The following is a 115,343-nucleotide window of genomic DNA, read 5'->3' on the forward strand; positions in this document are numbered from 1 at the left end:
TAAGCAAAGCAGCCCCAAATTTGCCATTGTAGAGCCATTTAATTGAGTAAAGTAAGGGGGAGACTTTATTGTATTTTCCGTCCAAGAAAGACACTTGGTTAGCTTTAATAATTTGGGGAGTAACAATTTTAATGGGCTGGCAGATGATAACCTATAAAAGCGTAGTAATATATATTATAGGTTTACTAACAATCGCCCTGCTTTTATGGTTGTGGTTTGGAACGGGTTATAAGATTGAAGAAGGGCTTATTAAAATCAAATCTGGCCCATTTAGAAGCAAAGTGAAGATTGAAGAGATAAAAAGATTGAATGCTACAAAAACCCCTTTGGCAGGACCTGCACTATCCATTGATAGAATAGAAATTCTTCATAGGAAATATGATGTAGCTATTGTCTCTCCAAAAAATGCAGCCGATTTTATTCGAATTTTATTAAATGAAAATAAATATATTCAAGTCGACAATAATCTTTCCAACGACAAGAAAAATTAAGTTAAGATTATTCCAGAAAAGGGCACTATAACGGCACAGTTATGCTACACATATGATTGATAATGGGGCGCCCAAATTGTTGTATAGTTATAAAAAATTAGGGGGAATGTTTGAATGCGGAAGTTGTTTGTTTTGCTGTGTTCCGTTGCTCTTCTATTCTTGGTTAGTGCTTGCGAAAACAAAGAAGACAATGCTTCAGGAGTTGGAGAGGAGTTTATTAAGGAATTATATAATGTTGACGACCCAAGTGTCGATGTAAAGAAGATGAGCATTGAAGAGATCATTGATTTACAAGACAATTTTTCGTCTTATTTTACGAAGAAGGAATTTGAGGATTTAAAAAAGATTAGGTTTTTTACAATACCACAAGAAGTAGCAAACAAACTAAACAATAAAATTTCCGTGCAAAATATTTCCATCAAAAAGAGTGATGGCGATCAAAATTTTGAACATACCTTCACTTTGATATTTACGGACCAAGAAGGAAACAAGGTGGATGAGGAAGAAATGAAGGGACAAATGACCATTGTAGATACGAAAAATGGGTTGAAAATCGACCGTTATTATGATGGTGCACAAAAGACGTTGGTGAATAAGTAAGCATCTTGTACCGAAATCGGGCGCAATAACTGAAAAAATATGTACCGTAATTAGGCTATTTTTCGGAACAAAAGTATGGGAGTGAATATTTCGTGAGGCTTATTGATGTTTATAGTTGCGATTGTGGCGGCTTTAATAGCGATATACGTTGACAATAACCTGCTTCGCGCCATACTCGTTGGATTGTTAGTTTTTGTTGCAGGTCTTTTTCAAAATATGTAAACGAACGGAATTGAGAGGTTTCCACAATCGGACCGTTTTGTGGCATAAGGGGGAATAACAAATTGGGACACATTTTTGAAGTTATTATTATTGGGGCAGGTCAAGCTGGTATTGCCATGAGTCACCAATTAAAACAAAAAGGAATTGAGAACCATATCATGATTGATGATCAAAAACGTATTGGAGACTCTTGGCGTTCACGTTATAAATCGCTTGTACTATTCACGCCAAAGTCATATTCTACCCTTCCAGGACTAAAAATGAAAGGTGTTCCCGATTCTTATCCAACAAAGGATGAAATAGCTGATTACTTAGAAGATTATGTAGCATATTTTAATTTGCCTCACAAAATGAATACCGTGGTTACAAGTATTGAAAAAAAGAATAATTATTTTAACGTAATTACAACAGGCGAAAATTTTCTATCAAGGAAAGTGATTGTAGCCTCAGGAGCCTTTCAAAAAAGCTATATACCATCCGTAATCCATAATAATGATTCAGTATTACATATTCATTCTTCTTCCTATATTGAACCTGAAAATCTTAATGATGGAACTGTATTGATTGTTGGAGGGGGGAATTCAGGAGCGCAAATTGCAGTAGAACTGTCAAAGGACAGAGAAGTAATCCTTGCGATATCACATAGATTAAAATTCCTTCCTTTACGGGTATTTGGGAAAAGTATTTTTTATTGGCTACAGAAACTTCAACTTCTGTATGCTGGTACGGATACACTTAGAGGCAGACTCTTTCAAAAAAGAGATGATCCTATATTTGGAGAAGAGTTAAAACAAGCCATTAAAAGTCAGAGGGTAAAAATCAAACCAAGGGTAACAGAGGTTGACGGTAAAAAAATAATCTTTTCTGATGACAGTACACTTGAAGTAAGTCAAATTATCTGGGCAACTGGCTTTGTTCCATCTTATGAAATGATTCATATTGATGGAGCAATTGATGAAAAAGGCAGACCCATACATAATCGTGGTGTAAGTCCTATTGATGGGCTATATTATATTGGATTACCTTGGCAACACAGTCGTGGCTCCGCACTTGTTTGTGGTGTTGGAAGGGACGCTGAATATTTAATGAGTAAATTGAGTAACTAGGTCTTAAACTTAACGGGCGTTTATCCGGAACAAATTTAACTCAGAATCGGGCCGGGTGATTCAATAAGGGGGATGAAAAAAATGATTACTTTACTTGCATTGTTAGCTATAGCTCTGTTTTTAATTATTACTAAAACGCAATTTTTCAAAAGGAAACCAAATAACAAGTTAACAACACAGTTAGCAATGGCTATATTGGTTGGAATCATAACAATGGGTACCTATTTTACGAACGATGGTGAAACAGCTTCAAAATATATAGTATTAGGAATGGGAATAATGTCATTTATCGCTATCTTGGTAGAAATGATAATCTCAAAGAAGCAGCAAACTACATCATAAATGTAACTAACTCCTTTATTCATTAATCGGGAGCAAACTGGAATAAGAACCATTCCTGAATCGTACCTGATTGTGAAGTAATGTTAAGTTTCTTTGATTGAAGTAAAGAAGGGTTCTCGAAATGAGAAAAAGTAATAGTCTGCGGAAATGCCCCCTATGTAAAGGGGTTTTTTTATTAAAGGAAGTCATCAAAAATAAAAAACAGTAGTGGATATGAAACGCACTTTTTCTGTGGCTAAATTTGCTTATTGCAGGATCATGGGCTCAGCCCCCGTTGCTTTCAAGAAGCGGTTAAAGTGATCAATTTTTAGTAAAACTTCTATCAAGAAAAAGACTAAATTCTGTATTATCAAATTTGACGTAAATACCTATGAAGCCCGTAATAACAGGTATTTTGATGAAATGTAGTATTCTTGACTAATTATGCTACTAAGTGATACTATATACCAGTAGTAATTAATACTGAATACCAGTAATACTAAATACCTGTGATACAGCGTACGGAAGGTAATGAAATACAAATGAGGGGGTGGGTATTTGGAAAATATTACGGAAATGCTGAAAGGGGTGCTTGAGGGTTGTGTGCTTGAGGTGATTAGCCGTGGCGAAACGTATGGCTATGAAATCACGCAACAGCTGCGAGAACTTGGCTTCACTGATGTGGTTGAAGGCACAGTTTATACGATTACTATAAGGCTTGAGAAAAACAATCTGGTGGACATTGAAAAAAAGCGATCTACTGTGGGACCACCGAGAAAATTTTACACACTCAACGCAGCAGGTCATGAGAAACTCGAAACTTTTTGGAAAAAATGGGGTTTCGTTTCAAGCAAAATTAACGAACTCAAAACGAAAGAAATAAAAAGGAGAGGATAAAATGAGTTTTATTGAAAAAATTATCGGAAGTCTGGCTGACAAGCGGGAATGGAAGGCGATGGAGGCGCGTGCGAAGGCACTTCCAAGTGAGTACCGCAATGCTTACAACGCTATCCAAAAATATATGTGGACTGCTGGTGGCCCCACCGATTGGAAGGACATCAGCCGTATCTTTAATGGCATTCTCGACCTGTTCGAGGAAGGTGCAGCGGAAGGCAAGAAAGTCACTGACCTAATGGGGGAGGACGTGGCTGCTTTCTGCGATGAACTAGTGAAGGACTCGAAAACTTGGAGGGACAAGTATCGCCAGAAGTTGAACGATACGATTGGTCGTGACTAATGGCGAAATCCCAGTGAATTGTTACCTGGCACCAGATCCAAGAACAACACAAACTCGGTAATGTCGTTCGAGTTATTATGTTGTTCTTGGGTCTGGTGGCTTTTTACTTTTGACGCTTACTGAATATCTGCCAGAGCACGGCCTTTCCTACCTTTTATATATAAGATACTCCATATTGAAATGTTGCTCTTGTAACTTTATTTATACTAGGCATGGCAGTGACTTTTAACTGTAACAATACACTAGGAGGGTGTTTAAATTGAATATTGCCATGAAATTGATCCGCCTCTGACCTGGAAGATCCACTATAAATGCTCGAGTCTGTATAAAAACATGCTGCATATTGTTACTTAATACCTAGACGTGAGAAGATAATTTGGTTAGCTACAGGTTGATTACGGCCACAAAATGTACCAACGTTGACATACTCTCACCACTGAATGACAAGAAATGTACCAGTAAATGATAGATGATTACCACCATATCTTCTAGTTGATTTAAGATTAAAAGCCATACGTATTTTGAATTTTAAATGTTATACTTGCTGTACTAATTTGATTAACTTTTAATAATAAATGTCTTTAACAGGTCCAGATTGTTTAATTAGACTATAAAAACATTTGAGGGGATCGCTATGGAAGAATGTAATTTTTGCAGGCCAGAAATAGAACCTAACCAAAAAGTTATTTTAAGCAATGATTATTGTCTATTCTTGCAGTTAGGGCAATCTGAAATAAAAGGTAGACAACTTGAAGGTGCAGGATTAATCGTCCCTAAAGAACATAGGGAAACTGTATTTGATTTGACTAAAAATGAATGGGAAGCAACATACAGCCTTCTTCAAGAGGTCAAACTATACATAGATAATAAACACGAGCCTCGAGGATACAATCTTGGTTGGAATTGCGGTGAAGTCGGCGGTCAGCATACTTTTCATGCTCACTTTCACGTTATGCCAAGATATGAAGACGAGCCACTTGCTGGAAAAGGAATTAGATATATAATGACGGCTTATAGGGGGACACTTAAAATGATAGCCATTTTTACCATTCTAATTGCTATTCTAATTTTAGATCAATTTATCAATCGAAAGCTAATAACAAAATTGAATATAGAAAAATCTGAATTGGGCAGAAAGTACGTAAACAAACTACATAAATATGGTGAACGAATACTCTATTGGACTAGTTTTATTGTGATGATTGTAGCAATAAATGAATTCCCACATCTCAGAATATTGATTTTTGTGGGTATGGCTGCTTTATTCGCCTTTCGTACCATAATGAAATGGACGTTTACAAGAAAAAGAAAAACATATCTCCTAAGTGCTATAACTTGTGTCTTATTCATTTTGGGATCGGTTACATATGGGGTGACAGATTATTTTAATGTTATTTAAGCAATAAGGGTGGATTGTTTAGAGAAGTATAATGAACAACATGCCTACTTAGTATGAAAAACTATACTCGTAAGCCTGTTCGATTAAAGAATGTACTCGATTTGATACCTACAAGTTCAAAAACGTAAAGCAAAAGATGATAATCCAATAAATCATTATTTAGATAGTCATGATGGTGTTCCGCTATGGGTTTTAGTGAATTACTTATCTATGGGCGAATCAATTTTTTAGGGGGGGCACTGGTGAAAATACTTAGGATAATTTTGACGATTATTGTAATAGCGTTATCAAGTTATGGTCTACTAACTGGTACAACTGGAATAATATTGCCCTATGTTTTGCTGTTAATGGGGCTAATGCTTATTGTTATGGGGATTACTGAATTCCAAAAACAAAAAACAACCTCTTTTACACTATTCCTTGCATCCGGATTTAGTATTTTTGTCGCAATCTATACTTTATAAAGCAATCTGGGCACTTTTCCGTAGTAAGAAGTTTAACGTTTTTTATTGAAAGGATGTTTTTTTGTTTTTCTTATATGCAATTTTATTTATATTTTTTGGGTATTGTTTTGTCTTATCCTTAATTAATGCAATTAAGGGGGAGGTATCTCACCACGTTGCTGCTTTACTTTTTGTTATATGGTCTTCATTAGCGGCAATAGTTACTGCTATGCTTGCGAGTTTGTAAAAATTATTGGACAATCGGCGCCATTCATGGCAAAAAAAGTGTCAGACCTCCACGAAAAAAAAGTATCAGATCCACACTGTTTTAAAGCGTTACGTGAAATGGTGCTATTTTTGGCAGTTAGATAGATGGGATATTGTTCCATTGATTCTAGCTGTCTTTTTAATTATTTTTTCTAATAAGCATGTAATAAGTATGAGATACACAAAATGAAAATACGTTATAATAGTAAAAAACTACCGTACATAAAGGGGATTATTATGTGTAAGCCTAATATCTTTAAATTTGCGACAGGTGAGTTATCACAGGATGCTTTCATTTGCTGGAGTTTGGCCTGGGGGCAGCAAAGTGAGGATACCCAGATGCGGCAATTCGGTTTGTCTTTATTAAAAATGATGTTGGAAAAACACGGGTGTGATGTAGGAGATCTGAAACGTATAACAATTGACGATGTGAAAAATCAAGTTGATTCAATTGATGTTCTTGTGAAATTTAGGATTGATGAGAAGGAATTTGAACTTATTATTGAAGATAAGATGAACACGATGATGCACTCCAATCAAATAAAGCGCTATTTTGATGATCGGATAAAACAAAGTCCTAACAAGGTTATTTTAGGAATATATTATAAAACGGGTTTTATATTTGCTGATGAAGAGGATAAATTAGGTGCATTACGAGATAATCACTATCCTGTGAAAAGTCTTGATAAAGAATCAATCCTTAATTGGATGCGTCAATATGTAGAGCTAACGGATAGTGACATCTTTCATAACTACTACCGCTACATTCAGGAAAAGTTTGATAGCGAACAAGCGACACTAAAAAATATTCACAGCTCTAATTTCAAGGACGTAGAGGAAAGTTTGAAGACCCAAGTTGGGCAGTTTACAGCTATCAAGTCTATTTTTGGTAATATACCTGTAAGTAGAGGAAATAGTTCTGGAAAGCCGTGGGTACACTATGCATTTAAAAATGGCAGTCGTTACGGAAACTTTCCAGATCGTTTATTTTATCGAATTGATAAGAGGAAAAGCGGTTTCTACATTTCGCTCCGTCAATACAGGAATTTAAAAAAAGCTGTCAATCAAAAGGATACAGCATATACGAGTGAGCAATTGCGGCATGCTAAATTGGAACGTCTACGTAAATTGCGACAGATTTTTGATGAGGTTCTAGTGGGAATAGAGAAAGACTTTCCAGATAGATACATAGATCCAGGTAAACCAACGACTGATCGCAAGGGGAATAATGAGTCTGAGGTTGGCGTGTTTTATTTTACGGAAGAAAACACAGTGCAGCGATTCAGCCATTTTTTTGAAGTTTTCCATAACCGTTTTTGCGATCAAGTTGATGAAGCATTTGGTACGCAGGGATTAAAGAGGATAGAAGATTTTAGAAATTAATCATAGTCTGTGGTCGCGTAACTTAGTGACCATCCATAAGACTGCTAGTACAATAGATGCGGAGAACCGTGCTAATGGGACATGGGGACAGGTTTCTTGTCCCGCGCGCAAAGCCATATTTCGCGCCAAAATTGCCTGGGACACCTAACCTGTCCCCGCGTCCCGTTTAGTGCCTTCATTTTTGCTGGTATTATTACATAGGCTGGAGCATTACAAGTTATTATTAACGCTTTACTAAAAATAGTTAAAAGAACAGGAGACCTTATTCTATCAACTGTCCTTTCTTGTATTACAATGGCATTGGTAATAGGGAACTCTTATTTATCCATTATTGTTCCGGATGAAATATTTAAAGAAACCTATCAAAAGAATAAGTTACATGCCAAAAACCTATCAAGAACGTTAGAGGATTCCGGAACAGTTGTTGTACCACTTATACTAATATTTTAAGCAATTCCAGATATCTATCTTCTTCCTTATTAAATACGTTTAAGTCACACTCGAAATATTCCTTTGGTTTAAATGCTTTATAAAATTGGTAGTTTTCATAATAAGTAATTAGCCTATAGGTATTTTCGCCAATCTGTTCTACAATAGGAATGCCTTCTAAACGTCCAAACGATTTATGGTAATCCGGTAGTCTGTTTTTACCCTCCACAAGCTACTATGTTTAATTTTTTAAGTACTAAATAAATGCTAAAAGGAAATATCTAATTAAAAATGCTCAGCGTATGTCAGAGTGTAAGGCATTGCGGACAGCTCTTATACTTCTATAATTAGCAAAAAGTAGAAGGTCCATCTTCATGTTTTTGCCTTGAAAAAAAGTGCTTAAGCATGGTATAAGTGTAAAGGACGCAGGGAGATATCTTTGCTTTTTTTGTTAGATTTTGTACGGACGTTCCGTAATGAGAGGAAATGAAATTGAAAATGAAAGATAATTTTTGGCATGATTTACCGAGGCCGTTTTTTATATTAGCACCAATGGAAGATGTAACAGATGTTGTTTTCCGTCATGTAATAAGTGAAGCAGCTAGGCCGGATGTGTTCTTTACAGAGTTTACAAATACAGAAAGTTATTGTCATCCAAAAGGAAAGTATAGTGTGCGCGGTCGTTTGACTTATACAGATGATGAGCAGCCGATTGTGGCACATATATGGGGGGATAAGCCTGAATACTTTCGGGAAATGAGTATTGGTATGGCAGAGCTAGGTTATCGTGGTGTGGACATTAATATGGGCTGTCCTGCACATAATGTGGCAACAAAGGGAAAAGGTTGCGGTCTTATCCGTCGCCCAGATGTTGCAGCGGAAATTATCCAAGCGGCAAAAGCAGGTGGATTGCCTGTAAGTGTGAAAACAAGGTTGGGGTATATCGATGTAGAGGAGTGGCGTGATTGGCTCACACATTTATTGAAACAGGATATCGTTAATCTGACCATTCACCTGCGTACAAAAAAGGAAATGAGTAAAGTGGACGCACACTGGGAACTTATTCCGGAAATTAAAAAGCTTCGTGATGAAGTGGCACCTGATACACTTTTGACAATTAATGGTGATATTCCTGACCGTGAGACTGGTCTGAAATTGGTGAATGAGTATGGTGTTGATGGGGTTATGATAGGCCGTGGGGTGTTTAAAAATCCATTTGCCTTTGAAAAGCAGCCTAAAGACCATAGCAGTGCAGAATTGCTTGATCTATTAAGATTGCAACTTGATCTTCATGATCGATACTCGAGCGAATTAGAACCACGTCTGTTCAGACCGCTCCGCCGCTTTTTCAAGATATATGTTCGCGGATTTCGCGGGGCAAGTGAATTAAGGAATCAATTAATGAGTACGGAATCAACAGATGAAGTACGAGCTTTGCTGGATCGATTTTTAGGAGATATGGGGACGGGGAATTAGGTCCAATTCCCGACTACGTTAATACCCTTTTCAATATAGAGTAATGTACAGATTTATTGGGTTCATGTGAATTTTTTATGCGTCTAGAATCGGGGCGCGGTTTACGGTCACGATGTGAAATTTGTTGAAAGATTTATTGAATAATAGAAAAAGGAGAGCAATCATTCAGACGAAGATCAGCTCTCTTTTTGTGTTATGTTAAATCCTTATACTAATATATTTGAAATAATAGAGGAGATTGATAGTCTGTAGTTACGGGGTTGGGAATATGGATGCGGGTACGGATGTCGGAATAATGATGCCAGACCCTATCCTTTTAAAGTACTTTGATAAATCTGGTCATTTTTATAGCTACCAGGCCAAGGATTATGTTTTTCTTGGTCTAGTGGCTTTTTTATTTTTTATTGGTGGGCCTATGGAGGGTTGCATGGATGCTTCGCTGAAACTAGAAGTAGCACAAGGACAGTTCTCGTGCTTTTATTAAGCTTGAGTATTAGCAGAACCGCCCCGTTTCTTCTATAAACTTCACTACCTTGGATCCTATCTATTTTAACCAGCGAAACAATAGGATTTAAAACTACAATAGAAGGTGTTACAATATCTTCGAGGCCTTCGAAAGTTTTTGAAACCCTTTTCATGGGATGATAGACAACGTAGACCATAATAACATAGATGACAAAGCGGAGGGTATTATAAAATGGAATATAGCGGAACAAGAGTGGAAAAAGATTTTTTGGGTGAGAAGGAAGTATTAAATCATTCCTATTACGGCATTCAAACATTACGTGCTGTTGAAAACTTTCCAATCACGGGATACCGTATTCATACGGAATTAATTAAATCGTTGGGCATTGTAAAAAAGGCTGCTGCTATCGCAAACTATGAAATTGGAAAACTGTCAGAATCATTTAAGGATGCGATCGTTCGTGCAGCAGATGAAGTTATTGACGGTAAACTTGATAATGAATTTATTGTTGACCCGATTCAGGGTGGTGCTGGAACCTCCATCAATATGAATGCGAATGAGGTTATTGCCAATCGTGCCCTTGAGATTTTGGGAAGAGAGAAAGGGGACTATCATTATTTAAGTCCAAATTCCCATGTTAATATGGCACAATCAACAAACGATGTCTTTCCAACATCCATCCACATCGCTATATTAATGTTATCGGAAAAATTACTAGCTACCATGGAAAAAATGCATGAAGCGTTTAAAACAAAAGCTAAGGAATTTGATCATATAATCAAAATGGGCAGAACACATTTACAAGATGCCGTTCCAATTCGCTTAGGTCAGGAATTTGAAGCATATAGCCGTGTGATTAAACGGGATATCAAACGGATTTCAGACTCCCGACAGCATTTATACGACGTAAATATGGGCGCAACAGCTGTTGGAACTGGGTTAAATGCCGACCCACAATATATTTTGTATGTGGTTGATCATTTAAAAGAAATTAGCGGATTTCCCTTAACAGCTGCAGAACATTTGGTGGATGCAACGCAAAATACGGACGTTTATACCGAAGTATCGGCTTCATTAAAGGTATGTATGATGAACATGTCCAAGATTGCGAATGATCTACGTCTAATGGCATCCGGACCGCGAACTGGCTTAAATGAAATTAAATTACCATTACGTCAACCAGGTTCATCCATTATGCCGGGTAAGGTGAATCCTGTGATGGCAGAGGTTATGAATCAAATTGCATTCCAGGTTATTGGAAATGATAACACGATTTGCCTTGCTTCTGAAGCTGGTCAGATGGAATTGAATGTGATGGAGCCGGTCCTAGTGTTTAACCTACTTCAATCTATTAGTGTGATGAATAACGGATTCCATACGTTTACGGAAAACTGTGTCAAGGGAATCACTGCAAATGAAGAACTAATGCGTGATTATGTAGAATCAAGTGTGGGAACGATTACTGCAATCAGTCCACATGTTGGTTATGAAAAAGCTGCACAAATCGCGCGTGAAGCAATTGATACAGGAAAATCAGTTCGTGAGCTATGCCTACAATATAATATCCTATCAGAAGAAGAATTGGATTGTATCTTAAATCCATTTGAAATGACAAAACCAGGAATTGCCCGTATGCCGGTGTTTTAGGGTGCCTGTCACTTCCCGAATTTTGTCAAATAATCTTTGTGGGAGCATGGGGACGGTTTCTTGCGCTTCTTGTTATGTTGAGCAGCAGTAGAATCGCCCCTGTGTTTGAAAATGCTACTATTAATGAGGTTTAACATTATATAAGCTCATTGTCAGTAGAGGAGAAAATTGGACAGATCCCTGCTGTGTTGATAGGAATAAAGATGGTGGAAATGGTACGGTTTCGGAAGTTGATTTAGTCAGGCGGAGGGATAGGGAGTTAAGTCCATCTCCCTCTGTCAAAATTAGTCCAACAACCCAACAAACTTCCGCTGAAACTCCTCAACATCCGCATCCACACAAACCGATACATTCCCCTCATCCGTAAAATCCGCGATTGTATTTCCGGCTTCGTCTCCCTCTGTCACCACATTGATGTTTGCCCGTTTCGCTTGAAAGAGCTCAGGGTTCGTCAAATAAAAGATGGTGCATAAATCGTGAATGGCAATGGCTTGTTCTGAATATGCCCGTTTATAGTAATCAAGGGTATGATATATCATTTCACCAACGCTTCCTTGTTCGCGTAATTTCGCCACATCAGCAAAGGAAACGCTTGTCAAACGGGTCACGTCCAGTCCACACATGACAATTTCTATGCCTGAATCAAATACAATTTTTGCCGCATGCGGATCAGCATAAATATTGAATTCTGCTGTAGGTGTTGCGTTTCCACCTTCGACAGCTCCGCCCATTAATACGATTTGTTCAATATTCTGCTTCGCTTCCGGGAACATTTTCAATAAAAGTGCAATGTTCGTCAATGGCCCGATTGGCACAAGTGTGACAGGATCCGCGGACTTCATTATGTAATTTTTCATTTCTATCACGGCGTTATCCGCTGATAGTAAATCTGGATTGGCATCCTCTTTAAACTGATAATCACCTATCCCGCTTTTACCGTGTACCTGGGATGCTGTTTTTACCGGAAGTACAAGCGGTTCCCCTGCTCCTTTGGCAACCGGTGTATTTTTTCCCAAAAAAGTAACTAAATTAACTGCATTTCTAGTCGTATTCTCTATCCCAACATTCCCGCCGACTGTCGTTATCAGTTTTACGTCTAATTCATCCGAATGTAATGCTGCTGTTATCGCAACAATATCATCAATTCCCGGGTCTGTATCAATGATGATCGGTTTTGGCATTTTGTTCATTCCTTTCGTGTTGTTGTGGGTGGGTGTTTTTGCATGTGGTGCAGTGTTTCTATTTATTTTGTGTTCCTTGGTCATGATCATCGTTCTTTTAACTGGATTCAGGCTTGAAGGACAACTGAATGACTCTCATCCCCAATCCGGCATGGCCAGTCATAAAAATGATCATGATGTTATCATACAATGACTGGGTATGTCGGGCAAGTTCACGACTGGTTATATTGTTTATTTCAATAGCTAAAAACAGTAAATCAAAGGAATATACAGCTAGTAAAGATATTTTAACGGATGAAAATGCATTGGTGGAGGTTGTGGAGGAAGTCGTGATTGATTTTGGTCCGGTTTTGGAAAGGGTTCATGAATTTGTAGGTGAAAATTAGGGGAATAGGAAATCTATGGACAGAGTACAATGGATTGGCATTTGAAAAATATGGAATTCATCTGAAATTGACATGTTAGAGTAAGATGGTCAGAGAGAAGGAAACAATTAAATATAATTGGTGCCCGTGCTAATGTACTTAAGGACGAAATTTAAAGAATCCATTTCTGTAATAATCAAAATATCAACAGAAATGGATTCTTTGTTTATATTTAAATAGTTAGCTTAATCAGAGGTATGATAGAAAAGATTTGTTCAATACTCCGTTTTATCATTAGGGCGTAGTTTTTCCATTACCTTTAAAATTAACCTTCTGATCCTCTTAATTTTAACCCATTTTACGAATGTTTGATGCACTAAATCTAATTATCTTGCAACTTCTGTAATATCACTTCTATATTAGTTCCTCTCTTACCAAAGAAAAATACTTTATACAATCTGTAAAATTAATGGTACTATTTTTTAACAATGTGATAAGTGAGATTAACTTTCAATTTATTTATAATTGAATTGTTAAAATATTCATTAATTGATGTTTTGTTGTTGTAAGCCTAGCAACAAAACCTAAACATCAAGTAGTAGAACGGTTCGATCAAGCTTTAAAAGCATTTAAACATAACGAAGATGAGAATGAGAACGGTGAACAGCTTATGACTTTAAATCCCTCAGAAAAGGTTAATTGATCAGGAATAGTAAAAAGATTTTTTTCATAAACTATTATAGTGGATTGGTTAGCGATTATTAGTAGTAAGTTAGTTTTATAATACATTAGTATTCCACAAAGGTTTCATTGACACTGTCATATAAGGAGGATAAAGCTATCGAAATCAATCTAAAACGAATGCTAAATGACTTCGCAACGATTGTCAGCCATACGAAAACACCAAACAATGGTTGCACTCGGTTTTCTTATAGTAATGAAGATAGACAAGTAAGGGACTATCTATTATCCCGGATGCAGGAGTTAGGCCTTTCCATAACAGTAGACGCGATTGGAAATATTAGAGCAATCTATGGCGAGGAAATCAATAAACCCTCCATCATGATTGGCTCCCACATCGATACTGTAGAAAATGGTGGAAAATTTGATGGGCTAACTGGTGTTTTGGTAGCTTTAGAGGTTATTAGGGTATTGCAAGAAGAGCAGGTACCCCTAAGCCACCCGCTTGAACTGATTATTTTTGCTGAAGAGGAGGGCTCCAATTTTGGTATTACGATGCTCGGAAGCAAGGTTCTGACTGGAAAGTATGGGGTAGCGGATCTTCAATCGATCAAAAATGGTGAGGGGGATTCCGTTTACGATATTGCGAAAAGTTTCGGACTTGAAGTGGAGCGTGCCAAAAATGATGTTCTTGGTAAAGATGAAGTCGATTCGATGATTGAGCTACATATTGAGCAAGGGGCAGTGCTAGAGACGCAGAATAAATCAGTTGGGATTGTACAAGCAATCGCAGGAATGAAAACGTTTAAAGTTACCTTAGAGGGTGACTCCAATCATGCAGGGACAACACCAATGGATTTAAGACAGGATCCATTGGTGGGAGCAGCAGCCATTATTTCCCATATCCGGCTAGTGGCAAAAACGGTGGCCTTACCGACAACGGTTGCCACTGTCGGTAAAATCATTTGTGAGCCGAATATGCCGAATGTGATTCCGCAACGTGTGGAGTTTTTTGTGGATGTGAGGGATGTTGAGCCGAAGGGAATTGACCTCATTGCAAACAAGTTGACGGAAAAGGTGAACGCCGTAGCTGCTGAAGATAAACTGCAAAGCAAGATTGAAGTGATTGGTGTATCTGCCCCTGTCAAACTATCGTCAAGAATCGTTCAGGCGATTGAAGAAACAGCATGCGATCATGGCTATAACTATATGAAAATGAATAGTGGTGCTGTTCATGACGCAGCGATGTTGACGGAATTCACAGATGTGGGGATGATTTTTATTCCGAGTGTGGGAGGAAAAAGCCACTGCTCTAGTGAATATACAAGTGAAGAGGATATTAAATCGGGAGGTGATTTATTACTTCATGTAGTAAAACATTTAGCTGCAAAAACAAAGGAAACCAATCAGACATCACGTTAAGCACTCACAAATTTTCAGAGGAGGATATAGATGCGTACATTAATTAAAAATGGAACGATTGTAACCGCTATTGATGAATTTGTTGGAGATGTATTAGTTGAGGGAGAAAAAATAGTCGCTGTCGGGGCAAAGTTAGACGCGACTGCTGATGAGGTCGTCGATGCGAAAGGTAAATACGTCCTTCCAGGCGGGGTCGACCAACATGTCCATTATTCCTTTGAATTTAAAGGGGAACGGGTCAGAGGCTTTGAAACATCGAATGCTGCTGTTGCTGGAGGGACCACAACGGTTGTTGAATTTGTCAATCAGGAACAGGGCAAGGGCATGGCTGATACAATATTTGAAATGGACAAAAATGATGTTGCACCCCAAGCGATGGCGGATTATTCGTATCATGCTGTTGTATGTGATCCAGTAGATGCGACATTTGAAGAAATTAAGGATTTGCCTAGCAGGGGTATTTCCACTGTTAAATTGTTTATGGCTTATAAAGGAATGCCATTTCATAGCGATGACGAGGCCCTTTACAAAGCATTAAAAGCAGCAAAGGAAGCCGGCGTAACTGTTATGGTTCATTGTGAGAATGCTGATGTGATCGATCTTTTGCAAAAGAAAATGATTTCTGAAGGCAAGACGGATCCATATTACCATGCAGTATCAAGACCAGCACGGGTAGAACTGGAAGCAACCCAACGCGTGATTAATCTAGCGGCTATGGTAAATGCTCCTGTTTATATTGTTCACGTCACAGCTAAAAATGTGATGGAATCGATCCGGTCTGCCAAAAACGAAGGATTACCGGTTTATGGCGAAACTTGTGTTCAATATCTGATGCTTGATGAAGATGATTTAGCTAAACCAAATTTTGAAGGGGCTAAATATGTGATGTCGCCGGCATTACGGACGAAAGCGGATCAGGAAGCGTTATGGGAAGCGGTTGATAATGGCTGGTTAAATGCTATCAGTACTGATCATTGCGGATTTGACTGGGAATCCCAAAAACACATGGGTGTAGATGATTTCACCAATATCCCGAATGGTGCACCGGGTGTAGAAACTCGCTTGGGTGTTCTTTGGACATATGGTGTAAACACCGGAAAAATCTCCAGGCAGCGGTTTGTTGATTTATTTGCTACTACACCAGCTAAGAATATGGGATTAGACCATTGCAAGGGACATATTGGTGTCGGCATGGATGCGGATATTGTCTTGTATGACCCAAATGAATCGTCCATCATTTCTAATGAAAACAGTTTGCATGGTGTTGATTACAGTACATTTGAAGGGTATAAACAGGAGGGAAAAGTAGATAAAGTATTCCTTCGCGGCAAACTAGTTGTGGACAAGGGTGAATTTATTGGTCAAAAAGGCGATGGAAAGTTTATTGCTGGAAAACCATTTGCACTTTGTTTCAATGATACAAAAGCGGATAAAGAATTAAAGCGTGTATGAGACTAATAGCACCTTACGCCTTGGGAAATTAGTAAAAACGTTTAACAAATGCGAAGGTCTCTATATAAAAAAATACCGCCAGTGCCTGTATCACTAGCAGTATTATGCAATAGTCCTTCAAGTGGGCAGCTTGCAATCAGATAATCACCCTAATCGCTCGCTAGGCTTAAGGGGTGGTTATTTTTATTTTTTTTTTTACAGAATAGCCACAACAAGTCTTCGCCGTTTTAAGAAAGAATAACTTACCTTCTATGTGTCCTGTTTTTTATAAAGTTGCGTGAAGCCCTTATTAGAAAAGGAGTGGTTAAAACTTTAAATCTAGAAATTACTTTCAACCATATATATAAGCGCTATCAAAGATTGTTACATTAGTATAAAAGGGTACATATATCACATTAGACAATGTGTAAAAGAAATAATCCTTAACTTTTAACCTGTCATGTTCAACCGGATCACCAAGCATGTCGGAATAGGCTAATTCTAATCCGTATGTAATACTGCCTATTTAACCACATAAAATGTAACCAAGCCAATCTAATCTTGTGAGGAGGGGAAGTAATGTTAAATTTTCCTGTAGATAGTTTCTGGTATATTGTGCCGTGGCCATTCATTTGGTTAACGCTTGGTATCGTTATGTATTTCATAAAAAATAGGGGTGACAAATTGGAAGATAAGGAGATGAATAAAAAGTGAATTCGGATGTCATCATATTCGTTATCTATTTGTTAGTACTCTTGTGTATAGGTTTATATTTTTCTAGAAAAGCTTCCAAATCACCTGATAGTTATTTGTTAGGTGATCGAAAAGTTGGCCCCGCTGTAACAGCATTAACGATGCAGAGTACGTCAATGAGTGGATTTATGTTTTTGGGCGGCCCGGCTTTAGCCTTTCAACAAGGCTGGTATGCGATCATGTATGCAATTGGTGATGCGGGTGGCGGCATTATTAATCTGTCAGTCTTAGGGAAAAGAATGAGAAGAATGTCGGAAATTCTAGGTGCATTGTCGCCAATTGAGTACTTGGAAAAACGTTTTGAAAGTGCTGCAGTTCGAGTTGTGGGATCCATTATTGCCACTGTTTTTCTATTTGCTTATGTGTTTGCACAATTTCTTGCTGCGGGCAAGGCATTAGAATCTTTAACGGGATGGAAATATGAGTGGGCCGTTATAATCGGTGTTGGTATCATCATCATATATACGGTTGCTGGTGGATATCTAGCCGTGGTGTGGACAGACTTTTTTCAGGCAATCGTTATGCTGTTGGGTGTTTCTTGTCTGCTAGTTGTAGGTCTTGTACATGTAGGTGGGATCTCCGGGTTAAATCAATCCTTAGGTGAAATTGATCCATCATACTTAAGTATTTGGGGGAAGGATTATGCTTTTTATGGACAATGGGGTGTTATATTAGGTTCCAGTTTAATCTATATGATTGGCTATATGGGACTGCCACATGTTGTAGTCAGACACATGTCCATGAAAAGTACCAAGACAGTTAAGACGGCAACATTGTGGACAGCCGTATACAACCAATTATTTGCTTATGCTCCATATTTATTAGGTTTTATGGGTATCGTTCTTTTACCAAACTTAAGCGATCCGGAAATGGTTATTCCGACGCTCGCATATACGTTCTTTCCTGGAATTTTTGCGGCTATATTACTTTCCGCTGTGATGGCAGCAATCATGTCTACCTCTGATTCTATTTTAATGCAGGCAGGGACGATTTTGTCTCGTGATATTTATCAACGGTTTATTAATAGAAAAGCTAGTCATAATAAAATGATCCTTGTTTCCAGACTTAGTGTACTTCTAGCAGGGATCATAGGTGTTGTTGTTGCAGTTGTTCAACCGCCAAAGGTTTTTGATCTTGTTGTGTTTGCATTTGGTACGATGGGTAACAGTTTTATGGTTCCATACATTGTTGCTGTATATTGGAAAAAGGCAAACAGTGCAGGGGTTTTATGCTCGATGATTGGTGGAGGCGTAACAAACATTTTATGGACGTCATTTGATTGGCAGAGTGTAACTGGTATTCATCCATTCCTTGCTGGTTTAATTATTTCCATTATCGCAATGATGATTGGTAACTTGTTTGGCACACCTCCTTCAGAACCGATTCAAAAAGTATTTGAAGAGTCAAAAGGACCACGATCATTACCGAAAAATATTGAAAAAAATATAAATCGCGATATTAGTCCGGAAGCGAAGATTATTTCCACTTTTATCCAAAACAACAAACCAATAAAAGGGTGAAAAATTGATGATCGTTCAGGCAGAACAGTTGGGCTTTAAGCAAGAGGAAATTGAAACGCGACTTGAAAAGCTAGATTCAGGTAGAACTTATAAGGCACAAAGGCTGGTATATTATCCGTATATTATGTTTGAATACGTCATTGATAGGAGGAACTTTTTCCATCCGCTTAAAGGAAATGTCGGTTGTACTATCGATGGTGTTAATAAGGTTGGGGCTCTGGCAGATACATTTCCACAACTAGCCTCGCAGAACGTATCTGATAACCATATCATTCCACTACATCTAACGTTGGCTGAAGCGAAAGAAGTCGCAGAGAATTTTATCTATCATTCAATCGCATCAAAAAAGAAAGTTCTTACCGTCCCAACATTAACCTCATCGAAACAAGCAATATTTTACCGACCTTACTGGATTGTGGAAGGTGATTCAGACCTTCCAGATCATTTTTTAATAACGGTTGATGCCGTAACCGGAAAATTTCACCCACTATAATCCGGCTGATCTGTTATTGATTACAAAACGACTAATAATAGTTGCGATTTTGTTACACAATGTAAATATATAATTTATTCAAAAAATTTATAATAGTGATTGTATAGTGTAAACGCTTACTTTTTATATTTTACTTCATAGAAGGTTAGAAAAATTTAATTAGGAGGTGACTTTGGATTTTATCGGAAGAGATGGTGCGTGGTTCTATCGGAAAAAAACGTGTCATGGAATGTAAAAATAGTTTGTTCAATATCTAATCCATAAACCTTGTAAGGAGGCTTATCATTGGAAAATTTACTACAAAATTTACTGTCAGCGGATGATCTGGCAAAGAATTTTGATGAGTCCAAGCCAAGTTTTAATGCACAAGATGCGTTAGACGAAGCCAATCGTTGTCTTTATTGTTATGATGCACCCTGTATCACGGCCTGCCCAACTGGAATTAATATCCCTGGTTTTATTAAAAAAATTGCATCAGGGAATTTAAAAGGATCAGCTAAAACAATCATGGAGGAAAATCCCGTCGGAGCTAGCTGTGCCCGGGTTTGTCCGACCGAAGAATTGTGTGAAGGCGCCTGTGTTCTTAATCATTCAACAAAGCCTATTATGATTGGCGACCTGCAGCGCTATGCCACGGATTGGTCGATCAAAAATGAACAAGTATTATTTAAAGCCGGGAAGAAAAACGGAAAAAAGATTGCCATTGTTGGTAGTGGCCCAGCAGGTTTATCTGCAGCTCGTGAATTCGGGCGACTGGGTTATGATGTGACGATCTTTGAAAGTAAAGGTGAAGCTGGTGGATTAGACACGCATGGGATCGTTCCGTTTCGACTGCCAAAAGATATAGCTCTATGGGAAGTGGAACAGGTAGAGAGTTTGGGTGTTAAAATTCGTACAAATACCGAAGTCGGCAAAGACATTTTTGCGGAGGATCTTGTACATGATTATGATGCAGTTATCCTTGCTGCAGGTATGTCAAAGGTGCCAAATTTAGGCATTGAAGGCGAAGATTTAGCAGGTATTTATGATGCCATTGATTTAGTGGAAGAAACAAAGAATGGAAACTATTCAGCGGAATTTAATGGGAAGCGTGTGGCTGTTATTGGAGCAGGAAATACGGCGATAGATGGTGCTACTACATCGGTCAGACTTGGAGCGGATAATGTCAAAATTCTCTACCGTCGGACAGAAGCAGAAATGTCTGCCTATGATTTTGAATATGAATTTGCCAAACAAGACGGTGTTGAATTTAGATGGTTAGTTGCACCGAAGCGTTTGATTGGTGACGATAGTGGTCATTTGAGACAAATGGAGTGCGTTCGTATGGAATTACAAGAAGCAGGATCGGATGGACGCCGCCGCCCAGTGGAAATAAAAGGTTCTGAGTTTTTAATAGATGTTGATATTGTGGTCAAGGCAATTGGTCAGACACGGCATCAGCAGCTAATCGATGAATTTGGCTTGGAACATCGTGGTGGTGTTGTCAAGGTGGACAATGAAACGTTCCTTACCTCTCAGCCGAAAGTTTATGCTGCTGGCGATGTGATTTTTGGCAAAGGGATCGGTGAGGCAATGGTAGTATCCGCTGCACAACAGGGAAAGGAGACAGCATACGCCATCCATCAGCAATTAAAAGGATCTGAAACGGAGAAGGTTTAATAGAAAAATAGCGTAACGATATGGGAGGATGAATATGGCTGATTTAAGTATCAATTTTGCAGGAATTAAATCCCCTAACCCTTTTTGGCTCGCATCAGCGCCGCCGACTAATACAGGGTATCAAGTACAACGCGCATTCGAAGCCGGATGGGGCGGTGCGGTATGGAAAACACTTGGTGAGCCAGTACTGAATGTTACCTCACGTTTTGGTGCACATCATTTTAATGGTCAGCGGGTGGCGGGCTTCAACAATATCGAATTAATATCGGATCGGCCGATTGAGGACAACTTAAAAGAAATCTATGAAACAAAAAAGCGTTTTCCGGACCGGACAATTATAGCTTCATTAATGGTGGAACCAGAGCGCGATAAGTGGCATGAAATTGTAAAACGGGTTCAGGATGTAGGGGTTGATGGCTTTGAATTAAATCTTGGTTGCCCACACGGCATGTCTGAACGGGGAATGGGAGCTGCAGTTGGTCAACACCCAGATTTAGTAGAAAAGTCAACGTTGTATTGCAAAGAGGCTGCTGAAGTACCAGTCATAACAAAACTAACACCGAATATTACAGACATAACTGCAACTGCAAGAGCTGCTGAGCGAGGTGGCGCCGACGCGATAAGTATGATCAATACGATCAATAGTTTAATAGGTGTGGATCTGGATACATGGAACCCAACGCCTAATGTCAATGGAATGGGAGCGCATGGAGGCTACTGTGGTCCAGCAGTTAAGCCGATTGCCCTAAATATGATCGGAGAATGTGCACGGCAACCGGATATTAATATTCCAATTTCCGGAATAGGTGGCGTTTCAACCTGGCAGGATACCGTTGAATTTATGCTGATGGGCGCAGGTGGCGTGCAGATATGTACAGCTGCGATGCATCATGGATTCAGTATTATTGATGATTTAACAGAGGGGTTAAGCAATTATCTGGATGAAAAAGGGATTGACTCGGTAAGTGAAATCATCGGAAAATCAGTGGAAAAATATACAGATTGGAGCAACCTGGATTTAAACCATAGACTTGTTGCACGTATTAATAATGATGTATGTATCAATTGCAATAAGTGTCACATTGCTTGCGAAGATACTTCCCATCAGTGTATCGATATGCTAGTAGATGAAAACGGTGAAAATTATTTGAAAGTCAGGGAAGATGATTGTGTTGGGTGTAACCTTTGTTCGATTGTTTGCCCAGTTGAAGGGGCAATCGACATGGTGGATCTTGTACCTACTGAACCACCAATGTCATGGAATGATCGACAAGGTGCTTTACAAACGCTTAATCGGAAATAACTGATTTCTTAAAGTTTCGGTATATACCTCTTAGGTTGTTTTTTATTTCTTAGGCAGGGAGGATTCATTTGTGAAAAAACTTATCAAAAACGGCACCATCGTAACTGCTACAGATATTTATAACGCAGATGTTTTGATTGAAGATGAAAAGGTGCAAGCAATTGGTCAAAACATCAGTGATATCTATGCAGAGGTGATTGATGCATCCGGTTATTATATCATGCCTGGAGGGATTGATCCGCATACACATATGGATATGCCATTCGGTGGAACGGTTACAACGGATGACTTTGAGACCGGTTCCATAGCTGCTGCATACGGCGGAACCACAACGTTTATTGATTTTTGCTTAACTGAAAAAGGAAAATCACTAAAAAGTGCACTTAAAAAATGGCATGCGAAATCAGGCAATAAAGCTGTTGTTGATTACGGATTTCACCTGCAGATCGTAGAAGCAAATGAGGATGTACTACAGGAAATTCCACAGGTGATTGAGGAGGAAGGGGTAACTTCTTTCAAGGTATTTATGGCCTATAAAGATGTATTACAGGCTGATGATGAAACACTATTTCAGACATTGATTACTGCCAAGGAACATGGTGGGTTGGTGATGGTTCATGCGGAAAATGGGGACGTTATTAACTATTTGACAGAGGAAGCATTAAAGAATGGAAATACAGACCCAATCTATCATGCCTTAACCCGACCACCAGAGTTGGAGGGAGAAGCAACAGGCAGGGCTGCAAAACTTGCTGCCTTGGCTGATTCGCAGTTGTATGTCGTTCACGTAACGTGTAAGGAGGCGGTTGAACAAATTGCGAAAGCACGCAGCAAAGGGTTTCGTGTATATGGGGAAACGTGCCCACAGTATTTAGTTCTTGATCAGACCTATTTGGAAAGGCCAGATTTTGAAGGGGCAAAATATGTCTGGTCCCCACCATTACGCGATCAATCCAACCAGGAAGTTTTATGGAATGCACTGAAGAGTGGAGAGTTACAGACGATTGGTTCCGATCATTGTTCCTTTAATTTTAAAGGTCAAAAGGATTTAGGAAAAGGTGATTTTTCCAAGATACCAAATGGAGGACCGTTTGTTGAAGACCGGTTTAGCCTGTTATTTTCAGAGGGTGTAAAAAAAGGCAGAATTTCAATGAATGAATTTGTCGATCTAGTTTCAACACAGGCTGCTAAACTTTTCGGATTGTTTCCGCAAAAAGGGACGATCGCTCCGGGTAGTGATGCTGATATTGTGTTATTTGATCCGACTGTTGAACGAACCATTTCTGCTAATACCCACCATATGAATGTGGATTATAGTGCTTTGGAAGGAGTACAGGTAACAGGTGAACCCGTGACAGTACTTTCCCGCGGAGAATATGTAATCAAAGATAAGGAATTCGTGGGGGCGCCTGGAAAGGGGAAATACGTAAAATGTAGTAAGTTTGACTACAATTCCCCAGTAAGAACACAAAAGGCAGAGGATTTGGTGAAGTGAATTATTCATGGGGTATAAGCTGCTTGATTGATGGATCGAGCAGCTTCGTAAACCCTCAATAAGTGAAAAGGGGTCGGACGATGGGAAAGACCAATAAAGACAACTCGTACTTAAAGTCACCGGATTTACTTCCAGTTAGTCATCATCAGCGGAAGATAGGAATCATGGGATTTTTTGCAATGTGGATTGGGATGGCCATACTATTAGCAACCTTTGATATCGGAGCTTCTGGTATACAGGGTATATCCTTACCCTGGGTCGTACTGGCAACTTTAATAGGCTGTGTTGCGGTTGGTGGGTTTATTTCGATCGTTGGAGATATCGGGGTTGAACATGGCTTGTCTTTTCCTGTATATATGCGTGCACCCTTTGGTATAGTTGGTACCCATATACCCTCGATAGCACGGGCGGTTACAGCATCATTTTGGTTTGGACTAAATACGTATTTCGGTTCAACCGCCATCAATTCCATCATTCATACCATCAACCCAGGATTTGATAACTGGTTGTTGTGCTATTTTGTATTTGCCCTCCTGCAGCTGATTAATACTGCTTCAGGTATTAAATGGGTGGAGCGTTTTGCTGATCTTGCGGCCCCGATTATTATTATTCTCTCTTTAATCATCTATCAAACTCTAACAGCAGATATCATCGAGCATGGGGGCAATGTTTGGGCTTGGGCAGAAAGTCCCGTTACGGGAGGCGCTGCAGTTACAGCGTTTATTATCGTTATTTTTGCCAATATGGGATTTTGGGCAACGTTAGGATGCGATATCCCGACAATATCACGCTTTTTTAAAGCACCTAAATATGAAAGAAATTGGTTTAAACGAAACAAAACGAATTTGATCGGCAGTTTGATTGCCATGCCATTGACGGAAACATTCATGATTATGATTGGTGCAGCAGCCTTTATGGTAGCAGGTAGCTCTAACCCAGTTATTGCCCTACAGGAGACAGCTTCCGGCTGGATGTTGGCAATGTTACTACTAATGATTGTATTGACACAGTGGTCAACAAATACAGCAGCGAATATTATCCCTGCTGCAGCTATTTTTTCCAATGTATTGGGACCTAAAGCATCTAATGTGATTGCCGTATTTGTTGTTGGTATTGTGGGAACAATTATTCAGCCTTGGAGTGTCTATGAAATATTGACACAGGCATTGTTATTCTTTGGAGCCGTTTTATCAGCGATAAGCGGGATACTCGTTGTTGACTATTATGTATTGCGAAGGCGAAGGGTGAATGTACAGGAACTATACCAGCATAGTGGACAGTTCAAGTATCACGGTGGTGTAAACATTGTCGGTTTTATTGCTTGGATAATTGGCGGTATTATAGCCATTCTGCTCATTGACTATTCGTTTATCGTAGGATTTGTTATTGCAGGAGTTGTTTACTATGTGCTGGCTAAGCATTGGTATTTCAAAAGATTTCCACAGGCAGAAATAGAAGACCCAGATGACGATAAATATCTGGGGATTACGGTTGGACGTGATTGGGTTATTGATGAAAATGATGAAGATGGTAAGAAAGATGTAGTAGGATAACCTTTTAAAGGAGGGATAGCATTGTCGAACTATGATGCTTTTTTAGAAGAAAAAGTGATAATCGATGATTTAATGAACAGAGGTTATACCATTACTAGCGCGCAAGGTACGCTTGATGGAGATGTTGTTGAATTTGAAAATAAAACGCTATCAGATAAAGAAACGATTCTTTTAACAAATCCAGACAGTCGAAAATATTTTATGGCTCTATACATGAAGCAACAAAAATTAGTGACAAAATAAGGCTTAAAGTGTGTGTTCAAAAAGGCGCCAAACTAGAAGCAAGGAGATGGAGGCGGCGTAGTTTTGACAGGTGGTACGTATGCATTTAGATGTGAGCACACGGTAAGCCCCGCTGAATCATTTTATCACGAAGGAAAAATGGTTTTCTTTTTCAAAGAGGGGCTTGTATAGGAGGTACGGCTTGCTGTGTCACTCAAAGGACGTGGGCGGTTTTGGCAGAAGATCCTTTGTAGCCAACGAAGAGATTCACAACTTATCATTTGGTGACTTTTTGAACAACCTCTTAAAGGTCAATATAGAGATAATTAACTGGAGGGTGAATATACGATGGAAAAACAAAAAGTACTTATTAATGGAGAACGGCTAAAAGATACAATAGAGGAATTCGCTGATTTTGGCAGGACCGAAAATAATGGTGTTACCCGTTTAGCATTATCTGAAATAGATCTTAACGTAAGGAAACACTTCCAATCCGAGTGTAAAAAGCTTGGGATGACGGTCGTATGGGATGATATGGCCAATATGTATGCAACATTACCAGGGATTAATAATGATCAGCCCCCAGTTGTCGTGGGATCTCATTTAGATTCTGTAAAAAAGGGTGGACGTTTTGACGGTGTGCTTGGTGTATTAACAGGACTGGAAGTAGTCCGAACGATCGTGGAAAACGGTATTAAACCACAAGTGCCTGTCGTTGTTGCTAATATTACAAATGAGGAAGGTGCAAGATTTGAACCCGCAATGATGTCTTCCGGTGTGCTTTCCGGCCGGTTTGATAAAGCGACGATGCTGCGGTCGGCAGATTCAGAGGGAATGACATTTGGGGAAGCATTAAAGAACAGTGGCTTTGAAGGGAAGGAAGAAAACCGGTTAAAGCATGCAGCGGCCTTTTTAGAGTTACACATTGAACAGGGGCCTGTTTTAGAAAGTGAATCATTGCAGATTGGTGTTGTTGAAGGCGTTGTTGGCATGGTCAATTATGAAATCGAGGTTAGCGGTGACTCTGACCATGCCGGTACAACACCAATGCCAATGCGCAAAGATGCTTTGTTCGCTACCAACAATCTAATTACGGAAATACGGCAAAAAATGGATAAATTAGATGATAAACTTGTTTATACGATTGGCAGAATGAATGTAAGCCCTAATATCCACACCGTTATTCCAAATAAAGTTGTTTTCACCCTTGAGGCAAGACATCAGGATGCAAAGACAATTAGGCAAGTGGAAGAAATAATTCAGGGGCTTCCGGAATCCTCTGGCAAAGAGAAATGTGAAGTAAAAACAACGAAACAATGGGATCGAAATACGGTATGGTTTGATGAGGAAATCGTGAATTCACTGGAACATTCAGCGAAAAATATCGGATATTCTTACAAACGTATGGTAAGTGGTGCCGGTCATGATGCGCAATTTATTGCGACTTATATCCCAACCGCTATGATCTTTGTACCGAGTGTTAACGGCAAGAGCCATGCCGAAGATGAACTGACATCTTGGGAGGATTGTGAAAATGGGGTCAATGTCATGTTGCAAACCGTGTTAGATTTAGCAACAAAATAAGGTCGGTGGTAAAAGATTGAAAGAAATCTAGAAGATAGATTTCTTTCAATCTTTGCTATCTATTTTTGTTAGATAATATGCCTTAATCGCTGTTTCCAATGCCAACCGGTTGCTTGGTTCCATAAAGTCCTTTCCAAGTAATTCGCCTATTTTCCGGAGACGATGATACAGCGTTTGCCGGACAATAAATAACTGCTCTGCAGCCTCTTTTTTGGAACCGCTGCAATTAAAATACACTTCTAGGGTTCGCAATAGTTCACTTTTTGTTTCACGATCATATTTGATTAAGGGTGCTAAACAATCGTTACTGTATGATTTTAAATGCTCTCCTTGATGATTAAGAAGCAAACGATATAAACCAATATTTTCATAGAAAATAGACGATGAGATATTTGCACTCTGTAAAAAAAGAACTTTTTTTGCTTGTTGGTAACTAGATACCAATGCGGATATATCGTTATTAACTTTACTAATCCCAAAAATACATTTACTGCCATCAAAAATATTTTTAGCACGTATTTCCCTAATTGCTTGCACAACCTGTAAAAACTTGGCTTTGTCTTGTTCAACACTATCGTTTACGTTGAAGGATGAAATAATAGCGATATCATTTTTTCCAACAGATACCGCGGGATGGAATCCGTGCTGCTTAAACAAAGAACGGAACATGACCGATCGTTGCAGTTTTATTTCGTTCCAATCCTCCTCATTTGTACCGATTTCGGGTTGGTTGGTTTGTACCAAAATTAGCCTATAACAGGAACTATTTCCGGTTAAAGGTATGATTGCTTGTAGCTCGTCGGCATCATATTCTTTTCCATGTAGCAGATTTCGAACCATCTTATCTTCTATATTCTGTTTTCGTTCTTCAATCGTTCTGTTTCTTAACATAATTTGTGCAATTGCGAGTGCAGCCCGATCCATGATAGAGAAAAGAAAATCCTTCAAGATGTTTTGCTCTACTTGCAAACATAGATAACCCCAAATTTGTCCCAATCCTTTTACAGGTGCGATAGCGAATTTCCCATCATTTAGTGAAATGAAGTCCTCTTTTGCAAGGTGGGAGTCAAAACCTGCTATGTATGCACGGATTTTTTCTTCGATGTACTTTGTTTCAGGTGGATAGTAATAGGATCGTGCTTCGTCTGTAATATATAAGATATCTTCTTTTAAATGAGTATGTAATTCCTGGAGGATTTTCAAAATGCCATTGGGCAACAAAGAGAGTTCATTAAATGTCGTTGATAATTCGTTTAGCTGGTTAAGCATTTGGTGGTGCTGGTTAATAATCAGGGAATGAAGATCCTGCGTTATATCAACAAATTTTACAAAGCGTTCAAATACAATGATGGGGAATTGATAGTGATTGGCTAACTGTATTACCTCATTCGAAATACGATGAACATGTGTACCAATCTCTACGCAAATCCCTGCTGCATTTCTAGTAATTAAATTCTTCATATAAGTCAACTTTGTGGATGAATCAAGCCCCAAACCTGCCCCAGTGGTTAGAATTAATTCACCACCATTGATTAGAGAATCAAATTTATTCGTTTCTAAAATATGTGTCCATCTTACTTTTTTATTTAACCCCCCATTTCCAGCAATCACGTTGGCATCTTTAAAGATATCCCTCTGCAGAATATCGCTGATGGTTAATTCAAAATTACTGACCAATATACATCCCTCCACAATGTTAAAGCGATCTATGTATCATGTTACAAAGTGTGAAGTTACAATGTTTAAAATTATTTGTAAAATAGATTATGAAGGATCGTTGAAGGGTTGTCAACATAGGAATGACTTTATGGTAGGCAATAACAGGTTTTAATGGAAAACGCTTACAAAATAGGTTGTGGACAGAAGCTGAAATTAAGTATGGGAAAGGGGAAAGTGGAGATGAAAATTGCTAAAGATGTAAAGCAGTCCCAATCCATTGTCGAGAAAGATCGTCAGAATGTGTGGCATCATATCTCACAATATAATGACAAGAAACGGCCGATGGTGGTAACAGAAGGAAAGGGAGCATGGATTACGGATCATGCTGGCAATAAATATTTGGACGGCATGTCAGGATTATGGTGTGTCAATGTTGGTTATGGCCGTGAGGAATTGGCGCAGGCGGCATACGAACAAATACAACAAATGGCCTACACATCGATGACACAAAGCCATGTACCGGGTATTGAGCTTGCCGAAAAGCTAAATGAACTACTCGGCGATGATTATATGATCTTTTATTCCAATAGTGGTTCCGATGCAAATGAGGTTGCTTTTAAAATGGCCCGGCAATACCATCAGCAGAATGGCGAACCGGCAAGACACAAAGTTATTTCACGTTACCGGGCCTATCATGGTGGGTCAATGGGGGCATTGTCGGCAACTGGGCAGGCATTAAGAAAATATAAATATGAACCACTTACTTCTGGATTTTTACATGTTTCTCCACCCGATAATTATCGTAGACCTGAGGGGATATCGGTGGAAGAATATAATTTACAACGGGCACAGGAACTTGAAGATAAAATTATTTGGGAGCAAGAAGAAACCATTGCCGGCGTTATTATGGAACCGTTAATCACCGGTGGAGGTGTTCTAATCCCAGATCGTGTATATGTGGAGAAAGTACAAGAGATTTGTAACAAGCACGGGGTTTTATTGATTATCGATGAGGTTATTTGCGGCTTTGGCAGAACGGGTAAAATGTTTGGACACCAGCATTTTGATGTCAAACCGGATATGGTGACGATGGCAAAGGGGCTAACCAGTGCTTACCTTCCATTGTCGGTTACTGCAGTTCGTAAGGATATCTATAAAACGTTTGAAGATAATGGAGAAAACAGCCATTTCCGTCATGTAAACACGTTTGGCGGCAACCCTGCGGCATGTGCGTTGGCACTCAAGAATATTGAAATTATGGAGAATGAGAATCTAGTTGGAAGATCTGTTGTTTTGGGTGAACGATTGCAAAATGAGCTTGCCGAATTGGCCGACCATCCATTTGTTGGTGATGTACGCGGTTTAGGATTTCTCATGGGAATTGAAATGGTGGAGGATAAAAATACGAAGGAACCAGCATCGCCTGATCGCGTGAATAAAATTATCAGTGATTGTAAAGCGAATGGCCTGATTATTGGCAAAAACGGTGATACGGTGGCCGGATATAATAATATTTTGGCACTATGTCCACCACTTTCATGTACGGATGAAGATTTTCAATTTATTGTTTCGGTAGTTAAAAAAGTCTTTAAGGAAAATGCATCTTAATTTTACAAAATGTATAGTTTACAAATCAAGTAGGAGGTTATTATTTTGACACAAACACAATTAAAATCGCTTAAAAATTATGTAGGAGGAGAGTGGATTGAATCTGCTTCCGATAAAACAGAAGAAGTATTCAATCCAGCAACAGGTGAAATTATCGCAAATGTACCTCTTTCAACAAAAGAAGATTTAGACAAGGCAGTTGCGGTGGCTTCCGAAGCATTTGAATCATGGAAGGAGGTTCCGGTACCGAAACGTGCACGAATTCTATTTAAATATCAACAATTACTAGTAGAGCATTGGGAAGAACTTGCTAAGCTAGTTACGGTCGAAAACGGGAAAAGTTATAAAGAGGCTTATGGAGAAGTACTTCGTGGTATTGAATGTGTCGAATTTGCAGCTGGAGCACCAGCGTTATCGATGGGATCACAGTTACCATCGATTGCAGCGGGGCTCGAATCAGGGGTTTATCGCTACCCGATCGGCGTAGTTGGAGGGATTACGCCATTCAACTTTCCGATGATGGTGCCATGTTGGATGTTCCCAATGGCAATCGTTACAGGGAATTCATTTGTTTTAAAACCATCCGAACGCACACCACTATTGGCTAATCGTCTAGCAGAATTATTGGAGGAAGCAGGTTTGCCAAAAGGTGTATTTAATATCGTTCACGGGGCACATGACGTTGTAAATGGTCTCTTGGAACATGAAAAAATTGGTGCTATTTCATTCGTTGGTTCACAGCCGGTAGCGGAGTATGTGTATAAAAAAGGAACGGAAAACCTGAAACGCGTGCAAGCATTGTCTGGTGCTAAGAACCATTCCATTGTCCTAGAGGATGCTAACTTAGAGAATGCAGCAACACAAATTATTAGTGCAGCATTCGGTTCAGCCGGAGAACGTTGCATGGCTTGTTCTGTTGTAGCTGTCGAGGAATCGATCGCCGATGATTTGATTGAAACGCTTGTGCAAAAGGCAAATGAAATCAAAATCGGCAATGGTTTGGATGAGGGTGTTTTCCTAGGACCGGTAATTCGTGACCAGCATAAGGAACGGACACTTCAATATATCGAAACAGGTGAAAAAGAAGGTGCAACTCTTATTCGCGATGGACGTAACGATGAGAGTATTAAACGGGAAGGCTATTTTGTCGGTCCAACCATTTTTGACAATGTCACAAGTGAAATGAAAATTTGGCAAGATGAGATATTTGCCCCAATCCTATCCATTTCTCGTGTCAAAAATCTTGATGAAGCGGTCACGTTAACGAATAAGTCTCGTTTTGCTAATGGATCATGTATTTTTACAAATGATGGTGGAAGTGTTCGACAATTCCGGGAAACGATTGATGCGGGAATGCTTGGAGTAAATATTGGAGTGCCTGCTCCAATGGCTTTCTTTCCATTCTCAGGTTGGAAAGATTCCTTCTATGGTGACCTTCATGTAAATGGAAAAGATGGGATTGATTTCTATACACGGAAGAAAGTTATAACGACTCGTTGGGTATAAAGTCAGATAGATAACAGGGGGGTGAAAATATGCGCATAGGTATACCAAAGGAAATTAAAAATAATGAAAACAGAGTGGCAATGTCCCCATCAGGCGTCGTTACACTGAAAAATGCGGGGCACGAAGTATTTATTGAAACCGGTGCGGGTCTGGGATCTGGATTTACAGATGAAGCATTTAAACAAGCGGGTGCAACGATCACCTCTACTGCTAAAGAAGCATGGGCACAGGAAATGGTAATGAAGGTCAAAGAGCCACTTCCTGAGGAATACGATTATTTTTATGAAGGACTTATTCTATTCACCTTTTTGCATTTAGCTGCTGAACCGGAGCTAACAAAGGCATTGATCGATAAAAAGGTAGTCGGGCTCGCGTATGAAACAGTCCAATTGGAAGATAAGTCATTGCCATTGTTAACACCAATGAGCGAGGTTGCTGGTTATATGGCTACACAGATTGGTGCACAACATTTGGAAAAGACCCAAGGCGGTAAAGGGGTTCTGTTAGCCGGGATCCCAGGTGTGAAAAGAGGCAAGGTTACGGTTATTGGCGGTGGGGTAGTTGGAACAAACGCTGCCAAAATTGCCCTAGGATTAGGTGCAGAGGTATCCATTTTGGAATTGAACCCGGTACGTTTAAGACAACTACACGAATTATTTGGCTCATCGGTTAATACGATCATGTCGAATCCTTTGAACATCCATGAAGAGGTTGTAAGTTCCGACTTAGTCATTGGTTCAGTTCTGATTCCTGGTACCAAAGCGCCGGTACTGGTAACAGAAGACATGGTAAAGGATATGGCGAATGGATCCGTCATTGTTGATGTTGCCATTGATCAAGGTGGAAATGTCGAAACAAGTGAGCGTATTATGAGTCACGATAATCCAACATTCACAAAGCATGGGGTTGTTCATTATACAGTAGCCAACATCCCTGGAGCAGTTCCACGTACCGGGACGATCGGACTAACGAATGTTACGGTACCTTATGCCTTGCAAATAGCGAATAAGGGGTATAAACAAGCATGTCTGGATAATCCGGCTCTATTTAAAGGAGTTAATACACTAGATGGAAATGTCACTTTTCAGGGTGTCGCAGAATCCCATAACCTTCCTTATCAGGATGCATCATCTTTATTTGAAAAGGCTGGGTTAACTGTCTAAGAGTATGAAGATAAACATACGAAAGTGGTACACATAATAGGTGTACCACTTTTTTAATGCAGTCCTAAGCGGAACTTACATACCCTGGGGACAACCGCGGAAACAATTTCGCGCATAAGGGACAGGAATTTTTATATGTACTTGAAGGAACACTCACGGTTTTAATAAAAGATGAAGAGTATATTTTGAACCCATATGATTGTGTGCTATTGGATTCTTCCATGCCGCATTATTGGCTTAATAGAAGTAATAAGCCTATAAAGTTTTTGTGTATTTCTGCAAGTGGTTCATAGTACTTGGTATAGAACGAAAATCGATGTCTGGACCCCACCGCTTTAATGCATTAGCTCGAAGTATTCTAATAAATCTAGTCATTTTTTAAAGCTATTAGATCAAGGATTAAGTTCTTTTTGAATCTAGTGGCTTTTTTGCCTTTCAATTGATTTGTGGTTTTCCATTTTTAATTCCTTTTGGTAAAAATCTCCCATTTTGTAGCTTTTGATCAAAGGAAATTTAAATCACTTCACCATTCCCTCCCAACAAGAATATGTTTAAAGAAAACATTCATAATGGAGGGGAAAGGATGATAAACGGACTGAAACACGTACTATTTTTATGTTTTGCAGGAATCCTCATCGTTGCTTTAAGTCATCCACTTGTCACTTCAGCCGCTGATCAAAAAACTCAAGCCTCTGAACCGGCTTTGATCGGTGAACAGAAAGGCGATTTTACGCTAACAGGAAAGGCAAGTAACGGAAACAATGAAACTCCTGGAGAATGGTATGCCGGCGAAACCCCGCCAAACTTGATTCCGGATGCACCTGTTTTGCTTTTCGTTCCGGGGTTGAATAGTGTCGCCCAAGTTTTTTGGGAAGATAATGATATGTATCAAACGGCATATGATGCAGGTTACCAAACTGCCTTTATTCAATTGCATGATGCCGGGGGAGCGTCCGCTGATATGTGGGATAATGGCGAGTTGCTTACGGAGAAAATAAAGGAGATTTCCGCACATTTTGATGGAAAACCAATTACAGTTATTGCCCACAGCAAGGGTGGTGTGGATACGCAGACAGCTCTAACGTATTATGATGCAAAGGATTACGTCGAGAATGTCATCACATTGTCGAGTCCACATCATGGATCACAGCTGGCTGATTTGGCGTACAGTTCTTGGGCTGGTTGGCTGGCAGATTTGATCGGTTCACAAGGAGAAGGCACTTATGCGATGCAAATGGGTTACATGGAGGAGTTTCGTGATGAAATAGATGCTGAGCCACAGGCATATTACAACGATTATTTTACAATGGGTGGAACGAATTGGGGATCGGCCTTTTCATCCACTTGGTTTGGCGGGATGTACCTATCCCAATTTGGTGAAAATGATGGTGTTGTAACGACAGCTAGCAGCAGCCTTTCTCGTGGACATGAGATTGCGATAGGGGACTGGAACCACACGACAATCCGGACAGGGGCAAACTTCCGCACATTTGAGGATTTTATTACGGATAACGGGGTTCCGCGTAATTTTACGGCAACATCGGATTCGTTGAGTAAAAACTCGAATTCGCCAGCCTACAATCAGTGGGTACATGGTGGTCAGTTGCCTGGGGAGAAGGAAAAAACGATAATCATCTCTGTTGAGGAAAACGTGAAACAACTCCACTTACAATTGCTAACTGCAGACCAGCTTTCAACAATCAAACTAACGGACCCATCTGGAAAAGAAATCATTCCGAAGTTCAAAGTCGATAAAGTGACGGAAGGATATTTTGCCGGTGCCATTAGTAACAGACTTGTTATTGAGAAACCGGAACCTGGCCAGTGGCAATTACATGTGGAAGCTGAACATGATGATGCCTATTTGTTTATGGCGGATTTTAAAACAGCGGAGCCAAAACTTTACCGTTCCCAAAAGAAAATGGAAAAAGATCAACTAACCTATCTTTTGAATATCGATTCTTCACAAGTAGTAGACGGATCGTTACGCGTGACATTCCATGTGACAGATACGAAAAATCCATCGAATACTAAGACATTCTCGGTTAACGGAAGTGCAGATCTGTCCCGAGTAATACAGCTAGATCAGGTGGATACCGTTTATAATGTGACGATTGATATTGCGGGGAAAACAAAAGAAGGGAATATTTTTAAACGGACGGTGGTGGATTCGGTTTATTATTAGGTGTTGGGGTCATCGCTCCGGTACGTTGATGGAGTTGATGATGGTGGAGATGTTGTGAATCTGGGAGATTGTTCATGCATCCCTTTTTGAATAGTAGAGTCGAGGGGAGTCTAGTTCTGTTTGCGATCCAAACCGAATGAATAATGATAATTGAACTGTGAAGCTGTTTGACCTATTTTGTTTTCCGGAAAAGGTTGGATAGCTTTTTTGTGTTGTATGAATAGGATAGTTGCGTTCCTGACATTGATGAACTAGGCATTCTGTAGCATTGACAAAAAGTTGGAAATTATTGATAGTAAAAATAAATAATTAAATGTTTGCTGTTGGTTTTTTTCGGCGTAACGTCCTATAAAAAAGGGGAAAACGAGAGAAAAACAGCGATATTTTAAGTAAAGCTAATTTTATAGAGGGAGGCGAATAACATGTCTACGGAAATAAAAATTGAGCAAAATCCAATTAAGCAAGCTATTTCTGTACTGGAAGGATCGGCACAAAACTTTGAATCTGCTTTTCCAGAAAAAATTGAAGGGGAAAATCAACTAGATCTTTTGGATCAGCTAAATCAATTAAATCATTCTTATTCATCCTTGATTGAGTCCTATAAATTATTGCTGCTTCACCATATAAACATAACGGAAGGATCTGTTGAGTCGCTTATCGAAACAGACCAATTGCTAGCGGATTATATGACGTATTTGAAATAGCCAAAAAAGTCGGTACCAACTGGGAACTGTGGGCTCTAAACATATGATACGAGGAGGGATGGAATGAAGACTTTGGATTCCTTGACTTTGCATGAAGGGATCGATGCAACACTTAAGGAAATCAACCATGTTCAGAATAAAGTAACTGAAGTACAAAAAGGCGTTCGTGGCATAATCGATTTAGAGAGTTATTTAAAGGGGAAAATGGGTGAATCGATCCGCTCCTTTTACGAAGGCATTCACGGACCATTTTTAATCTATTTGTACAAGTCGTTAAACCATTACAGGCAAGCGTTAGAAAAGCTGCAACAGGCTGTCAGATCTTATGAGTCAAATGAAAATGGGTTCGTTAGGGAAGAATTTCTGGATTACGATGTTCAAAATGGATTTAATAAAGCAGAACAGGTAACGGGAGGGTTAGTTGACGAGGCAAATGCAATTATAGCCAGTGTTTCTGATCTTGTTTCCATACCTTCAATTGACATGGAGGAATTTAGCTCCATGGTGCAGAAGGGAAAAAAGAAAACGAAAAATGATATAGAGCAGTTGCATGACCTGGATCACCAACAGACAAAAGCATTAAGTAAGGCAGGGGAAGATTTGGAGTTGCTTCATCAATACATAAATGAGATGACACGCACGTTTGCTTCTGATTACTCTATCACCACTTTTGACGCATTAACAGCCTTACAGCTGCCCTCGCTTCCTTCGATTTTACAAGAAGTGTACCCGGCCCCAGAGGAAACAGAAGAAACTAGTATATGGACCAAAATAAAAAATGGTGCTGTAAAGGTTGGAAAAGGGGTGTACAATACGGGTAAAGGAGCGGTGCTTGGTGGTGCCGATGTTGTCAAAGATACAGCGGTTGGTATCGGAAACACCATCATACACCCGTTTGAAACTATGGATTCCATGGCGAATATGGTGTTACATCCCGTCGATACCGGCCAATACATTGGTAACGCAATAGCGAAGTCATATGAGCGTGATATGGTCAATGGCGATGCCGAAAGCCGTGCGCACTGGGTAACCTATGCACTGGGTACAGCTGCCACAACCGTGTTTGGTACAAAAGGTGCGGGAACGGTAACGAAGACTGGTGTGGCAACAACGAAAGCGGCAGCAACAAAAACTACGGCAGCGGCCGGTAATGCCGTGAAAAATATGGACTTGTCGAGGTTTTTACCTTATGGACCCCAGTATCAATTGGCTGGTGGGGGTAAGGTTCCTTATAATGTAGTGGATGGGGAGTTTTTGAAGGATCAGTTGATTTTGAAGGCTGATAGTTTGGACAAAGGTAGTGACGGTATTAAGTTTACAAAGGAGCTACTGAAAACTAAACCTAAAAATTCCCCTGTACCAGGGCGCTGGGAGCAAAAAGGTGGAAAAGTAGAATTAGATGAAAATGGAACTTGGGTATATACAAATAAGAAAGGGCAATCTGTAACTTATCCGGACGGTTACCCTGATTTTACTCCTTATATGCATCCTTCAGTAAAGCCGGTGGAAATTGAAATTGCTAAGCCAGCAATTCGCCCGCTTGATTATAAGAAGGCAAACCAGAAGGCGGGGTTAAACAGAGACTCCGACCCGCCGATTCCGGCTTTTAATAAGCCACCTTTAGGTTACGTGTGGCATCATCATCAGGATGGAAAAACGATGATTCTTGTTGAAGAAAAAATCCATAAGCAATTCACTCACACTGGTGGGGTATCGGCCGTAAATAAAAAGTAGAGAAGGAGAGAAATTATTATGGTGAAAATTATAGACTCACATAAAAAACTTACATTAGAGGAAATCGATCTATTTGAAGTGGAGAATAATGTGAAATTAACAAAGATGTATAAAGAATTTCTACTTCAGTGGAATGGTGGCTTTCCCGAACCTAGCTTATTTTGGATTTCGAATGAACAGGGTGTAAGTGTTTTGAATAAATTTTACGGTATTGGTGACTTTTATAGTAATCTTGAAGACTATATAGATATATATGAATTTAGACTTCCATATGGATTCATACCAATAGCAGATGACCCAGGCGGAAACGCAGTATGCCTGGGCACAATAGATCCTTATTATGAAAAAATTTATTTCTGGGATCATGAACAAGAATCAGAAGACCTTGATTATATGAAAAATATGCATTTCCTAGCGGATAACATTAATGAATTCCTTGATAAGTTATATGAAGATGAAGAAGACTGAAATGACCAGAAGTAACATAAATTATGGTAATCAAAAGGGCTGGAACGTATAGAAAGCGTTCTGGTCTATTTTTTATTAATTTATCAGATACCTGTGACAAAACAAATTTTTTATGGAGCCATTAAAAAGATACTGCATGGTTTAATTAAAGATGGTGATAGTTTCAGAAATAATAAGATATTAGATAAGCAATTCAATAATTTTAGAAAAAAGTACTGGAAATGGCGTTTAAATAGTCTAGAGTGGGGTGATTAAATAATGAATGATATACTTTTAAAAATGATAAATAAACATTTCGAAAAAGGGGATTTTGTAGGGCGAGTTACTGAAGAAAATATAGATAGGGCTGAGCAAACTCTGGAAGTTGATTTTCCTGAAGAATAAAAAGCGTTCGTAAAAAGGTTTGGTGCTGGTGGTATTTGCGGCGTTGAGGTTTTAGGAGTAGAAGGGGCGGACTATGCCTCTGTCGTTGAGTGTACAAAGCATTATAGAGGATTAGGATTGCCAAAAAATTATTTAGTTATAGAGGATGTAGATGAATTTGTGTATTGTATAAACACAATGGATGACCATGTAGTAAGGCGGGATGATATAAGTAAACAGGAATCAAGAAGATATTCAACCTTTAATGAATATTTGCAAGATTCCTTTCAAGAGGCTATTGATAATATGGATTAAAATGATGTTATAGTGAATTAGGTATAATAACCTTTCATAAAATACAGAATATAAGTGTTCAAAAAAATTATAAGTGGGCCAAAAAATGGATGCTGTCGAAACAAAGGGCGACCTAACAAGAAGGTATAGTATGGTTGATAATAATAATCGCAGCGGAAAAAACCGAATGTCCGCGTGTGTGAAGCAGTTGAACGGGAAAGTTTAAAAATGTTCTGGTCGACTGTACTAAGATCTGCAAAGGGGGTCCGTTTATTAGGTATGGATCAACACACTGCTATATTGACGGTGGAAATGTTGTGAATCCGAGGGATGATTTAGTAGATATGCATGAAGAAATAGAATAAGGCTGGGAGTAGTAGAGTCGAGAGGAATCTAGTTCTGCCTGCGAGAAAACGTAAAAAATGAGAATTGAACTGTGTATAAAGCTGTTTGGCCTATTTTGGTTACCGAAAAAGGTTGGATAGCTTTTTTGTGTTGTGTGAGGAATGGTTAATCGTGGCTAGAGGATTTCAAACTACCGGATAGTTATCAGTTGGTATTTTTAGTGGTTTGATTATCTGGGCATACTGGTTTCTAAGCATGTGTTTTTGAGGCTACAGCTAGACTGCAGTGTTTCAGGTTCTTTTAGTGAAGTAGTCGAATATCAATGAGCCAGCTTATTCATGCGGGTTTATGTCCAAATCAATATATCAGTTGACGAAAAAGGGGAACTTACTATGTTTGAGGTACTATTAATCATTTCCGTTACAGCATTAATGTTTTTGTTCAGGGACCGGGAAAATGAGGAATATATAACCGTTTATAGTGGTGATGAATCAACCTTAAGTGAAGCCAACGTCTATTATTGGCTACTAAAGAATAATAAAATCCCTTTCAAATACCAAATCCCTTACAATTGGAAGAATCTTTACCAATTTGGATACCAAAAAAGCCCAGTCTATATCAAGGTAGCTAGAAATGATGTTGTAAGAGCAAGAAGAATAATATGGTTGTACAGGAAAGAACGAATGAAAATGGAAAGGAATATGGAAAGAGGGTAGTTGGTGTTGGGGTGGCGGGACATGGGGACAGGTTAGGTGTCCCGGCGTGAAATGTGCATGTTCGTTGACGTTGCGAGTGGGACAAGGGACCTGTCCCCATGTCCCACTTAGGGAATTAAAAAGCGGGGTAGACTTGTAATCTACCCCGCTTTTTACATATATATAGATATTATTTAGAAATATTGTTAAAATTATAATTATAGCAACTACATAAGCGGATGGGCGGTTGACCATCTCCCAAAGGAAGAAGGGAGGTGGTAAAAAATGACGACATATGAAGCAATCATTATTGCACTGACATCAAGTTTAGTTCTTGTAAATGGGCTAGCACTTGTTGTTGAGATCGTCAAAGAAACAAGAAAAAAGTAACCGTCCTTCACCCGACCAAAAGTTTAGGATAGGTTACTTTTTACTTAACTAAATATTCCTGGTCAGCCGCTTTTCTTGCGGCATGTATGTTGCTTAGACAGGGTGTTGTAAGCACTCTGTCTATTTTTCATTCTATGTTTTACTTATATATATTATACATGGTATTGTTAAGCTTTTTCAACTTTTTATAAATTTGCCAAGAACACTTCTGATTTAAATCACGAGATGAATTGGCTTCGGATAGGGCTTGGCTTAGAATGGGACATAGGGACAGGTTAGCTGTCCCGGCGTGGAATGCGCATGTGCGTTGACGTTGCGGGTGGGACAAGGGACCTGTCCCCATGTCCCACTTTTTCTATGTGTGGTAATGTGGTAGAATTGGCCTATAGTGTGTGGGGTTTATTAGTCCATTTAAATACGAGGAGTCTTATGATGGGAAAGAGTACGAAACATAAAAAGTCCAGAAAATTATGGTTAATAATACCGTTAGCCATAATTGTTGTGCTGATATTGGGTGTTGGTATATATGCGTTTTCTATCTACAACAATGCGAAACAGACAGTCAACGAAAAAATGCATGAGCCAGTGGAATCGATCGACCATAACCAAGCTAAGAAGAATATGAAAGCAACGAAGCCGTTAAATATTTTGCTGTTGGGTGTAGATGAACGTGCAAATGACAGAGGACGTTCCGATGCGTTAATGGTACTTTCTTTAGATCCTGAGAATGACAAAATGCAGTTGGTCAGTATCCCGCGTGATACACGCACAACTATTATTGGCAAAGGATCCGAAGACAAGATAAATCATGCCTATGCATTTGGCGGCGCTGATATGTCTGTTGCAACAGTGGAGAATTTCTTAGATATTTCGCTTGATTATTATGTCCGTATGAATATGGAAGGCTTGCAGGAGCTTGTTGACCAACTTGGAACGATTACGGTGGATAATGAAATCGAATGGAATGATGGGAAATACGATTTTAATGTGGGACCGGTTGAAATGGATGGGGATAAAACCATGCACTTCGTCCGCATGCGTAAGAAGGATCCAAATGGTGATTTTGGCAGAACAAAACGCCAACGCCAAGTGATACAAGGCATTGTCGATAAGGGTGCAAGCGCTGGATCTGTTAGTAAGATTAATGGTGTAATCGACATTCTTGGAAACAATATGGCAACAAACTTAGATTTTGATGATATGAAAAATTTGATGAGTGGATATAAGGATACAAGGAAAAACGTTACAAGTTATATGATGAAAGGGAACGGAACCAAAATCGACGGTGTGTATTACCTAATGATTCCTGATGAAGAAGTTGAGAAAGTGCATGGGATGATTGCGGGTGTGGAGATATAGGGATTGAGGGCCTGCGCAGGTGCGTGGGTCTTTTTTTCTATCTGACATGCTTGAACAGATCGTTGAAAGTGGTCATTCATCTGGATGGTAGTTTTTAAACTTAATAATTGAGTGGGAAAGCTAACTGAAAGTAAACATGTTCCACACACCTACCTGGATATATATTTGTTTCCTTTGATCCAAAATCTCCATGGGTAATTTTTCGCTTCGCCAGAGTTGCCAATGCCGATTCGTGGTCCGGCCATAATCTGGCTTGTGTCAATTGTCCGTCGGCGGGTAATCCAAAATGGCGATTTATCTAACGGGTGTCCATAGTCAGACATGGTGATCCCGAGTGCCTTGGTTAATTTGCCGGGGCCATTTGTCCATTGTTGTTCGTTTTTTGCCTTTGGTCTTCTTGCTGCCATAAGTTCTAGCCCGGAATATGGTTCAACTCCCCTAATAAGGATTGATTCAGGTCGATCTACTTCACCACTAACAATATTGAATAGGCAATGTGTATGCATGGTATGGGTATAGGCATGACCAGGTTCACCATACATGACCTCTGTTCGTTTCGTGCGCCGATTATTAAACGTGTGAGCTGCCCGGTCAACAGGCCCCATATATGCTTCCGTTTCAACAATGAACCCTGATGCGATACCTTCAGGAGTTTCTTTTATAAGTAGACATCCAAGTAAGGCCTTTGCTAGTTCGAGTGTTGGTTGATGGTAAAAATCTTTGTTTACGGGATTGTTTTCGAAAATAGACATGTCATTTCATCCTTTATTAAATAAATATTATGTGCCCTGTGGCTAATGCTAGCATTATTTTTATACTAATTTTTAATTATATTTTTTGGATGTTTTGTGCTTTATTGGATTGGTGGTGGGACAAAGGTTTATTGTCATTGCAAGTATTTTCTGTGAGAGAGCAGTGTAAAACCGGAAGAAGCATGGCAACAAAATGTGGATAACATTCCGCTTGAGCGCTCGCAAACGCAAGAAGATGTAGCAAATCTTGTTCTTATCTGGCATCGGAAGACTCCGATTATATGACTGGCCAAACAATTAATATTGATTGTGGAATCAAAGTACATGAATTATTACCTATTGATTCTTGATGAAAAATTATGAATATGTTGAAGGATGCACATCAGTTATTGATGTGTATTCTTTGCGTTTGGACACTATTATATTCGCCCTTCATCCTTATACCGACCAGTAATACTACTATTTGGGTGCCTTCAATTTTCGTGCAATCCAATGGGAATTCTAATCAGCTGGACAAGGATCCTGTCCCCATGTCCCACAATTAATGCGCATGACTATTACCTTTCTGTTATTATTGGTATAATGGATTTGAAGGTTTTTTACATTCATGATACAAATTATCTTAGGCTGAAAAAAGGTAATTTACCACATAAAGGAGTGGAACTTATGCAACAGAGTCAATTTGAAAAAATGAAAAACGGTGAAGGGTTTATCGCAGCGCTGGATCAGAGTGGTGGTAGTACGCCAAAAGCACTAGCCTTGTACGGTATTGAAGAAGATGCGTATAACGGCAAGGATGAAATGTTTGATCTTGTACACGAGATGCGAACGCGAATTATTACATCACCTGCTTTTGATTCCGAATATATCATCGGTGCTATTTTGTTTGAACAAACGATGGATCGCGAAATCGAAGGAATGTACACAGCTGATTATTTGGCAGAGAAAAAAGGCATCGTTCCTTTCTTAAAAGTGGACAAAGGTCTTGCTGAAGAAACAAATGGTGTGCAAATGATGAAGCCGATCACTGACCTGGACGAAACATTGAAACGGGCGAATGAACGTCATATCTTTGGAACAAAAATGCGCTCCGTTATCAAAGAAGCAAATCCAGAAGGCATCAAGGCTGTCGTTGAGCAGCAATTCGAAATTGGTAAACAGATCGTAGCTGCTGGTCTTGTTCCAATTATTGAACCGGAAGTAGACATTAACAGCAAAGAAAAAGAAAAATGCGAGGAACTATTAAAAGCTGAGATTTTGGATCAGCTTAACAAATTGGATGACAACGAGCATGTGATGTTGAAAGTTACGATTCCAACTGTCGCAAACTTATATAAAGAATTGATTGAGCATCCGAATGTTGTCCGTGTTGTCGCACTTTCTGGCGGTTACGCTGTGGATGAAGCAAATGAAAAATTGAAGGAAAATAATGGTCTTATTGCCAGCTTCTCCCGTGCACTATCCCAGGATTTGAATGCCAACCAAACAGATGAAGAATTCAATAACGCGCTTGGCAAAGCAGTGAAATCTATATACGAAGCTTCAATTTCATAAGCATGATTTATCTGTAATCCCGGGGAACACCCCCGGGGTTTTTTTGCGGTTCTCGGGTGGGACGTGGGGACAGGTTTGTTGTCCCAGTCTAGTTTGCCGGAGTGATGCGGGACAGAGGGTGGGACACTTAACCTGTCCCCATGTCCCAATATCGCTAAGTCTAAAAAATATATTTCTGACTAGACTGATGGATAAAAAAAGGATGTTGTGAGTAATTTGAGTTTGTATATAATAGCCTGGATGATTATCATTTTCCTTTTAACATGCACAACCCCAGCGTTTGGCGTGTTCCATGGAAACATAAAATTTAAACTTAACCCGAATCCGGAATGGTCGGGTCTTTTTGTGATTTATCCGGAGGGTTCCATAAAATGGGTTGAATTTGTAGGGCATTTTTTGATGTTCTTTATTTTGATAGCACTGTTAATGGCTGTTTTAAAAAAGCTAGCGACAGCTGTTTGGATTGTCTTTTTGTATGGAGTGGTAATTGAAATCCTGCAACCTTTTTTTGGCAGGGGAGCGGAATTTATAGATGTCATAGCCAATACAGGAGGGATCCTCATCTTTGCCACGTTGTACGGAATTGTCAGAAGTGTTAAACGCGTAGGCCTTTTGTGAAGTGGGTGGTATGTGAGAGGGCTGGGACATGGGGACAGGTCCCTCACACCCCCCATGTTCCTCTTGACAAATTTGTGAAAGCGTTTTAAAATTCAGTGTGTAACGGGTTACATATATTTTTTAGCGTGATATGTAACCCGTTACACAACCAAAATGAAAATCTAATAAACTGTGAAAGGTATTTGAAGTATGGCTACAATTAGGGAAGTTGCAAGCCTTGCGGGGGTGTCCGTTGCTACTGTATCGCGGGTGATTAATAACAATGGGTATGTGAACGCTGATACAAAGATACGTGTGGTTCAAGCTATTAATCAATTGAATTACAAGCCAAATGATGTCGCAAGAAGCCTATTTAAAGGGAAATCGAAAATGATAGCTTTATTTGTGCCAGATATTATGAATCCATTTTTCCCAGAATTGGCTAGAGCAGTGGAAGATGTATGTAATGTTCATGATTATACATTTGTGCTTTGTAACACAGATAACTCGATTGATAAGGAACTTACTTATTTAAATGCGCTGCAACAGAAATCGGTTGATGGCGTCATTATCGTTTCCAGCACCTTAACAAAGGAGCATATAAAGGATGTTAATGTTCCTATTATTGCTTTGGATAGAACGTTTGATGTGGAATTATCGACTGTAAAGGTAAATAATCGTCAAGGGGCAAGAGAAGCAACGGAATATTTAAAGTCAATCGGTTGCCAATGTATCGCACATATTTCTGGCCCTGAAAATGCAAGCAATACAGACGAACGCAGGCAGGGATTCCTGGATGTAATGGAAAGCGAGGAATGGTTTTCTCCTAATTATATCGTTTCAGGGAATTACAATCTGCAAGTAGCCGAAAAAGTAATTACACAGCTGCTAAGAGATTATCCAGAAATCGATGGTCTGTTCATCGCTAACGATGTGATGGGTGTAGGTGCCATCAAGGCTGCGGAAAAATTAGGCCTAGAAGTACCAAATGACTTATCGATTATCGGATTCGATGGCATTTTTTTAGGCGAAACAACAAGCCCAACGTTGACGACGATAGCACAACCAATCTATAAAATGGGATTTCGAGCTGCGGAATTGTTAATTGAACAAATAAATAATAAAGAATTTCCGCAAAGGATAGAAGAATTTTCGGTACAACTGGTTGAACGACAATCGACAAGAGTGAGGGGGTAGAAAATGACGAATAAACCAACGATATGTGTAATTGGAAGTATTAATATGGATTTAACGACGAAAACAAATAAAATGCCCGCACAAGGCGAAACGACCCTTGGCAAGAGTTTTGCGCAATATCCCGGTGGAAAAGGTGCAAATCAAGCTGTATCAGCCGCAAGACTTGGTGCAAATGTTCAGATGATTGGTGCTGTTGGTGCAGATGCATTTGGAGAAAATCTACTTTCTCATCTTAAATCAGAACATATAAATGTTGACGGTATTAAAGTTTGTTATGATTCAACAGGGATTGCGACGATTATTCTATCCGAAAATGATAACCGAATTATTGTTACTCCTGGTGCTAACTATTTCGTTTCACCGGAATTAGTAGAAGCCAATAAGCAGATGATTAAAAACAGTGATGGCGTGTTAATTCAACTTGAGATACCGATTGAAACAGTAAAATATGCCTTGGAAGTGGCGAATGAATACGATGTGCCGGCTATTCTAAATCCAGCGCCATACCAAACGCTACCAAAGGATTTACTGATGAGTGCGACTTACGTGACCCCGAATGACATAGAGGTTACCGAAATGGAAAATGATATCGACATTGATTCCATTAAAGAGAAACTCGTGATTACGAGAGGGGATGAAGGGGTTAACTATTATAGCGATCATACCCTACGTAATATAGCAGGGTTTCAAGTTGACGTGGAGGATACAACCGGTGCGGGTGATACATTTAATGGTGCATTAGCCACAAAGCTTGCGAACGGTGCATCCATCGATGAATCTATTTTATTTGCAAACGCGTCGGCAGCACTTTCCGTAACAAAAGTAGGAGCCCAAAAAGGGATGCCGACTAAAGAAGAAGTAGAAACGTTTATGAAGGAGAAGGAGATTTTAAATTGAAAAAGGCTGGTATGTTAAATCGGGAAATTTCCTCTCTCCTTTCGAGGATGGGGCATACGGATAAAATTCTTATCGCTGATTGTGGACTTCCAATTCCCGATGAAACGCTTTGTATTGATCTATCGCTCAAGCTTGGTAAACCAAGTTTTGAATCTGTCCTTGCTGCGACTGTTGAAGATATGGAAATTGAAAAAATGACCTTGGCAAATGAAATAAAAGCAGAAAACGTTACTTTGCATACAAAACTATTAAAACAGTATTCTCCTGCCCCTATCGATTATATTTCGCATGAAGAATTAAAAGAACAAATCAAAGAAATGAAAGCGGTTATTCGAACGGGCGAGGCAAGTCCCTATGCGAATGTAATTTTACAAGCGGGTGTTATTTTTTAAAGAAAGGCGGTGGACTTAGATGACGGAAGAAGCTTCTATTGAGATGGCCAAAATCAGCAAATCATTTTCAGGTAACCAAGTGCTAAAAGATGTGAATTTTGACGTAAGAAAAGGTGAAATCCATGCATTGATGGGAGAAAATGGTGCTGGAAAATCTACCTTAGTGAAGGTGTTAACGGGGATTCATTCTCGAGATAAGGGAGTCGTTAAAGTTCAGGGAGAGGAAGTTCACTTTACAAATCCGAAACAAGCTGAAAAGAGAGGAATCATTGTTATTCATCAGGAATTGAATATTATTCCTTACTTAACGGTAGCCCAAAATATGTTTCTTGGAAAAGAGATTACGTACGGCAAGTCTGGTATTTTAAATATAAAAAAAATGAATACTTTGGCAAAGAAAAACTTACGTGAATTAGGCGTAGAAAATATTAAGCCTGACGATCTTGCTGGAGAGTTATCAGTTGGGAAACAACAAATGGTAGAAATTGCTCGAGCATTAGCAACAAATGCAGAAGTAATTATCATGGATGAACCAACGGCTGCGCTTACAGATCGGGAAATTGAAAGTCTATTTAAAGTAATCGACTCCTTGAAGCAACAAGGCGTTAGTTTTGTCTATATATCACATAGAATGGAAGAGATCTTTGAAATATGTGATAGAATTACGGTTTTAAGAGACGGACAATATATTGGAACGGAGATTATAGCCGATACGTCATTTGAAAAAATTGTGAAAATGATGGTCGGTCGTGAGCTTGGTGATCGCTTTCCTACAAAAAATAATCCAATTGGAAATGTTGTTTTTCAGGTGGAGAATTTAACATCAAAAGGAGTTTTTCATAACGTGAATTTTGATGTGAAAGAGGGCGAAATATTAGGTGTCGCAGGATTAATGGGTGCTGGACGAACAGAAGTGATGGAGGCCATTTTTGGTTACCGTAAAAAGCAGAGTGGCACGGTGAAATTGCAAGAACAAGTCTTAAATACAAATCATCCAAGTAATCTGATTAAGGCTGGAATAGGCTTTATCACAGAAGATCGAAAAGGGGAAGGCTTAGTTCTGAATTCCACTATTCGTGAGAACATCGCGCTAGCAAATCTCAAAACGATTTCCAATGGTGGGGTAATCGTAAATTCAAAAGAAAGAAGATTAGTGGATGATTTGATTGAGCAACTTCATGTGAAAACGACTGGAAGAGAGCAGGCTGTTCAATCACTTAGCGGTGGTAATCAACAAAAAGTTGTTATTTCAAAATGGTTGGGGATCAAGCCAAGAATTCTTATTTTAGACGAGCCAACAAGGGGAGTCGATATTGGTGCCAAAAAAGAAATTTATACGATAATGAATGAACTGACTGAAAATGGGGTTGCCATTATTATGATTTCCTCCGAATTACCAGAAGTCTTAGGAGTAAGCGATCGTATTATGGTTATGCATGAAGGGGAAATTTCAGCCTTTCTTAGCCGTGATGAAGCTACCCAAGAAAAAATTATGATAGCAGCAACAGGAGGGAATTAGTATGAAAAATTACTTGAAAAATAACATTTCTATAATTGGTCCCTTAGTGGGTTTAATTATATTTTCTATAATACTAGGTTTTTTGAGTGATAGTTTCTTTACATTGAATAATATATTCAACTTATTTAGGCAAGTATCTGTAAACGCTTTAATTGCATTCGGGATGACATTTGTTATTTTAACAGCTGGAATCGACTTATCAGTTGGATCTACTTTGGCATTAGGTAGCGCGCTTACAGCAGGTTTACTGACAAGTGGAATAGATCCGTTATTGGCAGTATTGATTGGACTCATTATTGGATTAGTATTAGGTGCAATTAATGGATTAATTATTGCAAAAGGTAAGGTGGCTCCTTTTATTGCTACACTTGCGACAATGACGATTTATCGTGGGGCAACCTTAGTATTTACAGATGGTAAACCAATAACTGGCCTATCAGATAGTTTTACATTTGAAATGATTGGAAGCGGTTATGTTTTTGGTATACCTTTTCCAGTAATCTTAATGTTTATTGCCTTTTTCGTCTTATATTTTGTGCTCCGAAAAACTGTTTTTGGCAGACAAGTTTATGCGATTGGTGGGAACGAAGAAGCTGCGAAATTATCCGGAATTAAATCCGATCGAGTAAAGATTTGGGTTTACTCGCTTACTGGTATGTTAGCTGTTTTGGCTGGTATTATCATGACCAGTCGTTTGAATTCTGCACAGCCTACAGCAGGAGCAAGTTATGAATTAGATGCCATTGCCGCTGTTGTTATCGGTGGAACAAGTTTAGCAGGCGGAAAAGGTAAAATTGTTGGTACGTTGATCGGTGCACTTATTATAGGTGTTATTGATAATGGATTGAACTTATTAAATGTATCATCATTTTATCAACAAATCGTCAAAGGTGGCATTATTTTACTAGCAGTATTACTTGATCGCAGTCAAAATAAATAAATTTACAACAAGATGTTTTCATTAGCATCTTGAAAAAATATAAAAGGAAATTAGGGAGGAAAAAAGATGAATAAATGGTTGAAAATGATAGGTTGTGTCACGGTGCTTTTCGTTGTTTTAGCAGCATGTTCCACAAAGGCTCCGGGTTCTGATAAATCGGATGATGCTAAAGAAGGATCAGGAAATGATACAGTGAAAATTGGATTGTCTGTCTCAACACTTAATAATCCATTTTTCGTAACGTTACGTGATGGTGCTGAAGCTGCAGCAAAGGAAAAAGGGTATGAAGTAATTACATCAGATGCGCAAGATGATCCGTCTACACAGCTAAGTGATATAGAAGATTTATTACAGCAAGATATTGATGTTCTGTTAGTAAATCCAGTTGATTCAGATGCCATTGTGTCTGCAGTTGAATTAGCAAATGATGCAGATATTCCTGTCATTACAGTTGATAGAAGTTCTGAGGGTGGAGAAGTTGTAACTCATATTGCTTCTGATAATGTTGAAGGTGGTCAAATGGCTGGAGAATTTATTGCGGAACAGTTAGAAAATGAAGGATCTATAGTTGAATTAGAAGGTATACCCGGTGCTTCAGCAACCCGTGAACGTGGAGAAGGTTTCCATAATTCTATAGACGAGGTTGATAATATTGAAGTTGTAGCGAATCAGTCTGCAAACTTTGCTAGAACAGAGGGTTTATCCGTAATGGAAAATATTATTCAAAGTACAGATAATATTGATGCCGTATTTGCTCACAATGATGAAATGGCGCTTGGTGCATTAGAAGCATTAGAGGCAAAAGGTATGTCTGATGACGTGGTTGTAGTAGGATTCGATGCCACTGACGATGCAGTGGAGGCTGTAAAGGAAGGGAAAATGGATGCAACAATTGCCCAAAACCCAGAATTAATCGGTAAAACAGCAATAGAAACTGCCAGTAAAGTAGCAAATGGAGAAACAGTCGATGAATTCATTCCAGTGGAATTAGAACTAATCACTGAGTAGTTATGGTAGGACATGGGAACAGAGAGCTGTCCCCATGTCCTTATTAAGTATACAGTGGAGATAATGATTTAAGCAGATTTTGCGATAGGCCTTTGCGGGGAGGAAACACTCTGCAGGGCTTTTTTTTTTGAGACGAAGGGATAGGTACATAGTCTTAGAGGCGCATCGTATTTTACTGGACAAATTTTGGGGGGATAGGAAATTTTGACAAAGAAGAAGCTTAATAGAGATAAACTATTAAGTAATTGTTGAATTAAAGTGCAACTGAGTATTATTGTGAGGGTGATTGGTTGTCATGCTTCTTTCCTTATTGGGAAAGGAGGTGATAATTATGGAAACGTTTCTCGAATTCTTGCGGAGAAGTTCTGAAGGGAGTAGTGAGAAATAAGCGCATATTTCAGTTTAATGTAAGGAAAATATTACATCATGTTTAAACAAATCCTTTAATTTCGTTAGTACAGTAATGGCTTTGATGGAGCTATGACACAGGGGGCACACTTTACGAATACGGGCAAGGATGCATTTGAGAATTTTACAGTTAAGGATCTCTAGCATATTTCATTTATAGGGTGTCTTACGTAATCAAAATAAGTAAAAACTATTGGCAGGAAGGAAGTCTTACTGGAATTTCTATGGGGCTTCCTTTGTTCTAGCGTTTATCAGGCAAAAAGAAACGTGATTTCTCAACCACGTTTCTAAAGTTAGCCTAGTAAAAAACCGCCATACACAAGAGCAACTCCGATTACAAAAGCCGGATGAACCTTCATTCGTTCAATCAATAAATAGCTACTAACTATGATTAAAGCCGTTTGCCAAAGACCAATTCCTTCATAAGATTCGTTAAAAAATCGCCATGCCATAATACCAAGCAATATAGCAATAACTGGGCGGACATAAAGTGTTAATCTTTTCACCTTGCTAGAGTCTTTATATTTATAGAGGACTCCTAATAACAAAATCATAATGATTAACGAGGGGGCAACTGCAGCAAAGACACCGATTAGTGAGCCTAAAATCCCACCCTCGTCATACCCGATATAACCGGCCATTTTAGTGGCTATCGGTCCTGGCAATGAATTTGCTAATGCTAACATTTCACTAAATTCCTGGACATTCATCCATTCATAACGCTTTACGACCTCATTTTCAACTAACGGAATGGATGCCGGTCCACCACCATAGCCAAGAATTCCCGGGATAAAAAAGGCAAGAAATATATGCCAATATTTCATGATGATTCACCTTCCCTCTTCCTGACATCGTGATCAGACTGTTCAGATTTATCTGTTTTGTCTTTCTGTATTAATGCAGCAACAAGTAATATTCCGATCAATATACCTGGATGTACATTCAAAAAATAAAGCAGAACAAATATTACAAGAGACATTATTCCCGTCTGCAGCCAACCCATTCCTTCAATTGCTTTGTGTAAAAACTGCCATGTCAAAACTGCAAGCATGACACCCACAACTGGTATAACAGCAGCAGTCATACCGTTGACCCAATTTAAGTCCTTAATTGACGTTAGTGATGACAACAAAATAATCATTAAAACTATAGTTGGTAGAATAGAAGCTAAAACAGCATTCAACATACCCCAAAATCCAGTAACACGATGCCCAATATAACCAGCTAGCTTCGTTGCAATAGGGCCTGGTAATGTATTCGCTAACGCCAACAAATCACCAAAATCCTCATCACTCATCCATTTATATTTATCAACTACTTCTTTATGGATTAATGGGATAGATCCTGGACCACCACCATAACCAAGCATACCAATTCTAAAAAAGGCAATAAATAAATCCCAATGTGTTTTCATCTGCAACAAACCTCATGTTTATTTTTCATTGGTGCTACCATGCGGAAACCGTGCCATCTGTTCTTGATTCTGTGCCGCCAACTAGCACACCTGAGTCAGGATCTCGCCAGATAATTTGCCCTCTTCCAAAACTGTTTGGTTCAAGCGCCAAATGGATATCGTGTCCTTTTTCGGATAATGCTTGTGCAAGATGATGGGGGAATTTATGTTCTAATTCTACCGTTTTTTCTTTCATCCACTGCCAACGTGGTGCATCCAGTGCTGCCTGCGGGTTAAGTCCAAAATCAATTGTATTCATAACGACTTGAACATGCCCCTGAGGTTGCATAAACCCTCCCATTACGCCAAATGGGCCAACAGGTTGGTTGTCTTTTGTTAAAAAACCAGGAATGATGGTATGATAGGTTTTCTTGGCACCTTCTAATGCATTTACATGGTTAGGATCCATTAAAAAATTATGTCCACGATTCTGCAAAGCAATTCCTGTACCTGGGACAACTAACCCTGATCCAAATCCCATGTAGTTACTTTGAATAAATGAAACCATATTGCCTTCATTATCCGCTGTTGCTAAATAAACTGTTCCGCTTAAAGTTGGTTCTCCAGCATCTGGCAGTAACGCTTCGTCATTAATAAGATTCCTACGCGTTTCTCCATATTTGTCGCACAACAAATCGTTAGTAGAATATTTCATATAGTTTTCTTCTGTTATATGTTTTTGCCCGTCTGCAAATGCCAGCTTAATAGCTTCAATTTGTTTGTGATATGTTTCCACTGATTCCTTCTCGGTAAAGTTAAATCCTTTTAAAATATTTAATGCTTGAAGTGCTACAATTCCTTGGCCATTTGGTGGTATTTCCCAAACGTCGTAGCCACGATAATTGACGTTAATTGGCTTTACCCACTCCGGCTTATTTTCTGCAAGGTCCTCAGCTGATAGATAGCCACCAGTTTCTTTTGAGAATGTAGCAATTTTTTCAGCAAGTTCGCCACGATAAAATGATTCTGCATTTGTTTCGGCTATTTTTTGCAACGTTTCTGCATGATCTAAAGACGACCATACTTCTCCAGCTTTAGGTGCCCGACCCCTTGGTGCAAAGGTATCGAACCAATTAGTGAAAATATCATCCGTCAATTCGGTTTTAAAAACGTTATATGCTTTCTTCCAATACTTACTTAAAATAGGTGAAACGGGAAATCCCTCTGTAGCGTATGTAACAGCGGGTTCGAGTACATTTGTTAATGGTAGCTTTCCAAACTTGTTCGATAACTCTGCCCATGCACCTGGTGCTCCGGGAACAGTTACAGGGGTCCATCCATATTTAGGAACCTCTTCATAACCAGCGTTTTTCACCTTATCAATTGATATGTTTCTTGGTGATCTCCCACTACCGTTTAATCCATGCAATTCACCTTTTGTCCAAACCAAAGCAAAAGCATCACCACCAATTCCATTCGAAGTTGGTTCTACCACAGTCAAACAGGCAGCTGTAGCAATCGCAGCATCAATGGCATTTCCACCTTGTTTTAAAATTGATAGTCCTGCTTGAGCAGCAAGTGGTTGCGACGTTGCAACCATGCCATTTTTTGCATATATTGCGTTTCTTGTGTTTGGGTATGGATAAGATTGGTGATTAAAGGTAAACATTTGAAACACTCCTTTCAAAAAGAATGCCAATATAGGTTGGCATCTTTTTGAATTTATAATTTGGTAGTTGCTTAATAAATTAATTTAAAGTGACATCTTCAATCATGTAGATACCAGCAGGGTGCATCCAAAAGCCTTCTACATTATTACCTACTGCTACTAGGTCTTCGTCATTTCTTAAAAAGACCATTGGTGCATCCTCAACTTCAATTTTTTGTGCCTTTTCGTAGATCTCAAGACGTTTATCAGGATTTGTCTCTTGACGTCCTTTGTTAATTAACTCATCCACTTCTGGATTATCGTAAAAAGAGCGATTTCCCGGATTACCTTTAGCATCTGAGTGGAATAAGAAATACTGGTTATAGTCCGCATCACCTGTCATATTGGACCAACCTAGTATAAACATGTCATGATCGCCATTAGCAGTACCCTCAAGGTAAGCACCCCACTCTACCACTTTTATCTCAGTTTCTATCCCAATTCCTTTTAATTGGGACTGAACAACTTCTGCTACATCCATTCTCGCTTTATTGTCATTAGTCCATATAGTTGTTTTAAAGCCGTCCTCATAACCAGCCTCTTTTAGCAACTCTTTTGCCTTTTCGATGTTGTAACTGTATCCCGCAATATTTTCACTATACCCCCAGACACCAGGTCCCATAGGTCCTTTAGCAACTGTTCCAACATTATTATAAACTCCGCTAATTATAGCCTCTTTATCTACAGCATAGTTGATCGCTTGTCGAACTCTAGCGTCATCAAAGGGTTCCTTTTCCACATTAAATCCAATGTAATCGATCCCTAATCCGTCACTACGATTAAGTTTCATATTTTGGCTATTTTCAATACGATCTACTTCACTTACAGGTACAGGTTCCGCTAAATGTGCTTCCCCCGTTTCTACCATCGCAATACGTGTTGAGTCTTCGGGAACAACTTTAAATACCACACTATCTATATTTGGTTTTTCACCCCAGTATTCATCATAAGTTGATAGTTTTATTTCAGATCCGGGTGTCCAAGATTCAAATTTAAACATCCCTGTTCCCACTGGATGTTGGCCTAATTCTGCTCCATACTCATCAATAGCTTTAGGACTAATGATTCCTCCAGCATAGTGGGCTAGATTTGAGAGAAGTGGAGCAAAAGGGTATGAAGTCTTAAATTCTACGGTGTAGTCATCCACTATATTAATTTCCTCGATCATTTCGTACAAACTTGCTCTTGGAGAGGCTGTTTCCTCAGAAAGGACCCTGTCAAAAGTCTTCTTAACAGCCTCTGCATTAAAGTCTGTACCGTCATGGAATTTAACACCTTCTCTTAATTTAAATTTCCATGTTAAATCATCAATTTGTTCCCAATCCGTAGCTAGAACGGGTTGTATTTCCATATTTTTGTCCTGCTTTACCAGGCCTTCATAAATTTTCCCATGATACACATTCGCTGACGGTATGTCAGTTCCCTTATGGGGGTCAAGTTGAGTAGCATCTGATAATACAGCTATGACAAGCTCTCCACCTGATGCCCCTGACTCGTTTCCGTTTTCGTTTTCGTTGCTTGCGTTGCCAACACCTTGTGTTTCATTTGAACCTGTACATCCAGTGATAAGTATTATGGTGAATAGACTAAATAATACAATTAAAATGTTTCTCTTCATTTTTTCTCCCCCTTAGTCAAAGAATTTGTAAAGTTTTTGTAGAATTTGTCAAATTGTTAATCCCATTTTCTTCAACAACAATTAAATCTTCAATTCTAACTCCACCATAGTTTGGAATATATATGCCAGGTTCAACAGTCAACACCATTCCAGGCTTCAATACAGTTTTATCAGTACTTCTCATGGCCGGCTTTTCATGAATCTCAAGACCCAGTGCATGCCCGAGACTATGTCCGAAATTTTCTCCATAACCAGCTTCCCGAATTATAGAACGTCCTATGTCATCAATGTTTGAACATGTTTCACCAGCCTTTATTGCTGATAACGAGATTTCTTGAGCATATTTAACTGTTTCATATATTTTTCGTTGTTTTTCTGTCGGCTCCCCCATAATCACAGTTCTAGTGAAATCAGTGTAATATCCCTTCACTTTGGCACCAAAATCCATTTTTACGAAATCGCCATTTTTTATCACACGACTTGTTGCTTGACCATGTGGTAAACAGGAGCGCTCACCAGTAGCAATAACGTGGTTCTCCTTAATCCCATCTGCCCCAAGTTTTTTCATTACATACTCTAGTTCTAAAGCAAGTTCAGATTCAGTTATTCCGGTTTTAATATAAGAGAGAATATGGGTGAAAGTTTTATCTACAATGTCCATCCCTTGTTTTATATAGGAGATTTCGGTTTTATCTTTTATCATTCTTTCCTCTAAAATTAGGCCATCAATATTAACAAATTCAGTTTTAGGTAGGGAATTAGTTAATAGCATGTAATCATCGACATTTAACGATGAGAACTCTATTCCCACCTTTTGTACCTCAATGTTTGATAATTTATTTATTATCGCATTTAAAAGAGGAGGTTTGACCACCTGAATATCATGAATATCAACTTCAGCGTGTGCTTGATCTCCATATCGAAAATCCGTGTAAAAAGTACTGTAATTAGGTCCTACAATAATACTTCCACTTGAACCCGTAAATCCAGAGTAATAATAACAATTTACTCTCGAAGATAGAAAAATAGCATCAACTCCAAACTCATCCATCTTCTCTACAAGCTTTTTTCTACGAGCTTTGTACAAATCATTCACCACCTTTTTCTTCTTTTGTCTATTATAAGAAACTTTAGAATACAATGTTTTTAAAATTTTTACTATTGTTTATAATTACTTTACCTATTATTAAAAAATGAGGAAAACTATATTTAATTCTGATAACTTTAACATTAATCTTAAAAAATTATCAGGAGGGTGGGAATGACTAATGATCAATAATGAAGAAATTCAAATTAATAAAAAACAAATTGCCTTTAAGAAAAGCCCACGTCTATCGAGGTTTAATGAGTTTATAAAAAAAATAGTTAAAAACAAGGCTTCACTCATAGGGGGGATTATTGTTGTTACATACTTTATTATAGCGATATTTGCTCCTTGGATTGCACCATATGACCCGCTTGGAGTGGATCTTGTGAATAAACTTCAAACCCCTTCATGGGAACATTGGTTTGGAACGGATGACAAAGGAAGAGATATCCTAAGTAGAATTATTTATGGATCACGATTATCACTTTCGGTTGGTGTCTTGTCTGTTCTAATAGGTGCATTTTTTGGGATTACACTTGGATTAATATCAGGGTATTATGGCAAATTAATAGATACCGTGATAATGAGATTTATAGATGTTCTACTTGCCTTTCCTGGAATTTTGTTGGCATTAGCTATCATAAGTGCATTGGGTCCAGATTTAATAAATGTAATGATCGCAGTTGGGATTTTTTCAATCCCAACATTTGCAAGAATAGTACGAGGTTCCACGCTTTCAATGAAAAAAGTAGAACATATTGATGCTATAAAAACATTAGGAGCTAGTGACTTTAGAATTATCTTAGTTCATATTTTACCTAATATTTTATCACCAATTATTGTACAAGGAACACTGCGTGTAGCAACGGCTATATTGACAGCTGCTGGACTTTCATTCCTTGGAATGGGTGCACAACCTCCTTCACCAGAGTGGGGAGCGATGCTGTCAAATGGCCGAAATTTCTTATGGTCTGCACCGCATGTAGCAACATTCCCTGGCCTAGTAATAGCCTTTATTGTGATAGGCTTTAATTTGCTTGGCGATGGATTAAGAGATGCGCTGGATCCAAGAATGAAAAAATAAGGGGGAGAATATTATGCTAATCTTTATTGTAAGAAGATTCCTTCAGACAATACCAGTTTTAATAGGTGTTTCCATGGTGGTATTTTTAATCATGCAAATGGTTCCAGGTGATCCTGCCGTTATGCTTGCTGGTGAAAGTGCTACAAAGGAACAGGTGGAACAATTAAGAAATCAGTTAGGACTAGATCAACCCATGTATATACAATATTTTGAATATATTAAGAATGTAGTTCAAGGGGATTTGGGTGTATCTATCCGTTCAAATAGACCAGTATTAGATGAGATTATGGCTCGTTTACCAATTACGATTGAATTAGCATTTTGGAGTATTTTAGTTACAATATTTCTCGGGCTTCTAGCTGGAATTATTTCGGCAACAAAGCAATATTCATTTACCGATGTAAGTATTATGGTTGTCGCTTTACTTGGAGTATCATTACCTAACTTCTGGCTAGGATTAATGCTGATTTTATTTTTTTCAGTCAATATACAAATTTTCCCTGTAGCTGGTTGGGGGACATTCTTGCATGTTATTCTCCCGGCTATAACATTAGGAACAAGTGGTGCTGCAATTGTGGCTAGAATGACTCGATCTAGTATGTTAGAGGTTATCAGCCAAGACTACATCAGAACTGCAAAAGCTAAAGGCGTTAAAGATAGGTACATTACCTACAAACATGCATTAAAAAATGCATTAATACCCGTAATTACGGTAGTTGGACTACAATTTGGCGCTTTGTTAGGTGGAACGGTATTAACTGAATCCGTTTTTGCTATCAACGGAGTGGGCCGCATGATTGTAGATGCTATACGTATGAGGGATCTCCCACTAGTTCAAGGCTCTATTTTAGTAGTTTCATTTATATTTGTAATGGTAAATCTTATTGTTGACATTTCTTACAAGTTCTTTGATAAGAGGGTAGACTTAAATTAGTTCAGGTGGTGAAAAAATTATGAGTAAAAATGAGATCTTAAAGGTTAAAAATTTAAAAACATACTTTCATGCAGATGGTAAAATCACGAAAGCGGTAGATGGTGTTGATTTTGAGGTTAATGAAGGAGAAACATTAGGTATTGTTGGTGAATCCGGGTGTGGGAAGAGTATTACCTCACTATCTATAATGAGATTAGTTCCAAGTCCACCAGGTGTTATTTCAGGAGAAGGTGTTTATTTCAAGGGGGAAAACCTATTAGAAAAAACAGAGAAAGAAATGCGGAAAATCAGAGGTAACTCGATTTCAATGATTTTTCAAGAACCAATGACATCTTTAAATCCTGTATTTTCAGTTGGTGAACAAATTGCCGAGGCATTTAGAATCCATCAGAATTTAAATCGAAATGATGCATGGAATAAAGCGGTTGGTATGTTGCGTGTCGTTGGTATTCCTTCTCCTGAAAAAAGAGCTAAACAAGAACCACACGAGCTGAGTGGAGGTATGAGACAAAGGGTTATGATCGCTATAGCTCTTGCTTGTAATCCATCTTTACTAATTGCGGATGAACCTACAACTGCCCTGGATGTAACAATTCAAGCACAGATTCTAGATTTATTAAAAAAACTCCAAGAAGAATTTAATTCAGCTGTAATTATGATCACCCATGATTTAGGTGTAGTTGCCGAGACCTGTGATTACGTGGTTGTAATGTACGCAGGAAAAGTTGTTGAACATACTCATGTAGATAATTTATTTGATAATCCACTTCACCCGTATACACAGGGATTACTAAAATCCATGCCAAGGGTTCATGAAGATGTCGAAGAATTACAAGCAATTAAAGGAACAGTACCTAGTCCAGATAATCTCCCAAAAGGCTGTTCTTTTGCTCCCAGATGTCCGATTGCTAAAGATATTTGTCATAAAGAATTACCTGAACTGAAGGTCCTTGATTCCGGAAGTAAAGTAAGATGCTTTGCCTATACTGATAAATGGAATGGGAAGGAGAAGAATGCAAATGACAGTACAAACAGAGACGCCTATTCTGAAAGTATCTAATTTAAAACAATATTTCCCTATAAAGAGTGGTATATTTTCGAGAGTTAGTAATCATGTAAAAGCAGTTGATGATATTTCATTTGAGGTATTTAAAGGGGAGACATTAAGTATCGTTGGTGAATCAGGTTGTGGAAAATCCACAACAGGAAGAGCTATATTAAGGTTAGAAGATCCAACCTCTGGTAAAATAGAGTTCGATGGTAAGGATCTACTGAACTTGTCGAAGCGGAAAATGCGTTCCATCCGGAAAGATGTCCAAGTTATTTTTCAAGATCCTTTTGCTTCGTTAAACCCAAGACAAACAGTAGGAAGAATAATTGAAGAAGCACTAGAAATTCTAAGTGATTTATCTAAATCTGACAGAATAAAAAGAGTTTCTGAGTTGCTTGAGCAAGTGGGGTTAAGACCAGAGTTTGCCAACCGGTACCCGCATGAATTTAGCGGTGGTCAACGTCAAAGAATTGGAATAGCGAGGGCATTAGCGGCAAATCCTAAAATAATTATTTGTGATGAAGCTGTTTCGGCATTGGATGTATCGGTTCAAGCACAAGTATTAAATCTATTAAAAAAAATACAGAAGGAATATAAACTAACCTATATATTTATTTCACATGATTTAGGGGTTGTACGCCATATCTCAAATAGAGTCATGGTAATGTACCTAGGTAAAGTTGTTGAGATTGGTGAAAAAAAGACGATATTTGAAAACCCGCATCATCCTTATACAAAAGCTCTTTTGTCGGCTATTCCTGAGCCCAAAAAAGAGAGGAGAAAAGAGAGGATGATTTTAACGGGAGATGTTCCATCACCCATAAATCCACCTAGCGGATGTAAGTTTCATACTAGATGCCCTTTTGCTACCAAATATTGTAGGGAAAACACACCGACGCTAGAAAAAACAAACCATAATAGCGAAGTTGCATGCTTTTATGCAGAAGAATTATTTGATAACAATTAAAGTTCTGCAAGCTTCAAATAATCCCCACTTGTTAATTAACATGTGGGGATTTACGTATATTATAGGCTAGTATGTCTACCCCATAAAAAGCGAATATTTTTCTAGTTGCAATAATAACAGATAAGTGCAATAATTAACCAAACTATGAAAAGATTATAGATAGTGAAGTAATTATAGAAGAAGTGATTTGTGTGCATATTAGCCAGGAAATGTTTACAGTTATAATCATAATCGGGGTTTTTATTCCAATTATTAGTGCTATTATGCTATTTATGGTAGTTGCTTATGAGAAAGAAATTAGACTTTTGACCACAGAAAAGCAAAATGTTGAATTGGAAAAGGAATTCCAGCGTAGTAAATACACACAACTAAACGCTAAAATACAACCCCATTTTTTGTTTAACACAATGAACCTTATTTTGGGTCTCGCTCGATTAGAGAAAAAAAGATAATGATTGATACAATTGAGAATTTATCTGTGTTTCTTCGATTTAACTATCAAGTAGAAGATCATCTAATCCCTTTTGATAAAGAATTACATTATACAAAATCATACTTAGCGATTCAGAAAACACGATTCGGCTCAGCACTGACTGTTAATGAAGAAATAGATACAGAGATTGAAAATACTTTAGTTCCACCTTATTTATTGCAAACCATCACAGAAAATGCCTTTAAACATGGTTTGAACAAAAAAGTTGGAGAGAAAGTTCTTTCTATTACTTTTTATAAAGTAGACAGGAACGTCTTTATAGAAGTTATGGATAATGGTCATGGCGTTTCTAAAAATGTAGATTTGACGAATGAGACAACCGGATATGGGCTATATAATATTAAAAGACGGTTGGAGTTGGCATTTGGAGAAGGGAATATACAGATACAATTAATTCCATTAAAACAAGGTACAAAAATTATTACTAGATTTCCATTGCTTTTAATAGAAGAGAATGAAAGCGGTGATGAGTATGAACATTTTACTCGTAGATGATGAACCATATGAATTAGAGCAATTAACTTACCTAATTGGATCAAACTTTCCATCCTGGGGTATTTTAACAGCCCTTGATGGTATTCAGGCGTTACAAGTTTTGTTAAATAATGAAGTACAACTAGCGGTTTTAGATATAGAACTTCCAGGAAAAAGTGGTTTATCACTTGCGAAGGAGATAAAGCAAAATTACTCGTATGTGACTATCATTATGTTGTCTGCTTATCAAGATTTTAATTATGCAAGACGATCAATACAAATTGGTGTAGAAGATTACTTAACGAAACCAATTATTGAAAAAGAATTAAATGATGTTCTTAAAAAATATGTGAAGGACCATGACTTTTCCAATATTGTCCTTAGTGCAATCAACTACATTCATGAAAATTATCACGAAAAAATTAATTTATCTTCATTAGCTGAAGAAATCCATGTGAACCCTTCTTATTTAAGTAGAAAATTTCATCAAGAAATAGGAATGAAATTTTCAGACTATATACTTGACTATAGAATAAAAATTTCAAAGGAAATGTTGATTAAAAATAAAGCTGCTAATATCTCTTCCGTGGCTGATAAATGTGGCTTTAATAGTTTACATTATTTTAGTACCGTGTTTAAAAGGAAAGTAAAGATAACACCAAAGGAATATCGAGAAGAAGGGTACCGGAATTGAGAAGTATTTTTGAATATGAGGACCATTGTATAGAGAATGGATCGACCTCCTCCATTACAATTTCACGCTGGATATCAACAAATGCCATCTTCACCGCTCCTTCCATCGTAATAACACATGGAATTATGGAAGGAATATTATTTGGCTTCACCGCATTTTTGGCTACTGTAATAATGTATTTTGTTTTTAAAAGAAGCGTTATGAAACAGAGCAAGGGTAATGCTTTAAAAGGAGGTAACTTAGAACTAGGGAAATTACGAGTTTATTATTTGGTTAGTTCCTATATGCAGCTATACTTAATGGTTTTAGGTGGCGGTTTAGTAGTTAGCATTATGTGCCATTTTACTGTCATAATGGGAATGGTAATTTTTATAGTTTTATGCCTGTTATATTCTTTAGTAAAATTCGAACCCAATTTTAAACATCATATAAAACTGGCCCTATTATTTGTAGTAACAACCGGTGTTCTTGTATATATGTTAGTAACGGAAAATGTTGAGCAGATTTACCAAGGTATTCGTTTATATCACCCTTATTTGTTATTCGTAAATTGGAAGAGTGTAATTTTATTTGGAATGGCAGTTTGTATTATATTTATTGGGAAATTGATTGGCGATCCAATATCTCTGAAAAATTTTAACGATTTAGTAAGGAATAAAAAGGGTAAATATTGGCTTTTGATTGGTTTTGTGTGGGGTGCAATTCCTTTATCCTTTGTTTCTATTATAATTTCAGTAATATATAGTGGGGGATTTGAATCAATTTTTACTATCTTTCAAGATCTCTTTTCTTATTTTGGTAATTCTGTTTTCACAAGTATTATTCCTATTATTTTAATCCTTATTTTAATAGATACTTCAAGTATGGAAATAAAAGTATTAAGAAAACATGCTATGAAAAATAACTGGAGTATCTTTTTAACATTGATGGTTTTAATGATTTGTACAATATTTTTTAATGACAACTGGTTATCATTTTCTTTTGTATTTTTTATGACTGGCATTTGGATTGTAGCATATTTACCAGTAATAGGAGCCATTATTTTAAATAAACTTCATGATTCTAAACGATGTGAATTCCTAGGTATTGTTTCCGCGATTAGTGGGTATATATCCCTTTATTGGTTTGACCCTGTTATTGCGATACTTGTAACATTTTTAATTTCAGGGTGCCTGTCACTCCTTGAATTTTGTCGAAAAGGAATGGGGGAGGGTTAAAAACTGGCCCCACATGAAAATTGAAAGTAGCAATATGAATATAAATGTATAAATGAGAAAAACCCCCAGGATTTGGTTTAATAGAATTTGCCAAAAAACTATAACCAAAATGGGGGTTTTTTATGCCTAAAGACAATGTGCAATTAAGCATTTATTCGTTAACAATAAATCTCCTAATAACCATTCCCAAAGGGGGGGAATTCAAATCGCCCATTTGTCCCGTACTTACTTGAAACTATCTAAAAATGGCATTTGGCAAAAACGCGGAGACAAGCCAGTTTGGTGCATCGACAATCTCACTGATTTTCAGATCTACGGCTACGCTGCAGAGCATATAGGCTTCTTCATCCTTCATTCCATATGTGGATGTTAAATGCTCAATCATGTAACGAATTGCGTTCTTTGACGCTTCTACAAGATTTGGTCCATGCCCCGTTGTTACATAATAACCTCTACTATCTGCTTCTGGGGTAGGTTGGCCGGGAATCTCGTATCTTGGTTCTGCAATCGTTTTACCTTTGTGCAGCTTAAAACGTATAGTTGTTTCCATTGACGCTTCGATAGCAGTTCCGCATACTTCGCCATCTCCTTGTGCTGCATGTGTGTCGCCAATGGAAAACAGTGCACCTTCTACCCATACCGGTAAATAAAGTTTCGTACCTTTTGTTAAATGACGAATGTCCATGTTTCCACCATTTTTCCTTGGCGGTACAACACTGAAATTACCGTTTTCCGGCAAAGCGACACCAACTGTTCCGGGAAATGGCTTAATAAATAAATCAATACCGGGCAAAAATTCCGTTTTATTAGATTTGGTCAAATCAAAAATTTTGATCGCTGGATCCGCAAATTCATCAGCTAATAGGCCAAATCCTGGTATAATTGCTGTCCATCCCCAATCCAATTGGCGAAAATCTAGCATTTCAATTTCCAAAGTATCACCGGGTTGGGCTCCTTTTACATAAACTGGACCGGCTACAGGGTTGACCTTTTCAAAGTTTAAGTTTTTTACATCAGGGGACTTTGTATTTTTCGTAAACTGCCCCCCTGAGGATTCGGTGATTTCATATGTTATGGTTTGCCCTGATTCTACTTCTGCAATTGATTTGAGGCTATTATCCCATCCATAATGCATGTGTGATTTGAAATCGTGTATCGTTTTGTGTGTATGATGGTGATTGTGAATTGTCATTTGTATAACACTCCTTTATTTATTATCTAAATCAATCGTTGTACCTTTTTTTGTTACAGCGAAATAAATAGCTACAATAATTCCTAAAGCAATCCAGCTTAACCCAAGAATTTTCGCTTGTGTGGCAAGGCTGATCCAAACATACCCAATAATAGCAAAGCCAATCAACGGCAAGATTAGGTGACTCCAATAATTACCGCTCTTTTTTCGAATGAAATAGTGTACAAAGACACTAACATGTAAGAATAAAAATGCGGTTAATGCACCAAAGTTTACAAACGAAGTCAAAACTCCAATATCCCCCATGAAAATAAGACCAACAATTACAGATATTACTGCTATGAATAGAATACTAACATAAGGCGTTTTGTGTTTAGGGTGAATTTTTGCCAGGAAACGCGGCAATTTACGGTCCCTTCCCATACTAAATAAAACACGCGAAATAGCTACTTGCGCAACCAATGCATCTGCAATTCCCCATGCTAATGCAGTTGCTATTGCAGTAAGAATACCCAGCCATTCACCACCAGCGATGGTTGCCGTATCATAAAAAGCTGTTCCAATATCATTAAACGACTTAAAATCGGGATTAATTAATGCAGCAACCCATGTCTGTACCATAAACAGGATACCAACAGTTAATAGTGAAAATATTGTTGCTTTCCCTATTGCTTTTGGCCCACCTGCAGATTCCTCTGACAAGGTGGATATTGCATCAAATCCTAAAAAGCTTAATACAGCAATCGATACTGCTCCCATAACGACGTTCATACTAAATGTGTCTGGGTTATAGATTGGGTCGAACGAAAATGTCGCACCGTTTACACCATTCATAACTGCAGTCACTCCAACAACAAGGAAAATTGCTAACACGATTAATTCGAATATCAGGAAAATTTTATTTGTCCGGGCAGTAAACTCTATCCCGAAATAATTTATTACCGTGTTTATTGCAATAAAAATAATTAACCATACCCAACCTGGAACAGACGGCCACATACCTTCTAACGCAGTAGCACTAACGACGTATAGTAAAGCAGGAACCAGTATATAATCCAACAGAATGGCCCAGCCTGCAATAAATCCAACATACTCATTTATCCCTTTACCAGCATATGAATAAACGGATCCTGCCATTGGAAATGCTTCCGACATACGTGCATAACTCAGTGCGGTAAATATCATTCCCACCATACCGATCAGGTAAGCAAGAGCCACCATACCTTCAGCTGCAAGCATTACTTCACCATATATACCAAATGGTGCGATTGGAACCATGAATATTAGACCGTAAATTAATAGATCACTAAAAGATAAAGACCGTTTCAACTCCTGCTTGTAGCCAAACTCTTCAAGCCTTTTTGCTTCCACCTAGTAACCACTCCATTCGAATTATGATTCAAGTAAGTGAATGACTTGTGCATATAGGCTATCATCATGGTATTTTATTAATTTAGCCATTAGCACTTCCTTGTACAAGTATGTATATGGTGAATGTTGGTGTATATGATTATGTTTTGTGGTTCACTGTCACTCCCTGGAATTTGTCGGAAAGGGGAGAGGGACATGGGGACAGGTTAGCTGTCCCACCTTGTTCCCCTTGTTTGGTGATGGAACGCGGGTGGGACAAGGGACCTGTCCCCATATCCCAATTGTCTCTATTTTGCAAAAAATACATTGACAATGAATACGTTTTCATTTATATTTAGTTTAAATATTTTAAAAATTAGGTGGTTGGGATGGTTTCATCAAAAGATGTAGCAAGTTACGCAGGTATATCACAAACTACTGTATCCAGAGTGCTTAATACTCCAGATAAAGTGAATAAAGAAACATATGAAAAAGTTCTCGCAGCAATGAAGGAATTGAATTATCGTCCTAACTCAATTGCCCAGTCATTGGTTAATAAAAAGACAGGATCGATCGCACTATTATCGGGTCCGCTACACAACCCTTTTTTTGTAGAAACAACGACCTCTATCGTTAATTATGCAAAAGAAAGCGGATTTAATGTAAATGTGCATTTCGAAAATCTTGGGGATAACATGTCCGTTTACCAGGATGTTTTAAGTCATCGGGTTGATGGAATAATTTTGTCTTCCGTTTTATACGATGATCCAATTTATGAACAACTTAATAACCTCGATGTTCCATTTATTATGTTTAATCGAAAACATAAAGAACCGGGGCATTTTGTTGAAATGGATAATGTGCAAGCGGGGAGATTAGCCGCGGATCATTTAATAAACTTGAATCATCGCGAAATTGTGTGGGTAGGCGGCCCTACTAACATGACAACTTTTAGTGGTCGATTAGAAGGATTCAAACAATCTTTAATCGCGAACAATATCGCAGAAGATCCTAGGAACATTATTATAACCGATACGAGCAAGGAATCAATTTTTGAGGCTACTGAGTCTGTTATGTCGCGAAAAGAACGCCCGACTGCTATTTTTGCAGCAACAGATTCCATTGCAATTTATATTATGGATTTTCTTCAACAAAAAGGCTACGGCATTCCTGATGACATTAGCGTTATAGGTATTGACAATGTGGAGTTAAGTCGCCATCATTCATTCCAACTTAGTACCGTTGGAATCGTTGATAACAAAAACCTTGGCAGAATTGCTATTGAAAATCTTGTTGACCTTATTGATGGAGAAGGGGACAACCCAGATTTTGTTCAGCAAACATTAGAAACAAAATTGTTTTCCAGAATAACAACCAAAAAGTTGTAGAGAAAACTAAAGTTAAAATTGAATACGTTTGCATTAAATATACAAAAATAAGGAGGCTTTACAATGTATTATGTCAATAACTACTTAGAAAGGTTAAAAGAATCAAGTTTGAATACGTATTCATTATTAAATCCTCATACCCGAGAGGAAATTAGAGATATCCCTGATTGCAGTGATATTCAACTGAAGGAGGCAATATCGAAAAGTAAACAAGCATTCAATAAAATGAAAGCGTTAACCTCGGAAGAACGATCGGTTATTTTAGATAAGGCCAGTAGCATTATTGCTGAAAATAGAGAAGATTTTGCTCAAACCATTACGCTGGAATCAGGTAAGCCCGTTAAGTTTGCTAGAGGAGAAGTTGACCGGACCATTCAAACATTGAAATTCGCGTCAATTGAAGCGAGGAAATTAGAAGGAGAATCAATTCGATTAGATGCAGCGACAAATGGTAGCGGAAGAGATGCTTATACAATCTATCAACCAATTGGTGTTGTTGGTGCAATTACTCCCTTTAATTTCCCGCTTAATTTGGTGGTACATAAAGCAGGGCCGGCGCTTGGGGTAGGAAATACGATCATCGTGAAACCAGCTGAAAAAACTCCGTTATCAGCTATCAAACTAGCAGAAGTTTTTGAACAGGCAGGATTACCTAATGGAGCGTATCAAGTTGTTACTGGTGATGGCCCTAGATTGGGTAAAGTTCTAATTGACCATCCTGACGTACAAAAAATTACGTTTACTGGAAGTCCACAGGTTGGGGAACATATCAAATCACAAGCTGGTTTGAAAAAGGTAACTTTGGAGTTGGGCAGTAATTCTGCACTATACATTGACAAAAGTGTTCATAATAAAGTGCAGGAAATCGCCCAAAAAGCAGTCAATGGTGCTTTTTCATATAATGGGCAAGTATGTATTAGCACGCAAAGAATTTATGTACACAAAGATGTGAAAGAAGAATTTATCACTACATTTAAAAAGGCTACAGAGTCATTACAATATGGAGATCCTAGAGAGAACACGACAGATATATCTGGGGTAATTGACCAGAAGTCTCAGCAGCGTATTCTTAGTTGGATTGGTGAAGCGATTCATGAAGGTGCAGAGTTAATCACGGGTGGGTCGATGGAAAATAACGGCATTAAGCCAACAGTACTTTCAAATGTTTCATCAAGATCAAAAGTAGCTTGTAAGGAAGTGTTTGGGCCTGTCGTATTAATAAATACAGTGGATAGTGCAGAAACAGCACTGACAGAAATGAATAATAGCGAGTACGGATTAAATGCAGGTGTCTTTACGTATGATCTACCGCAGGCGTTTAATTTTGCTCATAACTTAGAAGTGGGCCAAGTGTTAGTGAATGACTTGCCAACGTTACGTTTTGATCATATGCCATATGGCGGGTTAAAATCATCCGGTTATGGATATGAAGGAATTAAGTATGCTATGCGAGAAATGGTTCATATGAAATTTATTAGCATGAATTATACCTTTTAGGTGGTGATGTAATGTATACATTTTCATTGGATGGGATTAGTATGCCACAAGATGCTAAATCCTTGTTTTACCCTTACGAAGTTACACAATGGCAGATACAATATAAACCATTTCCCTTTATGAAAATGAAAACAGAGAACAAATATTTAATTACGAATCTAACAAGAAAAGAAACGAATTTTTTTGAAGGAAATGTAAATAAATTTGTCCCTTTTCAAGAAAAAGACGATGCGCTAATCTTGCCAACGAATTATTTGCCAGAAGAACGGGCTAACGTTTCTGATAAATTTTTGGAAAATTACTACATCCACAAAAGAAAAGTATGGTCATACCCTAAAATAAGCTTGTTGAATACGTATGCATTGTTTGTACCTTATTTCATTTATAAAAAGCGAATCAAAAATGTGGAAAAAGATTTTTTAATGGAACCTTCAAGTGGGAGTGAGGATTTGCTAGACAAATATAAAGAGATCCAAAAATATGTACAAGCACAGGGGGTGATTACTTGACTTTCCTATATGTAATGATTGGTGTCTTAGTCACAACATGGGTAGGTATGGCAATTGTGTTATTTAAAACTAGATTATTAGACAAATAAGGGAGGTAGATGGAATTGGATAGTGTAATGATTTATTCATGGATTTTTATGGCTCTGTTTATCATTATGATGCTAGTTATGGGTTATGTTGGAATGAAGCGTACAAATAACCCAGACGATTTTGCAACAGCGCGATCTAGTTATGGACCAATTACGATTGCACTTGTTATAAGTGCAGGTATTTCAAGTGGATCAACATTTATGGGCATGCCTGGTTTAGCTTATGATATTGGAGCGCCAAGCTTATGGTATCCATTGCTATATCCCGTTGCTACGGTAATCGGGATGTTGTTTGTAGCAAAAACAATAAAAGTATATGGCGATAAATTTGGAACGAGAACTATTCCGGATTTTATCGGGGATCGTTTTAATAGTGAGTTTCTAAGAATTACACTTTCTATTATTACGATTTTGTTAATATTTTATGTTGTATCCCAGTTTGTAGCAGCTGCGACCATGTTCCAAACCATGATGGGTGTGGATTACAATGTTGGCTTGTTTATTACCGGGGCTGTGCTGGCAGTTTATGTATTTTTAGGTGGCTCCCACTCGGACATTTTAACAGATGCGGTTCAAGGATTTTTAATGGTTATTACAGCGATCGTTGTTGTTATATGTTTTGTAACTAGTGTAGGGGTAGATGGTGGCTTTGGCGATATGATTTCCTTAATTAAAGATAGAAACCCAGAAGGAGCCTTTGATCAATTGTTTATTCCTGGAGATATTACCTATGGATCATTTTGGTTAGTAGGGTTGCTATTTATTGCTCACTTACCATTCGGTGTTCTGCCACACTTAGGAAACAAGTTCTTAGCTGTTAAGTCAAATAAAGATATGAAGAAGTTAATTATGTATTGTACTATTTTTGCTACTATTCTCCCACTAATGGGGTTGGGCGGAATGTTAGGGTTAGCTGTTATTGATCCTTCCATGAACATACAACCAGACCAAGTCATTCCAGTGTTATTCCAAGAGATATTCCCTCCATTTATTGCAGCATTTTTAGCAATAGCTGTACTTTCGGCAGTTTTGTCTACATCTGATGGACTAATTGTTTCACTGACACAGGTACTTGCAAATGATATTTATCGAAAAACGATTGTTCCGAAAATAAACATATCTGAAAACAAATCACAGAAAATAGAGCTACTTATAAGCCGGTATTCGACATTTATTGTGATTTTAGCAGCAATATTGATGGCATGGTCACCACCGAAATATTTATCCGTATTTATGTGGATAGGAATAGGTGGAATTGTTTCAGCAACTGCTGGACCTTTAGTTGTCGGGGCATTGTGGAAACGTGCAACGAAAACGGGAGCAACCCTGTCTCTGTTATCGGGAACTGTCGTGTATTGGATCGTTTACTTGCCATTTGGGTTCAACTTCAGTAATCCGTTTGGGGCTGCAGGTATCGGTGTTCTTACTAGTATGTTAGTAATGGTTTTTTATACGTTATTAACCTCTCATAAAGATAAAGAAGTGAATATAAGCGAAGATAAATTATCAGTAAACTAATAAAAGGGAGTTGTCATCTATGAGTCAGTTTATTTCACCAAAAAACATTTACCATGGAGAAGGCGCGTTAAGCAATTTAGAAGGAATTTTAACAGATTTACAAGTTCAAAAGGTTTTTCTTGTTACGGATCCAATGCTAAAGGATCTTGGTGTGATTGATCCTCTATTAGAGCAATTATCAAAGTTAAATAGGAAAGTGGAAGTGGTTACGGATGTCGTTCCGGAACCACCATTAAAAGTAGGAAATCAAGTGGTGGAGAAAGTACGGAAAAGCCAAGCCGATTTAGTAATCGGTGTTGGTGGGGGGAGTGCACTAGATTTGGCAAAAGCAGCAGCTGTACTCGCAGAAAATGATGGAAGCATCGATGATTACCTGAACCTAAGTGGAGAAAAGAAATTAACCAATAAAGGCTTACCAAAAGTATTGATCCCCACAACAGCTGGTACGGGGGCGGAAATAACGGATATCGCCGTATTTTCTCTAGAAGATACAAAAGATGTTATTACCCATGAATTTTTGCTAGCTGATTATGCTATCGTTGATCCTGTTTTAACCTATACATTACCACCAAAAGTAACGGCAGCAAGTGGAGTCGATGCGCTGACACACGCGATTGAGGCGTATACTTCGATAAATGCAACCCCATTAACAGATACGTTAGCACTAGATGCAATGAAAAGAATCATCAACCACATAAGAACTGCTGTATGGAATGGCAAGGATAAGGAAGCCAGAGAGCAAATGTCATTAGGTAGTTTAATAGCAGGTATGAGCTTCTATAATGCTGGTGTAGCGGGAGTGCACGGTCTGGCATACCCATTGGGAGGTTTATTTAAAATACCACATGGTGAATCGAATGCGGTGTTGCTACCATATGTATACGACTACATCTGGCCATCCTGTTTGAAAAAAATGACCAACATAGCGAACGTATTTAATTTGCCAACAGACGGGAAAAATGAACGGGATATCGCCTTGGATGTCGTTCAAAGTTTACAAAAATTAGTGAAAGATGTTGGTCTACCAACTACGATAAGTGAATACAATATTACCTCAGCGGATATTGATCGGTTAACGGAAAATGGTATAAAACAAACTAGATTACTTCAACGCAGCCCGAAACCGTTAGACATAGAAGCAATTAGAGAAATTTATACAAATGCCTACGAAGGAAAACTAACGAATTTTTAACGACGGGAAAGAGTGAAATGTATAAAACGATTATAGAACCACGTGTCTCGGAAACTGATGGAGTTGGACATATTAACAATACAGTTGTTCCAATTTGGTTAGAAGCAGGCAGAAATAAAATCTTTGAGCTATTTACTCCAGATCATAACTTTGAAAATTGGCGAATGATTATCATCAATATGAATATTGATTATGTGAGTCAGATTTATTTCGGAAAAAATGCGGAAGTTTGTACATGGGTGAAAAAAATCGGCAATACCAGCCTACAGTTATATGAAGAGATCTGGCAAAACGAAACATTATGTGCGCGCGGGACAACAACCTATGTGAATTTTAATGTGGAAAACCAGGCTTCTGAACCGATTTCTGGGTCAATTAGAAGGGAACTGGAAAAACATTATTGCGATGGTGAGTGAGGATGTGGGACGTGGGGACAGGTTAATTGTCCCGGCTGGGAATCGCATGGATACAGGGTTTCTGGGTGGGACGCGGGACCTGTCCCCATGTCCCACTCCTGTCCGCTCACACTACAATATTCAACAGTATACTAAGTGTCAAAATACTAGTTAACGTCGATATTAACGTGATGCTGGATACTAATTCTGGTTCGGTATCGAATTCGATTGCGTACATTGTTGTTGTGGCGGCGGTTGGCATTGCTGAAATGATAATGAGTACCGAAGCGATGATGGGATCCATATCAACCATCCATACAAATAATGCTGCAATGATCGGTGCTACAATCATTTTAAGGGTTACAGCAGACGTAACCACTTGCCAATTGAGCTTCAATCCCGTAATCGATCCGAGTTGCATGCCCAGCATAATCATCATAACCGGAATGGCGGCATCACCTACCATGGATATGGTGGAATGAATGGCATCTGGTATACCGATGGAATAGTAATGAAAGATGAATGCCAAAATTGCCGCATATGTAGTAGGCATTTTCATCACATTTTCAAGTGCACGCCGCATTCCACTCGTACTTCTTGATGCATAATAGATGCCAAAGAAATTATTTTGCAAAGCTTGTACAACCATAATAAAAATAGCATACGGTGCAGCAGCATTTCCGACACTGAACAGAACGACAGGTAATCCGTAATTTCCGGAATTCATAAAACCTGTTGCTAGAATTGATGCACTCTCCGTATTTGCCTCCCATTTAAAAATTTTTGATAGAATTTTATTTAAAATTACCATGGCGTAAAAAAGGACAAACATATAAATAAGAATAACAAGAAAACCACTATCATAATTGGCATCCAGTAACGTAACAAAAATAAGACAAGGTGACAAGATGTATAGCGATACGGCCGACACAGACTTCACATCAAGCACACGAATACGCTGCAGAATAAAACCAGAAGCAAAAACAGCCATAATCGGCAAAATCACACTCAAAAACAAACCCATAAACAACATCTCCATTAATAGAACTAGAGAATAGTTTATCATAAGGTGGGACATGGGGACAGGTTTGGTGTCCCAGCCTTATGATATGGCTAAAAACCATAGTGCAAGCCACTTGGACAGAAGGACGCCAAGTGGGACGCGGGGACAGGATCCTTGTCCCACATTTATAGGGCAATGAATAGTGGTTAATATATCTGGAAAACTACCTAGTTGATCTGCTGCTTGATGAAATGTACCACATGCCGTTTATTAAGTAGTTTTCCATAGTGACTCCTTCATCAGTAGGTGAATAGAATTTAGGATTTTTTCAGATTGTATCAGGTTGAAATATTAATTTGGTAAGTAAATTATATGAAAGAAGGCACTATGATGGGTGCTAAAAAGAGTCTATGGGCAAAGGATCTGGCTTACGGTTTGTAGGTATTGATGAATGTGTGGTGAGAAAATATCCGAAATATTTTTTTAGAGCCAATTAATTGCTGCAATTGAATTCTAATCTTCTTTAAAAGTAAGGACTGGATTGGAATGTAATCATTTATCGGTAAACGTTGGCTGGTTTAGGCAACAGAGCGGGACTAGAAGCGATCTAACCGTCCCTAGCCCTGTTCTTCTGTTGTACTGGGATATATTAAAAGAAACAGACACTTACATGATTGCAAATACATAGTAAACAATGCTTTGTTAACCGGTGTACCGGGACAAGGGATCTGTCCCTGTGTCCCACCCCCATGTCCCAATTAGACGTTGCTTTGTTTTTGCTTTACTTTGGTTAGTAGGCCGCCGCCGTTGCTTAGGTATTTGTCCATTCCTTCTGCGGCGCGGTAGGCGAATGCTCCGATTGTTTCGGTCGGGTTGTAGTTACTGAAATGTGGGAAAGATGATGAGCCTACAACAAATAAATTTTCCATGTCCCACATTTGTGAATAGGTGTTAACTGCAGATGTGGCTTCATCGGGTCCCATGATTGCGCCGCCACCATTGTGTGAGTTTGGAAAGGAATTATTAAACTCTGTATCATCTGGTAATTTGTCAGGGTCAACGGTGTCAGCACCCATTTTTTCCATAATTTCAGTTGATCGTTTAATTGCGTACTGACCTAATTTCCGGTCCTGATCATGATACTTATATGTCACTCTTAAGAGCGGATTGCCCATGAAATCTTTATATGTCGGATCAAGATCCAAGTAGTTAGATTCCCATGGTAGTGCCGCAGACTGTGCATCAACATAAAGTGTCCGGTTTGTGTAAAACAGTGATTTGTTCTTAAATTCCTCGCCCCATGTAGGTGTGCCATCGGGGACATAATTGTATTCAATCGGCCTATTTCCCATGACCCGTATATGCGGTTCAAATCCATGGAGAAAGTCCAATTTACTATGATCAATATTATCGCCACTGAAGTCGTCAAGAGTGGCCGCCAATGCACCCGCGCCTGCAAAATTGTTGAACTTTTTCTTGTCGAAGTAACCTCTGGCACCAAGATAGGTAACGTTACTGAAATGCCCGGTAAAGTTCTTGCCTATAATTCCCTTTCCAGTTTTTGGATCATAAGGTTGGCCAATATCTGATAACAACAACAATCGTGTGTTTGTAAAAACGAATCCTGCAAGTACAACGATATCGGCGGGTTGTTCATATTCTTGGCCAGTTTTGTTGTCGACGTACAAAATACCTGTCGCCCGGTCGCCATTATGGATAACTTTGGTGGCAGTAGATTCATTACGCAATTCGTAATTTCCGGTTTTCCTTGCCGTAGCCAGTACCGTTATAATCGGATCAGCTTTTGCACCAAAGTCACATCCATATGTTTCACAAAAGGCGCAGTACATACAAGCGTTAATCGTTTCCCCGTCAGGGTTTGTGTATTGCTGTGTAACATTGGCAGATGGAATTTGATACGGATGATAGCCAAGGTCTTTTGCTGCCTTCTTGAAAAGCTTGATCGACGGGGTATCCTTCATCGGCGGATTTGGAAATTTATTCGATCGCTTCGGTCCAATCGGATTTTCTTCCCCGGAGATTCCGGCCGTTTTTTCATATTTATCATAGTACTTTTCCATTTCGTCGTACGTTACGCCCCAGTCCTGGATAGTCATGCCTTTTGGGATTTTGTCTTTGCCATAGCGTTCAACGGTTTTACTATAAATTTCAAAATCATACGGTAGATAGCGGAAATTATGGCCATTCCAATGGACGCCAGCTCCGCCTGTGTTCGTCCCTAGAAAGGCGTTTTCATTAGTACGAACAGGTAACGCCGTCTTATCTGCACTATTTCGTGAAGTGATTGTTTCCTTCGTTAAATCTTGCATCATCTCATAGCGCATGGAAAAACGTAATTCATCTTTTGTGCCTATGTAGTCTTCGTGTTTTTTATCTTTTCCACGCTCTAAACCAACTACTTTATACCCTTTTTTGGACAGCTCAGCGGCTACAATCCCGCCTGCCCAACCAGAACCTACAATTACTGCATCTACTTTTTCCAGTTTTGTTGCCATTGAATCCCTCCTTGTCTTAATGTCCTTGGTAATTTGTTAAGCTTATCGGTTTTATTTTTACAAAATCTTCTTTTTCAATAATATTGGCGTATGATGCTTGGGCACCGGGGAATTCCTTCATTTTCCACCCATCCATGTTTTTATTTCCGCCATATAATGGGTCACAATATGCACCTTCCAATGTCATTCGACGCAGTAAAGTAAAGAAATTTTCTCCGGCTACACCGACTAATTGGATTTTTCCGCTTTCCATATCCTGTAGTAATTCAATTTGCTGATCCTTTTCGGCTTTATCAAACGTCTTTTCAAAGCGTTTTTTGCTTTCCATATTTAATTTTCTCAATCCCTCAATAAAAATCTCCCCTCTGGTCAAACGCGATTGATGGCGTTGTAGCTCTGTTTCGGGTTTGTTGACAAGAAAGGGTGGATTCGTTGGGTGTTTTTCTTCTTCCTTCCCCTTCATGCTTTCAACCTGTTTGAATTTTAAAAAAGGTGCATGTCGATAATCCCTGGCATTTCTACCCCATTGACCTGCCATCTGTTTGTCAATATAGTAGGGAACTCCAAGCTCAATAGCGCCCGGACCGTTTTTATCTTTGGGAAAAATCCGTTCTGTAGCTGCCGCAAGCACATGGAAATCTTCCAACCGGGTAAAAAATTGCCGTGCCTCTTGGAAGTTTGTTTGATTTTGTTTATCACTCCCGGTCTGTGTTTCTGGTTTCGATATAAACTGGTCGGTTAAAAAACCACCAAGCAGGGAGCCACCAACCACCCCACCAGCAACCATCCCAGTGTTCTTGATGAACCTGCGACGACTAGGATCATGACCTTCCTTATTATTATCCGAATGTTTATCCACCAACACGATAACCTCCTTTATCCATTCCTATTTTTACCTAAATTACCTAAATTATACGCCCGGAACATGGGAGCGCCGGTACATGGGGACAGGTTTAGTGTCCCGGCTTTATGATATGGGTAAAAACCTTACTGCAAGACACTCGGACAGAAGAACACCTAGTGGGACGTGGGGACAGGATCCTTGTCCCACCAATTTTTCCCACATAGATTTGCCATTTATTTGGACGGTGTTGGCTGGGTGCGCTGAGTTTTTAGGGAAGTTTGCTATGGATTATCGTATGCAATTTTAGAGGTTAGCCAAGGAACATTGGATTTATTGCAAAAGGTGATTCTTTACAGGTGCCATTATTTGCGGTCTAGCAGCCATGAGATTATCCCCTACGTTTTATCGAACTTTCTTTTACAAATGAACAGGCGCTTAACTATGCTGCAGATACAGTAAATAGAGTCAACATAACCAAACAGAATTTTGTATATGGGAGATATCAGAGTATGATAAAATATAGTGGTAGTTAACTGAATATTACGATACTAATATAATCACAGCAATTAGGTCAGGTAATCACTAGCATGTTAGGAAGGGGATGATTCATTTGAATAAGGTAAAACAATTCAAAGTAGCGGTGGTCCAGGCTGGTTCAGAGGTGATGGATAAGGACAAAGGGATTAAAAAGGTAATTAGATTAATAGAAGAGGCTGGGGAAAATAATGCGAAAATTATTGTCTTTCCAGAGGCTTTTATACCGGCGTACCCGCGTGGGATGTCGTTTGGCGCGGTAGTTGGGAGTAGAACGAGTGAAGGAAGAAGAGATTTTTACAGTTATTGGAACAACTCGATCACAGTACCAGGACCTGAGACTGAACAAATCGGCAAGGCTGTGAAAAAAGCGGGAGCATATGTTGTGATTGGGGTTATTGAAAAAGATGGTGATTACAGCCAAGGTACGCTTTATTGTACGGCATTGTTCTTTGGACCTGATGGCAAATTACTAGGGAAGCATAGAAAGTTGAAGCCGACCGGTTCGGAAAGATTAATTTGGGGCGAGGGTGATGGTAGCACAATGCCTGTTTTTGATACACCGTACGGAAAAATTGGCTCGCTTATTTGCTGGGAGAACTATATGCCGCTTGCCAGAACCGCGATGTATGCGAAAGGGGTTCAAATCTATATTGCGCCAACAGCTGATGCTCGTGATACCTGGTTTGCATCCATGAGGCATATCGCTGCAGAAGGAAGATGCTTTGTTCTATCGTGTAATCAGTATATGACCAAAGAAATGTTTCCGGAAGAAATAGCCTCCCGAGATGAATTTGAAAAATTACCCAATGAATTGACGCGGGGTGGCAGTTGCATAGTTGATCCTTTAGGTGACTATATAGCTGAGCCTGTTTTTGGCAAGGAAAAAATAATTTATGGTGATATTGATTTAGGAAAAATAGCAGAGGGAAAATTTGACTTTGATGTTGTCGGCCATTATTCGCGACCTGATATTTTTAAGTTGTCTGTTAATGAAACAAAGCAGGAAAATGTGATTTGGGATAAGGGATGATAAGTGATTTGAGATTAAAGTGGTGCAAAATAAACTCAAGCTGTGAATTTGGGGGTTATTTGCCGTGCCTTTAATAGGACGGGGAATGAGTTGTTTTCTGTATTTATAACGGGAACCTCAATCTAATATTTGGCTTTGAAAATGTTTGAACAGGGAATATAGGCCTCCAATAAGTGGAAGTGTTGATCAATTGAAGTTAAATACCAATCTGTAAAATTTGTGTTCTAACATACGTCGATCACTTAATTCGTACCATTTTCCCACAAATTTTTTTCTGAAATTCACTAATTATTTGGTACTTTTGAAGTGAAAGATGGAATAATTATAAATATAAAAAGATAATGGGGGGATGAGTGTTTTAACTGAGTGGGACGCGGGGACAGGTTAAGTGTCCCACGCTGTATCCCGCGCCTACGCTAATTTTAGGGTGGGACAAGGGACCTGTCCCCATGTCCCAAAGTCTCCCCATGTCCCACCTATAATGATTAAGGAGGATTCACTGTGTCTTCATTTATTTCCGGATTCTATAAATTATCCTCGGAGCAGCGTTTAAGTAAACTAGTGTCTATTCTTGGGTTAACGGATAATGAAAAAAAGATTATTAGAGGCGAACAGGGTTTTACAACAAAGCATGCGGATCGAATGATTGAAAATGTGATTGGGTATTTACCGGTGCCATTAGGTGTTGCGGTCAATTTTAAAGTTGATGGGAAAGACTGTTTTGTTCCGATGGCTACGGAAGAACCCTCGGTAGTTGCAGCTGCCAGTCATGCTGCAAAATTAACCTATCATACGGGCGGATTTACTACATCATACACGGGATCCATTATGCGTGGGCAAATCCAGGTTATCAATTTGCCGGATCCATATGGCGCCTTGGCCCGGATCTATGAAAATAAGGCGGAAATTATTCAGCTTTGCAATGAACAAGATCCAACCCTTGTATCGTTTGGAGGAGGGGCGAAGGATTTAGATGTACAAATCATTCAAGCCGAAGACGGTAAAAAGATGGTTGTGGTTCATTTATTAGTTGACACAAAAGATGCAATGGGGGCTAACGCGGTCAATACGATGGCTGAAGCGGCTACACCCTTAATTGAAAACATAACTGGTGGTGATGTTGTTCTAAGAATTTTATCGAATCTGGCTGATCAGCGGATTGTGCGGGCGAGAGCAACATTTGAAAACCCATTTCAGCATGATCAAAATACTATGAAAAAGTTTATCAGTGCTCATCAGCTGGCACTTGCCGATCCGTACCGGGCAGCAACACACAATAAAGGTATTATGAATGGCATTTCCGCTGTTGTACTGGCGACTGGAAACGATACGAGAGCAATTGAAGCAGGGGCACATGCCTATGCTGCCGTTTCTGGTAGGTATCGTCCCTTAACACAATGGGAACTAGGGGAGAATAATTCAATCATTGGCACAATTGAGCTCCCGCTAGCGGTTGGATTAATTGGTGGGGCGACACAATCACACCCGGTAGCCAAGTTATCAACGAAAATTTTGCAAGTCAAAACTGCTGAAAGATTAGCGGCAATCATCGCATCAACAGGGCTAGCGCAAAATTTTGCAGCTATTAAGGCTCTTGTTAGTGAAGGTATTCAGAGAGGGCACATGAAACTGCATGCAAGAAATATGGCTCAGGTGGCAGGGGCTAAAGAGGAGCAAATTGACCAAGTTGTTGAGCTGGCAACTCAGCATGAAAAATTTCGTTTTGATGACATCAAAAATTTTGTACAGCAAATACAAAATCACTAACGATTTGAGGGGATTTTTCTGATTTAGTCAAGATTTTTTCTTATAGATTATTTGCATATTTTTTGCCCAGGTTTATAATCAGATAAATAAAAGGAGGTGAGATGTTTGAGTGAAGAAAACAAAAATTACGTAGATATTTGGGGAGACAATGTAAAAATCAAAGATCTTGGCATTTCAATGATACTATGCATTGTTTTTGCTCTTGGTGGATACATCTTAGCGCCCGGAGAGGCACCTCAACCGTTAATTTTAGGACTTATCGGCGGCGTAATTGGTTTTATAATTAGTAGTATTATAATCAAGCCGAAGCGGGATATATCCAAACAAGAGGAGGTTGATTAGTCTTGGATATGATGATTATTGTTCAAATGATTTTGGCAAGCATTGGTGGGGCTGTGCTGTACACACTAATTGGAATCGCTCCGGGAACTGACGAAACAGCTGTTTTAGCTCCGGTCACGATTGCGCTTGCTCTTCTAGGGATTTCACCTTATGTGATTTTAGCCTTTTTTATCGCGGCTATTGTTGCTAAGAAGTTAACTGATTCTATTCCCGTGGCAATTGCAGGAATACCTGGTGGAGTTATGGCGGCGCCGATGGTAGAACATGCGATGGTATTAAAAGCTCATGGTATACCAGATGTAAGTATTAAAAAAATGTCTTCAGGATCTGTCATAGGAACGCTTGTCTCCATACCTGCAAGTTTTTTAATTGCTAATTTAATTCTTCCGTATGCTGATAAAATTAGTAACTATGCTGGTTTAATCTTTTTCTTAGGTGCCATATTCTTAGCGTTAATGACGAAAAATAAAATCTTATCGTTAGCAATTATTGTTCCATTTGCCTTGCTTATTCAAGGGCTGCGTCATTTATATTGGGGGCTCGATATCGTACCTCCAGATGTTACGGTCTTTGTATCCTTTTTTCTAGGAATTACAATCGGTCCCATTGCATTTAAGCTATTTGAACTGTTAAATAAAGAACATCGTGAAAAATTACCAAAGCTCGGGAATAAGCAAATTAGTTTTAAAAACTCTAAAAAGGAAAAGGGGATTCCGAATCCGTTTAAAATTTTAACGAAAAAAGAATCAGCATCATCTGCGGTTGGTAGTTTTATAGGATCGGTTACGTTCTTTCTCACTCCGGTTGGGATGACGGTGTTTTTAGGGGAATTCTTAACCAGACATGTCAAGGATCCAGTTAAACGAGCATCAAGAGCAATTTCGACAATGGATGGGTTAACGAATGCTTCTTATATTTCTGGTACCTTAGTCCCGCTAATTGCGATTGGATTGCCTTTATCACCAATGGCTATCGGTCCTGCAGCTGGTTTGTTTAACGCACCTCCTGTTTTTACACCAGAACATAACATTCATCATTTGTTATCAATGGGAGAAATTATGACAGCAACTATCATCGGAGCTGTTATCGCTTTACTGATTACCTTCTATGTAACGATAAAATATGCAAGTCAAATATGTGCATTTGTATTTAAATACATCCCACATGAAGCGTTAATCGGACTTTTTGCTAGCCTTGTCGTTATGCTAGCATACATGGACGCCGGCTGGATAAATATATTCGGAACGATCTTAATTGCCCTTGTATCAGGCCTATTGCATAAAAACGGAGTCAATTATGGCGTCCTCTTCATGATCCTATACGCCGCACCATGGCTCCTAGGAGTTCTAAGCTGAATGCGGGACGTGGGGACAGGTTAGGTGTCCCGCTTCTCCCGCCTTGTTTGATGGGGGATCGCGCGTGGGACGCGGGACCTGTCCCTCCGTCCCACTCCGCTGATGTACAGAATGACGGACCCGTCCTTGCTTTCCGCCATCCATCAACTGGGACAAGAAACCTGATCCCACGTCCCAGAAACCGACCGTATGTCCTAATTATCTAAATATTAAAATGATTACTATTAATCATGAAATAGTTTGTTTATACCTCTATAATGAAGTTATTAATCTATTAGGAGGTATGTTGGTTGAAGAAAAAGTATATTGTTCCTGCCGTTCTATCATCTGCACTATTAGCAAGTTCTGTCTCTATGAGTAATGTTTTGGCAGCGCCACAAGAGTCTAGTGTTTCTAGCAGTGTACAAGCCCAAAAGGAGTGGAATCAAAAAGCGAATGTCCCTATTTTTGTCAAGGAAAAGTTTGCAGCGAAACATTCTGCTAGTAATGCGTCCAATGCACTAAATTACTTGGATAAAAATGAGGAAAAGATTGGGATTAAGAATCCAAAGAAAAATTTAAATGTGAAAAGTGTCCAGGAAGATGATCTGGGAATGACGCACGTACGCCTTAAGCAAACAAAAAATGGAGTACCTGTAGAAGGTGCTGAAGTTATTGTCCATTATAATAAGGACAACGAGATTGTTGCAGTCAACGGTCACCATAACAAAGATGTTGAACAGGCTGCTATCGACGCAAAAGCTGCTGTTACAGCTGACCAAGCTTTACAAGCGGCCAAAACATCTGTGAATGCCCCAGAGAATTTAACTTACACGCCCACTACAGATCTTATTGTATATCCATTTGAGGGAAAAAATAGTTTGGCCTATAAAATCAATGTTAACTACCTAGGAGAAGAGCCTGGTAACTGGTTTGTCTTCGTTGATGCTAACACGGGGGAAGTAATTGATCAATACAATGCGTTATTACATGCTAATGAGATGAAATCGAAGGCGCATAAAGGCGTTGGGGAAGGGGTACTTGGCACACTACGACATTTGCATACTACAAAAGAAAAGTTGCCCAAGCAAGGTACTACATTTAAATTATATGATGAATCCCACGAGAATTTAGAAGGCATTTATACGTATGATTTTAATACGGGGAAGGTTTTTGAAAATAAAAGTGCTTCGTGGAAAGACGAATACCAAGGACCGGCTGTAGATGCCCATTACAATTCGGAAAAGGTCTATGATTATTACCTCAATGAGCACGGGCGCAACTCCCTTGATGGTAAGGGAATGGCTATTAAATCATATGTTCACTATGGTACTAATTATAACAACGCATTTTGGAATGGCCGCTATATGACGTATGGAGATGGAGATGGTGAGTTCATGGTGCCACTTGCAGCCGGTCTCGATGTGGCTGCTCACGAAATGACGCATGGTGTTATCACGCATACGGCAAATTTAAACTATCGCTTCCAATCCGGTGCACTAAACGAGTCATTTGCAGACGTATTTGGTGCGCTCATTGATGAAGATGACTGGGAAATGGGTGAAGACATTATGGCGCCAGCTGCAAAAGAAGAGGGAAGAACAGCATTACGCAGCCTAAGCAATCCGGATCAATTTGAGGTGTCTGAAGAAAGAGCCCCATATGGAGACGGAAGGTACCCAGAACATATGGATGAATTTTATGACATGCCAGTATCGGTTGACAATGGTGGAGTCCACGTAAACTCGTCCATTACCAACCATGCTGCCTACTTGATTGGCGAACAAATTGGCAAGCAAAAACTTGGGCAGATATACTACCGGGCAATATCTACTTATTTAACACCAACTTCTGATTTTAGCGATGCCCGCAAAGCCATTGAACAATCAGCAACTGACATTTACGGAGAAAACAGCCCCGAATACACAGCAGTAGCCAACGGATTCGACCAAGTAGGAATTTACTAGGTGGGACGTGGGGACAGGTTAGGTGTCCCGCGCCGTAAGCCATGTTCGACGGGGGATTGTAAGTGGGACAAGAAACCTGTCCCCGCGTCCCATCTCTTATCTATTCAATTTCTTCAACAAATCGTTTTGTAATATCTTTGGGGCGTGTGATTGCTCCGCCAACGACACTTGCATAGGCGCCTAGTTCCATACACTTTTTAAACATTTCTGGTGTTATTACATTACCCTCTGCGATAACTGGTATTGTAACGTTATCTAGTACAGTCCGTAAAAATTCAAAATCATTATCATACAGTTTCTTACCAGTTGTTTCTTCTGTATAGCCATGCAATGTTGTTGAAATACAATCAAAGCCTAACTTTTCAGCCATTACTGCATCTTCCAATGTAGCAATATCTGCCATCAACTCAACATCTGCATTTTTTTCTCTAACATAGTTCACTAATTCATTCAATTTAATATTTTCATGCCTTTTGCGATGTGTGGCATCTAATGCTATCATTTCACATCCACTTTCCAGCAGCTCATCAATTTCTGCAAAAGTGGCAGTGATGAATACAGGACTGTCAGCGTAATCACGTTTCACAATCCCGATCACTGGTAAATTAATTTCTTTTTTGATCTCAATAATGTCTTTTTTTGTGTTTGCCCGAATCCCTTTTGCGCCACCTTTTTTAGCTGCTAAAGCCATTTTTGACATGATAAATGAACTATGTAATGGCTCATCAGATAATGCTTGGCAGGATACGATCAACCCACCTTTAACTGCTTGTAACATATTAAAATTCCTCCTTGAAAAATGGATAAACAGCACCGTATAAAGCAGCATTATTAAATAATTGCGCAATTTTTAGCTCTGCTTTCAGAAAATTACTTGGTAAAAATTGTGTTATATATTTTTGAATTGGCTTGAGTAAATGATCGCCTTGTTTGGAAATACCACCACCGATAAGTATACATTTCGGGTCGGTCATAATAATGATTTGCGCTAATCCTTTGGCAACCTCTTGAGCCCATGTTTCTATAATGGACATACACTTTTCATCCCCGCGTTTTGCACGGTCAAAGACTGTTTTTGTTGATATACCACCACCCAATTCATTGTTGATCAATTGATTTAATGCTGTGGTCGATGCTCTGGATTCATAATTTGTACCAGTTTCTTTATCATATAATAGGTATCCAACCGAGTTTGCCTGATGGTGAAACCCATCCACTAATTGATCATGATAATAAGCACCACCAATGCCTGTACCTAGCGTAATGCAGAACGCATGATCTTGAGAACTGGCGGCACCTTTCCAGAGCTCCCCCAATAAAGCAGCATTCACATCGTTTTCCACATGAATGGGCAAGTCAAACAACTGAGATAAATGCGCTTTAAATGCTGTACCTTTATAATTTTTAATCGTTGGCCCGGCATAAATAATCTCGCCCTTTTCCCTATCAACAATGCCAGCTGTGCTAATTCCTATGCCTTTAACTGTATAGTTGCTAGTTGCAGATTTGATAATATCTTCAATCTGTTTCAGTATCGCATTATTTGTATTTTCTTTTGTCTCTACTTTTTGATGGCCATGTAACTGGTGCTCATCATTCATGAAAGCATATTTGATGTAAGTACCACCGATATCAATAGATAAGTATTCTGCTTCCATAATTGTCCTCCTAAACCTTTGTGTTATTAATATGTTTTGTAAGCAATGATTTTGCCTGAATCGCGTCACCTCGTACCAATGCTACCACAATCTTTTCATGGTCTTCGATTGTAGTTTTATATTCATCCATGGTCAAATTTATATGCTTGATCTCGAAAAAGTAACTTGTGATCATATTTGTCATTTGGATAAATAAATCATTCGCCGTTGCTTTAAGTAACTGTTTGTGGAAGGCAATATCATTCTCCCTAAATTCGGATAAGGTTGTTGCTTTTTTACTTTCTTTTACTAGGTTCTTTAAATGCAGTAATTCATTTTCCTTATTGTTTGTTACAATTTCATCAATAGCGCTTGATTCAAAGATGACTCGTAAGCTTAAAATGTCCTGGATTTTCCCACCATTTATTTGCCAAAGGAAGAAGAAGTTGCTTAAAAGATTTCCTATATTGGATTCGTTTAAAAAAGCACCTTTGCCTTGCGTAATGGTTATCACGCCCGTGTTTTCGAGGTAACTCAAGGCTTCTCTAACAACAGATCTGCTGCAACCGAACATTTCCATGAATTTGCGTTCGGTCGGGAGCTTGTCACCACATTTTAATTGGGTGTCAATCATATATTTTTTTATTTCCTGGATAATTGTCTTTTTGAGCGATTTTCTTTCTATTGCATGAATCGGATCTAATTTCACAACTTTCCCTCCATTTGATTAATAAAGGTAAAAATTGGTTCAAAGTGATTGGTCATAATTTTTTGTGCGTACGGTAATTTACAATCCTCTAAAGCTTTTATAATTTCTGCATGCTCCCTGTAAGATTTGATCAGGGCATCTTCACTTTGAATTAAATCTATTTTTACAAGTGAAAAGTACTCATTAATTATTTCGCTAAAGTTATAAAATGATTCATTATCAGTGGCCTTAATAAGTGACTGATGAAATAATCGATCAAATTTTTTTGTGTCTTTTTTATCTATAATTGTTTGATAGTAAGATTCGTTTATGTCGTTAAGCTGGCTAATATTTAAGTCGATTTGTTTTTCGATAATCAATCGTAATGCTCCAAGCTCAATGATTTTCCTAATTTCAACTAATTCCTTAATTTTAACGCCATAGGTTTCGTAGTGATGTTTCAATATGGTACTGATGGAGCCAAGCTTTGCATCAGCGATATAAACACCACCACCGGCCTTTACTGTTACGATTCCTACTGATTGAAGTGATATCAATGCTTCTCTAACAACAGTCCGGCTAACATGTAACTGGTCAGTGAGTTCCTTTTCTGATAAAAATTTTTCGCCAGGTTTCAGTCCATTTTTTAAGATATGATCCTTTATTCTTTCAATCACGATATCTACCAATGAAGTTTTCTGTATCCCCATATATAACACCTCTTATGTAAATGATACCATAACAAAATGAAACCCCTTACTTAAAAGTTATTGACTTTTTAATCGTTGAATTCTATTATAAAAGTACCAACAAAATTGGTCTGACAATATTATAACTTTGTTTTACTAATTTATCTAGGAGGAGTTTACATGAAGGGGATATTTTCAGCTTTGCTTGTACCATTTGATGAGAGTGGTGCGGTTAAGGAGCAAGGTTTACGTGAAATCGTTAGACAAAACATAGATCAGCAAATGGTAGATGGATTATATGTGAATGGTAGCTCTGGTGAGAACTTTATGCTATCAACTGAGCAAAAGAAAACCATCTTTAAAATAGTAAGTGAAGAAAATAACGGTGCAGTTAAATTGATTGCACAAGTAGGTTCCATTAATTTGGATGAAGCTATTGAACTAGGGAAATATGCAACCGAGCTTGGATATGATAGTCTGTCAGCGGTGACACCATTTTATTATAAATTTACATTTGAAGAGATTAAAAATTATTACGAAACCATTATTGATGCTACAGGTAACAACATGATTATTTATGCGATCCCAGCATTAACAGGTGTATCCATGGACTTGGCTCAGTTTGATGAACTCTTCAAAAATGAAAAAGTTATTGGCGTAAAATATACAGATGGAAATTTATATATGCTAGAACGTCTTAGAAAACGTTATCCAAACAAACTTATCTATTCCGGATTTGATGAAATGTTAATTTATGGTGCTATTTCTGGTGTTGATGGGGCAATCGGAAGTACATACAACATCAATGGTAAAAGAGCGAAACAAATTCTTGAATTATGTCATGAAGGCAAAGTTGACGAAGCATATGAAGTACAACATGTCACAAATGATCTTATCGAAAAGGTGTTGGATCTAGGGCTATACCAAACGCTTAAGGAAGTGTTGAATGCAAAGGGTATTGACGCTGGAACTTGTAAAAAACCGATGAGTCCATTTGATTCAGGTAAAAAAGAAGAAGTTAAACAGCTTGTAAATGACTTTGGACTATAAGTTATATTTACACAAAAGCGTTAGCGCGCTTTTGTGTAAATGAATTTTAAATATTCATAAATGTAAACGGAAACAAAGGGGGAAACTTTAATGGATAAGGTAGGATTAGGTACAGGTAACTGGATTGTGTTAGTTGTATATTTAATCGCTATGTTAGGTGTAGGTGTTTATTTTACAAAGAGATCCGGTAAAAATACCGATGCATTCTTTAAGGCTAGCGGGAAGATACCGGCATGGGCAGCAGGGTTTAGTATCTATGCTACAACATTAAGTGCAATTACGTTTATGTCAACACCAGAGCAGGCATTCTTAACTGATTGGTCTTATGCTGCGGGTAACCTTGCAATATTCGCAATAATACCAGTATTGATTTACTTTTATATTCCTTTCTTTAAAAAACTAAAAGTAACAACAGCGTATGAATATTTAGAAGCACGATTCGGCCCGTCGCTTCGTATTATTGGTAGTTTGTTATTTGTACTGTACCACATTGGCCGTGTAGCCATTGTCATCTACTTACCTACATTGGCGATTACTTCTGTATCAGATATTAATCCAATTGTAATCGCTTCCGTTGTTGGTGGGTTATGTATTATTTATACATTTTTAGGTGGTATGGAAGGTGTTATTTGGAGTGACGTTATACAAGGTATATTGCTTCTTGGTGGCGCTCTTCTAGTTCTTGTATTAGGAATCACTACTATTGATGGCGGATTTTCTACTGTGATTGGCGATGCTATGGCAGATGATAAACTAATTACTTTTGAAAACTTTCAATTTGGTACAGCTGCTGCAGCCATTCCGATCATCTTTATAGGATCGATTTTTAACAATTTACACCAATACACAGCAAGTCAAGATGTTGTTCAACGTTATCAAACAACAAGCTCGATAAAAGAGACGCGTAAATCATTATGGACAAACGGAATTCTAGCCCTTATTACAATCCCGATTTTTTATGGAATGGGTACTGTGCTTTATAGTTACTATACAAATGTGGAAGCACTTCCAGAAGGATTTAACACTTCAGCAATTGTGCCATATTTTATTGTAACGACATTACCTGTTGGAGTAGCTGGTTTGTTAATCGCAGCAATATTTGCGGCATGTCAATCAACTATTTCGTCTAGCTTAAACAGTATGTCAGCTTGCATAGTTGTCGACTTTAAACAACGGTTTTTTAATAAAAAGCAGAAATCCAATGATGTATGGCTAGCAAGATTAGTTATTATTATTACAGGGATCCTTGGAATGGCCGCTGCATTATATTTAGTGTCAACAAATCGTGCAGAAACATGGAACCTATTCTTGGCTATGACTGGATTATTTGGTGTACCAATTGCGGGTATATTTGCACTTGGTATTTTTACAAAACGTGCGAATGCACCAGGGGTATTGATCGGATTACTTTTAAGTGCCATTACATCTTACCTTATCCAACAAACGAATCTCACACCATTTGCAATTAGTGTAGTGTCATTCTTTTCATCATTTGTATTTGGTTACGTAGCTAGTTTCTTTTTCCCTAAGTACAACAAAAATACAACAGGCCTTACAATTTACACAAAAAACGACACATACGTTAACCCACACACAAACGTTAGCTAAATTAAAAAAACGGATCCCTAAAAAGGATCCGTTTTTTTGCTGGGACATGGGGAGGTGCTGGGACATGGGGACAGGTTAGTTGTCCCACTTCGATTCTCTTGTTTGGCGGGGGGAGTGACGTGGGACAACAAACCTGTCCCCGCGTCCCCATGCTTACACCTACCCATTCAATAAAATCGGCAATTCTCTTACCCCTCTAACGACCATCCCTGATCTCCATTCCAGATCTTTTTTGTCAACATTCAATTGGGCATTTGGATAGCGTTTGAAAAAACTGGTGATAGCAATTTCGCCTTCCAAACGAGCAAGTGGTGCGCCTAAACATGCGTGAATACCCTTTCCGAAAGCCAAATGTTTACTTTTTTCCCGGGTGATGTCAAGGATTTCTGGGTCTTTAAATTGATTTGGGTCATGGTTTGCTGAATTAAGAATCACAATAACTAGATCGCCTTTTTTAATGGATTGTCCTTTAAATTCCAGATCTTCCCCTGCCCAGCGGGATGTACTAAACTCAACTGGGTCATTATATCGAAGTGTTTCTTCAATTGCAGTTTTGATTAATTCTGGTTGGCTTTTCAGTAATTCAAGTTGTTCCGGGTTCTCTAATAAAGCTAAGACACTATTACCGATAAAGTTTACTGTTGTTTCATGTCCAGCAATAATCAAAAGTGATACGACACCATATAACTCTTTTTCTGTTAGCTGATCCCCCTGTTCTTCGGCAATAATGAGCTTACTGATCAAGTCTTCACCTGGATTTTCCCGTACAGTCGCGAATCTTTGTCCAAGGTACTGAACAAAATCGCTCATGTGTTGTTGGATGTCTTGGGCATATTTACCATTTGATCCTTCAATCATGGAATTGGACCAGATACGGAATTTATCACGATCTTCTGCTGGAATTCCCAGCATTTCACAAATGACGATAATCGGTAGTGGGAAGGCAAACGCATCAATAAGGTTCATTTTGTCCTGCCCGGTGGTTTCTTCAAGAAGTTCGTCGCTGATTTCTTGGATACGATCCCTCATCCCTGCAATCATTTGTGGGGTAAATGCTTTTGAAACTAGCCCGCGCAATCGTTTGTGGTCAGGCATATCAGCAAAGAGCATATTTTCGCTAAATACACTGCTACCGCCAATATCACCATTATCTTGAAGTTTTGTAAAATCCTTGATAAACTTTTGATTTTTTAAAGCCTCAAGTGCATCTTCATATCTTGTTATGATCCATGCATATTGACCATCTGGAAGTAGCACACGTGTAACTGGCTCCTCTTCTCTTAACTGCGCATATGCAGGATAAGGATTTGGTGTAAACGCTTTTGTAAATAAAGTGCTTTTAAGTGAATCGATGGAACTCATTTGGTGCGTCTCCTTTCATAAAAAAGCTTATTTCGTTACAACGATAATACCATAGCTTTTCCTTTGAACACCTGATTCATTCGCCCTAATTGAATATGGGAAAGGAACCTGTCCCTAAGTCCCACACCGCCCACCATTGTATGGCGGTGGAATGCGGGTGGGACATGGGGACAGGTTAGGTGTCCCACCCCGAATCCCTTGTATGGCGGGTGTTGTGCCTGGGACAACAAACCTGTCCCCGCGTCCCGCCCGGCACACCGCATCCCGGCGCTCATTTCGCGTGGGACAAGAGACCTGTCCCCATGTCCCACTCCTTTACTGATTTTATAAAACTCATTACTAATGGTGATAGATACCGGTTTTTGTCGTATGCTAGGTAGACGGTTCTGGAGATGGTTGGGTCGTCAATTGGTTTGATGCTGCAGTTGGATCTTTTGGAATAGCGGACATAGTTTTCTGGGATAATGGTAATTCCTAAATTGTTTTCCACCAAACTGCAGCATGTTTCAAATCGCTCAATCTCAAATTGAATATTTAAATCCACACCAGATTTCTTAAACGCATTTAAAATATCATTTCTTGTTTGAAAACCCTCTTTACTGACAATAAAATCTTCTCCTGCAAAATCCGTCAGCTGGAGGCAATCTTTATTTTCCAATTGATGACCAGGTGGGAGGAGTGCAACTAAGTTTTCCTTGTAAATGGGTATTGTTTCGATATCTGAATTATGAATGTACTGGTTGGTAATAGCTACGTGAATATCAAAATTATTCAACGCCTTTTCCACATCGCTCAGACTTAACGTTTCGAGCAAACTAACGCGAACCTTGGTGAACTCCTGCTTAAAAACGGTTAAGATTTTTGGCACGAAAAACATCGAGGATTCGATCAGTCCGATTGACAGTTCAAGCGGGCCTTCTTCTTTCAAACGAATCATTTCATCGGATACATTTTCATAATGCTTCAGCAGCTTTTTTGCCTCTTGATACATTATTTTTCCTTCTTTTGTAATCCGTATATTTCGTGAGGTTCGATCAATTAAAGGAAAGCCAACTTCACTTTCTAGCCTTTTCATTGCAACACTTAATGATGGCTGGGAAATATGAAGCGCATTGGCAGCCTTGGTAAATGTTGATTGATCCACGATTGCCACGAAATATTGTAAATGTTTTATATCCACTATTTGACCTCCTATAGACAAAAACTATTGAAACATAACAAATAAGTATTTGTATTTATAATATAAACTAATTATAATTTTACATAAAGAAAATAAATTCAGAATAATACTTTAAAGTAAAGCAAGGGTGGTTAACTATCTATAAATTATCAAACACAAATCTTTGGAGCGGGAGAATTGATAGCGAGGATGCAGCTGATTTTCGTTTCCATCAAATTATTCAACTCCAACATATTGATACGATAACAAAAAGCGATCGTGCTTTTGCAATGATTGGATTTGCAAGTGATGAAGGGGTTAGGCGGAATAAAGGGAGAGTTGGGGCTAGTTTAGGTCCTGATGAAATTAGAAAGCAGCTAGCAAAACTGCCGTACAACCTCAACCATAATAAGGAAGTTTTCGATTATGGAAACGTTATTTGTGAAAATGATCAATTAGAAAAGGCACAGGCAGAATTAGGGGAGAAGGTTCACGAGTTATTGTTTCATTCCACAACCCCAATCATTCTTGGTGGTGGTCATGAAACACTTTATGGGCATTATGTTGGAGCAAGGAAATATGTAGGAGCCAACAAGACAATCGGCATTATAAACATTGATGCGCATTTTGATCTGCGCAGAGATGCATTACCCTCTTCCGGAACGATGTTTAGACAAATTTTGGAAGGTAACCAAAATGCAGGGTATCTATGCCTAGGGATTCAGCGATTTGGCAATACGGCAGCTTTGTTTGAAACAGCGGAAAAGTATAACTGTCAATACGTCCTTGAGGAAAATATTAATCTGACAAACATTCAAAACACATTTGAAAAAATTGATGCGTTTGCGAAAGAATACGATTACGTCATCATGACATTGTGTACGGATTCGATCACCGCCTCAGCAGCGCCAGGCGTAAGTGCACCGACACCATTAGGATTGGATCCAAAAATCGTAAAAAAATTGTTGACGTATATTGCTGCAAAAGAGAATACCATAAGTTTTGATATATCTGAGGTAAACCCAAAAGTTGATGAAAACAACAAAACGGTGCGCCTGGCCGCATATTTGGTGGCGGAAACGATGAAAAGTTTTAGCGAGAAAATACAACGATAACAATTACGAATGGGAGATGTTTTGATGGTTACGAAAGCGGATAGTAAGGTTGCACAATATCGTGGAACAAAGCTTCATACGAAAGGGTGGCTACAAGAAGCGGCTTTACGAATGCTGAACAATAATCTGAATGCTGAGGTTGCGGAAAATCCTGATGAATTAGTCGTGTATGGCGGGATTGGAAAAGCTGCGCGGAATTGGGAATGTTACGAGGCAATTGTGCGAGAGTTGAAGACGCTTGAGAATAACGAAACATTATTGGTTCAATCTGGTAAGCCTGTTGCTGTTTTTCGCACCCATAAAGACGCGCCAAAGGTATTGATTGCTAATTCCAACTTGGTACCGGCATGGGCAAACTGGGAGCATTTTAACGAATTGGATCAGAAGGGTCTCATGATGTACGGACAAATGACCGCGGGAAGCTGGATTTATATTGGGAGTCAAGGAATTTTACAAGGAACGTATGAAACGTTTGCGGAATGTGCAAGACAGCATTTCACCGGCAGCTTAAAAGGGACGATTACGGTTACAGCGGGCCTTGGTGGCATGGGGGGTGCACAACCGTTAGCTGTCACTTTAAATGAAGGCGTTTGCATTGCGATTGAAGTTGATCAGCATCGGATTGACCGCCGTTTGGAAACCAATTATCTAGATACACAGACAGATAGTTTAGATGAAGCTATTAAACTGGCAAAAGAAGCCCGCAACGAGGGAAAAGCTCGATCAATCGGATTGTTAGGAAATGCGGCTGAATTACTGCCAGAGATGATAGAAAAAGGCTTTATCCCAGATGTGTTAACGGATCAGACATCATCACACGACCCGCTTAATGGATATGTACCAGCAAATCTGTCACTAGCAGAAGCGGCAGATTTAAGGAAAAAGGATCCGGAAAACTATTTAAAACAATCCAAACAGAGCATTGGCCGTCATGTAGAAGCGATGCTTGCCATGCAGGAAAAAGCGTCCGTAACATTTGATTACGGGAACAATATACGTCAGGTTGCAAAAGATGAGGGTGTCGAGAATGCGTTTGACTTCCCTGGTTTTGTGCCGGCTTATATTCGGCCACAGTTTTGCGAAGGCAAGGGGCCATTCCGCTGGGTAGCGCTATCCGGTGATCCGGAAGATATCTATAAAACGGATGAAGTGATTTTAAAAGAATTCAGTCACAATGAGTCTTTATGCAAATGGATTCGAATGGCACGGGAAAAAGTCAGCTTTCAAGGGTTACCATCCAGAATTTGCTGGCTTGGATACGGGGAGCGTGCGCGGTTCGGCAAAATTATCAATGACATGGTTGCGAGCGGAGAACTAAAAGCACCAATTGTGATCGGGCGTGACCACCTTGATTCCGGCTCGGTTGCATCCCCAAACCGAGAAACAGAAGGAATGAAAGATGGAAGTGATGCGGTTGCAGATTGGCCAATTTTAAATGCGCTAATCAACAGTGTTGGCGGGGCCAGTTGGGTAAGTGTTCATCACGGTGGTGGCGTCGGAATGGGATACTCGCTTCATGCTGGTATGGTGATTGTTGCGGATGGCACGAAAGACGCGGAAGAATGTTTGGATAGAGTGCTAACAACAGACCCCGGTATGGGCGTAGCAAGACACGTTGATGCAGGGTATGAACTTGCTGAGGAAACAGCGCGAGAAAAAGGGGTTACCATCCCAATGTTAAGAAATAAAGGAGAATAAATGATGTCAAAATTAGTTTTTATAAAAAATGCTGCACAATTAATTACGATGAAAGGTCATACAGCTAAACCAGCGAAAAAAGGCGCCATGAGTGAACTGAATGTGATAGAAAATGGCAGCTTGCTCGCAAAGGATGGGAAAATTTTAGCGGTTGGAAAACATGATGCCATTGTACAGGACTATCAACATTTAATCGCAGAAGCGGAGCACATTGACGCAACAAATAAAACGGTAACACCAGGGTTGGTCGATCCACATACCCATCTTGTTCATGCAGGCACAAGGGAAAATGAATATGCCATGCGGCTCAAAGGAAAATCCTACATGGAAATCATGAACGCTGGTGGTGGGATTCATGCGACGACAAGAGCGACAAGGGAAGCTAGCTTTGAACAATTGTATGAAGAATCGAAGCAACGTTTGGACACATTTTTTGAATATGGTGTAACGACTGTGGAAGCAAAAAGTGGATACGGATTGTCGTTGGAACATGAACTGAAGCAACTTGAGGTCGCCAAAAAATTAAATGAAGAACATCCAATTGATATCGTTTCGACCTTTATGGGTGCCCACGCTGTTCCCGTTGATGAAAAAAAGAACCCGGAAGCTTTTGTTGATCGGGTTGTGAACGAAATGATTCCTGTCGTAGCACAAAAAGGACTCGCGACATTCAATGATGTATTTTGCGAACGTGGCGTTTTTACACCAGAACAATCGCGAAAAATTTTAGAAGCAGGGAAAAAGCATGGACTTATTCCAAAAATACATGCTGATGAAATTGAACCTTATGGAGGTGCTGAATTAGCAGCAGAAGTAGGGGCGATTTCAGCCGATCATCTGCTAAAGGCCTCAGAAGAAGGGATCAAACAAATGACTGAACGCGATGTGATTGGTGTATTACTGCCAGGCACAGCATTTTTCCTAATGGCCGAGTTTGCACAAGCAAGAAGAATAATTGATAGCGGTGTACCCGTCGCATTATCAACAGACGCAAATCCTGGTTCATCACCAACATTATCACTGCAATTCATCATGAACTTAGGCTGCTTGAAAATGGGCATGACCCCTGAAGAAGTACTTACAGCAACCACCATTAACGCCGCCCATGCAATTGGATGCGCCGACAATATCGGAAGTCTCGAAGAAGGAAAAAAAGCAGACATCACCATCTTTAACGTACCAAACTACTTAATGCTCTCATACAAATACGGGATGAATCACGTAGATGCCGTAATTAAAGAAGGCGAAACGGTAGTGGGACATGGGGACAGGTTAGGTGTCCCAGCCACCGGATCAACCGGGGCATAGGTTAGCGAGTGGGACGTGGGGACAGGTTAGCTGTCCCACCCGCCAAACGCGCTACAACGCCGTTCTCGCCTGGGACAAGAAACCTGTCCCCGTGTCCCCTCGTGTCCAACAAAGTTATAATCAGGAGGTTCTGCAATGGAAAATTCCCAAGAGGTTGTTTTGCGAGGTGAGCAGAAAAAGACAAACGGAAAAAACATCCTGAGATTTATCGTTTATAGTTTCATTGGTGCATTTACATTTTTCATTCCTATTACATTAAATGGGACTTCAACAATTCCACTAGATCATATGGTGACGTTTGTTGAGGAAAGTGTTCCATCTGTGGTTCCTTATTACATCTTGCTTGTAATTATTTTTGGTGCAATTTATCCATTTGTGAATGGAACGTGGAATAAAGATGCAGTCAATATGGGTTTGTCCATTTTTAAAATTATCGGGATGATTGTAGCGTTTATGCTTGTTTTCGATTTTGGCCCGAATTGGCTGTTTGACCCGGATATGGGGCCATTCCTGTTTAATAGTCTGGTGACGTCGGTTGGTATTTTAGTGCCGATTGGGGCTGTGTTTTTGGCACTATTGGTTGGGTATGGTTTCCTGGAATTTATTGGAGTGTTGGTACAGCCGATTATGCGTCCAGTCTGGAAAACACCGGGACGATCGGCAATTGACGCTGTTGCCTCTTTTGTCGGCAGTTATTCGATCGGTCTACTAATTACAAACAAAGTATTTAAAGAAGGAAAGTACACGATAAAAGAAGCAACGATTATTGCAACAGGATTTTCAACTGTTTCCGCGACATTTATGATTGTTGTGGCAAAAACACTAGGAATAATGGATATATGGAATATTTACTTTTGGGTAACATTAGTAGTTACGTTTCTTGTGACAGCTATCACTGTTCGGATATGGCCATTAAATAAAATAAGTGATGCTTATTATGATGGTGAAGGATCGCCAGAAAAAATAATGAAACGTAATCTCTTCAAGACAGCATGGCAACAAGGAATGACGGCATCGGAAAATTCCCTGCCGCTTATGAAAAATGTATGGATTAATTTGAAAGACGGGATCATTATGGCTGCCGCGATATTGCCATCTATCTTATCAGTTGGGTTGCTAGGACTGATTTTAGCAACGTATACACCTGTATTTGATATCGTTGGGTACATTTTCTTGCCGTTTACATGGCTCGTCCAATTGCCAGAACCACTTCTAGCTGCAAAAGCATCAGCAATTGAGATATCTGAAATGTTTTTACCAGCTTTGCTAGTGGCAAAAGCTTCACTTGTTACGAAATTTGTGGTTGCCGTCCTATCGGTTTCCGCAATAATATTCTTTTCAGCATTAGTTCCATGTATTTTATCCACCGAAATCCCAATAAGCATACCGAAATTACTCGTAATATGGATCGAACGAACAATCCTAACAATCCTAATCGCCACACCCATCGCCTATTTGCTGTTGTAACCAGTGCGGGGACATGGGGACAAGGTGCGGCGAGTGGGACGTGGGGACAGGTTAGCTGTCCCACCCGCCAAACGCGCCACAACGCTGTTCTCGCCCGGGACAAGAAACCTGTCCCCACGTCCCGAGCTCCCCGCACTTATGATTTCTTAAGATCCTCGATATTTTTGTTCATTCTGCTTAATTGTCGGATAATCATCCAGTTTTGTTCGACTAGTGTAGAAAGATACGTCACTTTTGCCTGCTCCTCAGCTTTGGCAAAGCTTAACGCCATACCAGTCTTGAAAAAACTGTTACCTACAAGATCATTGGCAATGCGTTGAAGCACTACTAAATCTTTTTCATCTAAATCTTCAAGCTGATATTTATCCATGAATTTTTGAAGCTTCTTTTCCTCTTTCGTTTGCTTTTTATCATCATCATCTTTATCTCCAAACAACCCCATATTAAAATCCCTCCACATTCACTTGCTAAACACGATTTTATAATAGTATCGGAGCAGTCAATAAAATTATTCACGGGACCTGTGTTCGCGGAGTGACATGACTGGGACGTGGGGACAGGTTAGGTGTCCCACTCCTTTCTCTTAGGGAATAGTTCGCTATCCCCGCTCCCCATCAACTGTTCCCCCCTATTCACCCGCACATCATATCTGGGACAAGGGACCTGTCCCCATGTCCCGCCTGTCCCCATGTCCCACCGCCGGCCTCAACCATCCTACTATTCACATGATAGGGAATAGTCTAAAAAGTGTGTAGACAAGCTATGGTGAAAGTGATATATTATAGGGAATTATTTTTAAAGGGGGGCTAATATGTTAGGAAATCCGGTAATTGCTACTGTTTTGATCTTCGCTTTAATTGCACTAGGTGAGTGGCTATCTATTATTTCCAGGGCTAGGATTCCAATGTTGTTGACAGCAATGGTAGGATTTTTGGTCTGTGTTTGGACAGGTATTTTCCCTGAAGACATTCTGGAAAAATCACAATTTCCTGCTCTGGGTGCCATCCTTATTGGTCCCGCTATTTTGCATATGGGTACGATGATTCCTTTTTCACTTTTGAAAAGTCAAATAAAGGCCGTTGTCATTGCCTTGGGAGGAATTATTGTATCAGGGGTTTTGATTTTGACAATTATCCCGCTGATTTTTGACTATCCGACTGCAGTTGCTGGAGTTGGTCCACTTAGTGGGGGAATTATTGCGTTAATCATTACTTCCGAAAAATTGACGGAAATTGGACTGCAAACGCTAATTGTTATACCGGCGTTAGTTGTTGCTTTTCAAGGGGTAATGGGAATGCCATTGGCGATGAATTTTATGCGAAAATATGCGTTCCGGATTCAGGCCGAGATGGATAATGGGACATTTGTTTCGATGGCCGATGAAACTGCAGCTACTTCGGAAACAGCGAAGGAGCAGAAGGCAAATCCGCTGAAATCCAGTATGACGCTAAAATTATTTTTTGTATTTGTCGGAGCGGCAATTGGTGTTGCGCTTGGGGAATTAACACCGATTCATTACAGTCTATGGTGCTTAGCAATTGGAATTGTCGGTCTCAAGCTTGGATTCTTTGAGACGAAAACACTTGAAAAGTCAAATTCATTTACAATTGTGATGATCGGCATTATTTTTGTCGTTATCGGCCAAATGGCGGGAGTATCCCCGTCAGATGTTTTACACAATTTGCCTAAAATTCTCTTAATCCTTTTGATAGGCACATTTGGAATTGCTCTTGGTGGATATGTCACATCAAAATTGGTCAAATGGCATCCGTACAAAGGCATGCCAGTCGCATTAACAGCCCTTTTTGGATTTCCTGGTGACTACCTTCTTTGTGAAGAGGTTTCTAGAAGTGTTGCTAGGAACAAACAAGAGGAAATACAGATTTTTGATGAATTATTGGCACCGATGTTAATTGGCGGTTTTACCACAGTGACAGTTGCATCGGTAGTTGTAGCCGGTATTCTAGTACAGACATTGTAGAGATTTTACTAACTTAGTAAGCTTTTTAAAAAAATTACAAAACGGGGGTATATAAAAATGGAAAAACAGATCATTAAAAACGGATTGTTAATTGATGGGAATGGCGGAGAAGTAAAGAAAGATCATATTGTGGTGGTCGATGGCGAGCGTATCGTCTATGTAGGATCGGAAAGTAATTATTCTGCAACTGGTGAAGAAACGGTGATTGATGCTCAAGGTGGAACAATTCTTCCGGGGCTCATTGATTCCCATGTGCATATGATGATGGAATATCAGTCACCTGCTGAGAAATTGGCAACACCATTTTCCTTCATGTACTATAAAGCGGCCGAATATTTGAAAACAACACTGCATGCCGGAATTACATCGGTTCGAGATGCGTTGGGAACAGATTTAGGTGTAAAAAAAGCAGTTGAAGATGGGCTTATCTCTGGGCCGCGGTTGCAACTAAGTATTAATGCCCTAACAATTACTGGTGGACATGGTGATGGCTATACCGTTTCAGGCAATGTAATGGATATTTTACCATCCGATTATCCGGGAATGCCAAATGGAAAATGTGATGGCGTCGAGGAAGTTCGGAAAAAAACACGTGAAATGCTACGCGCTGGTGCAGAAGTTATTAAAGTCCATGCTACTGGTGGTGTTCTAAGTGCGACCGACCACCCTGAATTCACGCAATTTTCATTAGAGGAATTAAAAACCATTGTCGAGGAAGGTCGTTTTCGAAAAGGAGTAAAAGTAATGGCCCATGCTCAAGGTGCAGAAGGGATCAAGAATGCAGTAAAAGCAGGGATTCATTCAATTGAACATGGTATTTTTATCGATGATGAGGCTATTGAGCTAATGCTTCGAAATGGAACTTATTTAGTGCCAACGTTGCTCGCGCCAGTTGCGGTTTTGGAAACGGCCGAAGAAGTAGGAATGCCAGCAACCGCCGTGGAAAAATCCAAGGAAGTAATTGAACAGCATAAGGAAAGCTTTACGAAAGCATATAAAGCAGGTGTAAAAATTGCAATGGGCACTGATGCTGGTGTAATGAAGCATGGTACAAATTTACGAGAACTTGGCTTGATGGCTGATGGCGGCATGACACCAATGGAAACGATTGTCGCATCCACGAAAACTGCTGCTGCATGCTTAGGTTGGGAAGATAAGGTAGGAACAATCGAGCAAGGAAAACTAGCAGACATTATCGTTGTAAAAGAAAATCCATTGGACAACATCCAGTCATTAGCTAATAATGACACAATCCAAGTCGTAATGAAAAACGGAAAAGTAGAAAAAACCCTACTCGGAAAACACGCAAACCAAAACATAACCGTACATTCATAATGCGGGACATGGGGACAGGTTAAGTGTCCCACCCACCAAACGCGCCACGATGCAGATATTGACTGGGACAAGGGACCTGTCCCCATGTCCCAGCTCCCATGTGCCACTTTAAATAGGAGAGGAGATTTTAGATTGCGAGATAAGTTGTTGGAAGTCTATGATGATATGTATGACTATGATGGTATATCTGGAAAGCGATTGTCCAGTAGGTTGGACGAACTGGCTCAGATTGGATTAACGAATGATAATGGCTCAAATCGACCGGGTTTTTCCAAGGAAGAAAAGGAAGCGCGGGAAAAGGTATCGGGTTGGATGCGCGAGGCAGGCTTGGAAGTCCATGAAGATGGGGCTGGAAATATTTTGGGTAGATTAGAAGGGAAAAACAAAAACCTACCAGCAATTATGAGTGGCTCCCATGTTGATAGTGTACCGAATGGCGGGCATTTTGATGGAGTACTAGGCGTTTTAGCCGCACTGGAAGTTGTGGAAGCCTGGAAAGCAACTGGTTATCAACCGGAAAAGCCGTTTGAGGTGGTTGTTTTTACCGATGAAGAGGGTGCACGTTTCAATGGTGGTCTAAATGGTAGTGAAGCAATGATCGGGAAAGGTGACATGGAAACTAAATTACAGCTCATTGATAAAGATGGCATGAGTTTTGCAGAAGTCTTGGAGGATGTTGATCTAAGTGTGGATAGCTATCAGACGGCAAAACGAAACATGGATGAACTTGATCTGTTTGTTGAGGTACATATTGAGCAAGGAAAACGACTGGAAAAAGAAAATTTACCGTGTGGAATCGTAACAGGGATTGCTGGACCGTGTTGGTTAGAGTTCACCGTAACAGGTGAAGCTGGGCATGCCGGAAACACACCGATGGATGATCGACACGATGCCGTCGTTGCTGCAAGTGAATTTATTTTTGAAATCAATAAACTGCCACGTCAAATAAGTGATTCAGCTGTTGCGACGGTGGGGAGGCAATTTGTCGAACCGAATGGGGTGAATGTCATACCAGGCCAAGTTAAGTTTTACGTTGACATTCGCGATATTCATCGTGTGACAAGGGATCAATTGGTGGACCGTGTATTGACTTTGGGTGAAAAAATTGCAGAAAAACATCACGTTGAGGTGGAGTACGCAGAGAAGATGAGAGTTGAGCCAATTCCTATTAAAGAAAATATACAACAAATTTTGGAGCAATCGTTGCAAGAAAAAGGAATCAGTCCCTATAAATTACCAAGCGGTGCCGGCCATGATGCAATGATTATCGGCGAGAAACTGCCCATTGCCATGCTGTTTGTACGAAGCAAAGCAGGAATCAGCCACAATCCTGCAGAATGGTCCGATCTGAACGACTGCATCCAGACCATCCACACACTAAAAAACTTTATAGAAAAAATACAATGAGCTTGGTGGGACATGGGGACAGGTTAGATGTCCCACTCATGTTTATTCACTCAATCATGACTGGAGACGCGTGGGAGAAGGATTCATATCCCACCCGACAACTGGGACAAGGGACCTGTCCCCATGTCCCACTAAAAATGTTGAAATTGATCTTTAATTATTTTTTGGGGTTAATAATTCTTTTGCTTACGGTGATATGACGTTTTGTGTTTAAATTTCATGGGCAAAAGTTGATTTCTACTTATAAATATAAGATTTTGCCTTTTTGACTTTTGCTAAGTTAATCGTTATATTCTACATAATTAATGCCAACTGCAAATTTCCTCAAATAAACTTCTACTGCAAATGAATAGCTTTTCTTGCTAATTGATCTGCATGGTTATTTTTCTTTTCAGGTATCCATTTGATAAAAAAATGTGGAAAAGAGCTTGCTTCTGCTCGGATTTTCTCAAGATAAGGAAGAAAAGTTTGGTTTTTGGTAAAATCCTTTTCGACCACATCCACAACTATCCTAGAATCGGATCTAAATGATAGTATTTCATCTGGAAAATGCTCTTTACACACCTGTAATGCTTTTAAAACCGCTTCAAATTCAGCTTCGTGATTGGATAAAGTACTCAGTGGGAAGCTGAATTCGTGTATATTTCCGTCTGCTTTTATATAAATTCCCGCACCGCTAGTTCCAGGATTTCCACTTGATGCTCCATCTGTGTATACTTCAATCAACCGTTAGGCTCCCCCTTATTTTCTAGATTATAGTAGATTATAACAGTTTTGTGACTTAACATGCATTTCCTATTTGAAAAAATCCCCCATTAATGTTTTCTAAGCAAAATTATCCCGAGGCGATTTTTATATGTCAAGAATACCTAGAAGAAAAAGTACTAATGGTATATATCATATCATGCTGCGAGGAATCAATCGGCAAACCATTTTTGAAGATGATGAAGACAAGTTAAGGCTGTTAGCAACGATTAAGAGATTTAAAGGAATGGATAACTTTGAAATCTTTGCTTACTGTTTGATGGATAATCACATTCATTTGTTGGTAAAAGAGGCAGAGGAATCAATTTCGAGAACAATCCAAAGAATCAGTGCAAGTTATGTGTATTGGTACAACAACAAATATGAGCGTTGTGGACATTTGTTTCAGGAAAGATTCAAAAGTGAAAATGTGGATACGATTGCTTATTTCTTCACGGTTTTGCGATATATACACCAAAATCCCGTCAAGGCTGGAATAGCAAATAATGCGTTTGCATGTAAATGGACGAGCATACATGAGTATTTTGACCACGTTAATTTAGTTAATGTTGATTTCACTTTCACACTGCTCTCTCCCAACAGAAATAGTGCCATCCAACTATTTACCGATTACATGTTAGCAACAAATGATGATGAGTGCCTGGACGATCATGTGAAAGTGAAGCGATCGGATAGCGAAATCAAACGGCATTTAGCAAACTTAGGGATCCCCAATAATACTGACCTACAGCAGATGGACAAACAAAAAAGAAATAAAATCATCTCAGAACTCAGGGAACTAGAAGGAGTAACAATCAGACAACTAGCAAGAATAACAGGCATACCCAAAAGCGTCATCCACCGCATCCATTAGACGAGGTGGGACGTGGGGACAGGTTAGCTGTCCCACCCGTCATGCTTGCCGCAAAGCCAATCTCGCCTGGGACAAGAAACCTGTCCCCATGTCCCACCCCCACGTTCCAGTGATTATGTTTGAGTTTTTTGGGGTATGTAGTTGGTGTGGGGTATTTTTAGTAATTAAGGAGTGAGTGATATGGCGACATATACGATTAAGTTACTTAAAAAGGAAATGGTTGCGAATGATACGATGGCTTTTCACTGGGAAAAACCGGATGGATTCGAGTTTAGAGCGGGGCAGTTTGGTGATTTTACCTTAATTGATCCAAGCGAGACTGATGAGGAAGGGAATACAAGGGCTTTTTCATTTGTATTTGCTCCAAGTGAGGATGAATTGGTCACGACGACTCGTTTGCGTGATTCGTCATATAAACGGGTGCTGAAGGATTTTCCAGAGGGAAGTGAAATGAAATTTGATGCGCCGCATGGTAACTTTACACTGCATAAAACCGAATCAACACCTGCAGTTTTTCTCATTGGTGGCATTGGCATAACGCCTATACGAAGCATGATTGCAGAAGCAACATATCAAAAAACATCACATGATATGACATTACTTTTTTCCAATAAAACTCCGGAAGATGCGCCATTTCAATCTGATTTAGAGGATTTAGCTGAAAAAAATCCTAATTTCAAATTTGTTCCCGTCATGACAAGAGCAGATGCCACTGAATGGAATGGTGAAAGTGGTCACATTGATGTTGATATGCTAAAGCGGCATGTTTCCGATATTAGTGCACCGATCTATTACCTAGCTGGCCCTGCTGACATGGTTCAAGCAATGCAAAAAATGCTTATAGAAGCTGGAGCCAATGAAGACAACATTCGCGCAGAGGAATTTTCAGGATATTAATTTGCGGGACATGGGGACAGGTTAGGTGTCCCATTTCATTATGTTCTCAAACAACTTGATCCTGTTGAAAAGCGAAATATAAAGAAAAGGGATTCATCGTCTATCGAATTGTATAGATGATGGATCTTTTTTGTTTAATTTATATAAACTCCTGCAGTTGTCACGGCCCGTTTCTTAATCTCTTGGGAACAAAAAAATCTTCCTAGGCATAAGTTAGAGTGAATGAAATGGCAGGAGGTTATATAATAATGTATCCATATATGTATTATCCATATTTAATGTATTATCCAGTAAGGAATGAAGCGGCGCGGACATATGCAGAAATAAGGGGCAGTGAGCTAGCTCCCAATTTAAGAGGGTATGTCACATTTACAGATATCCCTCAAGGCACGGAGGTATCAGTTGAATTGTTCGGATTGCCAGATTACAAACCGACAGTGGGAGATCAGGCGCCCATAGGACCACATGGGTTTCATATTCATGAAAATGGTGATTGTGGCAGTGGTGAAAAGCCAGATCCATTTCAACAGGCTGGAGGTCATTGGAATCCTAAAAATCAGCCGCATGGCCATCATCCTGGCGACTTTCCGGTTCTGTTTTCCAATAATGGGTATACGAGAATGTCCTTTTTTACGGATAGATTCAAGAGTAGGAATGTGATCGGAAAGTCAGTTGTGATTCATCAAAACCCAGATGATTACCGATCGCAACCATCAGGAAACGCCGGAAAACGAATAGGTTGCGGTGTGATAAAGGCGTATTAAATGGGGAAGTGGGACGTGGGGACAGGTTAGGTGTCCCAGTCCTGTTTATTGGAGTGGTGCGGGATAGCGGGTGGGACAACAAACCTGTCCCCGCGTCCCAGCTCACATCCCGCGCCCCTTCTGGCACCCGGCCTGGGACAACAAACCTGTCCCCGTGTCCCACAGCACTTGCCTCTCTAAGCGAAGAGGTGGGTGCTGTGGACGTGGAGTTTGGCTTTTGGGTCGATTAGGGTTTTGGCGTGGTTGACGGCGATGGTTGCTTCGCCGAATCCGGTGGCGATTAATCTTGGTTTGCCGTCATAGCTACAAACATCACCGGCTGCAAAGATGCCTGGGATGTTTGTCTCCATTTTTTGATTAACGTAAATCGCATTTTTGGATGTTTCCATACCCCATGATTTTAATGGTCCGAGTGAAGTAACAAATCCGTAATTCACAATTAGGTCATCAATATCCAGTAAATGTGTATGCTCCCCTTTTATTTCCTGAAGCAATACTTGTTCAATTCTCTCATCATCTCCAATTAATTTGCTTACTTCATATGGTGTTTTTAGTTCAACACTAGAGTTCTCAAGTAATGAAATGCTGTGCTCATGTGCTCGGAATTTATTGCGGCGGTGAATCAGTGTTACATGCTCGGCAATTGGCTCCAAGGCTAGTGACCAATCGACTGCCGAGTCACCGCCACCGCAAATTAATACCCGTCTACCCCTAAAACCCTCCAATTTTTTAACAAAATAATGCAGGTTACCATTTTCATATTCCTCTGCTCGATCTACCTTCAATTTGCGTGGCTGAAATGCACCTGCCCCAGCGGTGACAATGATACTTCGGGAATAATAGGTACTGGTTGCTGTCACTAATTCAAATGTACCATCCTCCAGTTGAATCACATCTTGGACAGATTCGTTCAAATGGACTGCTGGGGAAAATGTTCTTGCTTGCTTATCTAGTTGATCAACAAGGTCCTTCGCTTTAATATTTGGAAAACCTGCTACATCATAAATGTATTTATCTGGATAAAGAGCGGCCAATTGTCCACCAACTTCTGGCATGCTGTCAATGACCTGGACAGACGCATTTCGCATCCCAGCATAGAATGCGGTAAATAGGCCAACAGGACCAGCCCCAATTATTGTAATATCATATAACTCCTCTTTTAACATTTGGATCACATCTCCTTTTCATCTTGTTTTAATGGGTGAAAAAATACGCTCTTAGGGAACCCCCTTAGAGCATCGGCTTCCCAAAATCGCATCAAAACCCTTATCACACACTCTCTCAAACGTCATTCAAATTTCGTCGGATCCCCGTCAAAAGGTTCCTTCGCTTTCTTGATGGAGCTAGTCGGACAACCCTCAAAAGCATCCTCCAAATCCTCTTCAAATTCTGAGTCCACAGGTTTATTGCCAACATTATCATCGCCGATATAATAGGAAAGACCTTCCTCATCATCATAATCAAACAGATCGGGCGCCGCCGCCCCGCAGGCTCCACAGGCGATACACGTCTCTCTATCCACGATTGTATAAATAGCCATCAACTCACTCCTTTTTATAATTGTATGACGTTATTTTAACGTTGTTGTTATTTTTATTATATAAATAGTACAAAAATTAAAAAACGTTGTCAACAGGAGAATAGTAAAAACATTAATGCAATCCTTATATAGCACGATGTATTTGGTCTTAGGGAAATAAAATATATTTTAAAATTCTAAATAGTATTGACATAAATAAGCCACATCGATATTATTATAGATAACGAATTTGTAACGTCACTAAATTAAAATGTAATGCAAAGGGGAGATCACATGATTTTTAATGAAAAAGCAGAAACATTAGAGAGGAGTAAAATGGAAGCGCTTCAATTAGGGAAGTTGCAAGAAACTGTGAATCGTGTGTATACGAATGTTGCGTTCTATCGGGAAAAGTTTACTGAATTAGGGGTAGAACCAACGGATATTCAGTCTTTAGAAGATATTAAAAAGCTACCGTTTACTGTCAAAAAAGATTTGCGGAATCATTATCCATTTGGTTTATTTGCAACGCCAATGGAGGATGTTGTTCGGTTGCATGCATCTTCGGGAACGAGTGGGAAGCCGACAGTTGTAGGATACACAAGGAATGACATTGAAAACTGGGCTGAAATTGTCGCACGTTCGATTGCGGCTGCCGGTGGTCATCGTGAAGACGTGCTGCATAATGCGTATGGGTATGGTCTATTTACTGGTGGACTTGGAATTCATCATGGGGGAGAAAAGCTTGGAATTACAACCGTCCCAGTTTCTGGTGGGAATACGAAACGGCAGATGCTGCTGATTGAGGACCTTAAACCGAAAGTAATCTGCTCCACTCCTTCTTATGCATTACATATAGCAGAAAAAATGGAAGATGAAGGGCATGATCCAAGGAATACAAGCCTTGAATACGGTATTTTTGGTGCGGAACCATGGTCGGAGGAAATGAGAAAAACATTGGAAGAAAAAATGGGGATCAAAGCGATGGATATTTATGGGCTTAGTGAAGTTGTCGGGCCGGGAGTTTCGATTGAATGTGTGGAGGAACAGGATGGACTCCATATTCAAGAAGATCATTTTTTTGTCGAGATAATTGATCCGGATACACTCGAACCACTGCCAGATGGGCAATACGGTGAGCTTGTATTTACGAGTTTAACAAAGGAAGCACTTCCGATTATTCGCTATCGAACAGGAGATATTGCTGCAATCACACGGGAAAAATGCAGCTGTGGACGGACTACTGCTCGGATGACACGTGTCAAAGGGCGGATTGACGATATGCTTGTCATTCGCGGTGTTAATGTTTTTCCATATGAAATGGAGCGATCTTTACTCCAAGTGAAAGAATTGACCCCACATTACCAATTGCATTTACATAAAAAAGGACAATTGGATGCTGTGGAATTGTGTGTGGAAATCGCTGAAGATATTTACGTAAAATGCCAGCAAGATATGAAACATGTAGGAATAGCTGAAATAAAACAACAGGTGAAGAAAATAATAAAACAGGAGTGTCTCGTTACGGTAGATGTCGATGTACGCCCACCAAAATCGATACCGCGTTCAGAAGGAAAAGCGGTTCGCATTGTCGATCAACGATTAAAAAAAACAGTAAATTAAATGACGCTTCTAAACATCTATAAGTGTATGTAGTATTTGCAGTTTACACGGATAGCCACATTGTAAAAATGAAGGAGGTAACGAATGGATAAGGAAAAGCTCGATCTTTTTACAAGTGATCCTTTTGCAAACCGACTAAATATCAAACTATTAGAATGTGAAAGAGGCTATGCGAAAGCAAGTTTAGTTGTTTCCGATGATATGTTGAACTTTTATGGCGTTGCTCACGGTGGATTGCTCTTTTCCTTGGCTGACTATGTGTTTGCGGTAGCTAGTAACTCCCATGGCAATGTTGCTGTTGGCCTGAATGTGCACATGTCTTATTTGGCACCCGCGAAAATAGGAGATGAACTAATTTGCATGGCAACCGAAATAAAACGGACAAATAAAATAGCAGTCTACGAAATGAAAACAACACAAGCATCCGGTGACTTGATAGGCACGATGGAAGGAATGGTATATATCAAACCAAAAGCTTAGATGCGGTTAGCGTCGTATGTGCTGGACGGGTTTTATGTTGCCTTGAAGAAAAATTCATCAATCAAGTTACCAATAAACGCTAAATCAAAAACAGAGGAGTTATCGATTAATGGCAACACACTACAAAATGAGTGATTTTCAAAAGGTTGCTTACAAAAAAATGGCACCACCGCCATGTGACGAAACGATGCAAATTACAGTGCTTGAATCGTCTGATGGGGTTGCTCGTGGAACGTGGCATGTGGACCATCGCTATATCAATGGGATTGGTGTGGCGATGGGTGGCTTTTCATCTGCAGCGGCAGATATTATGATGGCCTATGCGATCGCTTCTAAACTAACAGATCAATACGGGTTTGCCTCGATTGATTTAGATACAACCTTTCACAGACCTATTTTTGAAGGGGACGTGGACATAACGGCAAAAGTAGAACGGCTTGGGAAGACGCTCGCTTATGTTGTTACCGAGCTAAAACAGAATGATAAAAAAGCAGCAACTTGTGTTTCTTCCGTACTCATTAAAAATTTGGAACAATAAGGGAGGACTTTTTCGATGATATATCGTTTTAACGAACAAGAGCCAGACATTCATGATACAGTTTTTATTGCAGATGGTGCGAGAGTGATTGGCGATGTGACGATCGGTGCCGAATCCAGCATCTGGTTTAATGTGGTGCTTCGAGGTGATGAGGGGCCAATCCGGATTGGTGAGCGCTGCAATATCCAGGAAAATAGTATGTGTCATCTGTATGAACAGTTTCCGTTAACATTGGAAGATGAGGTTTCTGTCGGGCATAACGCCATTGTCCATGGATGTACATTGCGAAGAGGTGTACTGGTTGGAATGGGTGCAACCGTTTTGGATGGCGCGGAAATTGGGGAGTACTCGATTATCGGTGCCAATAGCCTTATTCCATCAGGCAAAAAAATTCCACCACGCTCACTTGTTATTGGTTCCCCTGGTAAAATCGTTCGTACTTTGACAGATAAGGACATGGAAATGATTGAAGAAACGATTACGACCTATGCGAATAAAGGCCAAGCATTCCGGCAAAAAGAGATCTTTGAAAAAATTCGCTAATCATGATGATAGCACGCTAGTATTTAGCGTGCTATCTATGTTTATTTGTGGGACATGCCTGTTCTCGACTACTTAATCGTGCCATCACATGAGTGCTTCCTGCACGAGTGAAGAATCAATCAACAGGGCGGGATGGAGATCTCCACATCAAAGGTGCCCACCCACTAAATGAAAATTCCCCTCTATTTATTTATCATTTTTCATTTTGCCCATTTCAAAAACGGATTCAAAAAAGCGTGTCGCTGGCTCTTGTAGCAATTGATAATAGTCGGCAAACAGTGAAGACGCGGAATCCCCAAGCCATTTTGCCGGTAAAAGTTCCTCTGGTAAATTGGGATCAATGAATAGGAACTTTCGGAACTGGTGAACAAGCAGTGCACATTCTACAAAACAGCTGCCCTTACTCATTTCACCTTTTTCAATTTTGTTTTTGTCGATCACATATTTTTGGCTGTATTCCTGAATGAATTGGGAGTAGCGCTCATTCACATCATCAATATCCCAACACTTCGTCACCAAATCTTCGTTGCTGCTCATCCCCTCATATGTAGAGCGGAAGAACGAAACATACTCGCCAATATCATATTTTGTTACTAGGCGATTAATTTGTTCTTCCAATGGATTTGGTGTAATCCAACAGCTGTTAGAAAGAAGACCAAACCCGCTCCAGACTAACTCTTTACGTAGTTCATCACGTAAATGGCGCTTTTCCTCAGGAATGGTGTAGACAAGCATTCGCCATTTGCCATCCCATGAAGGTGATTTTGATTTGTATATTCTTTTTGACGCTTCTTCCATCCGAGCTTTTCCATCTTCCGTTAATGAATAATAGCTTTTGTTGCTAATTTTTTCAGATTGTACCCATCCTTGTTTGTTCATGCGGGAAATGGCTGCACGTACAGATTGTTCATTATGACCGAATTCTTCAAGCAGCCGGATCAAGCTTCCAATCCAAATCGCATTGCCATAATGACGTATGTAATCCCCATACAAAGTAAAAATCATGGAACGTGTATTAAATTGTTTATCCATTTGATTGTCCTTTCTCGTGTGTTTTCTTGTTGATGTGATATCTTTCTCGTTTTAGGTTAAGAATCTTCCGTTTGTTGCTTTTTAACCTTGATATAAACTGTGACACAGTGAAAATTCCCTTTCGTAGCGTTTTTTCTGGTTCTAATGACGATTGAGTGCTTGGATTCCGCTCCGGCAGAACACTTCGCTTTCCGCGGGCACGGCTTCAGCCTCCTTGCCCCGGCGAGGGGTATGTCGACGTTGTCCGCAAAGGACGGTTTTAGTCGACCCTCCTTTTCTAACCGCTTCCTGCGGGGTCTTCAGACACGTGCTGTTCCCGCAGGAGTCGACTGCCCTCCGCTCCAATCACTGAAAAGTTAAGAGATGAATGCTATGAAATGTGGCGCACAATCCTAGCGAAGAGAAAACACTACGCTTTCCCGTAGAAGTTTCCATGTTTTATCTTCGCTAGTATGGTGCAACGAAAGCTTGATTTACCTATTGCTTGATACAGGCGATAACTACACGTTAATCAGAAAACCACTACCGGCATAGGCAAAATACGTAGACTCCTAGAAAATATAAACCAATTTTCTGCGTGCGATGTAACGCTGCCGAAGCCTTCCGTGTCCTGTGGGAATAGCATGGTCCGAAGTCCTCGGAAAAAGCGTTCTTGGCGTCACTGGGTGGTTGAGTTCGTGACCATGGTAAGCGACTGCCCTCCGTAATCAACCATCTTATTCGTATTTAATAACATTATTAATCGATAGCCGAAAAGGTAAAATAGTGTATTTCCGGAACGGCAGTCCAACCACCATCACAATCTACGTCGCTGTTTCTATCTTTTGGTCTAGGTTAAAAAAACGTAATACGAAAATTTGTATTAAAAATAAACTGAAAATACAAATATGCACCCTAAATGGTATCGACTTTTCAGGTTTCTGTCAATTCTATACGGCTATCGCAACCAACAATAATTTTATACAATAATTAATATTTAAATTATTAGAAAAATCATCTTGAACATTATATAACGATTTGTTATAATGACGTTAATAAAACGTGATGGGGAGTTGTTAAAATGTATAATTATATTCCCGATACAGATTCTGTGATGAGCACGTATTCTGGAGAGGATCAAGAAAAATACGACGCTTTTATGGCACGCATCAACGCAGGGGAAAAGATTGAAGCGGATGACTGGATGCCGGATGATTATCGACAAGCATTAATCAAACTTATTTCTATGCATGGTATTAGTGAAATTATGGGAGCTTTGCCGGAAAAAGAATGGGTTCCGAAAGCGCCGACATTGAAACGAAAACTTGGCATTATGGCAAAAGTACAAGATGAAATGGGCCATGGTCAATTGCTGCTTCGTGTGGCGGAGGATTTAATGAGGCCATACGGAAAAACAAGGGAAAATTTAATGGAAGATCTATTAAATGGAGATTTGAAGTTTCATAACGTTTTCCATATGCCAACGAAAACGTGGGCCGATGCAGGCATGGTTGGCTGGATGGTCGATGGGGCGGCAATCATTTCACAAACGAATATGCTTGATGCCTCTTATGGTCCATACCAAAGAGCACTTCAGCGAATTTGTGCCGAAGAAGTTTTCCATGCTCAACATGGGGAGTCAATTATTATGGCATTGGCTGAAGGGACAAAGGAACAACGGGAAATTTTGCAGGAATCGCTTAACCGCTGGTGGCCTTCACTATTGATGTTTTTCGGGCCTTCGTCAGCGGAAACAACTGGATCATCGAAGCAGGATATCATGATCAAATACCGCATTCGCAAAAGTAATAATGAAGAACTGCGCCAGGCATTTTTGGATAAATATTTACCACGTGCCTTTTCACTTGGATTAACCGTCCCGGATGACACGGTTCATTACGACAAAGAAGCTGAAAAATGGGTTTACCAGCAACCAGATTGGAAGGAATTCAAGCAGATTATTGCGAATAAGGGACCAAGGTCAAAAGAGCGGTTACGGTTACGGGAAATTGCTTATGAGAAAAATCGCTGGGTCAGGCAAGCATTAGCACCACAAGCAGTCGGTTCGTAATCTTTTCGTAAGGTATGAACAGACAGAAAAATTCCCACAAAATCTTATCGAAGGGAGATAGAACCATGCAGGATGAAGCAAATTTTTATCAAGAGTATGAAGTGTTTAGCAAGCGAAGTGCCAAGGCATCCATCCAGCATCAATTCAGTTTGTTGGCACCAAATGACGAGATGGCGATGATGATGGCTCAAGAAAACTTTATGCGACGTGAGGATGTACTTGATGTGTGGGTTGTACCGCGAAATAAAATTCGTGCCATGTCAAGTGAGGAACGCGAAACATGGACGAAGCGGCTTGATAATAAAACATATCGGACGACAAAAGGATATGGCTATTTACGGAAAAAATGGCGGGAAAAAGAACAAGGGATGTTGGATGAAAAAGAAATTATGTCCTGGAAAGAGGTGAAAAAGTCATGACAAAACGAATCGGGACAGCTGACGAAGCAAAGCAAGATGCAGCTTATTTGGAAGCATTGACGGAACTAATCTATCAATTAGCGGATGATGATTTCATCGTTTCTTTCCGGGGTTCAGAGTGGCTTGGATTGGCCCCACATATTGAGGAAGATGTTGCCTTTTCATCGATTACACAAAACACGATGGGGCACGCTTCAATGTATTACGATCTGTTAGAGGAACTAGGGGAAGGGCAAGCAGATGTCCTTGCACATGAACGCCCAGGAAATGAGAGGCGAAATGCTGTTTACTTAGAAAAACGTAATGGCGATGGCTCGTATCTGGATGAACCATATTTTGATTGGGCGTTGACCGTTGTTCGTCATTATTTTTATGAAGTATTGAAGAAGATTAAATTGGAGGAAATTAGCAAAAGTTCCTATGTACCGTTAGCAAATATTGCGCAAAAAATATTAATGGAACAGCCTTATCATTTGGCACATTGGAAACTATGGATACAGCAATTGCAGCAATCTAGCGAGGATGCACAATCCCGCATTCATTCACGGATCGTGGAGGCATGGCAGGAATTTGGGGATGCACTAGAAATTGGGGAAAAAGCGGATGCGATGGTAGCGCATGAGTTGATTGCAAGTGAAGCATTTTTGAAAAAACAATGGCAGCAGGAAGTAGAAGCAATCGTTGCATCTGTGCCGGAATCCCCCCTTGGCAAGCAACTAGGGAATGGTAGAAATAAGGAGCATACGGCCGACCTTGACCATGCTATTAAAACGTTTGCCGAGGTGTACGAAAGTGATAAAGAAGCCGTTTGGTAAGGAGATAGGGAATCGCGAAAAGGTAGTTTGCTAGGGTGAAATGTTAAGCCTTTTTCAAAAGACAGGCAGATCCAGGCGCTTGCACTTTTCGTATAAGGAGGGATTTCATGCAGGAGGAACAGAGGAAAGAGGAAATTCTTGCTGTGCTTAAAACGGTTGATGATCCAGAGCTTCCGTCTGTTAGTGTGTTTGACCTTGGGATGATCCATGAAATAAAGCTAAACCAAGACAACATTGCAATTACGATGGTGCCAACGTTTGCTGGTTGCCCTGCTCTTGACATCATCGAACAACATGTAAAAAAAGCAATTGAAGCATTGGATTGGGTTTCGGAATGTCAAGTAACATTTTCTTTTCAGATTCAATGGTCAACAGATGTGATCACGGAAACAGGCAAGGAAAATTTGAAAAAACACGGTATCGCCCCACCACCGGAAAATTACCGGCCTGGGGAAGAATGGACGG

105 protein-coding genes and 5 pseudogenes (1 of these 110 running past the window's edge) are annotated in these 115,343 nt (G+C 39.4%); 86 read left to right on the plus strand and 24 right to left on the minus strand.

Annotation, left to right across the window (positions count from 1 at the left end; translation table 11 throughout):
* Positions 1 to 68 precede the first annotated feature (68 nt).
* From ACW2QC_RS06050 to aspA, 14 genes and pseudogenes are all read left to right on the plus strand, one after another.
* Positions 69 to 491, plus strand: coding sequence for a PH domain-containing protein (locus ACW2QC_RS06050; protein WP_457543087.1), 423 nt, complete (start codon positions 69 to 71; stop codon positions 489 to 491).
* A gap of 114 nt (positions 492 to 605) precedes the next feature.
* Positions 606 to 1,091, plus strand: a complete 486-nt coding sequence (locus ACW2QC_RS06055; RefSeq protein WP_457543088.1) for a hypothetical protein — start codon at positions 606 to 608, stop codon at positions 1,089 to 1,091.
* Positions 1,092 to 1,384: 293 nt separating this feature from the next.
* Positions 1,385 to 2,419, plus strand: a complete 1,035-nt coding sequence (locus tag ACW2QC_RS06060) for a flavin-containing monooxygenase (protein ID WP_457543235.1) — start codon at positions 1,385 to 1,387, stop codon at positions 2,417 to 2,419.
* Positions 2,420 to 2,500: 81 nt separating this feature from the next.
* Positions 2,501 to 2,761 carry a hypothetical protein gene (locus tag ACW2QC_RS06065; protein ID WP_457543089.1) on the plus strand — a complete coding sequence of 87 codons (261 nt, stop codon included), beginning with the start codon at positions 2,501 to 2,503 and terminating at the stop codon, positions 2,759 to 2,761.
* Positions 2,762 to 3,298: 537 nt separating this feature from the next.
* Complete coding sequence (locus tag ACW2QC_RS06070) at positions 3,299 to 3,637, plus strand: PadR family transcriptional regulator (RefSeq protein ID WP_457543090.1); 339 nt, start codon at positions 3,299 to 3,301, stop codon at positions 3,635 to 3,637.
* A 1-nt stretch (position 3,638) separates the two neighbouring features.
* Positions 3,639 to 3,977, plus strand: a complete 339-nt coding sequence (locus tag ACW2QC_RS06075; RefSeq protein ID WP_457543091.1) for a DUF1048 domain-containing protein — start codon at positions 3,639 to 3,641, stop codon at positions 3,975 to 3,977.
* A gap of 634 nt (positions 3,978 to 4,611) precedes the next feature.
* A pseudogene (locus tag ACW2QC_RS06080) lies at positions 4,612 to 4,980 on the plus strand (HIT family protein); the annotation flags it as partial.
* 69 nt (positions 4,981 to 5,049) lie between these two features.
* Positions 5,050 to 5,376, plus strand: a pseudogene (locus ACW2QC_RS06085) (DUF4181 domain-containing protein); the annotation flags it as partial.
* A gap of 242 nt (positions 5,377 to 5,618) precedes the next feature.
* Positions 5,619 to 5,840 (plus strand): DUF3953 domain-containing protein, encoded by a 222-nt coding sequence (locus ACW2QC_RS06090; protein ID WP_457543092.1) that lies wholly within the window; start codon positions 5,619 to 5,621, stop codon positions 5,838 to 5,840.
* A 483-nt stretch (positions 5,841 to 6,323) separates the two neighbouring features.
* Positions 6,324 to 7,469, plus strand: a complete 1,146-nt coding sequence (locus tag ACW2QC_RS06095) for a hypothetical protein (protein ID WP_457543093.1) — start codon at positions 6,324 to 6,326, stop codon at positions 7,467 to 7,469.
* A gap of 216 nt (positions 7,470 to 7,685) precedes the next feature.
* A pseudogene (locus tag ACW2QC_RS06100) lies at positions 7,686 to 7,919 on the plus strand (Na+/H+ antiporter NhaC family protein); the annotation flags it as partial.
* Between the two features lie 477 nt (positions 7,920 to 8,396).
* On the plus strand, positions 8,397 to 9,374 hold the full coding sequence (locus tag ACW2QC_RS06105; RefSeq protein WP_457543236.1) for a tRNA dihydrouridine synthase: 978 nt from the start codon (positions 8,397 to 8,399) through the stop codon (positions 9,372 to 9,374).
* Positions 9,375 to 9,642: 268 nt separating this feature from the next.
* Positions 9,643 to 9,858 carry a hypothetical protein gene (locus ACW2QC_RS06110; protein WP_457543094.1) on the plus strand — a complete coding sequence of 72 codons (216 nt, stop codon included), beginning with the start codon at positions 9,643 to 9,645 and terminating at the stop codon, positions 9,856 to 9,858.
* A gap of 213 nt (positions 9,859 to 10,071) precedes the next feature.
* Positions 10,072 to 11,487: an aspartate ammonia-lyase gene (gene aspA / locus ACW2QC_RS06115; protein WP_457543095.1), complete on the plus strand. Its 1,416-nt coding sequence runs from the start codon at positions 10,072 to 10,074 to the stop codon at positions 11,485 to 11,487.
* A 284-nt stretch (positions 11,488 to 11,771) separates the two neighbouring features.
* On the opposite strand, the gene ACW2QC_RS06120 is transcribed toward aspA, so the two are convergent.
* Positions 11,772 to 12,668: a nucleoside hydrolase gene (locus ACW2QC_RS06120; protein WP_457543096.1), complete on the minus strand. Its 897-nt coding sequence runs from the start codon at positions 12,666 to 12,668 to the stop codon at positions 11,772 to 11,774.
* 128 nt (positions 12,669 to 12,796) lie between these two features.
* Between ACW2QC_RS06120 and ACW2QC_RS06125 the strand changes: the two genes are divergently transcribed.
* From ACW2QC_RS06125 to ACW2QC_RS06180, 12 genes are all read left to right on the plus strand, one after another.
* Positions 12,797 to 13,054 carry a hypothetical protein gene (locus ACW2QC_RS06125; RefSeq protein ID WP_457543097.1) on the plus strand — a complete coding sequence of 86 codons (258 nt, stop codon included), beginning with the start codon at positions 12,797 to 12,799 and terminating at the stop codon, positions 13,052 to 13,054.
* A gap of 789 nt (positions 13,055 to 13,843) precedes the next feature.
* Positions 13,844 to 15,136 (plus strand): allantoate amidohydrolase, encoded by a 1,293-nt coding sequence (locus ACW2QC_RS06130; protein WP_457543098.1) that lies wholly within the window; start codon positions 13,844 to 13,846, stop codon positions 15,134 to 15,136.
* Between the two features lie 30 nt (positions 15,137 to 15,166).
* Entirely contained in the window at positions 15,167 to 16,588 is a 1,422-nt protein-coding gene (hydA, locus tag ACW2QC_RS06135) for a dihydropyrimidinase (protein WP_457543099.1), read from the plus strand.
* 558 nt (positions 16,589 to 17,146) lie between these two features.
* Positions 17,147 to 17,281 carry a hypothetical protein gene (locus tag ACW2QC_RS06140; RefSeq protein ID WP_457543100.1) on the plus strand — a complete coding sequence of 45 codons (135 nt, stop codon included), beginning with the start codon at positions 17,147 to 17,149 and terminating at the stop codon, positions 17,279 to 17,281.
* A complete protein-coding gene (locus ACW2QC_RS06145) occupies positions 17,278 to 18,840 on the plus strand; it encodes a sodium/proline symporter (protein WP_457543101.1) in 1,563 nt (520 codons plus the stop codon). Before ACW2QC_RS06140 ends, ACW2QC_RS06145 begins: the two co-directional genes overlap by 4 nt.
* 7 nt (positions 18,841 to 18,847) lie before the next feature.
* Positions 18,848 to 19,333 carry a hypothetical protein gene (locus tag ACW2QC_RS06150; RefSeq protein WP_457543102.1) on the plus strand — a complete coding sequence of 162 codons (486 nt, stop codon included), beginning with the start codon at positions 18,848 to 18,850 and terminating at the stop codon, positions 19,331 to 19,333.
* Positions 19,334 to 19,618: 285 nt separating this feature from the next.
* Complete coding sequence (locus ACW2QC_RS06155; protein WP_457543103.1) at positions 19,619 to 20,992, plus strand: NAD(P)-dependent oxidoreductase; 1,374 nt, start codon at positions 19,619 to 19,621, stop codon at positions 20,990 to 20,992.
* A gap of 34 nt (positions 20,993 to 21,026) precedes the next feature.
* Positions 21,027 to 22,295, plus strand: a complete 1,269-nt coding sequence (preA, locus tag ACW2QC_RS06160; RefSeq protein WP_457543104.1) for an NAD-dependent dihydropyrimidine dehydrogenase subunit PreA — start codon at positions 21,027 to 21,029, stop codon at positions 22,293 to 22,295.
* Between the two features lie 70 nt (positions 22,296 to 22,365).
* Entirely contained in the window at positions 22,366 to 23,790 is a 1,425-nt protein-coding gene (hydA, locus tag ACW2QC_RS06165; RefSeq protein ID WP_457543105.1) for a dihydropyrimidinase, read from the plus strand.
* Positions 23,791 to 23,870: 80 nt separating this feature from the next.
* Positions 23,871 to 25,343 carry an NCS1 family transporter gene (locus ACW2QC_RS06170; protein ID WP_457543106.1) on the plus strand — a complete coding sequence of 491 codons (1,473 nt, stop codon included), beginning with the start codon at positions 23,871 to 23,873 and terminating at the stop codon, positions 25,341 to 25,343.
* A 21-nt stretch (positions 25,344 to 25,364) separates the two neighbouring features.
* Positions 25,365 to 25,586, plus strand: a complete 222-nt coding sequence (locus ACW2QC_RS06175; RefSeq protein WP_457543107.1) for a hypothetical protein — start codon at positions 25,365 to 25,367, stop codon at positions 25,584 to 25,586.
* A gap of 327 nt (positions 25,587 to 25,913) precedes the next feature.
* A complete protein-coding gene (locus ACW2QC_RS06180) occupies positions 25,914 to 27,149 on the plus strand; it encodes an allantoate amidohydrolase (protein WP_457543108.1) in 1,236 nt (411 codons plus the stop codon).
* 45 nt (positions 27,150 to 27,194) lie between these two features.
* On the opposite strand, the gene ACW2QC_RS06185 is transcribed toward ACW2QC_RS06180, so the two are convergent.
* Entirely contained in the window at positions 27,195 to 28,826 is a 1,632-nt protein-coding gene (locus tag ACW2QC_RS06185) for a PucR family transcriptional regulator (protein ID WP_457543109.1), read from the minus strand.
* Between the two features lie 222 nt (positions 28,827 to 29,048).
* Here ACW2QC_RS06185 and ACW2QC_RS06190 point away from each other — a divergent pair, with 222 nt between their 5' ends.
* The 13 genes and pseudogenes from ACW2QC_RS06190 to ACW2QC_RS06250 all read left to right on the plus strand — a co-directional run bounded on the left by ACW2QC_RS06190 (position 29,049) and on the right by ACW2QC_RS06250 (position 41,622).
* Positions 29,049 to 30,416 carry an aminotransferase gene (locus ACW2QC_RS06190; RefSeq protein WP_457543110.1) on the plus strand — a complete coding sequence of 456 codons (1,368 nt, stop codon included), beginning with the start codon at positions 29,049 to 29,051 and terminating at the stop codon, positions 30,414 to 30,416.
* A 45-nt stretch (positions 30,417 to 30,461) separates the two neighbouring features.
* Positions 30,462 to 31,922: a CoA-acylating methylmalonate-semialdehyde dehydrogenase gene (locus tag ACW2QC_RS06195; RefSeq protein WP_457543111.1), complete on the plus strand. Its 1,461-nt coding sequence runs from the start codon at positions 30,462 to 30,464 to the stop codon at positions 31,920 to 31,922.
* Positions 31,923 to 31,951: 29 nt separating this feature from the next.
* Entirely contained in the window at positions 31,952 to 33,085 is a 1,134-nt protein-coding gene (ald, locus tag ACW2QC_RS06200) for an alanine dehydrogenase (protein ID WP_457543112.1), read from the plus strand.
* 89 nt (positions 33,086 to 33,174) lie between these two features.
* Positions 33,175 to 33,378 (plus strand): annotated as a pseudogene (locus tag ACW2QC_RS06205) (cupin domain-containing protein); the annotation flags it as partial.
* Positions 33,379 to 33,668: 290 nt separating this feature from the next.
* Positions 33,669 to 35,270 (plus strand): esterase/lipase family protein, encoded by a 1,602-nt coding sequence (locus ACW2QC_RS06210; RefSeq protein WP_457543113.1) that lies wholly within the window; start codon positions 33,669 to 33,671, stop codon positions 35,268 to 35,270.
* Positions 35,271 to 35,692: 422 nt separating this feature from the next.
* Entirely contained in the window at positions 35,693 to 35,974 is a 282-nt protein-coding gene (locus ACW2QC_RS06215; protein WP_457543114.1) for a DUF5344 family protein, read from the plus strand.
* A gap of 63 nt (positions 35,975 to 36,037) precedes the next feature.
* Positions 36,038 to 37,708: a T7SS effector LXG polymorphic toxin gene (locus ACW2QC_RS06220; protein ID WP_457543115.1), complete on the plus strand. Its 1,671-nt coding sequence runs from the start codon at positions 36,038 to 36,040 to the stop codon at positions 37,706 to 37,708.
* An 18-nt stretch (positions 37,709 to 37,726) separates the two neighbouring features.
* Positions 37,727 to 38,176, plus strand: a complete 450-nt coding sequence (locus ACW2QC_RS06225; protein ID WP_457543116.1) for an SMI1/KNR4 family protein — start codon at positions 37,727 to 37,729, stop codon at positions 38,174 to 38,176.
* 93 nt (positions 38,177 to 38,269) lie between these two features.
* On the plus strand, positions 38,270 to 38,431 hold the full coding sequence (locus ACW2QC_RS06230; protein WP_457543117.1) for an HNH/ENDO VII family nuclease: 162 nt from the start codon (positions 38,270 to 38,272) through the stop codon (positions 38,429 to 38,431).
* A gap of 3 nt (positions 38,432 to 38,434) precedes the next feature.
* Entirely contained in the window at positions 38,435 to 38,560 is a 126-nt protein-coding gene (locus ACW2QC_RS06235; RefSeq protein WP_457543118.1) for a hypothetical protein, read from the plus strand.
* A 12-nt stretch (positions 38,561 to 38,572) separates the two neighbouring features.
* Positions 38,573 to 38,854: pseudogene (locus tag ACW2QC_RS06240) on the plus strand (SMI1/KNR4 family protein); the annotation flags it as partial.
* Positions 38,855 to 39,570: 716 nt separating this feature from the next.
* Positions 39,571 to 39,894 (plus strand): hypothetical protein, encoded by a 324-nt coding sequence (locus ACW2QC_RS06245; protein WP_457543119.1) that lies wholly within the window; start codon positions 39,571 to 39,573, stop codon positions 39,892 to 39,894.
* Positions 39,895 to 40,692: 798 nt separating this feature from the next.
* Positions 40,693 to 41,622 carry an LCP family glycopolymer transferase gene (locus tag ACW2QC_RS06250; protein WP_457543120.1) on the plus strand — a complete coding sequence of 310 codons (930 nt, stop codon included), beginning with the start codon at positions 40,693 to 40,695 and terminating at the stop codon, positions 41,620 to 41,622.
* A 149-nt stretch (positions 41,623 to 41,771) separates the two neighbouring features.
* Here ACW2QC_RS06250 and ACW2QC_RS06255 read toward each other — a convergent pair whose 3' ends face one another.
* Entirely contained in the window at positions 41,772 to 42,374 is a 603-nt protein-coding gene (locus tag ACW2QC_RS06255; protein WP_457543121.1) for a DNA-3-methyladenine glycosylase, read from the minus strand.
* Positions 42,375 to 43,040: 666 nt separating this feature from the next.
* Here ACW2QC_RS06255 and ACW2QC_RS06260 point away from each other — a divergent pair.
* From ACW2QC_RS06260 to rbsB, 8 genes are all read left to right on the plus strand, one after another.
* Complete coding sequence (locus tag ACW2QC_RS06260) at positions 43,041 to 43,928, plus strand: fructose bisphosphate aldolase (RefSeq protein WP_457543122.1); 888 nt, start codon at positions 43,041 to 43,043, stop codon at positions 43,926 to 43,928.
* Between the two features lie 216 nt (positions 43,929 to 44,144).
* Complete coding sequence (locus ACW2QC_RS06265) at positions 44,145 to 44,546, plus strand: VanZ family protein (protein ID WP_457543123.1); 402 nt, start codon at positions 44,145 to 44,147, stop codon at positions 44,544 to 44,546.
* Positions 44,547 to 44,735: 189 nt separating this feature from the next.
* Positions 44,736 to 45,722 carry a LacI family DNA-binding transcriptional regulator gene (locus ACW2QC_RS06270; RefSeq protein WP_457543124.1) on the plus strand — a complete coding sequence of 329 codons (987 nt, stop codon included), beginning with the start codon at positions 44,736 to 44,738 and terminating at the stop codon, positions 45,720 to 45,722.
* A 3-nt stretch (positions 45,723 to 45,725) separates the two neighbouring features.
* Positions 45,726 to 46,619, plus strand: coding sequence for a ribokinase (gene rbsK, locus ACW2QC_RS06275; RefSeq protein ID WP_457543125.1), 894 nt, complete (start codon positions 45,726 to 45,728; stop codon positions 46,617 to 46,619).
* Positions 46,616 to 47,011 (plus strand): D-ribose pyranase, encoded by a 396-nt coding sequence (gene rbsD / locus ACW2QC_RS06280; RefSeq protein ID WP_457543126.1) that lies wholly within the window; start codon positions 46,616 to 46,618, stop codon positions 47,009 to 47,011. The genes rbsK and rbsD overlap by 4 nt, the downstream gene beginning before the upstream one ends.
* Before the next feature lie 19 nt (positions 47,012 to 47,030).
* Positions 47,031 to 48,530, plus strand: a complete 1,500-nt coding sequence (locus ACW2QC_RS06285; RefSeq protein ID WP_457543127.1) for a sugar ABC transporter ATP-binding protein — start codon at positions 47,031 to 47,033, stop codon at positions 48,528 to 48,530.
* A 1-nt stretch (position 48,531) separates the two neighbouring features.
* On the plus strand, positions 48,532 to 49,470 hold the full coding sequence (locus ACW2QC_RS06290) for an ABC transporter permease subunit (protein WP_457543128.1): 939 nt from the start codon (positions 48,532 to 48,534) through the stop codon (positions 49,468 to 49,470).
* Positions 49,471 to 49,536: 66 nt separating this feature from the next.
* Entirely contained in the window at positions 49,537 to 50,478 is a 942-nt protein-coding gene (gene rbsB / locus ACW2QC_RS06295; protein WP_457543129.1) for a ribose ABC transporter substrate-binding protein RbsB, read from the plus strand.
* Positions 50,479 to 51,179: 701 nt separating this feature from the next.
* Here the strand turns inward: rbsB and ACW2QC_RS06300 are convergent.
* From ACW2QC_RS06300 to ACW2QC_RS06320, 5 genes are all read right to left on the minus strand, one after another.
* Entirely contained in the window at positions 51,180 to 51,710 is a 531-nt protein-coding gene (locus ACW2QC_RS06300; RefSeq protein ID WP_457543130.1) for a chromate transporter, read from the minus strand.
* A complete protein-coding gene (locus ACW2QC_RS06305) occupies positions 51,707 to 52,300 on the minus strand; it encodes a chromate transporter (protein ID WP_457543131.1) in 594 nt (197 codons plus the stop codon). The genes ACW2QC_RS06300 and ACW2QC_RS06305 overlap by 4 nt, the downstream gene beginning before the upstream one ends.
* 34 nt (positions 52,301 to 52,334) lie before the next feature.
* Positions 52,335 to 53,948 (minus strand): gamma-glutamyltransferase family protein, encoded by a 1,614-nt coding sequence (locus ACW2QC_RS06310; protein ID WP_457543132.1) that lies wholly within the window; start codon positions 53,946 to 53,948, stop codon positions 52,335 to 52,337.
* A 79-nt stretch (positions 53,949 to 54,027) separates the two neighbouring features.
* Entirely contained in the window at positions 54,028 to 55,605 is a 1,578-nt protein-coding gene (locus ACW2QC_RS06315; RefSeq protein ID WP_457543133.1) for a glutathione ABC transporter substrate-binding protein, read from the minus strand.
* Positions 55,606 to 55,621: 16 nt separating this feature from the next.
* Complete coding sequence (locus tag ACW2QC_RS06320; RefSeq protein WP_457543134.1) at positions 55,622 to 56,692, minus strand: M24 family metallopeptidase; 1,071 nt, start codon at positions 56,690 to 56,692, stop codon at positions 55,622 to 55,624.
* A 181-nt stretch (positions 56,693 to 56,873) separates the two neighbouring features.
* Between ACW2QC_RS06320 and ACW2QC_RS06325 the strand changes: the two genes are divergently transcribed.
* The 8 genes from ACW2QC_RS06325 (at position 56,874) to ACW2QC_RS06360 (ending at position 63,606) form a co-directional block, all read left to right on the plus strand.
* The gene (locus tag ACW2QC_RS06325) at positions 56,874 to 57,776 is read left to right on the plus strand and encodes an ABC transporter permease (RefSeq protein ID WP_457543135.1); all 903 of its coding nucleotides are present in this window, start codon (positions 56,874 to 56,876) and stop codon (positions 57,774 to 57,776) included.
* Positions 57,777 to 57,789: 13 nt separating this feature from the next.
* Positions 57,790 to 58,710, plus strand: coding sequence for a nickel ABC transporter permease (gene nikB, locus ACW2QC_RS06330; protein WP_457543136.1), 921 nt, complete (start codon positions 57,790 to 57,792; stop codon positions 58,708 to 58,710).
* A 19-nt stretch (positions 58,711 to 58,729) separates the two neighbouring features.
* Positions 58,730 to 59,770, plus strand: coding sequence for an ABC transporter ATP-binding protein (locus ACW2QC_RS06335; protein WP_457543137.1), 1,041 nt, complete (start codon positions 58,730 to 58,732; stop codon positions 59,768 to 59,770).
* Positions 59,730 to 60,728 (plus strand): ABC transporter ATP-binding protein, encoded by a 999-nt coding sequence (locus ACW2QC_RS06340; protein ID WP_457543138.1) that lies wholly within the window; start codon positions 59,730 to 59,732, stop codon positions 60,726 to 60,728. The genes ACW2QC_RS06335 and ACW2QC_RS06340 overlap by 41 nt, the downstream gene beginning before the upstream one ends.
* A 272-nt stretch (positions 60,729 to 61,000) precedes the next feature.
* Positions 61,001 to 61,180, plus strand: coding sequence for a histidine kinase (locus ACW2QC_RS06345; protein ID WP_457543237.1), 180 nt, complete (start codon positions 61,001 to 61,003; stop codon positions 61,178 to 61,180).
* A complete protein-coding gene (locus ACW2QC_RS06350; protein WP_457543139.1) occupies positions 61,180 to 61,716 on the plus strand; it encodes a sensor histidine kinase in 537 nt (178 codons plus the stop codon). Before ACW2QC_RS06345 ends, ACW2QC_RS06350 begins: the two co-directional genes overlap by 1 nt.
* On the plus strand, positions 61,694 to 62,389 hold the full coding sequence (locus ACW2QC_RS06355; protein WP_457543140.1) for a response regulator transcription factor: 696 nt from the start codon (positions 61,694 to 61,696) through the stop codon (positions 62,387 to 62,389). The genes ACW2QC_RS06350 and ACW2QC_RS06355 overlap by 23 nt, the downstream gene beginning before the upstream one ends.
* Positions 62,386 to 63,606, plus strand: coding sequence for a hypothetical protein (locus tag ACW2QC_RS06360; protein ID WP_457543141.1), 1,221 nt, complete (start codon positions 62,386 to 62,388; stop codon positions 63,604 to 63,606). Before ACW2QC_RS06355 ends, ACW2QC_RS06360 begins: the two co-directional genes overlap by 4 nt.
* 235 nt (positions 63,607 to 63,841) lie before the next feature.
* Here ACW2QC_RS06360 and ACW2QC_RS06365 read toward each other — a convergent pair whose 3' ends face one another.
* Complete coding sequence (locus tag ACW2QC_RS06365; RefSeq protein ID WP_457543142.1) at positions 63,842 to 64,798, minus strand: acetamidase/formamidase family protein; 957 nt, start codon at positions 64,796 to 64,798, stop codon at positions 63,842 to 63,844.
* Positions 64,799 to 64,813: 15 nt separating this feature from the next.
* Positions 64,814 to 66,169, minus strand: a complete 1,356-nt coding sequence (locus ACW2QC_RS06370; RefSeq protein ID WP_457543143.1) for an APC family permease — start codon at positions 66,167 to 66,169, stop codon at positions 64,814 to 64,816.
* 368 nt (positions 66,170 to 66,537) lie between these two features.
* Between ACW2QC_RS06370 and ACW2QC_RS06375 the strand changes: the two genes are divergently transcribed.
* The 6 genes from ACW2QC_RS06375 (at position 66,538) to ACW2QC_RS06400 (ending at position 72,757) form a co-directional block, all read left to right on the plus strand.
* Positions 66,538 to 67,536 carry a LacI family DNA-binding transcriptional regulator gene (locus ACW2QC_RS06375; protein WP_457543144.1) on the plus strand — a complete coding sequence of 333 codons (999 nt, stop codon included), beginning with the start codon at positions 66,538 to 66,540 and terminating at the stop codon, positions 67,534 to 67,536.
* Positions 67,537 to 67,599: 63 nt separating this feature from the next.
* On the plus strand, positions 67,600 to 69,033 hold the full coding sequence (locus tag ACW2QC_RS06380; protein WP_457543145.1) for an aldehyde dehydrogenase family protein: 1,434 nt from the start codon (positions 67,600 to 67,602) through the stop codon (positions 69,031 to 69,033).
* 11 nt (positions 69,034 to 69,044) lie between these two features.
* A complete protein-coding gene (locus ACW2QC_RS06385) occupies positions 69,045 to 69,542 on the plus strand; it encodes a hypothetical protein (RefSeq protein WP_457543146.1) in 498 nt (165 codons plus the stop codon).
* Positions 69,543 to 69,646: 104 nt separating this feature from the next.
* Positions 69,647 to 71,149: a sodium:solute symporter family protein gene (locus ACW2QC_RS06390; protein WP_457543147.1), complete on the plus strand. Its 1,503-nt coding sequence runs from the start codon at positions 69,647 to 69,649 to the stop codon at positions 71,147 to 71,149.
* 19 nt (positions 71,150 to 71,168) lie between these two features.
* On the plus strand, positions 71,169 to 72,341 hold the full coding sequence (locus tag ACW2QC_RS06395; protein ID WP_457543148.1) for an iron-containing alcohol dehydrogenase: 1,173 nt from the start codon (positions 71,169 to 71,171) through the stop codon (positions 72,339 to 72,341).
* Between the two features lie 17 nt (positions 72,342 to 72,358).
* Entirely contained in the window at positions 72,359 to 72,757 is a 399-nt protein-coding gene (locus ACW2QC_RS06400; RefSeq protein ID WP_457543149.1) for an acyl-CoA thioesterase, read from the plus strand.
* 106 nt (positions 72,758 to 72,863) lie between these two features.
* On the opposite strand, the gene ACW2QC_RS06405 is transcribed toward ACW2QC_RS06400, so the two are convergent.
* The 3 genes from ACW2QC_RS06405 to ACW2QC_RS06415 all read right to left on the minus strand — a co-directional run bounded on the left by ACW2QC_RS06405 (position 72,864) and on the right by ACW2QC_RS06415 (position 77,120).
* A complete protein-coding gene (locus ACW2QC_RS06405) occupies positions 72,864 to 73,760 on the minus strand; it encodes an AEC family transporter (protein ID WP_457543150.1) in 897 nt (298 codons plus the stop codon).
* Between the two features lie 737 nt (positions 73,761 to 74,497).
* Positions 74,498 to 76,255 (minus strand): GMC family oxidoreductase, encoded by a 1,758-nt coding sequence (locus tag ACW2QC_RS06410; RefSeq protein WP_457543151.1) that lies wholly within the window; start codon positions 76,253 to 76,255, stop codon positions 74,498 to 74,500.
* Between the two features lie 16 nt (positions 76,256 to 76,271).
* Positions 76,272 to 77,120, minus strand: a complete 849-nt coding sequence (locus tag ACW2QC_RS06415; protein WP_457543152.1) for a gluconate 2-dehydrogenase subunit 3 family protein — start codon at positions 77,118 to 77,120, stop codon at positions 76,272 to 76,274.
* A 589-nt stretch (positions 77,121 to 77,709) separates the two neighbouring features.
* On the opposite strand from ACW2QC_RS06415, the gene ACW2QC_RS06420 reads away from it, so the two are divergent.
* From ACW2QC_RS06420 to ACW2QC_RS06440, 5 genes are all read left to right on the plus strand, one after another.
* Positions 77,710 to 78,666: a carbon-nitrogen hydrolase family protein gene (locus ACW2QC_RS06420; protein ID WP_457543153.1), complete on the plus strand. Its 957-nt coding sequence runs from the start codon at positions 77,710 to 77,712 to the stop codon at positions 78,664 to 78,666.
* A 501-nt stretch (positions 78,667 to 79,167) separates the two neighbouring features.
* A complete protein-coding gene (locus ACW2QC_RS06425; RefSeq protein WP_457543154.1) occupies positions 79,168 to 80,433 on the plus strand; it encodes a hydroxymethylglutaryl-CoA reductase, degradative in 1,266 nt (421 codons plus the stop codon).
* A 96-nt stretch (positions 80,434 to 80,529) separates the two neighbouring features.
* Positions 80,530 to 80,775: a hypothetical protein gene (locus ACW2QC_RS06430; RefSeq protein ID WP_457543155.1), complete on the plus strand. Its 246-nt coding sequence runs from the start codon at positions 80,530 to 80,532 to the stop codon at positions 80,773 to 80,775.
* A gap of 2 nt (positions 80,776 to 80,777) precedes the next feature.
* Positions 80,778 to 82,130: a tripartite tricarboxylate transporter permease gene (locus ACW2QC_RS06435; protein ID WP_457543156.1), complete on the plus strand. Its 1,353-nt coding sequence runs from the start codon at positions 80,778 to 80,780 to the stop codon at positions 82,128 to 82,130.
* A gap of 290 nt (positions 82,131 to 82,420) precedes the next feature.
* Positions 82,421 to 84,076 carry a M4 family metallopeptidase gene (locus ACW2QC_RS06440; protein WP_457543157.1) on the plus strand — a complete coding sequence of 552 codons (1,656 nt, stop codon included), beginning with the start codon at positions 82,421 to 82,423 and terminating at the stop codon, positions 84,074 to 84,076.
* Between the two features lie 100 nt (positions 84,077 to 84,176).
* Here the strand turns inward: ACW2QC_RS06440 and ACW2QC_RS06445 are convergent, their stop codons facing one another.
* The 4 genes from ACW2QC_RS06445 to ACW2QC_RS06460 are packed head-to-tail and all read right to left on the minus strand — an operon-like array spanning position 84,177 to position 87,111.
* Positions 84,177 to 84,854 carry an N-acetylmannosamine-6-phosphate 2-epimerase gene (locus ACW2QC_RS06445; RefSeq protein ID WP_457543158.1) on the minus strand — a complete coding sequence of 226 codons (678 nt, stop codon included), beginning with the start codon at positions 84,852 to 84,854 and terminating at the stop codon, positions 84,177 to 84,179.
* A 1-nt stretch (position 84,855) separates the two neighbouring features.
* Positions 84,856 to 85,734 (minus strand): ROK family protein, encoded by an 879-nt coding sequence (locus tag ACW2QC_RS06450; protein ID WP_457543159.1) that lies wholly within the window; start codon positions 85,732 to 85,734, stop codon positions 84,856 to 84,858.
* A gap of 10 nt (positions 85,735 to 85,744) precedes the next feature.
* Positions 85,745 to 86,422 carry a FadR/GntR family transcriptional regulator gene (locus ACW2QC_RS06455; protein WP_457543160.1) on the minus strand — a complete coding sequence of 226 codons (678 nt, stop codon included), beginning with the start codon at positions 86,420 to 86,422 and terminating at the stop codon, positions 85,745 to 85,747.
* On the minus strand, positions 86,419 to 87,111 hold the full coding sequence (locus ACW2QC_RS06460; protein WP_457543161.1) for a FadR/GntR family transcriptional regulator: 693 nt from the start codon (positions 87,109 to 87,111) through the stop codon (positions 86,419 to 86,421). Before ACW2QC_RS06460 ends, ACW2QC_RS06455 begins: the two co-directional genes overlap by 4 nt.
* Positions 87,112 to 87,270: 159 nt before the next feature.
* Between ACW2QC_RS06460 and ACW2QC_RS06465 the strand changes: the two genes are divergently transcribed.
* Positions 87,271 to 88,140 (plus strand): N-acetylneuraminate lyase, encoded by an 870-nt coding sequence (locus ACW2QC_RS06465; RefSeq protein ID WP_457543162.1) that lies wholly within the window; start codon positions 87,271 to 87,273, stop codon positions 88,138 to 88,140.
* A gap of 90 nt (positions 88,141 to 88,230) precedes the next feature.
* Entirely contained in the window at positions 88,231 to 89,748 is a 1,518-nt protein-coding gene (locus tag ACW2QC_RS06470; protein WP_457543163.1) for a sodium:solute symporter, read from the plus strand.
* A gap of 159 nt (positions 89,749 to 89,907) precedes the next feature.
* Here ACW2QC_RS06470 and ACW2QC_RS06475 read toward each other — a convergent pair whose 3' ends face one another.
* Complete coding sequence (locus ACW2QC_RS06475) at positions 89,908 to 91,110, minus strand: cytochrome P450 family protein (RefSeq protein ID WP_457543164.1); 1,203 nt, start codon at positions 91,108 to 91,110, stop codon at positions 89,908 to 89,910.
* 271 nt (positions 91,111 to 91,381) lie between these two features.
* Positions 91,382 to 92,290 (minus strand): LysR family transcriptional regulator, encoded by a 909-nt coding sequence (locus tag ACW2QC_RS06480; RefSeq protein WP_457543165.1) that lies wholly within the window; start codon positions 92,288 to 92,290, stop codon positions 91,382 to 91,384.
* A 176-nt stretch (positions 92,291 to 92,466) separates the two neighbouring features.
* On the opposite strand from ACW2QC_RS06480, the gene hutG reads away from it, so the two are divergent.
* The 4 genes from hutG (at position 92,467) to ACW2QC_RS06500 (ending at position 97,857) form a co-directional block, all read left to right on the plus strand.
* A complete protein-coding gene (hutG, locus tag ACW2QC_RS06485; RefSeq protein WP_457543238.1) occupies positions 92,467 to 93,384 on the plus strand; it encodes a formimidoylglutamase in 918 nt (305 codons plus the stop codon).
* Positions 93,385 to 93,408: 24 nt separating this feature from the next.
* Entirely contained in the window at positions 93,409 to 95,082 is a 1,674-nt protein-coding gene (hutU, locus tag ACW2QC_RS06490; protein ID WP_457543166.1) for a urocanate hydratase, read from the plus strand.
* Positions 95,083 to 95,085: 3 nt separating this feature from the next.
* Positions 95,086 to 96,390, plus strand: a complete 1,305-nt coding sequence (hutI, locus tag ACW2QC_RS06495) for an imidazolonepropionase (RefSeq protein ID WP_457543167.1) — start codon at positions 95,086 to 95,088, stop codon at positions 96,388 to 96,390.
* 135 nt (positions 96,391 to 96,525) lie between these two features.
* Positions 96,526 to 97,857: a YjiH family protein gene (locus tag ACW2QC_RS06500; RefSeq protein ID WP_457543168.1), complete on the plus strand. Its 1,332-nt coding sequence runs from the start codon at positions 96,526 to 96,528 to the stop codon at positions 97,855 to 97,857.
* A gap of 136 nt (positions 97,858 to 97,993) precedes the next feature.
* Here the strand turns inward: ACW2QC_RS06500 and ACW2QC_RS06505 are convergent, their stop codons facing one another.
* The gene (locus ACW2QC_RS06505; protein ID WP_457543169.1) at positions 97,994 to 98,299 is read right to left on the minus strand and encodes a hypothetical protein; all 306 of its coding nucleotides are present in this window, start codon (positions 98,297 to 98,299) and stop codon (positions 97,994 to 97,996) included.
* Positions 98,300 to 98,668: 369 nt separating this feature from the next.
* Here ACW2QC_RS06505 and ACW2QC_RS06510 point away from each other — a divergent pair, with 369 nt between their 5' ends.
* The 3 genes from ACW2QC_RS06510 to ACW2QC_RS06520 all read left to right on the plus strand — a co-directional run bounded on the left by ACW2QC_RS06510 (position 98,669) and on the right by ACW2QC_RS06520 (position 102,580).
* Positions 98,669 to 99,838: a hypothetical protein gene (locus tag ACW2QC_RS06510; RefSeq protein ID WP_457543170.1), complete on the plus strand. Its 1,170-nt coding sequence runs from the start codon at positions 98,669 to 98,671 to the stop codon at positions 99,836 to 99,838.
* A gap of 57 nt (positions 99,839 to 99,895) precedes the next feature.
* Positions 99,896 to 101,173 carry an amidohydrolase family protein gene (locus tag ACW2QC_RS06515; RefSeq protein ID WP_457543171.1) on the plus strand — a complete coding sequence of 426 codons (1,278 nt, stop codon included), beginning with the start codon at positions 99,896 to 99,898 and terminating at the stop codon, positions 101,171 to 101,173.
* A gap of 132 nt (positions 101,174 to 101,305) precedes the next feature.
* On the plus strand, positions 101,306 to 102,580 hold the full coding sequence (locus ACW2QC_RS06520) for a M20 family metallo-hydrolase (RefSeq protein WP_457543172.1): 1,275 nt from the start codon (positions 101,306 to 101,308) through the stop codon (positions 102,578 to 102,580).
* 336 nt (positions 102,581 to 102,916) lie between these two features.
* On the opposite strand, the gene ACW2QC_RS06525 is transcribed toward ACW2QC_RS06520, so the two are convergent.
* Complete coding sequence (locus ACW2QC_RS06525) at positions 102,917 to 103,306, minus strand: ribonuclease HI family protein (protein WP_457543173.1); 390 nt, start codon at positions 103,304 to 103,306, stop codon at positions 102,917 to 102,919.
* 130 nt (positions 103,307 to 103,436) lie between these two features.
* On the opposite strand from ACW2QC_RS06525, the gene ACW2QC_RS06530 reads away from it, so the two are divergent.
* The 3 genes from ACW2QC_RS06530 (at position 103,437) to ACW2QC_RS06540 (ending at position 105,859) form a co-directional block, all read left to right on the plus strand.
* The gene (locus ACW2QC_RS06530; RefSeq protein WP_457543174.1) at positions 103,437 to 104,198 is read left to right on the plus strand and encodes a transposase; all 762 of its coding nucleotides are present in this window, start codon (positions 103,437 to 103,439) and stop codon (positions 104,196 to 104,198) included.
* Between the two features lie 180 nt (positions 104,199 to 104,378).
* Entirely contained in the window at positions 104,379 to 105,095 is a 717-nt protein-coding gene (locus ACW2QC_RS06535) for an FAD-dependent oxidoreductase (RefSeq protein WP_457543175.1), read from the plus strand.
* Between the two features lie 248 nt (positions 105,096 to 105,343).
* A complete protein-coding gene (locus ACW2QC_RS06540) occupies positions 105,344 to 105,859 on the plus strand; it encodes a superoxide dismutase family protein (RefSeq protein ID WP_457543176.1) in 516 nt (171 codons plus the stop codon).
* A gap of 176 nt (positions 105,860 to 106,035) precedes the next feature.
* Here the strand turns inward: ACW2QC_RS06540 and ACW2QC_RS06545 are convergent, their stop codons facing one another.
* Both ACW2QC_RS06545 and ACW2QC_RS06550 read right to left on the minus strand, forming a co-directional pair.
* A complete protein-coding gene (locus ACW2QC_RS06545) occupies positions 106,036 to 107,025 on the minus strand; it encodes an NAD(P)/FAD-dependent oxidoreductase (RefSeq protein ID WP_457543177.1) in 990 nt (329 codons plus the stop codon).
* 122 nt (positions 107,026 to 107,147) lie between these two features.
* Positions 107,148 to 107,399 carry a ferredoxin gene (locus tag ACW2QC_RS06550; RefSeq protein WP_457543178.1) on the minus strand — a complete coding sequence of 84 codons (252 nt, stop codon included), beginning with the start codon at positions 107,397 to 107,399 and terminating at the stop codon, positions 107,148 to 107,150.
* Between the two features lie 273 nt (positions 107,400 to 107,672).
* Between ACW2QC_RS06550 and ACW2QC_RS06555 the strand changes: the two genes are divergently transcribed.
* From ACW2QC_RS06555 to ACW2QC_RS06570, 4 genes are all read left to right on the plus strand, one after another.
* The gene (locus ACW2QC_RS06555) at positions 107,673 to 109,001 is read left to right on the plus strand and encodes a phenylacetate--CoA ligase family protein (RefSeq protein WP_457543179.1); all 1,329 of its coding nucleotides are present in this window, start codon (positions 107,673 to 107,675) and stop codon (positions 108,999 to 109,001) included.
* 84 nt (positions 109,002 to 109,085) lie between these two features.
* Entirely contained in the window at positions 109,086 to 109,481 is a 396-nt protein-coding gene (locus ACW2QC_RS06560; RefSeq protein ID WP_457543180.1) for a PaaI family thioesterase, read from the plus strand.
* Between the two features lie 109 nt (positions 109,482 to 109,590).
* On the plus strand, positions 109,591 to 110,019 hold the full coding sequence (locus ACW2QC_RS06565) for a PaaI family thioesterase (RefSeq protein WP_457543181.1): 429 nt from the start codon (positions 109,591 to 109,593) through the stop codon (positions 110,017 to 110,019).
* A 15-nt stretch (positions 110,020 to 110,034) separates the two neighbouring features.
* Positions 110,035 to 110,562 (plus strand): gamma carbonic anhydrase family protein, encoded by a 528-nt coding sequence (locus ACW2QC_RS06570; RefSeq protein WP_457543182.1) that lies wholly within the window; start codon positions 110,035 to 110,037, stop codon positions 110,560 to 110,562.
* 186 nt (positions 110,563 to 110,748) lie between these two features.
* Here the strand turns inward: ACW2QC_RS06570 and paaX are convergent, their stop codons facing one another.
* Positions 110,749 to 111,594, minus strand: coding sequence for a phenylacetic acid degradation operon negative regulatory protein PaaX (paaX, locus tag ACW2QC_RS06575; RefSeq protein WP_457543183.1), 846 nt, complete (start codon positions 111,592 to 111,594; stop codon positions 110,749 to 110,751).
* 1,060 nt (positions 111,595 to 112,654) lie between these two features.
* Here paaX and paaA point away from each other — a divergent pair.
* The 4 genes from paaA to paaD form a co-directional block, all read left to right on the plus strand.
* Positions 112,655 to 113,644 carry a 1,2-phenylacetyl-CoA epoxidase subunit PaaA gene (gene paaA / locus ACW2QC_RS06580; RefSeq protein ID WP_457543184.1) on the plus strand — a complete coding sequence of 330 codons (990 nt, stop codon included), beginning with the start codon at positions 112,655 to 112,657 and terminating at the stop codon, positions 113,642 to 113,644.
* Positions 113,645 to 113,709: 65 nt separating this feature from the next.
* Positions 113,710 to 114,063, plus strand: a complete 354-nt coding sequence (gene paaB, locus ACW2QC_RS06585; RefSeq protein WP_457543185.1) for a 1,2-phenylacetyl-CoA epoxidase subunit PaaB — start codon at positions 113,710 to 113,712, stop codon at positions 114,061 to 114,063.
* Positions 114,060 to 114,878: a 1,2-phenylacetyl-CoA epoxidase subunit PaaC gene (gene paaC, locus ACW2QC_RS06590; RefSeq protein ID WP_457543186.1), complete on the plus strand. Its 819-nt coding sequence runs from the start codon at positions 114,060 to 114,062 to the stop codon at positions 114,876 to 114,878. Before paaB ends, paaC begins: the two co-directional genes overlap by 4 nt.
* 107 nt (positions 114,879 to 114,985) lie before the next feature.
* A protein-coding gene (paaD, locus tag ACW2QC_RS06595; RefSeq protein WP_457543187.1) for a 1,2-phenylacetyl-CoA epoxidase subunit PaaD crosses the window boundary here: on the plus strand, positions 114,986 to 115,343 show its 5' portion. 146 nt of this gene lie beyond the right edge of the window; 358 of the gene's 504 nt are visible here — the first part of the coding sequence; its start codon is at positions 114,986 to 114,988; the stop codon falls past the right edge of the window.

The organism is Virgibacillus sp. FSP13 (genome assembly GCF_054048505.1).

What these genes read in the sequence shown, in the direction of transcription:
- ACW2QC_RS06055 (WP_457543088.1), top strand. Translation starts at nt 606, where the DNA reads ATGCGGAAGTTGTTTGTTTTGCTGTGTTCCGTTGCTCTTCTATTCTTG.
- ACW2QC_RS06065 (WP_457543089.1), top strand. Translation starts at nt 2,501, where the DNA reads ATGATTACTTTACTTGCATTGTTAGCTATAGCTCTGTTTTTAATTATT.
- ACW2QC_RS06075 (WP_457543091.1), top strand. Translation starts at nt 3,639, where the DNA reads ATGAGTTTTATTGAAAAAATTATCGGAAGTCTGGCTGACAAGCGGGAA.
- ACW2QC_RS06095 (WP_457543093.1), top strand. Translation starts at nt 6,324, where the DNA reads ATGTGTAAGCCTAATATCTTTAAATTTGCGACAGGTGAGTTATCACAG.
- ACW2QC_RS06105 (WP_457543236.1), top strand. Translation starts at nt 8,397, where the DNA reads ATGAAAGATAATTTTTGGCATGATTTACCGAGGCCGTTTTTTATATTA.
- ACW2QC_RS06110 (WP_457543094.1), top strand. Translation starts at nt 9,643, where the DNA reads ATGGATGCGGGTACGGATGTCGGAATAATGATGCCAGACCCTATCCTT.
- aspA (WP_457543095.1), top strand. Translation starts at nt 10,072, where the DNA reads ATGGAATATAGCGGAACAAGAGTGGAAAAAGATTTTTTGGGTGAGAAG.
- ACW2QC_RS06120 (WP_457543096.1), bottom strand. Translation starts at nt 12,668, where the DNA reads ATGCCAAAACCGATCATCATTGATACAGACCCGGGAATTGATGATATT.
- ACW2QC_RS06125 (WP_457543097.1), top strand. Translation starts at nt 12,797, where the DNA reads ATGACTCTCATCCCCAATCCGGCATGGCCAGTCATAAAAATGATCATG.
- hydA (WP_457543099.1), top strand. Translation starts at nt 15,167, where the DNA reads ATGCGTACATTAATTAAAAATGGAACGATTGTAACCGCTATTGATGAA.
- ACW2QC_RS06140 (WP_457543100.1), top strand. Translation starts at nt 17,147, where the DNA reads ATGTTAAATTTTCCTGTAGATAGTTTCTGGTATATTGTGCCGTGGCCA.
- ACW2QC_RS06150 (WP_457543102.1), top strand. Translation starts at nt 18,848, where the DNA reads ATGATCGTTCAGGCAGAACAGTTGGGCTTTAAGCAAGAGGAAATTGAA.
- preA (WP_457543104.1), top strand. Translation starts at nt 21,027, where the DNA reads ATGGCTGATTTAAGTATCAATTTTGCAGGAATTAAATCCCCTAACCCT.
- ACW2QC_RS06170 (WP_457543106.1), top strand. Translation starts at nt 23,871, where the DNA reads ATGGGAAAGACCAATAAAGACAACTCGTACTTAAAGTCACCGGATTTA.
- ACW2QC_RS06180 (WP_457543108.1), top strand. Translation starts at nt 25,914, where the DNA reads ATGGAAAAACAAAAAGTACTTATTAATGGAGAACGGCTAAAAGATACA.
- ACW2QC_RS06190 (WP_457543110.1), top strand. Translation starts at nt 29,049, where the DNA reads ATGAAAATTGCTAAAGATGTAAAGCAGTCCCAATCCATTGTCGAGAAA.
- ald (WP_457543112.1), top strand. Translation starts at nt 31,952, where the DNA reads ATGCGCATAGGTATACCAAAGGAAATTAAAAATAATGAAAACAGAGTG.
- ACW2QC_RS06210 (WP_457543113.1), top strand. Translation starts at nt 33,669, where the DNA reads ATGATAAACGGACTGAAACACGTACTATTTTTATGTTTTGCAGGAATC.
- ACW2QC_RS06215 (WP_457543114.1), top strand. Translation starts at nt 35,693, where the DNA reads ATGTCTACGGAAATAAAAATTGAGCAAAATCCAATTAAGCAAGCTATT.
- ACW2QC_RS06220 (WP_457543115.1), top strand. Translation starts at nt 36,038, where the DNA reads ATGAAGACTTTGGATTCCTTGACTTTGCATGAAGGGATCGATGCAACA.
- ACW2QC_RS06225 (WP_457543116.1), top strand. Translation starts at nt 37,727, where the DNA reads ATGGTGAAAATTATAGACTCACATAAAAAACTTACATTAGAGGAAATC.
- ACW2QC_RS06235 (WP_457543118.1), top strand. Translation starts at nt 38,435, where the DNA reads ATGAATGATATACTTTTAAAAATGATAAATAAACATTTCGAAAAAGGG.
- ACW2QC_RS06245 (WP_457543119.1), top strand. Translation starts at nt 39,571, where the DNA reads ATGTTTGAGGTACTATTAATCATTTCCGTTACAGCATTAATGTTTTTG.
- ACW2QC_RS06250 (WP_457543120.1), top strand. Translation starts at nt 40,693, where the DNA reads ATGATGGGAAAGAGTACGAAACATAAAAAGTCCAGAAAATTATGGTTA.
- ACW2QC_RS06255 (WP_457543121.1), bottom strand. Translation starts at nt 42,374, where the DNA reads ATGTCTATTTTCGAAAACAATCCCGTAAACAAAGATTTTTACCATCAA.
- ACW2QC_RS06260 (WP_457543122.1), top strand. Translation starts at nt 43,041, where the DNA reads ATGCAACAGAGTCAATTTGAAAAAATGAAAAACGGTGAAGGGTTTATC.
- ACW2QC_RS06270 (WP_457543124.1), top strand. Translation starts at nt 44,736, where the DNA reads ATGGCTACAATTAGGGAAGTTGCAAGCCTTGCGGGGGTGTCCGTTGCT.
- rbsK (WP_457543125.1), top strand. Translation starts at nt 45,726, where the DNA reads ATGACGAATAAACCAACGATATGTGTAATTGGAAGTATTAATATGGAT.
- ACW2QC_RS06285 (WP_457543127.1), top strand. Translation starts at nt 47,031, where the DNA reads ATGACGGAAGAAGCTTCTATTGAGATGGCCAAAATCAGCAAATCATTT.
- ACW2QC_RS06290 (WP_457543128.1), top strand. Translation starts at nt 48,532, where the DNA reads ATGAAAAATTACTTGAAAAATAACATTTCTATAATTGGTCCCTTAGTG.
- rbsB (WP_457543129.1), top strand. Translation starts at nt 49,537, where the DNA reads ATGAATAAATGGTTGAAAATGATAGGTTGTGTCACGGTGCTTTTCGTT.
- ACW2QC_RS06300 (WP_457543130.1), bottom strand. Translation starts at nt 51,710, where the DNA reads ATGAAATATTGGCATATATTTCTTGCCTTTTTTATCCCGGGAATTCTT.
- ACW2QC_RS06305 (WP_457543131.1), bottom strand. Translation starts at nt 52,300, where the DNA reads ATGAAAACACATTGGGATTTATTTATTGCCTTTTTTAGAATTGGTATG.
- ACW2QC_RS06310 (WP_457543132.1), bottom strand. Translation starts at nt 53,948, where the DNA reads ATGTTTACCTTTAATCACCAATCTTATCCATACCCAAACACAAGAAAC.
- ACW2QC_RS06315 (WP_457543133.1), bottom strand. Translation starts at nt 55,605, where the DNA reads ATGAAGAGAAACATTTTAATTGTATTATTTAGTCTATTCACCATAATA.
- ACW2QC_RS06325 (WP_457543135.1), top strand. Translation starts at nt 56,874, where the DNA reads ATGATCAATAATGAAGAAATTCAAATTAATAAAAAACAAATTGCCTTT.
- nikB (WP_457543136.1), top strand. Translation starts at nt 57,790, where the DNA reads ATGCTAATCTTTATTGTAAGAAGATTCCTTCAGACAATACCAGTTTTA.
- ACW2QC_RS06335 (WP_457543137.1), top strand. Translation starts at nt 58,730, where the DNA reads ATGAGTAAAAATGAGATCTTAAAGGTTAAAAATTTAAAAACATACTTT.
- ACW2QC_RS06340 (WP_457543138.1), top strand. Translation starts at nt 59,730, where the DNA reads ATGACAGTACAAACAGAGACGCCTATTCTGAAAGTATCTAATTTAAAA.
- ACW2QC_RS06345 (WP_457543237.1), top strand. Translation starts at nt 61,001, where the DNA reads ATGGTAGTTGCTTATGAGAAAGAAATTAGACTTTTGACCACAGAAAAG.
- ACW2QC_RS06350 (WP_457543139.1), top strand. Translation starts at nt 61,180, where the DNA reads ATGATTGATACAATTGAGAATTTATCTGTGTTTCTTCGATTTAACTAT.
- ACW2QC_RS06355 (WP_457543140.1), top strand. Translation starts at nt 61,694, where the DNA reads ATGAACATTTTACTCGTAGATGATGAACCATATGAATTAGAGCAATTA.
- ACW2QC_RS06365 (WP_457543142.1), bottom strand. Translation starts at nt 64,798, where the DNA reads ATGACAATTCACAATCACCATCATACACACAAAACGATACACGATTTC.
- ACW2QC_RS06375 (WP_457543144.1), top strand. Translation starts at nt 66,538, where the DNA reads ATGGTTTCATCAAAAGATGTAGCAAGTTACGCAGGTATATCACAAACT.
- ACW2QC_RS06380 (WP_457543145.1), top strand. Translation starts at nt 67,600, where the DNA reads ATGTATTATGTCAATAACTACTTAGAAAGGTTAAAAGAATCAAGTTTG.
- ACW2QC_RS06385 (WP_457543146.1), top strand. Translation starts at nt 69,045, where the DNA reads ATGTATACATTTTCATTGGATGGGATTAGTATGCCACAAGATGCTAAA.
- ACW2QC_RS06395 (WP_457543148.1), top strand. Translation starts at nt 71,169, where the DNA reads ATGAGTCAGTTTATTTCACCAAAAAACATTTACCATGGAGAAGGCGCG.
- ACW2QC_RS06400 (WP_457543149.1), top strand. Translation starts at nt 72,359, where the DNA reads ATGTATAAAACGATTATAGAACCACGTGTCTCGGAAACTGATGGAGTT.
- ACW2QC_RS06405 (WP_457543150.1), bottom strand. Translation starts at nt 73,760, where the DNA reads ATGGGTTTGTTTTTGAGTGTGATTTTGCCGATTATGGCTGTTTTTGCT.
- ACW2QC_RS06410 (WP_457543151.1), bottom strand. Translation starts at nt 76,255, where the DNA reads ATGGCAACAAAACTGGAAAAAGTAGATGCAGTAATTGTAGGTTCTGGT.
- ACW2QC_RS06445 (WP_457543158.1), bottom strand. Translation starts at nt 84,854, where the DNA reads ATGTTACAAGCAGTTAAAGGTGGGTTGATCGTATCCTGCCAAGCATTA.
- ACW2QC_RS06450 (WP_457543159.1), bottom strand. Translation starts at nt 85,734, where the DNA reads ATGGAAGCAGAATACTTATCTATTGATATCGGTGGTACTTACATCAAA.
- ACW2QC_RS06460 (WP_457543161.1), bottom strand. Translation starts at nt 87,111, where the DNA reads ATGGGGATACAGAAAACTTCATTGGTAGATATCGTGATTGAAAGAATA.
- ACW2QC_RS06465 (WP_457543162.1), top strand. Translation starts at nt 87,271, where the DNA reads ATGAAGGGGATATTTTCAGCTTTGCTTGTACCATTTGATGAGAGTGGT.
- ACW2QC_RS06470 (WP_457543163.1), top strand. Translation starts at nt 88,231, where the DNA reads ATGGATAAGGTAGGATTAGGTACAGGTAACTGGATTGTGTTAGTTGTA.
- ACW2QC_RS06475 (WP_457543164.1), bottom strand. Translation starts at nt 91,110, where the DNA reads ATGAGTTCCATCGATTCACTTAAAAGCACTTTATTTACAAAAGCGTTT.
- hutU (WP_457543166.1), top strand. Translation starts at nt 93,409, where the DNA reads ATGGTTACGAAAGCGGATAGTAAGGTTGCACAATATCGTGGAACAAAG.
- hutI (WP_457543167.1), top strand. Translation starts at nt 95,086, where the DNA reads ATGTCAAAATTAGTTTTTATAAAAAATGCTGCACAATTAATTACGATG.
- ACW2QC_RS06500 (WP_457543168.1), top strand. Translation starts at nt 96,526, where the DNA reads ATGGAAAATTCCCAAGAGGTTGTTTTGCGAGGTGAGCAGAAAAAGACA.
- ACW2QC_RS06505 (WP_457543169.1), bottom strand. Translation starts at nt 98,299, where the DNA reads ATGGGGTTGTTTGGAGATAAAGATGATGATGATAAAAAGCAAACGAAA.
- ACW2QC_RS06510 (WP_457543170.1), top strand. Translation starts at nt 98,669, where the DNA reads ATGTTAGGAAATCCGGTAATTGCTACTGTTTTGATCTTCGCTTTAATT.
- ACW2QC_RS06515 (WP_457543171.1), top strand. Translation starts at nt 99,896, where the DNA reads ATGGAAAAACAGATCATTAAAAACGGATTGTTAATTGATGGGAATGGC.
- ACW2QC_RS06530 (WP_457543174.1), top strand. Translation starts at nt 103,437, where the DNA reads ATGTCAAGAATACCTAGAAGAAAAAGTACTAATGGTATATATCATATC.
- ACW2QC_RS06535 (WP_457543175.1), top strand. Translation starts at nt 104,379, where the DNA reads ATGGCGACATATACGATTAAGTTACTTAAAAAGGAAATGGTTGCGAAT.
- ACW2QC_RS06540 (WP_457543176.1), top strand. Translation starts at nt 105,344, where the DNA reads ATGTATCCATATATGTATTATCCATATTTAATGTATTATCCAGTAAGG.
- ACW2QC_RS06545 (WP_457543177.1), bottom strand. Translation starts at nt 107,025, where the DNA reads ATGTTAAAAGAGGAGTTATATGATATTACAATAATTGGGGCTGGTCCT.
- ACW2QC_RS06550 (WP_457543178.1), bottom strand. Translation starts at nt 107,399, where the DNA reads ATGGCTATTTATACAATCGTGGATAGAGAGACGTGTATCGCCTGTGGA.
- ACW2QC_RS06555 (WP_457543179.1), top strand. Translation starts at nt 107,673, where the DNA reads ATGATTTTTAATGAAAAAGCAGAAACATTAGAGAGGAGTAAAATGGAA.
- ACW2QC_RS06560 (WP_457543180.1), top strand. Translation starts at nt 109,086, where the DNA reads ATGGATAAGGAAAAGCTCGATCTTTTTACAAGTGATCCTTTTGCAAAC.
- ACW2QC_RS06565 (WP_457543181.1), top strand. Translation starts at nt 109,591, where the DNA reads ATGGCAACACACTACAAAATGAGTGATTTTCAAAAGGTTGCTTACAAA.
- ACW2QC_RS06570 (WP_457543182.1), top strand. Translation starts at nt 110,035, where the DNA reads ATGATATATCGTTTTAACGAACAAGAGCCAGACATTCATGATACAGTT.
- paaX (WP_457543183.1), bottom strand. Translation starts at nt 111,594, where the DNA reads ATGGATAAACAATTTAATACACGTTCCATGATTTTTACTTTGTATGGG.
- paaA (WP_457543184.1), top strand. Translation starts at nt 112,655, where the DNA reads ATGTATAATTATATTCCCGATACAGATTCTGTGATGAGCACGTATTCT.
- paaB (WP_457543185.1), top strand. Translation starts at nt 113,710, where the DNA reads ATGCAGGATGAAGCAAATTTTTATCAAGAGTATGAAGTGTTTAGCAAG.
- paaC (WP_457543186.1), top strand. Translation starts at nt 114,060, where the DNA reads ATGACAAAACGAATCGGGACAGCTGACGAAGCAAAGCAAGATGCAGCT.